General features: G+C 72.4%; 110 protein-coding genes and 2 tRNA genes (1 of these 112 cut by a window edge). 48 read left to right on the top strand and 64 right to left on the bottom strand.

Translation table 11 applies throughout. The features are described 5' to 3' along the window. The first annotated feature begins 293 nt into the window (after positions 1-293). The gene (gene ddaH / locus AB0B55_RS29585; RefSeq protein ID WP_357134883.1) at positions 294-1,109 is read left to right on the top strand and encodes a dimethylargininase; all 816 of its coding nucleotides are present in this window, start codon (positions 294-296) and stop codon (positions 1,107-1,109) included. Beyond that, positions 1,109-2,323, top strand: a complete 1,215-nt coding sequence (gene rocD, locus AB0B55_RS29590) for an ornithine--oxo-acid transaminase (RefSeq protein ID WP_357175436.1) — start codon at positions 1,109-1,111, stop codon at positions 2,321-2,323. The genes ddaH and rocD overlap by 1 nt, the downstream gene beginning before the upstream one ends. 49 nt (positions 2,324-2,372) lie before the next feature. Here the strand turns inward: rocD and AB0B55_RS29595 are convergent, their stop codons facing one another. The 7 genes from AB0B55_RS29595 to AB0B55_RS29625 all read right to left on the bottom strand — a co-directional run bounded on the left by AB0B55_RS29595 (position 2,373) and on the right by AB0B55_RS29625 (position 10,733). Continuing rightward, complete coding sequence (locus AB0B55_RS29595) at positions 2,373-3,527, bottom strand: FHA domain-containing protein (RefSeq protein ID WP_357125731.1); 1,155 nt, start codon at positions 3,525-3,527, stop codon at positions 2,373-2,375. After that, positions 3,524-3,817: a 4a-hydroxytetrahydrobiopterin dehydratase gene (locus tag AB0B55_RS29600; RefSeq protein ID WP_357125734.1), complete on the bottom strand. Its 294-nt coding sequence runs from the start codon at positions 3,815-3,817 to the stop codon at positions 3,524-3,526. Before AB0B55_RS29600 ends, AB0B55_RS29595 begins: the two co-directional genes overlap by 4 nt. 69 nt (positions 3,818-3,886) lie before the next feature. Continuing rightward, positions 3,887-4,939, bottom strand: coding sequence for an acyl-CoA desaturase (locus tag AB0B55_RS29605; protein WP_357175269.1), 1,053 nt, complete (start codon positions 4,937-4,939; stop codon positions 3,887-3,889). A gap of 134 nt (positions 4,940-5,073) precedes the next feature. Next, positions 5,074-8,505: a hypothetical protein gene (locus AB0B55_RS29610; protein WP_357175272.1), complete on the bottom strand. Its 3,432-nt coding sequence runs from the start codon at positions 8,503-8,505 to the stop codon at positions 5,074-5,076. Between the two features lie 48 nt (positions 8,506-8,553). Further along, positions 8,554-8,874 (bottom strand): divalent-cation tolerance protein CutA, encoded by a 321-nt coding sequence (gene cutA, locus AB0B55_RS29615; protein ID WP_357125743.1) that lies wholly within the window; start codon positions 8,872-8,874, stop codon positions 8,554-8,556. 9 nt (positions 8,875-8,883) lie between these two features. Then, positions 8,884-9,900, bottom strand: coding sequence for a 1-acyl-sn-glycerol-3-phosphate acyltransferase (locus tag AB0B55_RS29620; protein ID WP_357125746.1), 1,017 nt, complete (start codon positions 9,898-9,900; stop codon positions 8,884-8,886). Next, on the bottom strand, positions 9,900-10,733 hold the full coding sequence (locus AB0B55_RS29625; RefSeq protein ID WP_355052803.1) for a patatin-like phospholipase family protein: 834 nt from the start codon (positions 10,731-10,733) through the stop codon (positions 9,900-9,902). The genes AB0B55_RS29620 and AB0B55_RS29625 overlap by 1 nt, the downstream gene beginning before the upstream one ends. 164 nt (positions 10,734-10,897) lie before the next feature. Here AB0B55_RS29625 and AB0B55_RS29630 point away from each other — a divergent pair, with 164 nt between their 5' ends. Further along, complete coding sequence (locus AB0B55_RS29630; protein ID WP_357175274.1) at positions 10,898-12,397, top strand: protein kinase; 1,500 nt, start codon at positions 10,898-10,900, stop codon at positions 12,395-12,397. 15 nt (positions 12,398-12,412) lie between these two features. Here AB0B55_RS29630 and AB0B55_RS29635 read toward each other — a convergent pair whose 3' ends face one another. The 9 genes from AB0B55_RS29635 to AB0B55_RS29675 form a co-directional block, all read right to left on the bottom strand. Then, complete coding sequence (locus tag AB0B55_RS29635; protein WP_357126535.1) at positions 12,413-13,468, bottom strand: glycosyltransferase family 4 protein; 1,056 nt, start codon at positions 13,466-13,468, stop codon at positions 12,413-12,415. A 141-nt stretch (positions 13,469-13,609) separates the two neighbouring features. Next, positions 13,610-14,278 carry a BON domain-containing protein gene (locus AB0B55_RS29640; RefSeq protein ID WP_357175277.1) on the bottom strand — a complete coding sequence of 223 codons (669 nt, stop codon included), beginning with the start codon at positions 14,276-14,278 and terminating at the stop codon, positions 13,610-13,612. A 170-nt stretch (positions 14,279-14,448) separates the two neighbouring features. After that, on the bottom strand, positions 14,449-16,119 hold the full coding sequence (locus AB0B55_RS29645; protein ID WP_357175280.1) for a trypsin-like peptidase domain-containing protein: 1,671 nt from the start codon (positions 16,117-16,119) through the stop codon (positions 14,449-14,451). Between the two features lie 62 nt (positions 16,120-16,181). After that, the gene (locus tag AB0B55_RS29650) at positions 16,182-17,738 is read right to left on the bottom strand and encodes a HAMP domain-containing sensor histidine kinase (protein ID WP_357125760.1); all 1,557 of its coding nucleotides are present in this window, start codon (positions 17,736-17,738) and stop codon (positions 16,182-16,184) included. Beyond that, complete coding sequence (locus tag AB0B55_RS29655) at positions 17,735-18,436, bottom strand: response regulator transcription factor (protein WP_357125763.1); 702 nt, start codon at positions 18,434-18,436, stop codon at positions 17,735-17,737. The genes AB0B55_RS29650 and AB0B55_RS29655 overlap by 4 nt, the downstream gene beginning before the upstream one ends. 74 nt (positions 18,437-18,510) lie before the next feature. Continuing rightward, on the bottom strand, positions 18,511-19,122 hold the full coding sequence (locus AB0B55_RS29660) for a PadR family transcriptional regulator (protein WP_357125766.1): 612 nt from the start codon (positions 19,120-19,122) through the stop codon (positions 18,511-18,513). Beyond that, on the bottom strand, positions 19,119-19,943 hold the full coding sequence (locus AB0B55_RS29665) for a DUF4097 family beta strand repeat-containing protein (RefSeq protein WP_357175283.1): 825 nt from the start codon (positions 19,941-19,943) through the stop codon (positions 19,119-19,121). The genes AB0B55_RS29660 and AB0B55_RS29665 overlap by 4 nt, the downstream gene beginning before the upstream one ends. 287 nt (positions 19,944-20,230) lie before the next feature. Continuing rightward, a complete protein-coding gene (locus tag AB0B55_RS29670; protein WP_357175286.1) occupies positions 20,231-21,163 on the bottom strand; it encodes a lysophospholipid acyltransferase family protein in 933 nt (310 codons plus the stop codon). Then, on the bottom strand, positions 21,160-21,936 hold the full coding sequence (locus AB0B55_RS29675) for a GNAT family N-acyltransferase (RefSeq protein WP_357125775.1): 777 nt from the start codon (positions 21,934-21,936) through the stop codon (positions 21,160-21,162). Before AB0B55_RS29675 ends, AB0B55_RS29670 begins: the two co-directional genes overlap by 4 nt. A gap of 151 nt (positions 21,937-22,087) precedes the next feature. Between AB0B55_RS29675 and AB0B55_RS29680 the strand changes: the two genes are divergently transcribed. From AB0B55_RS29680 to AB0B55_RS29690, 3 genes are all read left to right on the top strand, one after another. Continuing rightward, a complete protein-coding gene (locus tag AB0B55_RS29680; RefSeq protein ID WP_357175289.1) occupies positions 22,088-22,732 on the top strand; it encodes a hypothetical protein in 645 nt (214 codons plus the stop codon). A 129-nt stretch (positions 22,733-22,861) separates the two neighbouring features. Beyond that, positions 22,862-23,797 (top strand): ABC transporter ATP-binding protein, encoded by a 936-nt coding sequence (locus AB0B55_RS29685; protein ID WP_357125781.1) that lies wholly within the window; start codon positions 22,862-22,864, stop codon positions 23,795-23,797. Continuing rightward, positions 23,794-24,615: an ABC transporter permease gene (locus AB0B55_RS29690; protein WP_357125785.1), complete on the top strand. Its 822-nt coding sequence runs from the start codon at positions 23,794-23,796 to the stop codon at positions 24,613-24,615. The genes AB0B55_RS29685 and AB0B55_RS29690 overlap by 4 nt, the downstream gene beginning before the upstream one ends. 103 nt (positions 24,616-24,718) lie before the next feature. Here the strand turns inward: AB0B55_RS29690 and AB0B55_RS29695 are convergent, their stop codons facing one another. Together AB0B55_RS29695 and AB0B55_RS29700 are read right to left on the bottom strand one after the other, a co-directional pair. Further along, entirely contained in the window at positions 24,719-25,126 is a 408-nt protein-coding gene (locus tag AB0B55_RS29695; RefSeq protein WP_357175292.1) for a hypothetical protein, read from the bottom strand. Continuing rightward, a complete protein-coding gene (locus AB0B55_RS29700) occupies positions 25,123-25,464 on the bottom strand; it encodes a hypothetical protein (RefSeq protein WP_357175294.1) in 342 nt (113 codons plus the stop codon). The genes AB0B55_RS29695 and AB0B55_RS29700 overlap by 4 nt, the downstream gene beginning before the upstream one ends. Positions 25,465-25,718: 254 nt before the next feature. Here AB0B55_RS29700 and AB0B55_RS29705 point away from each other — a divergent pair, with 254 nt between their 5' ends. The 4 genes from AB0B55_RS29705 to AB0B55_RS29720 all read left to right on the top strand — a co-directional run bounded on the left by AB0B55_RS29705 (position 25,719) and on the right by AB0B55_RS29720 (position 33,131). Beyond that, entirely contained in the window at positions 25,719-29,456 is a 3,738-nt protein-coding gene (locus AB0B55_RS29705; protein WP_357175297.1) for a multifunctional oxoglutarate decarboxylase/oxoglutarate dehydrogenase thiamine pyrophosphate-binding subunit/dihydrolipoyllysine-residue succinyltransferase subunit, read from the top strand. A 121-nt stretch (positions 29,457-29,577) separates the two neighbouring features. Further along, entirely contained in the window at positions 29,578-29,763 is a 186-nt protein-coding gene (locus AB0B55_RS29710) for a DUF6104 family protein (protein WP_139582193.1), read from the top strand. A 186-nt stretch (positions 29,764-29,949) separates the two neighbouring features. Continuing rightward, the gene (gene pta / locus AB0B55_RS29715; RefSeq protein WP_357175299.1) at positions 29,950-32,019 is read left to right on the top strand and encodes a phosphate acetyltransferase; all 2,070 of its coding nucleotides are present in this window, start codon (positions 29,950-29,952) and stop codon (positions 32,017-32,019) included. Next, positions 32,016-33,131: an acetate kinase gene (locus tag AB0B55_RS29720; protein ID WP_357175302.1), complete on the top strand. Its 1,116-nt coding sequence runs from the start codon at positions 32,016-32,018 to the stop codon at positions 33,129-33,131. Before pta ends, AB0B55_RS29720 begins: the two co-directional genes overlap by 4 nt. On the opposite strand, the gene AB0B55_RS29725 is transcribed toward AB0B55_RS29720, so the two are convergent. Continuing rightward, positions 33,128-33,295: a hypothetical protein gene (locus tag AB0B55_RS29725; RefSeq protein ID WP_357175305.1), complete on the bottom strand. Its 168-nt coding sequence runs from the start codon at positions 33,293-33,295 to the stop codon at positions 33,128-33,130. The genes AB0B55_RS29720 and AB0B55_RS29725 overlap by 4 nt on opposite strands. A 158-nt stretch (positions 33,296-33,453) precedes the next feature. Here AB0B55_RS29725 and AB0B55_RS29730 point away from each other — a divergent pair, with 158 nt between their 5' ends. Continuing rightward, entirely contained in the window at positions 33,454-34,347 is an 894-nt protein-coding gene (locus AB0B55_RS29730; protein ID WP_357175308.1) for an alpha/beta hydrolase, read from the top strand. Between the two features lie 35 nt (positions 34,348-34,382). On the opposite strand, the gene AB0B55_RS29735 is transcribed toward AB0B55_RS29730, so the two are convergent. Both AB0B55_RS29735 and AB0B55_RS29740 read right to left on the bottom strand, forming a co-directional pair. Beyond that, positions 34,383-34,757, bottom strand: a complete 375-nt coding sequence (locus tag AB0B55_RS29735; RefSeq protein WP_357125810.1) for a type II toxin-antitoxin system VapC family toxin — start codon at positions 34,755-34,757, stop codon at positions 34,383-34,385. Beyond that, a complete protein-coding gene (locus tag AB0B55_RS29740) occupies positions 34,754-35,008 on the bottom strand; it encodes a type II toxin-antitoxin system prevent-host-death family antitoxin (RefSeq protein ID WP_357125813.1) in 255 nt (84 codons plus the stop codon). The genes AB0B55_RS29735 and AB0B55_RS29740 overlap by 4 nt, the downstream gene beginning before the upstream one ends. A 120-nt stretch (positions 35,009-35,128) precedes the next feature. Here AB0B55_RS29740 and AB0B55_RS29745 point away from each other — a divergent pair, with 120 nt between their 5' ends. Continuing rightward, positions 35,129-35,674: an aminoglycoside adenylyltransferase gene (locus AB0B55_RS29745; protein ID WP_357175312.1), complete on the top strand. Its 546-nt coding sequence runs from the start codon at positions 35,129-35,131 to the stop codon at positions 35,672-35,674. Here the strand turns inward: AB0B55_RS29745 and AB0B55_RS29750 are convergent. Next, the gene (locus AB0B55_RS29750) at positions 35,556-36,017 is read right to left on the bottom strand and encodes a MerR family transcriptional regulator (protein ID WP_357175315.1); all 462 of its coding nucleotides are present in this window, start codon (positions 36,015-36,017) and stop codon (positions 35,556-35,558) included. The genes AB0B55_RS29745 and AB0B55_RS29750 overlap by 119 nt on opposite strands. 90 nt (positions 36,018-36,107) lie before the next feature. On the opposite strand from AB0B55_RS29750, the gene AB0B55_RS29755 reads away from it, so the two are divergent. Together AB0B55_RS29755 and AB0B55_RS29760 are read left to right on the top strand one after the other, a co-directional pair. After that, positions 36,108-37,157, top strand: a complete 1,050-nt coding sequence (locus AB0B55_RS29755; protein ID WP_357175318.1) for an aldo/keto reductase — start codon at positions 36,108-36,110, stop codon at positions 37,155-37,157. Between the two features lie 75 nt (positions 37,158-37,232). Next, positions 37,233-38,198: a chlorophyllase gene (locus AB0B55_RS29760; RefSeq protein WP_357175321.1), complete on the top strand. Its 966-nt coding sequence runs from the start codon at positions 37,233-37,235 to the stop codon at positions 38,196-38,198. Positions 38,199-38,322: 124 nt separating this feature from the next. Here AB0B55_RS29760 and AB0B55_RS29765 read toward each other — a convergent pair whose 3' ends face one another. From AB0B55_RS29765 to AB0B55_RS29775, 3 genes are all read right to left on the bottom strand, one after another. Next, a complete protein-coding gene (locus AB0B55_RS29765; RefSeq protein WP_357175324.1) occupies positions 38,323-39,285 on the bottom strand; it encodes a zinc-binding dehydrogenase in 963 nt (320 codons plus the stop codon). Between the two features lie 150 nt (positions 39,286-39,435). Further along, positions 39,436-40,614, bottom strand: coding sequence for an NADP-dependent malic enzyme (locus tag AB0B55_RS29770; protein ID WP_357175327.1), 1,179 nt, complete (start codon positions 40,612-40,614; stop codon positions 39,436-39,438). A 144-nt stretch (positions 40,615-40,758) separates the two neighbouring features. Continuing rightward, on the bottom strand, positions 40,759-41,109 hold the full coding sequence (locus AB0B55_RS29775; protein ID WP_357125834.1) for a S24/S26 family peptidase: 351 nt from the start codon (positions 41,107-41,109) through the stop codon (positions 40,759-40,761). Positions 41,110-41,193: 84 nt separating this feature from the next. On the opposite strand from AB0B55_RS29775, the gene sodN reads away from it, so the two are divergent. The 3 genes from sodN to AB0B55_RS29790 are packed head-to-tail and all read left to right on the top strand — an operon-like array spanning position 41,194 to position 42,555. Further along, positions 41,194-41,598 carry a superoxide dismutase, Ni gene (sodN, locus tag AB0B55_RS29780; protein ID WP_355050524.1) on the top strand — a complete coding sequence of 135 codons (405 nt, stop codon included), beginning with the start codon at positions 41,194-41,196 and terminating at the stop codon, positions 41,596-41,598. Beyond that, positions 41,595-42,116, top strand: a complete 522-nt coding sequence (locus tag AB0B55_RS29785; protein WP_357125838.1) for a GNAT family N-acetyltransferase — start codon at positions 41,595-41,597, stop codon at positions 42,114-42,116. The genes sodN and AB0B55_RS29785 overlap by 4 nt, the downstream gene beginning before the upstream one ends. A gap of 31 nt (positions 42,117-42,147) precedes the next feature. Further along, positions 42,148-42,555, top strand: a complete 408-nt coding sequence (locus AB0B55_RS29790; protein WP_357126538.1) for an ATP-binding protein — start codon at positions 42,148-42,150, stop codon at positions 42,553-42,555. Between the two features lie 114 nt (positions 42,556-42,669). Here AB0B55_RS29790 and AB0B55_RS29795 read toward each other — a convergent pair whose 3' ends face one another. After that, on the bottom strand, positions 42,670-43,059 hold the full coding sequence (locus tag AB0B55_RS29795) for a hypothetical protein (RefSeq protein WP_357125841.1): 390 nt from the start codon (positions 43,057-43,059) through the stop codon (positions 42,670-42,672). Positions 43,060-43,102: 43 nt separating this feature from the next. Between AB0B55_RS29795 and AB0B55_RS29800 the strand changes: the two genes are divergently transcribed. Both AB0B55_RS29800 and AB0B55_RS29805 read left to right on the top strand, forming a co-directional pair. Continuing rightward, entirely contained in the window at positions 43,103-44,053 is a 951-nt protein-coding gene (locus tag AB0B55_RS29800; protein WP_357125844.1) for a diacylglycerol kinase family protein, read from the top strand. 447 nt (positions 44,054-44,500) lie between these two features. Continuing rightward, positions 44,501-44,758 (top strand): WhiB family transcriptional regulator, encoded by a 258-nt coding sequence (locus AB0B55_RS29805; RefSeq protein ID WP_007072794.1) that lies wholly within the window; start codon positions 44,501-44,503, stop codon positions 44,756-44,758. Between the two features lie 85 nt (positions 44,759-44,843). Here the strand turns inward: AB0B55_RS29805 and AB0B55_RS29810 are convergent, their stop codons facing one another. The 4 genes from AB0B55_RS29810 to AB0B55_RS29825 are packed head-to-tail and all read right to left on the bottom strand — an operon-like array spanning position 44,844 to position 48,239. Beyond that, positions 44,844-45,614 carry a CbiX/SirB N-terminal domain-containing protein gene (locus AB0B55_RS29810; protein ID WP_357175439.1) on the bottom strand — a complete coding sequence of 257 codons (771 nt, stop codon included), beginning with the start codon at positions 45,612-45,614 and terminating at the stop codon, positions 44,844-44,846. Further along, on the bottom strand, positions 45,611-46,372 hold the full coding sequence (locus tag AB0B55_RS29815) for a phosphoadenylyl-sulfate reductase (protein WP_357125848.1): 762 nt from the start codon (positions 46,370-46,372) through the stop codon (positions 45,611-45,613). The genes AB0B55_RS29810 and AB0B55_RS29815 overlap by 4 nt, the downstream gene beginning before the upstream one ends. Next, on the bottom strand, positions 46,369-46,530 hold the full coding sequence (locus tag AB0B55_RS29820; protein WP_355050529.1) for a hypothetical protein: 162 nt from the start codon (positions 46,528-46,530) through the stop codon (positions 46,369-46,371). The genes AB0B55_RS29815 and AB0B55_RS29820 overlap by 4 nt, the downstream gene beginning before the upstream one ends. Beyond that, positions 46,527-48,239, bottom strand: coding sequence for a nitrite/sulfite reductase (locus tag AB0B55_RS29825; RefSeq protein ID WP_357175330.1), 1,713 nt, complete (start codon positions 48,237-48,239; stop codon positions 46,527-46,529). The genes AB0B55_RS29820 and AB0B55_RS29825 overlap by 4 nt, the downstream gene beginning before the upstream one ends. Positions 48,240-48,616: 377 nt before the next feature. On the opposite strand from AB0B55_RS29825, the gene AB0B55_RS29830 reads away from it, so the two are divergent. After that, a complete protein-coding gene (locus AB0B55_RS29830; RefSeq protein ID WP_357175442.1) occupies positions 48,617-50,068 on the top strand; it encodes a glycosyltransferase family 39 protein in 1,452 nt (483 codons plus the stop codon). A gap of 249 nt (positions 50,069-50,317) precedes the next feature. On the opposite strand, the gene AB0B55_RS29835 is transcribed toward AB0B55_RS29830, so the two are convergent. Continuing rightward, positions 50,318-51,913: a histidine kinase N-terminal domain-containing protein gene (locus tag AB0B55_RS29835; RefSeq protein WP_357125854.1), complete on the bottom strand. Its 1,596-nt coding sequence runs from the start codon at positions 51,911-51,913 to the stop codon at positions 50,318-50,320. A gap of 30 nt (positions 51,914-51,943) precedes the next feature. Then, entirely contained in the window at positions 51,944-52,975 is a 1,032-nt protein-coding gene (locus AB0B55_RS29840; protein ID WP_357126547.1) for an SIS domain-containing protein, read from the bottom strand. Positions 52,976-53,156: 181 nt separating this feature from the next. Here AB0B55_RS29840 and AB0B55_RS29845 point away from each other — a divergent pair, with 181 nt between their 5' ends. After that, positions 53,157-54,986, top strand: a complete 1,830-nt coding sequence (locus tag AB0B55_RS29845) for a tetratricopeptide repeat protein (protein ID WP_357125857.1) — start codon at positions 53,157-53,159, stop codon at positions 54,984-54,986. Positions 54,987-55,050: 64 nt separating this feature from the next. On the opposite strand, the gene AB0B55_RS29850 is transcribed toward AB0B55_RS29845, so the two are convergent. Continuing rightward, positions 55,051-56,634, bottom strand: coding sequence for an MDR family MFS transporter (locus tag AB0B55_RS29850; protein ID WP_357125861.1), 1,584 nt, complete (start codon positions 56,632-56,634; stop codon positions 55,051-55,053). 112 nt (positions 56,635-56,746) lie between these two features. Here AB0B55_RS29850 and AB0B55_RS29855 point away from each other — a divergent pair, with 112 nt between their 5' ends. After that, a complete protein-coding gene (locus tag AB0B55_RS29855) occupies positions 56,747-57,358 on the top strand; it encodes a helix-turn-helix domain-containing protein (RefSeq protein WP_357125864.1) in 612 nt (203 codons plus the stop codon). 11 nt (positions 57,359-57,369) lie between these two features. Here the strand turns inward: AB0B55_RS29855 and AB0B55_RS29860 are convergent, their stop codons facing one another. The 7 genes from AB0B55_RS29860 to AB0B55_RS29890 all read right to left on the bottom strand — a co-directional run bounded on the left by AB0B55_RS29860 (position 57,370) and on the right by AB0B55_RS29890 (position 61,877). Next, positions 57,370-57,879, bottom strand: coding sequence for a GNAT family N-acetyltransferase (locus AB0B55_RS29860; RefSeq protein WP_357175333.1), 510 nt, complete (start codon positions 57,877-57,879; stop codon positions 57,370-57,372). Next, positions 57,876-58,097: a biotin/lipoyl-binding carrier protein gene (locus AB0B55_RS29865; RefSeq protein WP_007464729.1), complete on the bottom strand. Its 222-nt coding sequence runs from the start codon at positions 58,095-58,097 to the stop codon at positions 57,876-57,878. Before AB0B55_RS29865 ends, AB0B55_RS29860 begins: the two co-directional genes overlap by 4 nt. Before the next feature lie 410 nt (positions 58,098-58,507). Next, complete coding sequence (gene rsrA, locus AB0B55_RS29870; RefSeq protein ID WP_355050536.1) at positions 58,508-58,795, bottom strand: mycothiol system anti-sigma-R factor; 288 nt, start codon at positions 58,793-58,795, stop codon at positions 58,508-58,510. A 1-nt stretch (position 58,796) separates the two neighbouring features. After that, on the bottom strand, positions 58,797-59,624 hold the full coding sequence (locus AB0B55_RS29875; protein ID WP_355050537.1) for a sigma-70 family RNA polymerase sigma factor: 828 nt from the start codon (positions 59,622-59,624) through the stop codon (positions 58,797-58,799). 216 nt (positions 59,625-59,840) lie between these two features. Then, positions 59,841-60,503 (bottom strand): alpha/beta family hydrolase, encoded by a 663-nt coding sequence (locus AB0B55_RS29880; RefSeq protein ID WP_357125873.1) that lies wholly within the window; start codon positions 60,501-60,503, stop codon positions 59,841-59,843. Between the two features lie 75 nt (positions 60,504-60,578). Continuing rightward, positions 60,579-60,971: a WhiB family transcriptional regulator gene (locus tag AB0B55_RS29885; RefSeq protein ID WP_355050539.1), complete on the bottom strand. Its 393-nt coding sequence runs from the start codon at positions 60,969-60,971 to the stop codon at positions 60,579-60,581. Positions 60,972-61,166: 195 nt separating this feature from the next. After that, positions 61,167-61,877 (bottom strand): SOS response-associated peptidase, encoded by a 711-nt coding sequence (locus AB0B55_RS29890; RefSeq protein WP_357125878.1) that lies wholly within the window; start codon positions 61,875-61,877, stop codon positions 61,167-61,169. 102 nt (positions 61,878-61,979) lie between these two features. On the opposite strand from AB0B55_RS29890, the gene aroA reads away from it, so the two are divergent. The 4 genes from aroA (at position 61,980) to AB0B55_RS29910 (ending at position 66,199) form a co-directional block, all read left to right on the top strand. Further along, the gene (gene aroA / locus AB0B55_RS29895; RefSeq protein ID WP_357125881.1) at positions 61,980-63,278 is read left to right on the top strand and encodes a 3-phosphoshikimate 1-carboxyvinyltransferase; all 1,299 of its coding nucleotides are present in this window, start codon (positions 61,980-61,982) and stop codon (positions 63,276-63,278) included. Between the two features lie 251 nt (positions 63,279-63,529). Further along, on the top strand, positions 63,530-64,438 hold the full coding sequence (gene rsgA / locus AB0B55_RS29900; protein WP_357126550.1) for a ribosome small subunit-dependent GTPase A: 909 nt from the start codon (positions 63,530-63,532) through the stop codon (positions 64,436-64,438). A 28-nt stretch (positions 64,439-64,466) separates the two neighbouring features. Then, positions 64,467-65,285, top strand: coding sequence for a histidinol-phosphatase (gene hisN, locus AB0B55_RS29905; protein WP_357125886.1), 819 nt, complete (start codon positions 64,467-64,469; stop codon positions 65,283-65,285). Between the two features lie 59 nt (positions 65,286-65,344). Continuing rightward, positions 65,345-66,199 carry a hypothetical protein gene (locus AB0B55_RS29910; protein WP_357126553.1) on the top strand — a complete coding sequence of 285 codons (855 nt, stop codon included), beginning with the start codon at positions 65,345-65,347 and terminating at the stop codon, positions 66,197-66,199. A 76-nt stretch (positions 66,200-66,275) separates the two neighbouring features. On the opposite strand, the gene AB0B55_RS29915 is transcribed toward AB0B55_RS29910, so the two are convergent. Next, positions 66,276-67,475, bottom strand: a complete 1,200-nt coding sequence (locus AB0B55_RS29915; protein ID WP_357125889.1) for a glycosyltransferase — start codon at positions 67,473-67,475, stop codon at positions 66,276-66,278. Positions 67,476-67,678: 203 nt separating this feature from the next. Between AB0B55_RS29915 and AB0B55_RS29920 the strand changes: the two genes are divergently transcribed. Continuing rightward, positions 67,679-68,677 carry an SDR family oxidoreductase gene (locus AB0B55_RS29920; RefSeq protein ID WP_357125892.1) on the top strand — a complete coding sequence of 333 codons (999 nt, stop codon included), beginning with the start codon at positions 67,679-67,681 and terminating at the stop codon, positions 68,675-68,677. Positions 68,678-68,728: 51 nt separating this feature from the next. Continuing rightward, positions 68,729-69,301, top strand: coding sequence for a DUF5709 domain-containing protein (locus AB0B55_RS29925; RefSeq protein WP_357125896.1), 573 nt, complete (start codon positions 68,729-68,731; stop codon positions 69,299-69,301). 7 nt (positions 69,302-69,308) lie between these two features. Here the strand turns inward: AB0B55_RS29925 and AB0B55_RS29930 are convergent, their stop codons facing one another. Further along, a complete protein-coding gene (locus AB0B55_RS29930) occupies positions 69,309-69,956 on the bottom strand; it encodes a response regulator transcription factor (protein ID WP_357126556.1) in 648 nt (215 codons plus the stop codon). A gap of 14 nt (positions 69,957-69,970) precedes the next feature. Continuing rightward, the gene (locus tag AB0B55_RS29935) at positions 69,971-71,095 is read right to left on the bottom strand and encodes a DUF5931 domain-containing protein (protein WP_357125899.1); all 1,125 of its coding nucleotides are present in this window, start codon (positions 71,093-71,095) and stop codon (positions 69,971-69,973) included. A gap of 120 nt (positions 71,096-71,215) precedes the next feature. Between AB0B55_RS29935 and AB0B55_RS29940 the strand changes: the two genes are divergently transcribed. After that, on the top strand, positions 71,216-71,656 hold the full coding sequence (locus AB0B55_RS29940) for an ATP-binding protein (RefSeq protein WP_357125902.1): 441 nt from the start codon (positions 71,216-71,218) through the stop codon (positions 71,654-71,656). Between the two features lie 218 nt (positions 71,657-71,874). Here the strand turns inward: AB0B55_RS29940 and AB0B55_RS29945 are convergent, their stop codons facing one another. Continuing rightward, positions 71,875-72,813: a ribose-phosphate pyrophosphokinase gene (locus AB0B55_RS29945; RefSeq protein ID WP_357125905.1), complete on the bottom strand. Its 939-nt coding sequence runs from the start codon at positions 72,811-72,813 to the stop codon at positions 71,875-71,877. 76 nt (positions 72,814-72,889) lie between these two features. Here AB0B55_RS29945 and glpK point away from each other — a divergent pair, with 76 nt between their 5' ends. From glpK to AB0B55_RS29960, 3 genes are all read left to right on the top strand, one after another. Beyond that, a complete protein-coding gene (glpK, locus tag AB0B55_RS29950) occupies positions 72,890-74,374 on the top strand; it encodes a glycerol kinase GlpK (protein ID WP_357125908.1) in 1,485 nt (494 codons plus the stop codon). 3 nt (positions 74,375-74,377) lie between these two features. Next, positions 74,378-74,800, top strand: a complete 423-nt coding sequence (locus tag AB0B55_RS29955) for a DUF3592 domain-containing protein (RefSeq protein ID WP_357175336.1) — start codon at positions 74,378-74,380, stop codon at positions 74,798-74,800. Between the two features lie 88 nt (positions 74,801-74,888). After that, a complete protein-coding gene (locus AB0B55_RS29960; protein ID WP_357125914.1) occupies positions 74,889-75,338 on the top strand; it encodes a YbaB/EbfC family nucleoid-associated protein in 450 nt (149 codons plus the stop codon). A 21-nt stretch (positions 75,339-75,359) separates the two neighbouring features. On the opposite strand, the gene AB0B55_RS29965 is transcribed toward AB0B55_RS29960, so the two are convergent. Then, positions 75,360-75,809 (bottom strand): hypothetical protein, encoded by a 450-nt coding sequence (locus AB0B55_RS29965; RefSeq protein ID WP_355050553.1) that lies wholly within the window; start codon positions 75,807-75,809, stop codon positions 75,360-75,362. A 104-nt stretch (positions 75,810-75,913) separates the two neighbouring features. Between AB0B55_RS29965 and AB0B55_RS29970 the strand changes: the two genes are divergently transcribed. Beyond that, complete coding sequence (locus tag AB0B55_RS29970) at positions 75,914-76,207, top strand: hypothetical protein (RefSeq protein WP_357125918.1); 294 nt, start codon at positions 75,914-75,916, stop codon at positions 76,205-76,207. Between the two features lie 17 nt (positions 76,208-76,224). After that, positions 76,225-77,121 (top strand): hypothetical protein, encoded by an 897-nt coding sequence (locus AB0B55_RS29975; RefSeq protein ID WP_357125922.1) that lies wholly within the window; start codon positions 76,225-76,227, stop codon positions 77,119-77,121. A gap of 19 nt (positions 77,122-77,140) precedes the next feature. Here AB0B55_RS29975 and AB0B55_RS29980 read toward each other — a convergent pair whose 3' ends face one another. Continuing rightward, positions 77,141-77,974 (bottom strand): phosphoribosylaminoimidazolesuccinocarboxamide synthase, encoded by an 834-nt coding sequence (locus tag AB0B55_RS29980; protein ID WP_357175338.1) that lies wholly within the window; start codon positions 77,972-77,974, stop codon positions 77,141-77,143. A 148-nt stretch (positions 77,975-78,122) separates the two neighbouring features. Here AB0B55_RS29980 and AB0B55_RS29985 point away from each other — a divergent pair, with 148 nt between their 5' ends. After that, positions 78,123-79,454 (top strand): extracellular solute-binding protein, encoded by a 1,332-nt coding sequence (locus AB0B55_RS29985; protein ID WP_357125928.1) that lies wholly within the window; start codon positions 78,123-78,125, stop codon positions 79,452-79,454. 50 nt (positions 79,455-79,504) lie between these two features. Here the strand turns inward: AB0B55_RS29985 and AB0B55_RS29990 are convergent, their stop codons facing one another. After that, the gene (locus tag AB0B55_RS29990; RefSeq protein WP_357125931.1) at positions 79,505-79,756 is read right to left on the bottom strand and encodes a hypothetical protein; all 252 of its coding nucleotides are present in this window, start codon (positions 79,754-79,756) and stop codon (positions 79,505-79,507) included. A 172-nt stretch (positions 79,757-79,928) separates the two neighbouring features. Between AB0B55_RS29990 and AB0B55_RS29995 the strand changes: the two genes are divergently transcribed. Beyond that, the gene (locus AB0B55_RS29995; RefSeq protein WP_357175341.1) at positions 79,929-83,708 is read left to right on the top strand and encodes a S8 family serine peptidase; all 3,780 of its coding nucleotides are present in this window, start codon (positions 79,929-79,931) and stop codon (positions 83,706-83,708) included. 110 nt (positions 83,709-83,818) lie between these two features. Here the strand turns inward: AB0B55_RS29995 and AB0B55_RS30000 are convergent. The 6 genes from AB0B55_RS30000 to AB0B55_RS30025 form a co-directional block, all read right to left on the bottom strand. Then, a tRNA-Met gene (locus AB0B55_RS30000) sits at positions 83,819-83,895 on the bottom strand. 131 nt (positions 83,896-84,026) lie between these two features. Next, positions 84,027-84,100 (bottom strand) — tRNA-Met (locus tag AB0B55_RS30005). A gap of 60 nt (positions 84,101-84,160) precedes the next feature. Continuing rightward, positions 84,161-85,099, bottom strand: coding sequence for a hypothetical protein (locus tag AB0B55_RS30010; RefSeq protein ID WP_357175344.1), 939 nt, complete (start codon positions 85,097-85,099; stop codon positions 84,161-84,163). Continuing rightward, positions 85,089-85,598: a SigE family RNA polymerase sigma factor gene (locus AB0B55_RS30015; protein ID WP_357125941.1), complete on the bottom strand. Its 510-nt coding sequence runs from the start codon at positions 85,596-85,598 to the stop codon at positions 85,089-85,091. Before AB0B55_RS30015 ends, AB0B55_RS30010 begins: the two co-directional genes overlap by 11 nt. A gap of 186 nt (positions 85,599-85,784) precedes the next feature. Next, positions 85,785-88,781, bottom strand: coding sequence for a UPF0182 family protein (locus AB0B55_RS30020; RefSeq protein ID WP_357175347.1), 2,997 nt, complete (start codon positions 88,779-88,781; stop codon positions 85,785-85,787). A 96-nt stretch (positions 88,782-88,877) separates the two neighbouring features. After that, entirely contained in the window at positions 88,878-89,891 is a 1,014-nt protein-coding gene (locus tag AB0B55_RS30025; protein ID WP_357125946.1) for a PDZ domain-containing protein, read from the bottom strand. Positions 89,892-90,006: 115 nt separating this feature from the next. On the opposite strand from AB0B55_RS30025, the gene AB0B55_RS30030 reads away from it, so the two are divergent. Further along, positions 90,007-91,320, top strand: coding sequence for a zinc-dependent metalloprotease (locus AB0B55_RS30030; RefSeq protein WP_357175350.1), 1,314 nt, complete (start codon positions 90,007-90,009; stop codon positions 91,318-91,320). 335 nt (positions 91,321-91,655) lie between these two features. On the opposite strand, the gene AB0B55_RS30035 is transcribed toward AB0B55_RS30030, so the two are convergent. Next, positions 91,656-92,264 (bottom strand): hypothetical protein, encoded by a 609-nt coding sequence (locus tag AB0B55_RS30035; protein ID WP_357175353.1) that lies wholly within the window; start codon positions 92,262-92,264, stop codon positions 91,656-91,658. 383 nt (positions 92,265-92,647) lie between these two features. Next, entirely contained in the window at positions 92,648-93,178 is a 531-nt protein-coding gene (locus AB0B55_RS30040) for a M48 family metallopeptidase (RefSeq protein WP_357125955.1), read from the bottom strand. A gap of 526 nt (positions 93,179-93,704) precedes the next feature. On the opposite strand from AB0B55_RS30040, the gene AB0B55_RS30045 reads away from it, so the two are divergent. From AB0B55_RS30045 to AB0B55_RS30055, 3 genes are all read left to right on the top strand, one after another. After that, on the top strand, positions 93,705-93,872 hold the full coding sequence (locus AB0B55_RS30045; protein WP_007464795.1) for a DUF5679 domain-containing protein: 168 nt from the start codon (positions 93,705-93,707) through the stop codon (positions 93,870-93,872). A gap of 208 nt (positions 93,873-94,080) precedes the next feature. Further along, complete coding sequence (locus AB0B55_RS30050; protein ID WP_357125958.1) at positions 94,081-95,193, top strand: hypothetical protein; 1,113 nt, start codon at positions 94,081-94,083, stop codon at positions 95,191-95,193. Next, positions 95,190-96,536, top strand: a complete 1,347-nt coding sequence (locus AB0B55_RS30055; RefSeq protein WP_357125961.1) for an AarF/ABC1/UbiB kinase family protein — start codon at positions 95,190-95,192, stop codon at positions 96,534-96,536. Before AB0B55_RS30050 ends, AB0B55_RS30055 begins: the two co-directional genes overlap by 4 nt. Before the next feature lie 294 nt (positions 96,537-96,830). On the opposite strand, the gene AB0B55_RS30060 is transcribed toward AB0B55_RS30055, so the two are convergent. The 3 genes from AB0B55_RS30060 to AB0B55_RS30070 all read right to left on the bottom strand — a co-directional run bounded on the left by AB0B55_RS30060 (position 96,831) and on the right by AB0B55_RS30070 (position 99,867). Continuing rightward, on the bottom strand, positions 96,831-97,196 hold the full coding sequence (locus AB0B55_RS30060) for a WhiB family transcriptional regulator (RefSeq protein ID WP_355050569.1): 366 nt from the start codon (positions 97,194-97,196) through the stop codon (positions 96,831-96,833). Positions 97,197-97,327: 131 nt separating this feature from the next. Continuing rightward, positions 97,328-97,579: a hypothetical protein gene (locus tag AB0B55_RS30065; protein WP_357125966.1), complete on the bottom strand. Its 252-nt coding sequence runs from the start codon at positions 97,577-97,579 to the stop codon at positions 97,328-97,330. A 122-nt stretch (positions 97,580-97,701) separates the two neighbouring features. Further along, positions 97,702-99,867, bottom strand: coding sequence for an ATP-dependent DNA helicase UvrD2 (locus AB0B55_RS30070; RefSeq protein ID WP_357175355.1), 2,166 nt, complete (start codon positions 99,865-99,867; stop codon positions 97,702-97,704). A 93-nt stretch (positions 99,868-99,960) separates the two neighbouring features. Here AB0B55_RS30070 and AB0B55_RS30075 point away from each other — a divergent pair, with 93 nt between their 5' ends. Then, positions 99,961-100,203 carry a mycoredoxin gene (locus AB0B55_RS30075; protein WP_355050572.1) on the top strand — a complete coding sequence of 81 codons (243 nt, stop codon included), beginning with the start codon at positions 99,961-99,963 and terminating at the stop codon, positions 100,201-100,203. A 68-nt stretch (positions 100,204-100,271) separates the two neighbouring features. Here AB0B55_RS30075 and AB0B55_RS30080 read toward each other — a convergent pair whose 3' ends face one another. Beyond that, complete coding sequence (locus AB0B55_RS30080) at positions 100,272-101,630, bottom strand: MFS transporter (RefSeq protein ID WP_357175359.1); 1,359 nt, start codon at positions 101,628-101,630, stop codon at positions 100,272-100,274. 146 nt (positions 101,631-101,776) lie between these two features. On the opposite strand from AB0B55_RS30080, the gene AB0B55_RS30085 reads away from it, so the two are divergent. The 3 genes from AB0B55_RS30085 (at position 101,777) to AB0B55_RS30095 (ending at position 103,564) form a co-directional block, all read left to right on the top strand. Then, positions 101,777-102,757, top strand: a complete 981-nt coding sequence (locus AB0B55_RS30085) for a helix-turn-helix transcriptional regulator (protein ID WP_357125978.1) — start codon at positions 101,777-101,779, stop codon at positions 102,755-102,757. Between the two features lie 74 nt (positions 102,758-102,831). Next, a complete protein-coding gene (locus tag AB0B55_RS30090) occupies positions 102,832-103,071 on the top strand; it encodes a DUF397 domain-containing protein (protein ID WP_357125981.1) in 240 nt (79 codons plus the stop codon). A gap of 217 nt (positions 103,072-103,288) precedes the next feature. Beyond that, positions 103,289-103,564: a hypothetical protein gene (locus AB0B55_RS30095; RefSeq protein WP_355050778.1), complete on the top strand. Its 276-nt coding sequence runs from the start codon at positions 103,289-103,291 to the stop codon at positions 103,562-103,564. Positions 103,565-103,691: 127 nt separating this feature from the next. On the opposite strand, the gene nudC is transcribed toward AB0B55_RS30095, so the two are convergent. Genes nudC through AB0B55_RS30110 form a run of 3 tightly spaced genes read right to left on the bottom strand, consistent with a single transcriptional unit; the run spans position 103,692 to position 107,304 of the window. Then, complete coding sequence (nudC, locus tag AB0B55_RS30100) at positions 103,692-104,651, bottom strand: NAD(+) diphosphatase (protein WP_357125985.1); 960 nt, start codon at positions 104,649-104,651, stop codon at positions 103,692-103,694. After that, positions 104,648-105,997: a pitrilysin family protein gene (locus tag AB0B55_RS30105; protein ID WP_357125989.1), complete on the bottom strand. Its 1,350-nt coding sequence runs from the start codon at positions 105,995-105,997 to the stop codon at positions 104,648-104,650. The genes nudC and AB0B55_RS30105 overlap by 4 nt, the downstream gene beginning before the upstream one ends. Beyond that, entirely contained in the window at positions 105,994-107,304 is a 1,311-nt protein-coding gene (locus AB0B55_RS30110; protein ID WP_357125991.1) for a pitrilysin family protein, read from the bottom strand. Before AB0B55_RS30110 ends, AB0B55_RS30105 begins: the two co-directional genes overlap by 4 nt. 218 nt (positions 107,305-107,522) lie before the next feature. On the opposite strand from AB0B55_RS30110, the gene AB0B55_RS30115 reads away from it, so the two are divergent. From AB0B55_RS30115 to AB0B55_RS30130, 4 genes are read left to right on the top strand one after another with little or no spacing between them, the layout of a single operon-like run. Continuing rightward, positions 107,523-108,587 carry an ABC transporter substrate-binding protein gene (locus AB0B55_RS30115; RefSeq protein WP_357125994.1) on the top strand — a complete coding sequence of 355 codons (1,065 nt, stop codon included), beginning with the start codon at positions 107,523-107,525 and terminating at the stop codon, positions 108,585-108,587. Next, positions 108,584-109,363 carry an ABC transporter ATP-binding protein gene (locus AB0B55_RS30120; protein ID WP_357125997.1) on the top strand — a complete coding sequence of 260 codons (780 nt, stop codon included), beginning with the start codon at positions 108,584-108,586 and terminating at the stop codon, positions 109,361-109,363. Before AB0B55_RS30115 ends, AB0B55_RS30120 begins: the two co-directional genes overlap by 4 nt. Beyond that, a complete protein-coding gene (locus tag AB0B55_RS30125) occupies positions 109,353-110,237 on the top strand; it encodes an ABC transporter permease (RefSeq protein ID WP_357126000.1) in 885 nt (294 codons plus the stop codon). Before AB0B55_RS30120 ends, AB0B55_RS30125 begins: the two co-directional genes overlap by 11 nt. A 3-nt stretch (positions 110,238-110,240) precedes the next feature. Further along, positions 110,241-110,681 carry an Rrf2 family transcriptional regulator gene (locus AB0B55_RS30130; RefSeq protein ID WP_357175362.1) on the top strand — a complete coding sequence of 147 codons (441 nt, stop codon included), beginning with the start codon at positions 110,241-110,243 and terminating at the stop codon, positions 110,679-110,681. Between the two features lie 234 nt (positions 110,682-110,915). Here AB0B55_RS30130 and AB0B55_RS30135 read toward each other — a convergent pair whose 3' ends face one another. Together AB0B55_RS30135 and AB0B55_RS30140 are read right to left on the bottom strand one after the other, a co-directional pair. Further along, positions 110,916-111,116, bottom strand: a complete 201-nt coding sequence (locus AB0B55_RS30135; RefSeq protein WP_357175365.1) for a hypothetical protein — start codon at positions 111,114-111,116, stop codon at positions 110,916-110,918. Positions 111,117-111,317: 201 nt separating this feature from the next. Then, positions 111,318-112,387 carry the 3' portion of a DEAD/DEAH box helicase gene (locus tag AB0B55_RS30140; RefSeq protein ID WP_355050584.1) on the bottom strand. 247 nt of this gene lie beyond the right edge of the window, so the window shows 1,070 of its 1,317 coding nt (coding positions 248-1,317); the start codon falls outside the window, past its right edge; its stop codon occupies positions 111,318-111,320.

Below are 112,387 nucleotides of genomic sequence, written 5' to 3' on the forward strand. Positions count from 1 at the left end.
GTGTTGTTTTTGGTGTTCAGATGTGTCCTCTTCCTATTTTAAGTTTAACACGCGGTTTGCGTCACCAGACCGGCTTCTGGTGACGCAAACCTCTTGATCACTGTTGGAGGGGTGAGCTGGCCTTCCTGCGCAACGGATCGTTGGTTGCTGTGCGTTACACGCAACGGATCTACGGTCTGCGCAAGTCTCGGTGGTGGATCCTTCCGCTGACGCCGCATAACGTTGAGCAACGGCGCCAGCCCGTGGGCCACGGTGGCCGGGCGCGCCCGACCCCTGGGAGCAGGACAATGACGATGGACGCCACCAGCCAGCGCCTCTTGATGTGCCGGCCGACGTACTTCGCCGTCGACTACGCCATCAACCCCTGGATGGACCCGAGCGCGCCGGTCGACCCCGCGCTGGCCGTCCGGCAGTGGGAGCAGCTTCGCCAGACGTACCTTGACCTGGGCCACACCGTCGAGGAGATCACTCCGGTGCCCGGCCTGCCCGACATGGTCTTCGCCGCCAACGGCGGCACCGTGATCGACGACAAGGCGATGGCCGTGCAGTTCCGCGACCCGCAGCGCGCCGACGAGGCGCCGGCCTACCGGGCCTGGTTCGAGGCCGCCGGGTTCGAGATGTACGACCCGAAGCACGTCAACGAGGGTGAGGGCGACGTCCTGCTGGCCGGCGACCACCTGCTGGCCGGCACCGGCTTCCGGACCGCCCACGCCGCGCACGCCCAGTTGCAGGAGGTCTTCGGCTACCCGGTGATCACCATGCAGCTCGTCGACCCGCGCTTCTACCACCTGGACACCGCGCTGACCGTCCTCGACGAGCGGACCGTGGCGTACCTGCCGGAGGCCTTCTCCCCCGGCAGCCAGGCCGTGCTGCGCCGGCTCTTCCCCGACGCCGTGCACGCCACCATGGCCGACGCCGAGGTGCTGGGCCTGAACGCGGTCAGCGACGGACGGCACGTCGTGCTGCCCGCGCAGGCCACCGACCTGGCCGCCAAGCTGCGCGACCGGGGTTACGAGACCATCGGTGTCGACCTGTCCGAGCTGCGTAAGGCCGGCGGCGGACCGAAGTGCTGCACGCTGCGACTCCGTCAGGGAAAGGCAACCAAGTGATCGTGGACGACAAGCTGCGTACGCCGGGAGCGGTCCGGGACGCCGAGCGCTGGACGGCGCACAACTACCACCCGCTGCCGGTGGTCATCTCGTCGGCCGAGGGCGCGTGGCTCACCGACGTGGACGGCAAGCGCTACCTGGACTGCCTGGCCGGCTACTCGGCGCTGAACTTCGGCCACCGGCACCCGCAGCTCATCGCCGCCGCGCACGCCCAACTCGACCGGCTGACGCTGACCAGCCGAGCGTTCATCCACGACCAGTTCGCCGACTTCTGCCGGGAGCTGGCCGAGCTGTGCGACAAGGACCTGGTGCTGCCGATGAACACCGGCGCCGAGGCCGTGGAGACCGGGATCAAGGTGGCCCGCAAGTGGGGCTACCAGGTCAAGGGCGTACCGGCCGGTCAGGCGAACATCGTGGTGGCCGAGGGCAACTTCCACGGCCGGACGACCACCATCGTCAGCTTCTCCACCGACGAGGACGCCCGCGCCGACTTCGGGCCGTACACCCCGGGGTTCACGGTCGTGCCGTACGGCGACCTGGACGCCCTCACCGCCGCGATCGACGAGAACACCGTCGCCGTGCTGCTCGAGCCGATCCAGGGCGAGCAGGGCGTGGTGGTGCCGCCGGAGGGTTACCTGCCGGGCGTACGCCGGGTCTGCACCGAGCGGAACGTGCTGTTCATCGCCGACGAGATCCAGTCGGGTCTGGGGCGTACCGGCCGGACCTTCGCCTGTGACCACGAGGGCGTGGTGCCGGACATGTACCTGCTGGGCAAGGCGCTCGGCGGCGGCATCGTGCCGGTCTCCGCGGTGGCCGCGAACACCGACGTGCTGGGCGTGCTCAAGCCCGGTCAGCACGGCTCCACCTTCGGCGGCAACCCGCTGGCCTGCGCGGTGGCCACCGAGGTCGTACGGCTGCTGGCGACGGGCGAGTTCCAGCGCCGCTCGGCCGAGCTGGGCGAGCGGCTGCGGGCCGGCCTGGAAGGGCTGGTCGGCAAGGGCCTCGTCGGCGTACGCGTCAGAGGCCTGTGGGCCGGTCTGGACATCGACCCGGCGCTGATGAGCGGACGCGAGGCGTGCGAGCGCCTGATGGAGCACGGCATCCTCGCCAAGGACACCCACGGCTCCACGATCCGACTAGCCCCGCCCCTGGTGATCACCGAAGAGGAGATCGACCAGGCCATCACGACGCTGGCCGAGGTGCTGGCTGCCTGACCCGGAACGTGTGAGTGGCGGGCGCCGACGTCGGCGCCCGCCACTCGCGTCACGGACGGGGTAGGCGCATCGCCATGGTGGGAGCCTCGGCCATTACCGAGGTGGGGGTGAACGGGGCGCCGGTCGGCAACTCCTCGGCGCGGCCGATCTGCACGCCGGGGTACAGCTCGATCATGTCGTTCTCGCCGAGGACCCGGGACTGCTGCGGGGCCAGCGGAATCCGGTCCGACTCGGCCATCGAGCCGGCCGGTCGGATGCCCGAGCCGTTGGTGCTGATGTCGGTCACGATGACCTCGCCGACCCGCAGCTCGAAGTGGACGTGACCACGGCTGATCCACCGCCGGGCCTCGTCGTTGAGCCACTGCCCGAGCATGATCCCGCCCTCCTGCTCGGGTGCCCGGCCGGCCACCACCGGCTGCTCCTCACTGAGCACGAACCGCCGCCGGACCAGGCCGCCGACGCGCACCGCGAGCACCTCCGTACGCGGACGCGGGCCCACGTCACCGAGCCGCGCGCCGTGTCGGGGGCAGGTCGGTACGCCGTTGCGCAGCGAGGGCGGCGGCTGCGCGGCCGGACTACGGTCGGCGCCGCCGGCGAGGTCGGCGAACGCGCCACCCCCACCACCGCCGCCGAACAGCGCGCACCCCGACTCCGGGCACCGCCACTGGCGGGCCAGCAGCTTCGCACCGGTGGGCGAGCGCTTGCCGGCGACCGGGGCGTGCCCGCCGCCGACGTGCGCGATGAACACCGGACCACCCGCGCCCGGCACCGGGGCGACCACCCGACCGGGCTGCTCGACCAGCCACGGGAACCGCCCACGCAGCCCGTCGAAACGGACCCGGGTGAGCACCGGCACGCCCAGCAGGTCGGCCACCTCCAGCATCCGGTCACCGGGATTGTCGAGCACCTCGACCAGCCCGTCGTCCGCCCAGCGGCGGACCACCATCCGCTCGTTGGAGGTCAGGTCGGCGTCGGAGAGCAGCGCGCGGTGCACCACCGCGTACACCTGGACGCTGTCCTCCTCCAACTCGCGGGAGAGCGCGTCGATGACCATGCCGAGGCGTAGCAGGCTCGCCGGCCGACCGCCGTCGATGTCCTGGTAGCGAATGATCTCGGCCAGGTCGAGCACCGCCCGGACCAGCGACGGGTCGGTGCAGACCCGCCCCTCGATGGCGTCCAGCACCTTGCTGATCTCAAATCTCATGCCGCGCTCCGGACGATGTCGTCAATCCGCCTGGCCAGCTCGATGTCCCGGTGGGTGACCCCGCCGGCCGAGTGCGTGACACAGCGGAAGGTCAGGGTCCGCCATCGGATGTCGATGTCGGGATGGTGGTCGATCTCCTCGGCCACCGCCGCCACCCGGTCCACCACCGCGATGGCGTCCGGGAAACTGCCGAGCTGGGCGGTACGGCCGATACCGGTCGGGTCGCCCGACCAGTCGGACAACCCGCCCAGCTCTCTCCGCACCGCGTCCGCGGTGAGCAGGTCTGCCATGACCAGACCCTACCGGTGGCGCACCCGCCGCGTCCGACGCGCCACCGGTGGACGGCACAGCGGGACGTGTCAGCCGCGCAACGGCCGGCCCACCTCGTGCAGGTGAGCGAGCGCCTGCCGGTACGACTCGACCAGACCCGTTTCCGCGTACGAGATGCCCTGCTCGGCGCAGTAGGCGCGCACGATCGGCTGCGCCCGACGCAGGTTGGCCCGGGGCATGTTCGGGAACAGGTGGTGCTCGATCTGGTAGTTGAGCCCGCCCAGCGCGGTGTCGACCAGCCGGCTGCCCCGCACGTTGCGCGAGGTCAGCACCTGCTTGCGCAGGAAGTCCAACTCGTCCTCGGCGGTCGGCATCGGCATGCCCTTGTGGTTCGGCGCGAACGCGCAGCCCATGTAGAGGCCCCACAGCGCCTGGTGCACGGCGGCGAAGAGCAGCGCCTTGCCCGGCGACATGACCGCCAGCAGCAGCGCCACGTAGCCGACGGTGTGTGCCACGAGCAGCGCCGCCTCGGCCGCGCGGTGCCGCATCGGGGTGGCGTACCGGCCGTCCGGCCCCCGGCCGACGATCGCCCGGATGCTCGCCGCGTGCAGGTTCAGACCCTCCAACAGCAGCATCGGAAAGAACAGGTACGCCTGCCGTCGCGCCAGCCACCGACCGAACCCTCGCGTACCCAGTGCCTGCTCGTACGTCCACACCAGGGCGCCCGCCCCGACGTCCGGGTCCTCGTCCTCGTGGTTCGGGTTGGCGTGGTGCCGGTTGTGCTTGTCGACCCACCAGCCGTAGCTGAGCCCGACCGCCGCGTTGCCGGCGACCAACCCGACCAGCTCGCTGGGAAGGCGACGACGGAACATCTGGCGGTGTCCCGCGTCGTGGCCCAGGAACGCGACCTGGGTGGTGGCGACCGCCAGCACGACGGCCAGCGCCACCTGCCACCAGGAGTCGCCGACGAGGACCACAGCGACCCAGCCGGCCACGAACGCGCCGAGGGTGAGCACGATCCGGGCGACGTACGAGGCGGGCCGCCGCTCCAGCAGACCGGCCTGACTGACCCGTCGGGACAACTGTGCGTAGTCACTACCCCGCCGTCGTGCGGGCCGTTCCGCCACCGCTCCGAGCGCCATCGCTGCTCCCCGCTTCATGTGGATCGGACCGGACGGTCCGGGCTCACCGTCAACCCTGCCCAAAAAAGTTGCGCTGAGTAACCCTGGGAACCCCCGTACGGGGGGTAGGGCGAGCCCTACCCCCCGACCTCGACTCAGCCCAGCCGGGCCACCACGGCGCGCAGTCGGGCCAGGTCACGCCGCCGCCGCTCGTAGCTCGCGGCCAACCCGATCAACGCCAACCCGCCGACGCCCAGGTAGATCCACCGGGGTAGCAGGTCCCAGCCACGGGCCAGCTCGTGCAGCGCCAGGGCCGCCAACACCGCGCCCCCGACCAGCACCGGCGCCTGCCAGCGACGGCGGGCCCCGGCCAACACGATGCCCAGTGCCGCCGCTCCGAGCAGCAGCCGCCGCCACGGCTGCGGGTCCGGCCCGGCCAGCACCGACACCAGGCTCGGCACCAGCGCCGCGACCAGCCCCGGACCGAGCGCCGGCCAACTGGTCAGCCCCGGCCGGCTCCGCATCGCCAGCAGCCCCGCCCCGACGGCGAGCGCCGCCGCCGGCAGGGTGTACGCCTCCAGCACGGTCACCCCGCCCGCCGCCAGCAGCACCCACGCCCCGAGCAGCTCACTGCCGGCGGCGACGGCCGCGAACCGCCACCGTCGACCGGCCGGCTCGCCCCGCCGCAGCAGCCGCAGCGCCACGGCCACCCCCCACAGCACGCAGACGGTCGCGAGATGCCGGGCCGACTCGACGGCGAGCACCGCCGCCACCAGCGCCACCGCCTGCGCGGCGGCATCCAGCACCCGGCCGACGACCAGCCGCCGGCCGCTCGCGGCGGCAACGGCGAGGACCAGCACGGCCACCCCCAGCAGCGGGTACGCCGCCGCCCGCACCGGCAGCCCGCCGGCGAGCGTCGCCGACACCGCCAACGCGCACGCCGCCCCCACCGCCGCGACGCTGCCGGCGACGCGTACCCCGGCCAGCCGCGCCCCGACGCCGATGACCACGGCGGCCACGACGAGCGTGCCCTCGGCCACGAGCGTGCCGGACCGGGTGGCCAGGAACCCCGTCACTCCAGACACGGCCAGCACCGCCCCCGTCGGTGCGACGAGCGACGCGAGCGCCCACCGGGGCGTCAGCAGCGCGGCGAGCAGCAGCGCGGACACCCCGGCGAGCAGGGTGGCCGCCGGCAGCACCGGCCAGGGCGCGCCCACCGCGACGAGCAGCACCGGCAGCGCGGCACCGGCGAACGGCACGGCCGCCAGCACGGGTGGGCGTACCCGCCAACCGGCCAGCACCGCCGCCACCGCCAGCGTGCCGAGCGCCAGCCCCGCGGGGAGCAGCCCACGGTCGGCGACGACGGTCGGCGCGCCGGACCAGACCGGCCCGGGGATGCCGTACGGCGTGAACAGCGCCCCCCACACCGCCGGCAACGCGGCCAGCGCCGCGACCCCCGCCAGCACCGCACCCGCCGCCACCAGCACACCCGACGCGCCGACCATCGACGGCCCCCCGACCGCCGGCTGTTCCCCCGGCCCGGCCGGCTCGTCACCGGTCGCCGACAGGCCGCCCCAACGGGCGACGAGCACGACGCCGAGCGCCGCCAGCGCGGCGTACAACGTCACCGGCTCGTCCCCCGCCGCCAGCAGCGGCGCGACCCCGGCCGCCAGCGCGGCGACCACCGAGCCCGGCACCGCGTACCCGATGAGGTCGGTCCGGCGGCGACGCACCGCGAGCACCGCGACCAGCGAGAGCCCGGCGGCGGCCAGGGCCGCGCGGGCCTGCCACCACGGCGGCGAGCCGGCCGCGAACACCGCCGTCGCGGCGACGCCGGGCAGCGCGAGCTGCGCGACCAGCACACCCACACCCGCCACCCGGCGGTACGCCCCGACCCCCCGCCGCGACGCCACCGCCACCCCGAGCACCCCGGCGGTGCCCAACGCCACCGCCACGCCGACCGGATCGGCAAGCGCCACCAGCAGCGCGTGCCCGAGCAGGACCGCGCCGCCGGACGCCCAGCCGAGCAGAATCGCCGGTCGGGTCGCCGGACGGGCGAGCACGGCGAGCAGCAGCATGGACGCACCCACCAGGTCCACGGCCACCACCGTCGCCCACGACGCCGTCCAGCCGGCCGGAACGGCGAGCAGCACCGCCACCGCGCCGGCCGAGGCGAGCACCGCCCACAGGCGTCGGGGCAGCAGCGACACGGTCGCGGCCAGCGCCAGTGCCACGGCGGGCGCCAGCTGCCACCCCCAACTCAGGTCCGGCCCCCAACCGGCCCCGTGCCACGGTGGCAGCGACCGGGCGGCGGCGGCCACCGCCAACGCGCCGGTGATCAGCACCGTGATCTGCGCCGTGCCGGCGGCGACCAGCAGCGCGCCGGCACGCGGCCCGGCACGCCAACCGATGGGCAGCAACCGCACCACCCCCGCCAGGACGAGCGCCACCGCCGACGCCGCGAGCAGCAGCAGCGACGGACGCAGCTCGCCCACCGGGCGCAGCAGCGCGGCGGCGAGCACCGGAACCAGCAGCCCCGCGGCCACCGCCCGCAGCGCCGCGCCGCCGACCAGCCACGCCGCGCCGACCCCCGTCACCGCGACCAGCAGCAACGGCGCCCCGGCCAGCAGCGGCGTGCCCGCCGCCCGCCCCAGCAGCAACGGCACCAGCGCACCCGCGGCGGCGGCGACCAGCGCGCCGACGTGACCCACCCCGGCGAGCACCCGACCGGCGAGCCGGCCGCCCGCCACCCCGTCGCGCAGCGCGACCAGCACCCCCAGGTCGAGCAGGGCCACCCCGAGCAACACCAGCGCCCAGCCGTCCGCGCCGACCTCGGCCTCCACCGCGAGCAGCGGCAGCACCGGCTGGGCCGCCACCAGCGCGGTGAACCAGGGCCCGGCCAACCCGCTGAGCCGCCCGTACGCGACGGCGACCACCGCGCTGACCCCCCCGACCAGCGCGGCGTACCGGGTGCCCGGCCAAGCGGACACTCCGGCCAGGTCCACCGACCAGGCGGCGTACCCGTCGAGCAACACCAGCAGCAGGCCCACCGCGGCGAACGTCTCCGCCGTCCCCCGTAGACCCCGCCGGACCACCAGCAGCGGGACGGCCAGGACCAGGGCCGTGACCGCCGCCAGGATCAACGCCCGGCCACCGACCCCCACAGCCGCCCAGGCCACCGCCGTGAAGACCACCGCCGCCGTGCCGAGCAGCAGTCCACCCAGGACGAACAGCAGCCCCTGGACGGTCCGCGTCGAGGTCTCCGCCACACCGGGTGCCGGCGTACCCACCGCTGGCGTCGACGCGGCGAGCGGCGTCGCCGGCACGACCGGAGTCCCCGCCGCCCGCTGTGCCCGCACGACGGCAGCCAGCTCGGCACGCCGCCGCGAGGTCGCCGCCAGCAGGCCCGCCAACTCGGTGTACGTCCGGCGGGCCCGCTCAACCTCGGGTTCGAGCCGAGCCACCTCCCGGCCGAGTCGGACCACCTCGGCCGCCGTCGGGTCCGGTGGGCGGTGGCAACCGGCGCAACCGGCGCTCAGGTCGGCCGGGCCGCCGCAGGCGGGGCAGGGATAGCGGGTGTCGTCCACCCGGTCATCATCGACAAGCCGGTGGGGTACGGCCCAGAGTAGGCGTACCTAGGGGCGGGTGTGGTCGTGCACCCAGGCCGCGTAGGCGGGGTCCCCGCTCTCCACCCTGGACACGAGGATCTCCGGAACCTCGTACGGATGGCTGGCCCGGATCTGGTCCACCAGCGCGGCCAACCGGTCCGGCGCGGTCTTGAACAGCACGGACCACTCGGTGCTGGTCTCCACTCCGGAGCGCCACCAGTAGGTGCTGTCCACCTGACCGCCGACCTGGGCACAGGCGGCGAGCCGCCCGGCGACGGCCGCGGCCGCCAACACGTCCGCGACCGAACGCGCATCCACCACCGTCGTCACCACGCAGATCTGCTCCACGAGCGCACCCTACGCGGAGACCTCACGGTTGGCGGCGATCCACGTGTCGATCTGCGCCCACCAGTCGAAGAGCCAGTCGATGCGCTGCTGCCGCCCGGTCGGCACCTCCTCCGGCGGCACCGACCAGAACCGCATCACGATCCGCTTGTCCATGGGCAGTTCCCGCCACACGTCGCCGATGCTGACCAGCTGGTCCAGGCCGGTGTGGGCGACGAAGATGACCCCGGCGTCCGGTGCGGCGTCCAACGCGGCGAGCACCCCACCGGGCTGCGGGGCGAGCACGTGGCGCATGCGTTCGGCACGCCTCGCCATGCGTTCCATACCGAGCGAGCGGAGCCGGGCGATGGCGCGCAGTCGCCGCCTCGGGGTGAAGTTGCCGCCCTCGGGGAAGATCACGAAGGCGTCGTTGTCGTCCAGCCCGGTGGCCAGGTGCCCGACCTGGCGTACGGTCTCCTCGCCACGCTCCGCCGTGGGCGCGATGAACCGGTTGGGCAACCTGTTGAGCAGCACGTCGATCGCCGGGTCCCACTGGAGGCTGTCCTTGAGGACGATCCGCGGCTCCCGCTTGAACCAGTTGACCAGCCCGTGGATCAGGATGAACGAGTCGCCCGGCCCGGCGTGCCGGCACAGCACCAGCTCGGGCCGCCCGGGCAGGGCAGTGTCCGGGTCGGTGCCGACCACGTCGATGCTCAGCCGCAGCGACCAGCGGGCCTGCCAGAACAGCACCCGCAGGAACCAGCCGGCCAGCACGTAGTGCGCGCGCTGGAAGGCCGGCGACCGGCTGCGCCAACCGAAGCCCGAGGCGAGCCAGAGGACGAACAGGGCGAGCAGCGCGGCGGCGTCCCAGACCAGGTAGACACAGCCGATCCAGAGCAGTCGCAACGGACGCAGCCGGCCCGGGACCAGCGGTGAGGCAGCCGCGGCCAGCAGCGCCCAGACCGGCAGCGTGGTCACCACGACCACCGCGAGCAGCACCACGCCGGGAGCGATCAGCAGCCGCCGCAACCACCTGGGAGGAAGCGGCATCAGCGTTCCACGTGAGTGGCGAGGTAGCGGCGGGAAGCGGTGTACGCCCGGCTGATCCGGCGGCCCACCGCCGCCATGTCCCGGTACGCCCACGGCGTGTCGTCGCGCGGATTCAGCCCACCGGTCGGGAGGACGTGCACCTCCACCCCCTCGGGCAGCGCGGCCATCTCCCGGAAGAAACGGTGCCGGCGGGAGATCTCGAACGCCACCTGCGCGATCTCCCACGGCCGCCGGGGCGGCGTCAGCTCCCGTTCGATCCGGCCCACCTGAAGGACGAAGACCTGACTCGCGCCCGCGGCCACCGCCTCGCCGATCGGGATCGAGTTGACGATGCCGCCGTCGATGTAGTGCGCGCCGTCGATCTCCGTGGGCGGGAGCAGGCCCGGCACCGACGCCGACGCCAACACCGCCGGAACGACCGGGCCGCTGGTGAACCAGTGCTCGGCGGCCCGCTCGATGTGGGCGGCGCAGCAGCGGAACGGCACCCGCAGGTCGGCGAAGGTGGTGTCCACGCCCAGCTCGGATTCGAGCAGCCGGCGCAGCGGCCGGGGCGAGTGCAGATGGGTACGGGCGGCGAAGCGGCGCAGTTGTCGGGCGACCGAGTCGCCGTACACCTCGCTGGCCTCGGGTGACGCCCAGAGCCGGACCAGCCGGTCGGTCACCGCCTCGGACGGGTCGGCGGCGACCAGCGCGCCGTTGACCGCGCCGATCGACGTGCCGAGCACCATGTCGGGCTGGATGCCGGCGCGGAACAGCGCGCGCAGCATGCCCACCTCGACGGCGCCGAGCACCCCGCCGCCGCCGAGTACGAACGCCACCGGTCCCGGAGCCATGTCCTCATCCTGGCACGGGCCCGCCGCCCACCCACGGCCCGCCGCCAGCGGACGGTCGGCGCACCCCAGCCACCGTCCGCCGACGATCCGTACCGTCGGCGTTGACAGGGTGGACACATTCGCGCAACCTGATACCGCTCCCACCCCGAGGGCAGGTGCGATCCGTGAAGGCAGCATTGCATCCGGGCCGCTTGCTGGCCCGCAGGTACCGACTCATCGACCAGATCGGTGCCGGCGGCATGTCGGTCATCTGGCGCGCGCGGGACGAGGTGCTCGACCGCTTCGTGGCGCTCAAGGTGCTCGCCGCCTCGCTGGCCGCCGACGCGCGGTTCCGCGACATGGTGCGGGAGGAGGCGCGCGCCGCCGCCCAGTTGGTGCACCCGCATGTGACGTCGGTGCACGACTACGGCGAGACGGTCGACCCGGACGGCTCCATCACCTCGTTCGTCGTGATGGAGCTGCTCAGCGGCGAGGAGCTGGAGCTACGGCTCACCGAGGGGCCGCTGCCGTGGCCCGAGGCCGTCGAGGTGGGGGCCCAGGTCGCGGATGCGCTGGCCGCCGCGCACCGGCTGGGCATCGTGCACCGGGACATCACCCCGGCCAACGTCATGATGACGGCGATGGGGGTGAAGGTCCTCGACTTCGGAATCGCCACCCGGATCGGCGCACCGGACGAGGACGAGGACGGCGGCACCTTCGGCACCCCGGCGTACGTCGCCCCGGAACGCCTCGACGGCGCGCCCGCCCAGCCGGCCACCGACGTCTACTCGCTCGGCGTCCTGCTGTACGAGGCGTTGACCGGGCGGGTGCCGTACCCGGCGGACACCTGGGAACAGCTCAGCGCCGCGCTCGCCGGCGGCCCCGCGCCGACGCTGGCCGGCGTGCCGGAGCTGCCCACCGAGGTCGCCCGGATCTGCCTGCGCAGCCTCGCCCGCGACCCGGCCGACCGGCCGACGGCCCGGCAGGTCGCCACCGTGCTGCGCGGGCACCTGCTGACGCCCGAACCGCCGACCGCCACGATCGCGGTGCCGGTCCCGACCCTGTCGGGTTCGTTGCCGCAGCCGGCCGTTGCTCCGGCCGCGCGGGCGGGCGTCGTGACGGTGGTACGCGCCGACGACGTGGCCCGGCCGCTGACCTCGCCCGGTGACGGTACCGGCCGGTCGTTCCGACGTCCGGCGCTGCTGCTGATCCCGGTGGTCCTGGCCGTCGCCGTGGCGCTGGCCGGGGTGGCCCTGCTCCCCGACGACCAGCCGCGTCGTCAGGTCCAGCCCACGGCCGGCCCGACGACGCCCGCGACCAGCGAGCCGCCGACCGATCCGCCCGCCACCCAACCGCTCCAACCGGCGCCGGCGAAATCGTCGGCGCCGCCCAGCGTCGCGTCCACCGCCGGGCCGGGCACCCTCGCCGAAGCTGGCCTCCGCGTCAACGGGCTTGTCGACGCCGGGGTGCGCGACGGGGAGATCCGTAGTGATGTCGGCCTCGACCTGCGCCAGTCGCTGGGCAACCTGCTCGTCGCCGTCAGCTCCGGCCGGGACGAGCTGGCACCATCGGTGGCGCGGCTGCGGGCGAAGGTCGCCGTCCGGCTCGGCGAGGGAGCGATCAGCCCGGCGTACGCGCAGCGGCTCGACGCCGCGATCGCCGAACTGGGCGCGGCACGTGTCTGATCCGGGGCGAGGCGGTCAGCGCACCGCGACGGTGGCGGTGCGCCGCACGTCGGGCCGGCCGAGGGCGAAGCGCTGGTAGACCTCCTCGTAGCCGTACGCCATCCGCTCGACCGAGAAGTTCTCGGCGACGTGCGCCACGCAGTCGCGCGGGTCCAACCCTCGCGCGGCCAGCAGCGCGGCGGGCAACTCCTCAGGCCCTCGGCAGATCAGCCCGGTTCGTCCCGGTCGCACCAGTTCCGGCACCGCGCCCCGATCCAGCGCGACCACCGGCGTACCGGTCGCCATCGCCTCCAGCATCACCATCCCGAACGGCTCGTCCCACTGGATCGGCATGATCAGACAGCGGGCGTCGACGAGCATCCGCAGGGTCTCGGCACGGTCGGCGTTCAGGACGACTGTCACGTCCTCGTCGAGAAGCGGCTCGACGACCTGCTCGTAGTAGCGCCGCTCGGCCGGCTCGTTGCACTTGCCGGCCAGCAGCAGCGGTAGGCCCGCCTCCCGGCAGGCGCGGATGGCGACGTCCGGACCCTTGTCCGGGCTGAACCGGGCCAGCCACAGCACCGGCCCGGGGCCCGGCTCGGTCTTGCGCGGAAAGCCCCGCAGGTCCAGCGCGTTGTGCACGGTGCCGGCCCAGGGCAGGCCCGTGTTGAGTCGACGCTGAGCGTGCGAGATGGCCACCAGGGCGACGTTCTCGTCGGCGTCGCCGAGCACGTCGCCGTACTCCCCCACCGGGTTGCCGTGTACGGTCGCCACCGTCGGCACCGACCGACGGCCGGCCACCAGCGGGCCGATCGTGCTGTGGTCGTGGATCACGTCGAAATCGGCCGGCGTGATCAGGCGGTTCACCCGGGCCAGGTGCGCCAGCTCCGGCAGGGACTCGCCGAGTCGTTCGTACTGCACCTCCGCCACGGTGGAGACGAAACCGCTGGCGGCGGTGCCATGGTGATCGCCGGCGCCGAACAGCGTCAGCGCGTGACCGTGCGCGGTCAACGCGTCCACCAGGCCGGCCACCACCTGTTCCAGGCCGCCGTAGCCGGGCGGCGGCACGGACAGCCAGGGCGGGACCACCATCGCGATGCGCAACGACCGCTCCGGCGGGCGGTCGGCGGGCGGGTGGTTCACGGCCACGAGTCCTCCCCGTTGGTCCCCCGGTCGGCATGGTTCGCGGCGGGTTCCCCCCGCGACCACCGATAAACCGGACACGACGGACGCTCACCCGCCGACCAGGAGTTGGTCGTGCACGACCCGCACACCGGGCGTGGACCACGCCACCCGCTCCACCTGGTCCCGTTCCCACCACGAGCGGACCACCCCGGCGAGGACCAGCGTGTCACCGTCCACCTCCACCGTCACCCGTTCGCCGCCGAGCGTCCGCGCCAGCGCGCGCTGGACGTCCTGCCGGGTCCGCTCGTCCGGCGGCGGCGTCGACGGTCGCACCTCGACGAGGTTCGTGACACCCCGTACGCCGTCCAGGCGGCGCAGCTCCCCCTCGGCGGCGCGGCGCTGCCAGCCGAACTCGACCTCGCCGCGCAGCATCAGCCAGCCGTTGGCCACGCTGACGTCCAGCCGCTCGGCGGGTACGAAACTGTCCCATTCGAGGGCGCGGGACGCCGCGAGGGCGATGTCACCGTCGGTACGCCCCGGCGTCCCCGGTAGCCGTACCTCGATCTCGTTGGCCACCGCGCGTACGCCCCGGACCCGCTGGGCGCACCGGGTGGCCGCCCAGCCACGGGCAGCGCCGTCGACGTACCCGGTGAGGGTGACCACCCCCCGGTCGACGGTCACCCCGATCTCGTTCGGCAGCACCTGCGGATCCCAGGCCAGCTCGGCCAGGACGTCCCGCTGGATCCGCTGGTCGTCCTCGACATCCACCGTGCTCATCGGCCTACCCCCGTACGCTCGCCGGCTCGCCCGCCGAGCCTTCCGGGCACACGGGTGACGGCGGTTCACCCGAACCGGGTGAACCGCCGTGGAAAAAGCGGCGGGTGGCGGAGCCAACCCCCTTGGCTCCGCCACCCGCCGCCGGAGGGAGGCAGGTTCTGTGGTGTCGGTCAGGACGTCTCGGTGAGCGTCACCGTCGCGGTCTTCTCGGCCCCGTTGCGCTTGAAGTGCAGCTCGACCCGGTCGCCGACCTTGCCGGCCTGCACCGCGCCGACCAGGTCGTCGGAGTCGTTGATCGGCTTGTCGCCGAAGCGGGTGACCACGTCGCCCTGCTGGAGGCCGGCCTTCTCGGCGGGGCTGCCCGGGGTAACCGAGGCGACCAGCGCGCCGCCGCCCTCGGCCTGGTTGACGCCGACCCCGAGCGACGGGTGGCTGACCTTCTCGCCGCGCTGGAGCTTGCCCGCGACGTCCTTGGCCTTGTTGCTCGGGATGGCGAAGCCGACGCCGATGTTGCCGGTGCTCTGCCCGGAGGTGGCGATGGCGGTGTTGACGCCGATGACCTCACCCCGGGTGTTGACCAGCGCGCCACCGGAGTTGCCGGGGTTGATCGGCGCGTCGGTCTGCAGCAGCCCGGAGATCGAGCTGACGGCCTGGCCCTGCTGCCTCGGGTCCTGCTGCTGGCCCTCGCCGGCCCTGATGGTGCGGTCCCGGGCGCTGAGGATGCCGGCGGTCACCGAGCCCTGGAGGCCGAGCGGGCTACCCAGCGCGAGAACCTGGTCGCCGACCTGCATGGCGTCGCTGTCGCCGAACTTTGCCGGCTTGAGGTCGCTCACCCCGTTGGCCTTGACCACGGCCAGGTCGGTCTTCGGGTCGGTGCCGACGATCTTCGCCTGGACGTTCCTGCCGTCGGCGAAGACGACCTGCACGGTGTCCCCGCTCGCGGAGGCGACCACGTGGTTGTTGGTGAGCACGTAGCCGTCGGCGGTGAGCACCACGCCGGAGCCCTCACCGCTGTCGGTGGCGATGGAGACGACGCTGTCCTGTACGGCGGCGGCGATCTTCGGCAGGTCCGCGCTGTTGAGCACCGGCGCTGCCGTGTAGGTGCGGGTGACGCCGCCACGGTCGCCGTCGAGGGCGAGCGCGAGCGCCCCACCGGCCACGCCGGAGCCGAGCATCAGGGCGAACACCGCGACGCCGGCGCCGGCGAACTTGGCGATCCGGCCCGGTCGGGGCCCGGAACCGGGCGGCGTGGCCTGCGGACCCCAGGGCGGCACGGGCTGTCCGGGGTGCTGCGCGTGCTGTCCCGGGTGCTGCGGGTGCTGTCCGGGGTGCTGCGGGTAGGTCCCGCCCGGCTGGCCCCCGCCGGCCCAGCCGGACTGCTGGCCCGCGTACCAGGGGGCACCCGGGTAGCGACCGTCGGACGGCTGCGGGTAGCCGTGCTGGCCGGGCGTCGGGTGGCCGGAGACCGGGTACGGCGGCGCGGACGCGCCGGCGGTCGGCGGCTCGTACCCGGTGGGCTGGCCGGCAGCCGGCTGGTACCCGGCGGTCGGCGGCTCGTACCCGGCGGGCTGCGCGGCGGTCGGTGGCTCGTACCCGGCGGGCTGCGTGCCGGTCGGTGGCTCGTACCCGGCGGGCTGGCCGACGGGCGCGACGGGCGCGGTCGGCGCGTCGTCGGCGGCCGGCATGGCGGCGGTCGGCGTCGCGTCCCCGTGGGTCGCAAGGGAGGTGGTCGGAGAGTCGGACTGCGCGCGCTCGTCGCGCGGCAGCTCGGCGGTGGGGTGCGACGGCTCGGCGTCGGTGGGGGCCGGCCGGCGCTGCGGGTCGGACTCGAACTCGGTCATGCCCCTACCTTCTCCCCCGGCACTGCGATCAAGCTGGAACCGTCCTGGAAGTTGGCTGAAAGTCACTCGCCGCTCTCCTCGGTCGACGGCAGCAGCGGCAGCCGGACCCGGAAGGTCGCGCCACCACCCGGCGTCTCCACCACCTCGACCGAACCGTGGTGGGCGGTCACCAGGGCCGCCACGATGGCCAGGCCGAGGCCCGTACCGGTGTTGCCGTCGGCGCGTCGGGTCCGCGCCGCGTCGGCGCGGTAGAACCGCTCGAACACCCGCTCCGCCTGCTCCCGGGAGAGCCCCGGGCCGGTGTCCGCCACCTCGATGACGGCGAGGTTGCCCGTCTCGGCGCGCAGTCGCAGGCGGATCTCGGCGTCCGGTGGGGTGTGGGTGAGGGCGTTGGTGACGAGGTTGCCGATGACCTGGCGCAGGCGCGCGTCGTCGGCGAAGACGACGAGCGGACCCGATCCGGGCTCGATGTCCAGGTCGATCCGCCGGTCCGGGGCCATCGCGCGGGCCGCCTGCACCGCGTCGGAGGCGAGCACCGGCAGCTCCACCGGGGCCAGCGAGAGCGGGCGTTCCCGGTCCAACCGGGCCAGCAGCAGCAGGTCCTCAACCAGCAGACCCATCCGGGCCGCCTCGTCCTCGATCCGGCGCAGCAGGCCGGCGGTCTGCTCCGGCGCGCGGGCCGCGCCCTGCCGGTACAGCTCGGCGAAGCCGCGGATGGTGGTCAGCGGGGTCCGCAGCTCGTGCGAGGCGTCCGCCACGAACTGCCGCATCCGCTCCTCGGAGCGCCGGGCCCGCGCCTCGGACGTCTGGGCGGCGGCGGCGGCGTCCCGGGCGCTGCTCTCCGCCGAACGGGCGGCCGTCTCGGACGCCGCGCGAGCGGTGAACGCCGCCTCGATCTGGGTGAGCATCGCGTTCAAAGCGCGGGACAACCGCCCCAGCTCGGAGGTGGGATGCTCCTGGCCCTGTTCGGGGTCGGGCACCCGGCGGCTGAGGTCGCCACCGGCGATGGCGGCGGCGGTCTGTTCGATCTCGACGAGAGGCTTGAGGCTGGTCCGGACGATCGCCGCGCCGACCGACGCCAGCATGATCAGCACCGCGCCACCGACCAGCAGGTCGATCCAGACGAGTTGCTTCACCGCCCGGTCCACGTCGGTCAGCGGCTGACCCACGGCCAGCACCGAGCCGTCTGGCTGGGGGGCGTAGTACACCCGCCAGCGGGTGTAGCCGTTGTGGGCCAGGACGGTCTGCGGCTCGCCCTCCGCCGCCTCGAAACCCGCGCGGCTGGTGGGGAACGCGGGCAGTTGGTCGGGGCCGTAGCTGAGACGGTCGTATTTGGGCTGGTACACCTGCTGCTCGTCGGCCACGATGACGACGTAGTCGCTGGGCAGCATCGCGCCGACCTCACCGCTGCGCAGCTTCGGGAGCAACTGGCCGAGGCCCTGGGCGGTCGACCTCACCTGCCCGTCGACCTGGCCCTGGAGGTAGTTGCGCAGGAAGTAGGCGGTCAGCGAGCTGATCACCAGCAGCGCGACGGCGACCAGCGTGAGCACCGAGGTGACCAGCTTGAGCCGCAGCGGCACGCCGCGGACCCGCACCTTCGCCTGGTGGACCGGGTTCACGCCGCCGGCTTGCGCAGCACGTACCCGACGCCACGGAGGGTGTGGATCAGCCGGGGCTGCCCGGTGTCCACCTTGCGCCGCAGGTAGGAGATGTAGGACTCGACGATGTTGTCGTCGCCCCGGAAGTCGTAGTTCCAGACGTGGTCGAGGATCTGCGCCTTGGACAGCACCCGGTTGGCGTTGAGCATCAGGTAGCGCAGCAACTTGAACTCGGTCGGCGAGAGCTGCACCCGCTGCCCGGCGCGGTGCACCTCGTGGGTCTCCTCGTCCAGCTCCAGATCGGCGAAGGTGAGCCGGGACGGGGTCTGCTCGCCGGTGGAGGTGCGGCGCAGCACGGCGCGGATCCGGGCGGTCAACTCCTCCAGGCTGAACGGCTTGGTGACGTAGTCGTCGCCGCCCAGGGTGAGCCCGCGGATCTTGTCGTCGGTGGCGTCCCGCGCGGTCAGGAAGACCACCGGGGTACGCGTACCGCCCTCGCGCAGCATCCGGATGACCTCGAAGCCGTCGAGGTCGGGCAGCATCACGTCGAGCACGACGAGGTCGGGCCGGTGGTCCTTGGCGGCGTTGAGGGCCGCGCTGCCGCTGGTCGCGGTTGCCACGTCGAAGCCCGCGAAGCGCAGGCTCGCGGAGAGCAGTTCGAGGATGTTGGGGTCGTCCTCGACGACGAGAAGTCGCGCCTCGGTCTGGGTAGCGGCCATGGGCCCAATCATCGGTGAACTCACTGCGCCGGCGCTGGACGCTTGCTGGAAAAATCCTGTGAGTCGCCGAACGGTCAGCGCAGCAGCCGCCGCAGCCCGTCCAGGGCCCCGTCGAGCAGCCGGATCGCCGTGCGCAGTTGAGTGTCGCTGAACTGCCGCCCGCGCGCCAGGCGGCTCACCTCACCGGTGAACGAGGCCAGCCGCTCGTCGAACTCGTCGAGCAGGGCGGCGCGTGGCGCGTCGGACGGCGGCGGTCGGTGCGACGACGCGGAGGGTGCCCACCGCGCCCGCCGGGTCTGCCGGGTGGCCTCGCTCAGCTCCCGCTTGAGGTCACGCGTCGAGCCACGCACCTCGCTGCGGATCTCGCCGGCCAGGGTGGAGAGGTCCGCCACCGAGGCCGCGATGTCCGCCTCCAACGCGGCCAGCTCACCGGCACGTTGGCGCAGCTCGTCGAGGCCGGCGTCGGTGATGGCGTACGTCTTGCGCCCGCCGGCGGCGGTGTGGCTGACCAGCCCTTCGGCCTCCAACCGTTGCAGCCGGGGATAGATGGTGCCGGCGCTGGGCGCGTAGAGCCCGAGGAACCGGTCCTCCAGGAGGCGGATCAGCTCGTAGCCGTGCTTGGGACCGTCGTCCAGGAGCTTGAGCAGGTAGAGCCGGAGCCGTCCGTGGCTGAACACGGCGGTCACGGCAGCTCCTCGGAATCGTCGTCGACCGCTCGGGCGAGCAGGGCGATGCTGCCCGAGGTCGCGGAGGCCCAGAGCTTACCGTCACCGCTGCCGAGCACCCCCTCGCTGCTCGGCAGCGGATATGTCGAGCTGCGTACCTGCGGGAAACCGCTGGTGATCCGGCCGGCGGCGGTGTTCAGCCGGACGGAGAGGTCGCTGTCCTCGCGGACCCGGACGGTGATGCTGCCGGAGATCGTGGCGAGCCGGATGTCGCTGCGTCGGGGGTTGTCCAGGTCGCAGGTGATCGCGCCGGAGACGGTCTGCGCCCGCACCCGCTCGGCGGCGCTGTCGGCGAGGATCACCTCCCCGGAGACGGTCTCCAGGGTGAGATCACCGCGCACCCCGAGCGCCTCCACCGGCCCCGAGGTGAGCTTCGCGAAGGTGGTGCCGCGCAGCCCCATGAGAGTGATCTGGCCGGCGGCGAGGTCGACGGTGGTCTGCTTGCGCAGCCCGGAGACGACCACCGAGCCGGCGCCCAATCCCAGGTCGGCGAGGACGTCGGCCGGTACGGCAACCGAGACGTCCACCCGGGGGAAGCGGTGGATCGCCCGGAGGCCGCGCAGGAAGTTCGGCCAGCCCCAGTCGCGCTCCTGGCGGATGCTGAGGCGACCGTCGGAGTGGTCGATCAGGACGGGTCGACGGCCGACCTCGGTGATGTCGATCCGGGCCGGCCCGTCGGCGGCGACCACGTTGAGCCGTCCGCTGACGAGGCGGACGTCCAGCCGGGTGACCGGACCGTCCAGGGTGAGCCGCTGCGGCGTCTCGACCGTCCATCCGGCCATGGGTGTGCTCCTCTCGACGGCACGCCGTGGCGCGCCTCCCGAGAAGACAGTAACGCGATACATCGCGATACGACAAGACTGTCGCGAGACGTTGTCCGGCGGCGTCCGCCAAGACCCGCGCAGTTTCCCGGATGTTGCTGCCTCCGGCACACGGGAGGCAGCAACAACCCGGTTGTTGCGCGGATCTTGACCGGCGTTCCCCCGCGAGGGCACGCGGCGCGCGGGGGCCGGCCGGGACAGCGGGCGGGGGCGGGGCCGGGGGGTCGGGACAGCGGGCGGGGGCCGGATCAGGCGGCCAGGTCCAGCTCCCGACCGGGGTTGGGCGTTGGCGCCGGGACCGCCGGGGTCGCCGTGGGCACCGGCCGCAGCCGGGTCCGCGCCGGGGCGGCCGCCACCAGGTGTACGGCCGACTCGGCGGCCCGGGCCAGCAACCGCCGGTCGGCGTCCTGCCCCGGGTGCAGCGCGGCGGCGATCGTCACCGACACCACCAGATGCCGGGCAGCGACCACCCGGGCCACCGAGCGCAGCAGGGTGTCCGCGCCGAGGAACGCGGCGACCGTGGTGCACGCCCCGGTGTCCGCGATCCGGTACCCGAGCCGCAGCGGCACCACCGGAGCGCCCGCGTCGATCGCCGCCTGGAACATGGCCGGACGGAAGCCGCCCCCGGGGCGACACTCGGCCGCGCCGTTCCCGGCACACCAGGTCGTACCCTCGGGAAAGACCGCGACCGACCGACCGGCGCGCAGCGTGTCGGCGAGCCGGCGCACGGTGGCCGGCAGCGCGCGCGGGCGCGACCGGTCCACGAAGACGGTGCCCGCGGCGGCGGCCAGCAGCCCGACCACCGGCCATGACCGGATCTCCCGCTTCGCCACCATCCGGGTGGGCGCGACCGCCAGCACGGCGAGGATGTCCAGCCACGACACGTGGTTGGCGACCAGCAGCGCGCGCCGCCGGGGCAGCCGCCCCTTGATCACCAGCCGGACGCCGAAGGCGCGCACCGTGCCACGGGCCCAGCCACGCAGCAGGGCCTGCCGCTCCGGCGCTGGCAGCACGGGCAGCAGCACCGCCACGCCCACCCCGGCCAACAGCATGACTCCCGCCCCGACCAGCCGGAGCACCCGGCGGGCCACCGACACCGTGGGCACCTCGCCGGTCGCCGGTAGGCACTCGTCGTCGCAGCCCGACGAGGGCCGCCACAGGTCCTGCGCCGCGACGCTCACCGCTCGTCTCCGCCGAGGAAGTGCCGCAGGTAGCGCGGGTTCATCCGGTCGAGGGAGAAGAGCACGTAGAAGTCGGCGCACCCGAAGTCGGGGTCGTACGACGGCTCACCGCAGATCCACGCGCCGAGTCGCAGGTAACCGCGCAGCAGCGGCGGGACCGCCACCCGAGCGCCCGGATCGGGGGCCGGGGCGGCCAGGGCGGCGGCCGGCTCGGCGAACCACGGACGCAGCGGCCGGACCCGCAGCGGCGGCGGCGACAGGTGCCGGGCCTGGGCCTGGGCCCACACCCCGGCGACGGTACGACCGCCGTCGTCGACCGGCACCGAGGCGCAGCCGCCGAGCCAGCGCGAGCCGCGCAGGTGCAGGTAGCGGGTGAGCCCCGCCCACATCAGGTTGATCACCGCGCCGGAGCGGTGGTCCGGGTGCACGCAGGACCGGCCCGTCTCGACGAGGTCGTCGCGCAGTGGGTCCAGCGCGGCGAGGTCGAACTCGCTCTCGGCGTACCGCCGGTCGGTACGCCCCGGCGGCAGCAGCCGGTACGTGCCGACCACCTGCCCGGTGCTGTCCTCCCGGACGATGAGGTGGTCGCAGTGGGCGTCGAAGGGGTCCACGTCCAACCCGGCCCGACCGGGTGCGAGGGTGGCGCCCAACTCGGTGGCGAACACCTCGTGGCGCAGGCGTTGCGCGGCCGCGACCTGGGTGGGGTCGTCGGCGATCAGCAGGGTGTATCCGCTGGTCGTCAGTGGCGTGCCAGCGACATGCAGAACGGCCATGGGATCTGTGTAAGGGCCCCGGGTGCCATCGGCGGGCACCGCTGGTGTCGGACGGGTGAACGCCGGCCGGCGGATGCCTGCGGGGTGCCTTCGTGCGAGGCTGCGGGACGGATCGGCGACGATGCCGGTCCACGCTTCACGGAGGTCACCCATGCGCGTCGAGTCCCGCTACAACGGGCCCACCGGCTCCGGCAACGGCGGGTGGAGCGCCGGCCTCTTCGCCACCGCGGCGGGGCCCGGACCGGTCGAGGTGACGCTGCGTCGCCCACCGCCGCTGGAGACGGAGCTGACCCTCGTCGACGGCGAGGTCCGGGACCCGGCCGGCGACCTGGTGGCCGAGGTCCGCCCGGCCGGTGTCGTGGACGCCGTCGTACCACCTGTCGACGCTCAGACGGCGGCGGAGGCGGCCACCCGCTACCCCGGGTTCGTCGCGCACCCGTACCCCGGGTGTTTCGTCTGTGGTCCGGGCCGGACCGACGGCTTGCGGATCTTCCCCGGACGGCTGCCGGACGGCCGGACCGCCGCGCCGTTCCGCGCGCCCGAGCAGGTCGACGACGCCACCGTCTGGGCCGCGCTGGACTGCCCCGGCGGCTGGACGGTGCTCGCGCCGGACCGCCCGTACCTGCTCGGCCGGATCGCCGCCGTGGTCGCGGCCCGGCCGGCGCCCGGCGACGAGTGCGTGGTGACCGGCGCGCTGATCGGTGTCGACGGCCGCAAGGCGCTGGTGCACACCAGCCTGTACGGCCCGGACGGCACGCTGCTCGGCGCTGCCCGCGCCACCTGGATCGCCCGCTGAGGCCCGTCGCCGTTCCGGGCGTCCTTCCCAAGGAGGACCACGCCGTAGGTACTCGGGCTGATTGACCTTGTTGCTCGGTACCGTCACGCTGTGCCACGGCGTACCTCGACGCCACACGGGAGGAGAACGATGACTGACGGGCAGCGAAGCCCCACCAGCGACGGTCAGATCGTGGTGTCCGGTCTGACAAAGCAGTACAAGAACGTGCGGGCGGTGAACAACCTGTCCTTCACCGTGGCACCGGGGCGGGTGACCGGCTTCCTCGGCCCGAACGGCGCCGGCAAGACCACCACGCTGCGCATGCTGCTGAACCTGGTCACGCCCACGGGCGGCACGGCCACCATCAGCGGCCACCGCTACGCCGACCTGACCGACCCGCTGCGGCACGTCGGCGCGATCCTGGAGGCGTCCAGCGCGCACAAGGGCCGCACCGGCATCAACCACCTGCGGGTGATCTGCGCGGCGGCCGGTCTGCCCCGCAGTCGGGCCGACGAGGTGCTGGAACTGGTCGGGCTGACCCCGGCCGCCAAGCGCAAGTTCAAGGGCTACTCGCTGGGCATGAAGCAGCGGCTCGGTATCGCCGCCGCGATGCTCGGCAACCCACGGGTGCTGATCCTCGACGAGCCGGCCAACGGCCTCGACCCGGAGGGCATCCGGTGGATGCGCGGGTTCCTCAAGAACCTCGCCCACGAGGGCCGTACGGTGCTGGTCTCCAGCCACCTGCTGTCCGAGATGCAGCTCCTCGCCGACGACGTGGTGATCATCGCGGCCGGGCAGCTCGTCCGGCAGGGACCGGTCGAGCAGGTGCTCGGGTCGATGGCGCAGGGCGCCCAGGTCCGGGTCCGCACCCCGCAGGCCGAGGCGCTGACCACCGCGCTGAAGGCGCAGTCGGCCACCGTCACCACCGACGAGCACGGCGTGCTGCTGGTCTCCGGGGTGGACGCCCCGACGATCGGCCGGGCCGCCCTGGCCGCCGGCGTGGAACTGCACGAACTGTCCACCGAACGACCCGACCTGGAACGGGTCTTCCTGGAGCTGACGGCCGGAAAGGCGGGCATCCGATGAACCTGGTCCGATCCGAGCTGCTCAAGATCCGTACCACCAACACCTGGTGGATCTTCGCGCTGATCAGCCTGCCGCTGTGGGCGCTCACGCTGCTCATCAACTGGTTGCAGGCCGACGCCCTCACCAGCACCGACCCCGCCCAGGTGGGCGATCAGGCGGACCAGTTCGCCGCGGCGGCCACCCCGGACGCGCTCTCGTCGAACCTGTTCACCACCGGGCAGTTCTTCGGCCTGCTCATCGTCATGCTGCTCGGCATCATCGTGGTGACCAGCGAGTTCTTCCACCAGACGGTCACCACCACGTTCCTCACGAGCCCGCACCGCACCGCGGTGATGCTCGCCAAGTTGGTCGCGGCGGGGGTGCTGGCTCTGCTGTTCTGGCTGGTCACCACCGTGTTCAACCTGATCGCCGGGTCGGCCGTGCTGAGCGCGGTCGGGGTGGACGGGCAACTGGGTAACGACGCGGCCTGGCGGGCCATCGGGTTGAACCTGCTCGCGTACCTGCTCTGGGCGGTGTTCGGCGTCGGCATCGGCGTGCTGATCCGCAGCCAGATCGGCGCCACCGTGACCGGCATCCTGCTCTACCTGGGCGGCTCGATCGGCGCCATCTTCGTCATCGCCATCCTGGCGGATCGTTGGGGCGACTGGATCAACAACCTGCAACTGCTGGTGCCGTCGCTGGCGTCGTCGCTGATGGTCACCGGGGCGGACATCCCTGGCAACCCGCCGCGCTGGGCCGGCGCGGCCGTGCTGATCGGATACGCGGTGGTGACCGGTGTGGCCGGCTCCCTGCTGATCCGCCGGCGCGACATCTCCTAACCAAGGGTTCTCCCGAAGGAAGGGCCCCTTACTAACGCCTGGTGTCTAGTAAGGGGCCCTTCCTTTCACAATCGGGGGTGGCGGCGGCACGGCCGCACGGGCGTCAGCCGCCGGGGCAGCCCCGGCCGCCGCTGATGGGTATGCACTGGGTGATCTGCGGGGCCGGCTCCTGGTCGTCGGGGACGTGCCCGATCAGGGCGCTGGTCGCCATGCCGCCCACCAGCGCGACCGCCACGTAGATCAGCGCCACCCCGGCGAATGCCCCGGCGAAGTGGCGACGCCACCGTTCGTCCCCGGCCAGCCTGGCCAGGAGCAGACCGATCACCGGAAGCACCGCGTTGAGCAGGAGCCCGGTCGTCAACAGGGCGTCGGTGGTGGCGCCGAAGGCCTTGGCTTCGGCGTACGTCGGCGTGTAGGGCGCAGAGACGCGGCGGATCAGCCCCACCATCAGCAGGAACGGCACCCCGTAGAGCCAGGCGAAGAAGAGCCCTCCGAGGCCGAGGCGCTTCATACCAGCCCCGCGAGGACGGCGCCGCAGAGCGTGAGGCTGACCACCGCGGCCAGGGTCCCGGCGATCACGGCCGACGGAACGAGCCGGGCGGCCAGCGCGGCCACCAGCGCCGTCACGAACATCACCCCGACGAATATCGGTGCTCCCCACACCAGCGCGACGAACGCCAGCGACTCCCCCGGCGACAGACAACTGAACCAGGCCGCGCAGTCGCCGCCCGGCGGCGTGCTCGGCACGCTCGTGGTGCCCACCGCCACGGCCGCGATGGCGGTGACGTACCAACCGGCCGCCACCCCCATGCTCCTGCCGTAGCGCCCCCGTACCCCATGTCCATCCATGCGCCCGATCGTGGCGGAGGAGGGCCGGCTGAGACATCCGTCGGGATACTCAATCTCGCCGTACCAGCCGGCGACGATCGCCGCAGGGGTTGCCGAACTTCTGGCATCTTCTGTGAATCGGGCCACCCGACCGAGGCGGAAATGCCGGGGCGATCCGTACGGCGTAGCCTGGGAGTCGTCTGTCCGTTCTCCTTGATCGGCGTGACGGACACCGCGTGACACACAAACCCGCGTGAAAGAGGCGATTACCGGCCGTGTCGACCCAGCAGACTTCGCAGGAGAACCCACTGGCGGGTTTCGGCCCGAACGAGTGGATCGTCGAGGAGATGTACCAGCGTTACCTCGCCGACCCCACGAGCGTCGATTCAGCCTGGCACGACTTCTTCGCCGACTATCGACCAGCTCCCGGCGCCGCCACACCCCGCCCGACGGAGAGCGCCGGCAAGCCGGCCGCCGCCCCCGAGCCGGACGGCCAGCCGGAGGCCGCGGCCAAGGTGACCCAGCCCGCCACGAAGCCGGCCGCCGCCGCTCCGGCAAAGCCGGCCGCCGCCGCGCCCGCCCCGGCCAAGAGCGCCCCGGCGCCGGCCAAGGAGGCCCTGGCCAAGCCGGCCGCGAAGGCGCCCGCGCCGACCGCCGACGGCCCGCAGACCACGCCGCTACGGGGTGTCGCCGCGAAGATCGTCCAGAACATGGACGCCTCGCTGAGCGTGCCGACCGCGACCAGCGTGCGCGCGGTCCCGGCGAAGCTGCTCGTCGACAACCGGATCGTGATCAACAACCACCTCGCCCGGGGGCGGGGCGGCAAGGTCAGCTTCACCCACCTCGTCGGCTACGCGATGGTCCGCGCGTTGGTCGAGCACCCCGAGATGAACAACTCGTTCGCCGAGGCCAACGGCAAGCCGGCCGTGGTCCGCCCGGCGCACGTCAACCTCGGCATCGCCATCGACCTGGCCAAGCCGGACGGCAGCCGCAACCTGGTGGTCCCCTCCATCAAGGGCTGCGAGACGATGGACTTCCGGCAGTTCTGGCAGGCGTACGAGGACGTCGTCCGGCGGGCGCGGCGCAACGAGCTGACCATGGAGGACTACGCCGGCACCACGATCTCGCTGACCAACCCGGGCGGCATCGGCACCGTGCACTCGATGCCGCGGCTCATGCAGGGGCAGAGCGCGATTATCGGCGTCGGCGCGATGGAGTACCCGGCCCCCTACCAGGGCATGTCCGAGGCCACCCTCGCCGAGCTGGCGGTCAGCAAGGTCATCACGCTGACCAGCACGTACGACCACCGGATCATCCAGGGCGCGCAGTCCGGCGAGTTCCTCAAGGTGATGCACGAGCTGATCCTGGGCGAGCGCGGCTTCTACGACCAGATCTTCACCTCGCTGCGGATCCCGTACGAGCCGGTCCGCTGGATGCGGGACGTCGCCGTCAACTCCGAGGGTCAGATCAACAAGACCGCCCGGGTGCACGAGCTGATCCACGCGTACCGCGTGCGCGGTCACCTGATGGCCGACACCGACCCGCTCGAGTTCAAGATCCGCAAGCACCCCGACCTGGACGTTCTCCAGCACGGGCTGACCCTGTGGGACCTGGACCGCGAGTTCCCGGTCAACGGCTTCGCCGGCCGGCAGCGGATGAAGCTGCGCGAGATCCTCGGCGTGCTGCGTGACTCGTACTGCCGCCGGGTCGGCATCGAGTACATGCACATCCAGGACCCGGAGGAGCGGCGCTGGATCCAGGAGCGGATCGAGCGCAAGTACGAGAAGCCGTCCGCCGACGAGCAGAAGCACGTGCTCAACCGGCTCAACGCGGCCGAGGCGTTCGAGACCTTCCTGCAGACCAAGTACGTGGGCCAGAAGCGCTTCTCGCTGGAGGGCGGCGAGTCGTTGATCCCGCTGCTCGGCGAGGTGCTGGAGTCCTCCGCCGAGAACGGCCTGGACGAGGTCGTCATCGGCATGGCCCACCGGGGCCGCCTCAACGTGCTGGCCAACATCGTCGGCAAGCCGTACGAGAAGATCTTCTCGGAGTTCGAGGGCCACCTGGACCCGCGCTCCACGCAGGGCTCCGGCGACGTGAAGTACCACCTGGGCCAGAACGGCAAGTTCACCACCCCGGACGGCGAGCACGCGGTCAAGGTGTCGGTGGTGGCGAACCCGTCGCACCTGGAGGCCGTCGACCCGGTGCTGGAGGGCATCGTCCGGGCCAAGCAGGACCGGATCGACCTCAAGCTGGAGGGCTACACCGTGCTGCCGCTGGCGGTGCACGGTGACGCCGCGTTCGCCGGGCAGGGCGTGGTCGCCGAGACGCTCAACCTGTCGCAGCTGCGCGGTTACCGCACGGGCGGCACGGTGCACGTGGTGGTCAACAACCAGGTCGGCTTCACCACCGCCCCGGAGTACAGCCGGTCCAGCCTCTACAGCACCGATGTGGCCCGGATGATCCAGGCGCCGATCTTCCACGTCAACGGCGACGACCCGGAGGCCGTGGTCCGGGTGGCCCGGCTGGCCTTCGAGTACCGGCAGACGTTCAACAAGGACGTCGTGATCGACATGGTCTGCTACCGCCGGCGCGGCCACAACGAGGGCGACGACCCGTCGATGTCCAACCCTCAGATGTACAAGATCATCGACTCGAAGCGTTCGGTGCGCAAGCTCTACACCGAGGAGCTGATCGGTCGCGGCGACATCACCGTGGAGGACGCGGAGGAGCTGCTGCGCGACTACCAGGCCCAACTGGAGAAGGTCTTCAAGGCCACCCGGGACGCCGCCGCCGCGCCGCGCCAGCTCAACCGGCCGCGCCGCGAGGAGGAGCCGGAGCCGGCCGTCGACACCGCCACCGACGCCGCCGTCGTCAAGGCGATCGGCGAGGCGCACGTCAACCTGCCGGAGGGCTTCACCCCGCACAAGCGCATCCAGCAGCTGCTCGACCGGCGGGCCAAGATGTCCGTCGAGGGCAACATCGACTGGGGGTACGGCGAGATCATCGCGTTCGGGGCGCTGCTGCACGACGGGGTGACCGTCCGGCTCGCCGGTCAGGACTCGCGTCGCGGCACCTTCGTCCAGCGGCACGCGTCGGTGGTCGACTCCCGTACCGGGGACGACTACCTGCCGCTCAAGTCGCTCACCGGCGACGGCGAGCGCTCCCGGTTCTTCGTGCACGACTCGCTGCTCAGCGAGTACGCGGCGATGGGCTTCGAGTACGGCTACTCGGTGGAGAACATCAACGCGCTGGTCGCCTGGGAGGCCCAGTTCGGCGACTTCGTCAACGGCGCCCAGTCGGTGATCGACGAGTTCATCTCGTCCGGTGAGGTGAAGTGGGGTCAGCGCTCGGCTGTCACCCTGCTGCTGCCGCACGGCCACGAGGGCCAGGGCCCGGACCACACCTCCGGTCGCCCGGAGCGGTTCCTGCAGATGTGCGCCGAGGACAACATGCGGGTCGCCATCCCGACGACCCCGGCGAACTACTTCCACCTGCTGCGCCGCCAGGCCCTGTCGCCCAAGCGCAAGCCGCTGGTGGTGTTCACGCCCAAGTCGCTGCTGCGGCACAAGCTCTGCGTCTCCTCCGTGGAGGACTTCACCACCGGCACCTTCCAGCCGGTGCTGCGCGACACGGCCGCCCCGGCGCCGGAGGCGGTGAAGCGGGTGCTGCTCTGCTCCGGCAAGGTCTACTACGACCTGTTCCAGGCCCGGCAAGAGCGCGGCGTCACCGACACCGCGATCCTCCGGATCGAGCAGCTCTATCCGCTGCCGGTCGAGGAGATCCGCGCCGCCCTGGCGCAGTACCCGAACGCGGAGGACTTCGCCTGGGTGCAGGAGGAGCCGGCCAACCAGGGCGCCTGGTCGTTCGTGGCGCTCAACCTGCTGGAGCACCTCACCGACGTCCGGCTGCGGCGGATCTCCCGCCCGGCCGCGGCGGCCCCGGCGGTCGGCTCGGCCAAGACCCACGAGGTCGAGCAGACCGCGCTCATCGAGGCGGCACTTCCCCGCCCATGACCTGACCGCGCCACGCGAGCCGGGGCAGGGCCGTCGACCACGGTCCTGCCCCGGCTCGCGTCGGTCCATCCGATCACCGACCCGCCCGGTCCGCGCCGGGCCGAGCACGAGGACGTACGCCGTGTACTTCACCGACCGTGGCATCGAGGAGCTGGTCGAACGCCGGGGCGACGAGCAGGTGACCCTGGAGTGGCTGGGCGAGCGCCTGCGCGACTTCGTCGACCTCAACCCGGAGTTCGAAACCCCCATCGAACGCCTGGCAACCTACCTGGCCCGCCTGGACGACCCCGACGACGAAGACGCCTAACCCCTTTGACCCGGTGATCAAGAGGTTCGCGTCACTTCTGGCCCCGATCGTGACGCAAACCTCTTGATCACGAGGGCGGGGTGCTCGGGAGGGGGCGGGGTGCTCGGGAGGGGGCGGGGTGCTCGGGAGGGGGCGGGGTGCTCGGGAGGGGGCGGGGTGGGGCCGGCGATCTTCTAGGGTGGGGGCGTGGCTCGCAGCGTGTACCTGACCAGCGTGGGTTCGGGCGGGGGTAAGTCGACCATCGCTCTCGGACTGGCCGAACTGCTGTCGCGGCAGGTGGGGCGGATCGGCGTGTTCCGGCCGCTGGTCGCCGACACCGGCCCCGATTCGATCCTCGCCCTGCTCAGCGAGCGGTACCGGGTCGAGGTGCCGGTCGCCGAGCTGGCCGGGGCCACCTACGCCGAGGCGGCCGCGCTGGTCGCCGACGGCCGGCGCGAAGAGCTGATCTCCGCGATCGTGGAGCGCTACCGGGCGGTCGAGCGGCAGTGCCCTGCGGTGGTCGTGGTGGGCAGCGACTTCGACGAGCCGGGTGACCCCGCGCACCCCCGCGAGCTGGCCTTCAACGCCCGGCTGGCCACCGAGTTCGGCAGCGTGGTGGTACCGGTGGTGGACGGCTACGAGCAGGAGCCGGCGACCGTCGCGGCGGCCATGCGCGGGGCGTACCACGATCTGGCCGACCTGGGCGCGACAGTGCTCGCGGTGATCGCCAACCGGGTGCCCGGACCGATGACGCTGCCGGAGCTGCCGGTGCCCGCGTACGCCATCCCGGAGGTGCCGAGCGTGTCGGCGCCGACGGTGGCCGAGGTGGCGGCGGCGCTCGGCGCCACCCTGCTGGCCGGGGACGACGCCGCGCTCGGGCGGGACGTGCTGGACTTCGTGGTCGGCGCGGCGCACGTGCCGACCCTGTTGGGCCACCTCACCGAGGGGGCGCTGGTGATCACCCCGGGCGACCGGGCCGACCTGCTCGTCGCCGCCAGCGCGGCCCACGTGGCCGGGCAGGTGTCGGTGGCCGGGTTGGTGCTCACCCTGGGCGAGCAGCCCGATCCCCGGGTCATGCGGCTGGTGGAGGGGTTGAACACCGGGCTGGCGGTGCTGTCCGTGGGCAGCGACAGCTACGACACGGTCGAGGCGTCCAGCCGAATCGAGGGGCGGCCCAGCGTGGCCAACCCGCGCAAGGTGGAGGCCGCGCTGGGCGCGTTCGAACGCTGCGTGGACACCGACGACCTGGCCCGCCGGCTCCGGGTGAGCCGCTCGACGCGGGTCACCCCGCTGATGTTCGAGAACGAGCTGATCGACCGGGCCCGCTCGCAGCGCCGCCACCTGGTGCTTCCCGAGGGCACCGACGACCGGATCCTGCGGGCGGCGGAAATCCTGCTACGCCGGGGCGTGGCCGACCTGACGCTGCTGGGCCGTCCCGACGACATCGCCCGGCGCACCCGCGAGCTGGGCATCGACCTTGGCGACGCGCGGCTCGTCGACCCGACGAGCAGTGGGTGGCACGACGAGTTCGCCGCCGAGTACGCGCGCCTGCGCGCCCACCGGGGCGTCACCGCCGAGCTGGCGTACGACATCGTGGCCCAGCCCAACTACTTCGGCACGCTCATGGTGGCCACCGGGCACGCCGACGGCATGGTCTCCGGCGCCACGCACACGACCGCCGCCACCATCCGACCCGCCTTCGAGATCATCCGTACCGTCCCGGACGTCTCGGTGGCCTCCAGCGTCTTCTTCATGCTGTTGCGCGACCGGGTGCTGGTCTACGGCGACTGCGCGGTGAACCGCGACCCGGACGCCGCCCAGCTCGCCGACATCGCGATCTCGTCGGCCGACACCGCCGCACGGTTCGGCATCGAGCCCCGGGTGGCCATGCTGTCGTACTCCACCGGCAGCTCCGGCGCGGGCGCCGACGTGGAGAAGGTCGCCGCGGCCACCGCGCTCGTCCGGGAACGCCGGCCCGACCTGCTGGTCGAGGGGCCGATCCAGTACGACGCGGCGATCGATCCGGCGGTGGCGGCGACCAAACTGCCGGAGAGCAAGGTCGCCGGGCACGCCACGGTCTTCATCTTCCCGGACCTCAACACGGGCAACAACACGTACAAGGCGGTGCAGCGCTCGGCCGGGGCGGTCGCCGTCGGGCCGGTGATGCAGGGCCTGCGCCGGCCGGTGAACGACCTGTCCCGGGGCGCGCTGGTGCCGGACATCGTGAACACGGTGGCGATCACCGCCATCCAGGCGGCCGCCGGGGAGGCGTCATGAGTCGGGTCCTGGTGCTCAACTGCGGGTCGTCGTCGGTGAAGTGGCGGCTCTACGACGGGGACCGCACGCTCGGGCAGGGCACCGTCGAGCGGGTCGGCGAGGCCGGTGGCGGCCCGGCGGACCACGCCAGCGCGGTCCGGCAGATCCTGGACGGGCTGGACCTGACCGGGTTGACAGCCGTCGGGCACCGCGTGGTGCACGGCGGCCGGACGTTCACCGCCCCGACGCTCGTCGACGACGCGGTGCTGGCCGCGATCCGCGACCTGGTCCCGCTCGCCCCGCTGCACAACCCGGCCAACCTGGCCGGCATCGAGATGGCACGGGCGGCCCTGCCGGACGTACCGCAGGTCGCCGTCTTCGACACGGCGTTCCACCACACCCTGCCCGAGGCCGCCGCGACCTACGCGATCGACCGGGACACCGCCGAGCGGTACGACATCCGCCGGTACGGCTTCCACGGCACCTCGCACGCGTACGTCTCCCGGCGCACCGCCGAGCTGTTGGACCGCCCGTACGGGCAGCTCAACACGATCACCCTGCACCTGGGCAACGGGGCGAGCGCCTGCGCGGTGGCCGGTGGTCGCAGCGTCGCCACCTCGATGGGGATGTCACCCCTGCAAGGGCTGGTGATGGGCACCCGCAGCGGCGACCTGGACCCGACCGTGATCTTCCACCTGCGACGCGAGGGCGGCCTGTCGGTGGACGAGATCGACGACCTGCTCAACCACCGCAGCGGCCTGCTCGGCCTGAGCGGCGTCAACGACATGCGCGAGGTACTGCAACGCCGGGCCGCCGGCGACCGGGCCGCCGCGCTGGCCTTCGACGTCTACTGCCGGCGGATCACCGAGTACGTCGGGGCGTACTACGCGCTGCTCGGCCGCGTCGACGCGATCGCGTTCACCGCCGGGGTGGGCGAGCACGCCGCCGGGGTGCGGGCTGCCGCGCTGGCCGGCCTGGACCGGCTCGGCATCAGCGTGGACGACACCCGCAACGACGGCCAGGGTGACCGGGTGATCTCACCCGACGGCGCCGAGGTGAGCGTGTGCGTCATCCGCACCGACGAGGAACGGGAGATCGCCCGGCAGACCCGGGACGTGGTGGGGAAGCTCTAGGCGAGCCAGACGACCAGGGCCACCAGCAGCACCACGACCACCGCCGCGCCGACGATGAGGGGCAGCCGGGACGGCGCGTCGGCCGGGGCGGTGGCCTCCGGCGTCTGGGTGAAGGCACGGAACGCCTCGGTGTTGCCACTGGGGTCGGTGTAGTTCTCAGCCATGCCGGTGACCCTAGCGAAGCCGTGGCCGACGCACCGCCCCCACCTCCCGTGGTCGCGTCGGGTCGGACCGGGCGGCGGAGGTGACCCGACCGGGTGGGGGGCAGAGGCAGGCCGGACGGCGGGGCCGTCGCGCAGGTCCCGACGCCTACGGTGAGACAGTGGGGGCGGGACGCCTGGTCGCCGTACTGGTGACAGCGCTGCTGGCGGGGTGCGCGCCGGCCTCCGCCGTGGCCGGCGGGTCCACTGGGCCACCGGCCGCGCGCCGAGCGCCCGAGGGGTCGTACACCGTCGGCGTGCGTACGCTCACCCTCGATCCGCGCTCGGCGCGCCCCCTGCCGGTGACCCTCTGGTATCCGGTGGGCACCGACGGTGTGGCCGCCGGGCGGTTCCCGGTGGTCGTCTACAGCCACGGGCTGCACAGCCGGCCCGAACTGCACGCCGGGTTGACCACCCGGTGGGCGGCGGCCGGATTCGTGGTGGCCGCGCCGGCGTACCCGCACACCCGCTCGGACGCCGCGCACTTCACCCGGGCCGACGTCCGCAACCAGCCCGCCGACGGTTGGCGGCTGATCCGGCACCTGGGACGCCTCGACCGCGACCCGGGTGATCCGCTCGCCGGCCACCTGGATCTCGCGTCGGTCGCCGCCGCCGGTCACTCGGCGGGCGGCTTCACCACCTCCGGCATGTTCACCGAGGGGCACCCGACCCGGTTGCGCGCCGGCATCGTGATCGCCGGCGGCGGACTGCCCGGCAGCTTCGCGGGGCCGAGCGCCCCGGTGCTGTTCGTGCACGGCACGGCCGACCCGGTGGTGCCGGTGACGGTCGGGCGGGCGGCGTACGCGCGCACCCGGGGTCCGGCGGCCTTCCTCAGCGTCGTGGGGCAGGGGCACGGCGAGTACCTCACGCCGGACCGTCCCGGGTTCACACCGGTGCTGGCCACGACGACCGACTTCCTGCGCTGGACCCTCTACGGCGACAGCACGGCCGGCGCGCGCCTCCCCCTCGACGCCCGCACGGCGCTGACCCGCTACGAGTCACGCCCGGCCCGCTAGCAACTCCCCACCCGGCACCCGGCCGAGCCGTCCGGTCACACCTTGAGGACGTCCACGTCGTACAGGGCTATCGACGCGTCGCGCGAAGCGAGGGTCAACCCTTCGGTGATCGCCTGCGCCACCAGCATGCGGTCGAAGGGGTCGCGGTGATGTGGTGGCAGGCGGCCAGCGGCGATGGCGTGGGCATGGGTCACCGGGAGGTCCCGGAAGCCCATGTCTCGAACCCGCTCCGCAAGGTCAGGCGGTCCGGCGAGTTTCCCGGTGCTCTGCTTGATGGTGATCTCCCACAGGGTGACCGGGGAGAGGAAGATGTCTGGCTCGTGGCGTAGTTGGTCGAGCAACTCGGGGCCGAGGTCCGGGTCGCCGGCGATGGCCCAGAGGGCGACGTGAGTGTCCAGCAGCAGGTTCATGCGCCGAGGCCGAAGTCCTCGGCGATCTCGGCGTTGGTCCGTGGTGAGTCCCAGTCACCCGAGAGGTCCAGTTCGCCGGCGAGCGAGCCGATCGCGGTGCGGTTGGCCCGCCGGACCAGGGGTACGACCTTCGCCACCGGGGTGCCCGCCCGGTCGATGATGATCTCCTCGCCGCGTTCCACCCGTTCGATGATGCGCGACAGATGGGTCTTGGCATCATGCATGTTGTAGTGCACGGCCTCAGCCGACATGGCGCAGCCCTCTCGCTTAGCTAAGGGATTAGTCTAGCCTGTTTGAACGCTGACGTCAGCGGCCTTGTCGGCTCGGGGCGGGGGTCGGACGCGCACGCCTCCCGACGGTACCGTGGCCCGATGGACGACCTCGCGCGTCGCCAGTTGGCGAGCATCGCCGAACTGGTCGAGGTGACCGGACCGGCAGGTGTCCCGGTGTGGTTGCGCGGCGGGTGGGCGATGGACTTCCACCTCGGCGCGGTGACCCGCCCGCACGTCGACGTCGACTGGTACTGCTGGCACGAGGACGCGCCGCGACTCGCCGCACTGCTGCTGGCCCGGGGCTGGCGTCCCGACCCGAGGATGCCGGCGGAGCGACAGCTCGACCTGTTCGCGGGAGACGTCGAGGTCAGCGTGGCGTACCTGGGCCGGGACGGCAGCGGTCGGCCGACCGTGGGCGCCGGCCCCTGGGCGGGCACCCTCCTGCCGGCCGGGATGCTGGACGCGCCGCCCGGCCGGATCGGCGCGTTGGTCGTACCGGCGATCTCGGTGGCGGCCCAGATCGAGTTCAAGCAGATGTACCCGGTGTGGATGCCGGAGCGTCCCCGCCGTCCGAAGGACGCGGACGACCTGGCTCGACTGCTCGCTGGGCCTCGTCGAGCAGGTCCTCGTACACCCCGATCTTGAAACCGATCAGGTCCAGGCACTGCGTGAGTTTGCCGATCTGGCCGGTGACGCGCTCGCGGTGCTCGCGCATCAGGGCAAGACGTTCCTCCTCGTTGCCGGCACCCGCCCGGACGAGGTCGGCGTACCGGCGCAGCGCGGGCAACGGCATGCCCGAGGTACGGAGAATGATGCAGACGGTCAACCAGTCCACGTCGTCCTGGCTGTAGACGCGACGCCCGCCGGCCCCTCGGCGTACGGGATCGACGAAGACGCCCTCCTGCTCGTAGAAGCGCAGGGCGTGCACGCTCAGGCCGGTGCGTTCGGCGACCTGCCCGATGCTCAGACTCGCGATGTCGTCGGCCATGCCGAGCAGGGTAGCGAGGCTTGACCTAGAGCCGACTCCAGCTCCTAGGGTCCCCCGTGATCGTCACGACATCGCCAGAGGAGCATCGGCATGCGCTATCGCACCCTCGGCGGGACCGGCATCGAGGTGAGCACCCACTGCCTCGGAAGCATGATGTTCGGTGCCGTCGGAAACCCGGACCACGACGAGTGCGTCCGCATCATCCACACCGCGATCGACAGCGGCATCAACGCCATCGACACCGCCGACATGTACGGCCGGGGTGAGTCCGAGCAGATCGTGGGGAAGGCGCTGCGGGGGCGTCGCGACGACGTCGTCCTCGCCACCAAGGTCCACTTTCCGATGGGCGAGGGGCCCAACCAGGGTGGCAACTCGCGGCGGTGGATCCTCAAGGCGGTCGAGGGGAGCCTCCAACGTCTGGGTACCGACTGGATCGACCTCTACCAGGTCCACCGCCCGGACCCCTCGACTGACATCGAGGAGACGCTTTCGGTGCTCACCGACCTGGTGAGCCAGGGACAGATCCGCGCCTTCGGATGTTCGACGTTCCCCGCTGAGGAGATCGTCGAGGCACACCAGGTGTCCGAGCGTCGCGGCCTCGGCCGGCTGCGCACCGAGCAGCCGCCGTACTCGATCCTCGCCCGCGGGGTGGAGACCTCGGTCCTCCCGGTCTGCCAGCGCTACGGCATGGGGGTGCTGGTCTGGAGCCCGCTCGCCTTCGGCTTCCTCAGCGGCAGGTACCGCAAGGATCGGGCCGTCGACCTGTCGACCGGGCGGGCGGTTCTCCGGCCGGCGCAGTTCGATCCCGCGATCGCGGAGAACGCGGCCAAGCTCGACATCGTCGAGCGGCTCGTCGACCTCGCGGCGGACATCGGGTGCACGCTGCCACAACTCGCCATCGCCTTCACCGTGGCCCATCCGGCGGTCACCTCGGCGATCATCGGACCACGGACCATGCAGCACCTGGAGGACCTGCTCAAGGGCGCGAGCCTCGCCCTGGACGACGCGACCCTCGACCGGATCGACGAGATCGTGCCACCCGGCACGAACCGGTACGAGCCCGACGCCGCCTTCCGCCCCCGCTCCCTGACCGACCCGGCGCGGCGGCGGCGTCCGCTCTCCGAACGCGCCGCGGCCTGAGACGACCGGTGACAGCGTGGCCGCAGCGCGCCGGACCGCCCCGAGCCACCGGCGCGGCACGGCACAATTGAGGCCATGTCGCGTCGTGTCACCCCCACGCTGCTGGCCAGCGCCCTGCTCCTGACCGGTCTGGTCGGCTGCTCCACGGACGCCCCGAGGAAGGAGACCGCGCCGGTCGCCGTCGAGCCGCCGCCGGCCGCCACGCCGACACCGCGGGTACCCGCCGGGTCCGCGCCCGAGAGCGCCTTCGGCGTCGGCGTACGACAGCTCAAGCTGAACCGGGACGGCCGTGCGCTGCCGGTGACCCTCTGGTATCCGGCGGCCGGGAAGGCCGGCGGCGCGGCCAGGCGGTCCGCGGCGGCGGCGGACGGCCGGTTTCCGGTGGTGATGTTCAGCCACGGCCTCGGCGGACGGCCGGAGGACTACGCCGCGCTGCTGACCCGCTGGGCGGCGGCGGGCTTCGTGGTGGCCGCGCCGGCCTTTCCGCACACCTCCAAGGGCGGCGACGGCAACGTCCTCGATGTGCTCAACCAACCGGCCGACGTGTCGTACGCGCTGACCCAGGTGCTGGCGCTCGACGGCAAGGCCGGCGACGGGCTGCGCGGCCGGTTGGCGACCGACCGGGTGGCCGCGGCGGGGCACTCGGCCGGCGGGGTGACCACCATCGGCCTGTTCACCGCGGGCCGGGACGAACGGCTGGACGCCGGGGTGGTGTTCGCCGGTACGGCCGTCGGCGTCGGTACGGCGTTCGCGGGCGCGACCGCGCCGCAGTTGTTCGTGCACGGCGAGTTGGACGAGGTGGTCGACTACGCGGCGGGCAAGGCGGCGTACGACAAGGTGCCGTGGCCGAAGGCGCTGCTGAGCCTGCCCAAGGGTGACCACGGCCGAGCGCTGCTCGGCGACGCCGCGTCACTGCGGGTCGTCTCGGACACGTCCGTCGAGTTCCTGCGCTGGTCGCTGTACGGCGACCCGGCGGCCAAGAAGCGCATCGCCAAGGACGCGACCCGCAACGACATCGCAACCTTCGACGATCACCTCTGACCGTCGCCCCTCCCCCGCGCGATCTTGCACTTTCTGTCGCGTCATAGCGGGACATTTTTCGCGAGACGGCAACAGAAAGTGCAAGATCGCGGGGGTGTGGAGGTGTGGGGGCCGGGCGCGGGGGTCAGGCGGTGTGGTCGAGGACGACCTTGCCGAAGGCGTCGCCGGAGTGCAGGCGGGCGAAGGCGTCCTCGACCCGGCTGAACGGGACCACGCTGTCCACCACCGGGCGGACCTCGTTCTCGGCGCAGAACGCCAGCAGCTCGTACAGCTCCCCGGGGGTGCCCATCGACGTGCCCAGGATCTCCAACTGCATGGCGAAGACCCGGCGCAGGTTGACCGTCGGCTGGTGGCCGGCGGTGGCGCCGGAGACCACGATTCGGGCCATCGGGGCGGCCGACTTCATCGAGTGCTCGAAGGTCGCCGCGCCGACCGTCTCGATCACCACGTCGACCCGCTCCGGCAGCCGGGCGCCGGGCTCCACAGCGGTGGCCCCGAGAGCGGGGATCCGCTCGCGCTTGGCGGCGTCGCGACTGGTCGCGTACACCCGTTTGCCCATCGCGACGGCGAGCGCGACGGCCGCCGTCGCGACGCCGCCGCCCGCGCCCTGCACCAGCACGCTGTCGGCGTCCGCGACGCGACCCTTGGTGGTCAGCATCCGCCACGCGGTCAGCCAGGCCGTGGGCAGGCACGCGGCGTCGGTCGCGGCCATGCCGCCGGGCAGCGGGACCAGGTTCGACCGGGGTACGGCGACCTGCTCGGCGAGGGTCCCGGCGAAGTGCTCGGAGAGGATGGAGACGCCGCGTGGGTCACCGGGAGTGACGACGACCGGGTAGACGACCACGTTGTTGCCCTCGGGGTCCACACCCACCGCGTCGCAGCCGAGGATCATCGGCAACTGCGCCTCGGTGAGCCCCACCCCGCGCAGCGACCATAGGTCGTGGTGGTTGAGCGAGGTGGCGCGCACCCGCACGGTCACCCAGTCGTCCTCCGGGTGGGTCGGCTCGGGTCGCTCACCGACGGTGAGGGCGGTGAGCGGATCGGCGTCGTCGAAGCGGGAGACGAAGGCAGCACGCATGATCGGCACCGTAACAAGCTGAGCGCTCGTTAAGAAGGGCCGGCCGCCGGGCCACGCCGCACGCCGGTCACGCCGTCGCGGTCACCACGCCGGTCACGGCGTTCCGGTCACCACGCCGGTCACGGCGTTCCGGTCACCACGCCGGTCACGGCGTTCCGGTCACCGCCGGGCCACGCCGTCACGGCGGGCGGCCTCGGCCACCGCCTCGGCGACGGCCGGAGCGACACGCGGGTCCAGCGGCGACGGGACGATCGCCTCGGGAGTCAGCGACTCGGCCACCACCCCGGCGATGGCGTCCGCCGCGGCGACCTTCATCGCGTCGGTGATCCGGGTGGCGCCGGCGTCCAGCGCGCCCCGGAACACCCCGGGGAACGCCAGCACGTTGTTGATCTGGTTGGGGTAGTCGCTGCGGCCCGTGGCGACCACCGCGACGTGCCGGGCGGCCACCTCCGGGTGCACCTCCGGGGTGGGATTGGCCAGCGCGAACACGATCCCACCGGGTGCCATACCGGCGATGGCGGCCTCCGGGATCTCGCCTCCGGAGACGCCGATCAGCACGTCCGCGTCGCGCAGCGCCTCGGTGATGTCGCCGTGGCGGCCGTCCGCGTTGGTGCTCGCCGCCAACTCGGCCTTGCCACCGGTCAGCTCGGTGCGGTGCCGGCCGATGATCCCCTTCGAGTCGCAGACGACGACCTGGTCGGGGTTGACGCCACCGGCGATGAGCATCTTCGTCACGGCCACCCCGGCCGCGCCCGCGCCGCTCACCGCGACCCGCAGGTCGCCGAGCTTGCGGTTGAGCAGGGTGGCGGCGTTACGCAGCGCCGCGAGCACCACGATGGCGGTGCCGTGCTGGTCGTCGTGGAAGACCGGGATGTCCAGCGCCTCGTCGAGGCGACGCTCGATCTCGAAGCAGCGCGGCGCGCTGATGTCCTCCAGGTTGATCCCGCCGAACGAGGGGGCCAGCGCCCGCACCACCGCGACGATCTCGTCCACATCCTGGGTGTCCAGGCAGATCGGCACCGCGTCCACCCCGGCGAACTGCTTGAACAGCACCGCCTTGCCCTCCATCACCGGCAGGGCGGCGCGCGGGCCGATGTTGCCGAGCCCCAACACGGCCGAGCCGTCGGTCACCACCGCGACAGCGTGCGACGCCCAGGTGTACTCGTCGGCCAGGGCGGGGTCGGCGGCGATCGCCTCGCACACCCGGGCCACCCCCGGGGTGTACGCCAGGGAGAGGTCCTCGCGGCTGGTGAGCGGCACCGTCGAGGCGACGGCCATCTTGCCGCCGACGTGCAGTTGGAAGACGGGATCAGCGGGGTCCACGGTGGATGAAGACATGGCGGTGACTCCAGGATCTGTCGAGCAGATGTGAGGCGGCGGGCCCGGCCGCGAGGTGGGCGGCGAGCGATGGCACGCGGCGCGGGGGGTCACCCGGCACTTTCCGAGCATAGTGTCGACCCTGCCCCTCGGATGTGAGCAGGGTCATATATCCCGACGAGGCACCCGTCCGGGGCGCGGCCAGTAGCGAGCCACCACCCGGCCGCGTACGTCGGCCACGCCGTACGCCCGGGAGTCGTCGGTGATCAACTCGTTGTCACCGCGCAGCCACCAGCCGCCATCCTGGGGCCGGACCGCCCGCTTGACGACCAGCAGTTCCGGCCGTGTTCGGAAGACCGCGACCACCACGTCGCCGGGCCGGATGGGACGCCCGCCCGAGCGGACCAGCACCGCGTCGCCGTGCCGCAGCGTCGGCGCCATGGACGGGCCGGCCACCGCGACCGCCGTCAGCGGGCCGCGCAAACGAGGCGGCTCACCCGGGTGATCGGCGCGCACCGGTTTCACCTCCACCCGGTTCGGGGAGCATTCCCAGGAGTAATGTCGCCTTTGATCATCGCAAACTTCCCATGGAGGATCCCGATGCGACTTCCGCGCATCCTTGCGCCCCGCGTCACCGCGAGCGCTCACTGCGACCTGCCGTGCGGCGTCTACGACCCGGCCCAGGCCCGGATCGAGGCCGAATCGGTCAAAATGATCTGCGAGAAGTACCAGGCGAACACCGACCCGGAGTTCCGCACCCGGGCGGTCATCATCAAGGAGCAGCGCGCCGAGCTGGTCAAGCACCACCTGTGGGTGCTCTGGACCGACTACTTCAAGGCGCCGCACTTCGAGAAGTACCCGAACCTGCACACCCTGTTCAACGAGGCCACCAAGCTCGCCGGCGCCAGCGGCGTCAAGGGCAGCCTCGACCCGGCCACGGCCGACCAGCTCCTCGCGAAGATCGACGAGATCGCGAAGATCTTCTGGGAGACCAAGAAGGCGTGACCAACCCGGTCACCCCGACGATCCGGCCGGTACGTCCCGCGGACGTACCGGCCGTCGTCGCCATGGTGCACGAACTGGCGGCGTACGAACGCGCTCCCGAGCAGTGTCACCTCACCGAGGAACAGCTCACCTCGGCGCTGTTCACCACCGCTCCGGCCCTCTTCGGTCACGTCGCGGTCGACGAGCACGACGCGCCGGTCGGCTTCGCCCTGTGGTTCCTCAACTTCTCCACCTGGGCCGGCGTGCACGGCATCTACCTGGAGGACCTGTACGTCTCCCCGGCGGCCCGGGGCACCGGCGCGGGCCGCCTACTGCTCGCCACGCTGGCCGACATCTGCGTACGTCGGGGTTACCGCCGGCTGGAGTGGTGGATGATCGAGTGGAATCCGGCCGCCGGCTTCTACGCCTCGATCGGCGCCCAGCAGATGAACGAGTGGGTCCCGTACCGGCTCAGCGGTGACGCCCTACGCGATCTGGCCGCTCAGGCGGAGGCCGCCGACACGCGCCCGGGCGACTGACCGGGTAGAGTCCCCGACCGGGGGGATGAGCGTGACTCAACTGACCGGCCAGCCAACGACCGACGACGACGTGGTGCACCTCACGGTGCCCGCCGACGGCGGTTACCTCGGCGTGCTCCGTACCGCCACCGCAGGCCTCGCGGCCCGGCTGCAGTTCGCGCTCGACGAGATCGAGGATCTGCGGATCGCGGTCGACGAGGCGTGCGCCATGCTGCTCGCCATCGCCACCCGTGACGCCGAGTTGGAGTGTCGGTTCGCTGTCACCAACGACGCGCTGACCGTCGAGGTGACCGTGCCGACCGTCCGCGGCGCCACGCTGCCCGCCGAGTCGTCCTTCGCCTGGAAGGTGCTCACCGCGCTGACCACGTCGGCGTCCGCCACGGCCACCGACGGCCGGGCGACCATCTCGTTGCTGACCCGCCGCTCCGGCGGCTACTGACCGGCAACGCTCCGCCGTGCCGGGCCGCGAGGCTCAGGCGGCGCGGCGTCGCGGGCGGGGCCACCGTGCACGTCAGCGTGCCGCGACGGGCTCAGCCGCGCCCGCCGGTCGACGTCACTCGAAGCCGAGGGCCTTCGTCGTGGGCGGGCTGACGAGCAGCCAGCCGACGCCCAGGCCGAGCGCCATCAGCGGAATGCCCAGCCAGCCCAGCCCGCCCTGGATCATGAACCAGCCGATCGGCAGCAGCATCAGCTGAAGGACGATCGCGGGGGCCCGTGCGCCGGCCCGGCGGCGCAGCAGCGCGCGGCCCAGCGCCCACAGCGCGACGGCCGCCCCGACGGCGAAGGCGGTCACCAGCAACGCCGACGCGAGATCGGTGGTGGCGGCGGTCAGGTCGGCCCAGAGCAACCAGACCGCGATCAGCCCGACGGCGACCGCCTCCGCCCACAGCAGCCGCACCGCCCAGCGAAGCGTGCCGGGAATCCGGGCCGAGTCGATGGTCACGCGCGCCACGATACCCGTGCTACCGAGAGGTACAGTGCCGCCCATGCGGGCCGTCCTGGTGGTCAATCCGAAGGCCACCACCACCAGCGAACGCAGCCGAGACGTGCTTGTCCGTGCGCTGCGCAGCGAAGTCGACCTCAGTGTGCGCTACACCCGCCGCCGGGGGCACGCCATGGCGTTGGCCCGGGAGGCCGCCGCGGAGGGCGTCGATCTCGTCGTCACCCTGGGTGGTGACGGCACCGTGAACGAGGTGGTGAACGGCCTGATGACGGCCGAGCCGCCGGCCGGTGTCGGTGACGCGTCGATGGCCCAGCGACTGCCGGCGCTGGCCACCGTCCCGGGCGGTTCCACGAACGTCTTCGCCCGCGCGTTGGGTCTGCCCCGGGAGTGGCCGGACGCCACCAGCATGATCCTGGAAGGGCTGCGCCTGGGCCGGCAGCGCACGGTCGGGCTGGGCCGCGCCGACGACCGCTACTTCACCTTCTGCGCCGGGTTCGGGCTGGACGCCGCCGTCATCCACCGGGTGGAGCAGGCCCGGCGCAAGGGGCGGGTCTCGACGCCCGGGCTCTACTTCCGCTCGATCATGAGCCAGTACTTCTTCGCCTCGGACCGGCGGCATCCGGCGATCAGTCTGGAGCGACCGGGTGAGGAGTCGGAGGGCGAGCTGGCCACCGTCATCATCCAGAACACCGCCCCGTGGACGTACCTGGGTGATCGGGAGGTCAACCCGAATCCGGAGGCGTCGTTCGACCTCGGCCTCGACGTGCTGGCACTGCGACAGCTCCGGGTGGCTAGCACAACACGGACAGTCACCCAATTCATGGGTCGGCAGCCAGATCCGAACGGACGTCAGGTGTTACGCCTCCATGACACTGCGGAGTTCACGCTGGTCTCCAGCCGCCCGCAGGCGTTCCAGCTCGACGGTGACTATCTTGGCGAGCGGGAGAAGGTCAGATTCACCTCCATTCCGGCCGCACTGAGAGTAATCTGCTAGGTCTCGGGTACTGCCCTTGGTCGACGCGGCGCCGCAACCGCTTCGGCAGGCGCCGCCACACCGAGGGGCAGGTGCCGGAAATGTCAGCAATGTCACGCGGACTGTACTATATTGATCCTCGACTGTGGCACGGCGGGTAACCAGGAAGGCACTGGAACCCGGACAAATGGGTTGTGGGCTTGCTCACCGCGCGGAGTTTTTCCGAGCGTCACCCTTGACATCGCGAGCGTTCGTGAAAGTATTCACAAGCGAACTTGAGTTACCGGGACATTGCCTGGATATGCTCGTCAGGTTGAGCTGTTCCAGCAGGTCCCCGGGGCTGACTGCCTGCTCACGCACTGCCGAATGGTCAGACGCGAACGGTCACCATAGGCACTGCGGATGCATATAGGAAAAGCACGACCCGCAATAAATTGCCACCCATCCAGAATGAGGAGTGTTGCCGCCATGGACTGGCGTCACCATGCTGTCTGCCGCGACGAGGACCCGGAGCTGTTCTTCCCGATTGGGACGTCCGGACCGGCTCTCCTTCAGGTCGAGCAGGCCAAGGCCGTCTGCCGGCGCTGCTCCGTCACCGACCAGTGCCTTCAGTGGGCGCTCGAGTCGGGTCAGGACGCCGGCGTCTGGGGCGGGATGAGCGAGGAGGAGCGGCGCGCTGTCAAGCGGCGCGGCGGCCTCCGGGTGCTGCGCGCTCACTCCGCCTGATCTCCCAACGACACAGCAGTACGCCCCGGCAGGTCCGCCTGCCGGGGCGTACTGCTGTCCAAAACCGACCGGGTCGGACGAGCGGTCAGGCCGGCTCGTCGACCCGGCTCAGCACCAGCTCTGCCAACTCGGGCGCATCCGTCAACGGGGCCGCCACCGCCACCGCGCCGGCCGCCCGCGCCGAGGCGGTCACCGCGTCGTGGAACAGGCCCGGCGCGAGAAAGTACGCGGACACCGCGACCCGACGCGCGCCCCCCGCCCGCAGCCGCGTCACCGCCACACCCGTCGCCGGCGGGGCCGCCGAGGCGTACGACACCCGGCAGGGCACCCCGAACTCAACGCCGAGCGCATCGGCCACCCGGCCCACGGAACCGCGCGCACGCGCGTCCCGGGTGCCCGCGGCGGCCAGCACCAGGGCGTCGAAGCGCCCCGGCGCGACCTCCCCGAGCCGACGACGCAGCCCCGCCAGCAGGGCCGGCGTCACCGTCCCGTCCGCCGGGCCGAGCACGTCGGTCACCCGTACCGTCAGCGCTGCTCCGGCCGTCGTCGCGGCGGTCACCGCCGCCGGGATGTCCACCCGACGGTGGTACGCGGCGGTCAGCAGTAGCGGCACCACCACCGCACGCCGGTGCCCCGCCTGGACCAGCGTGCGCAGCACCTCGGTCGGCCCCGGCTCGGTGTGGTCCAGCCAGCTCGCCCACACCGACAGGCCGGGCCGGGCCGCCGACACCGCCCGGGCCAGCGCCCGGGTGGCCTCGGCGGCTCGTGGATCCCGGCTGCCGTGCGCCACCAGCACCACCGGGACCGCCCCGCCGGCCGCACCGGGGCCGGTCGGGGTCGTCGACGACGAGGTCAGACGTGCAGCCCGCACTCGGTCTTCTCGAACATGGCCCAGCGGCCAGCGCGCGGATCCTCGCCGGCCTTCGTCCGGCGGGTGCACGGCCAGCAGCCGATCGAGCCGTACCCCTGCTTGAACAGCTCGTTGACCGGCACGTTCCAGCGGGCGATGTAGGCGTCCACGTCCCCCTGCGACCAGGCCGCGATCGGGTTGACCTTGACCTTGCCGCGCCGCGCGTCGAACGTCACCACCGGCGTGTTGGCCCGGGTCGGCGACTCGTCCCGACGCAGACCGGCGGCCCAGGCGTCGTACCCGGACAGGGCCCGCTCCAACGGCTCCACCTTGCGCAACTGGCAGCAGTCGTCCGGCGACTTGTTGAACAGTCGCGGACCGTACTGGCCGTCCTGCTGCCCCACGGTGAGCCGGGGTCGGATCGACCGGACGTTCACCGGCAGCGTACGGGCGACCTCGTCGCGTACGCGGAGCGTCTCGGGGAAGTGCAGACCGGTGTCGAGGAAGACCACGTCCACGCCCGGGGCGACCCGGGACACCAGGTGGGCCAGGACGGCGTCGGCCATCGAACTGGTGACGCAGAACCGGTCGCCGAAGGTCTGCGCCGCCCAGCGGGCGATCTCCAGCGCGGGAGCGCCCTCCAGCTCCCGACCGGCGTCCTCGGCCAGCACGCGCAGCTCGTCCGGACTGCGCAGGGACGGGTCGGCAGGCTTCGGACCACCCGGGCCGACCAGGCGCAGGCTTGCTGCGGAGACGAGGCTCATCGGGTCACCGTCCGGGAGAGCAGCCCGGTGAACTTCACCGAGAAGACCCGGGCGCAGGCGTGGCACTCCCAGGCGCCGTGCCCCGCCTCGTGCGGCCGCAGGTCCTCCTCGCCGCAGTACGGGCAGTACAGGGGTGCCGCTCGGTTCTCGCTGCTCACCGCAGTTCCTCCTCGTCGACTCTGATCACCCAGTTGGCGAACGTCTCGCCCTCGTTCCGCCCGGCCAGGTAGCGGCGGGCCAGCCGTTCCACGTACTCGGGAAGCTCCTCGGCGGTGGTCTTCAGGCCTCGCAGCTTGCGGCCGAAACCGGCGGTCTGCCCCTGGGCCATGCCGAGGCCGCCGCCCAGGTGCACCTGGAAGCCCTCCACCTGCCGGCCGTCCGGGCCGACCACCAGCTGACCCTTGAGGCCGATGTCGGCGACCTGGGTGCGGGCGCAGGCGTTCGGGCAGCCGTTGATGTGGATCGAGATGTCCGCGTCGAAGTCGCGCAGCCGCTGCTCCAGCCGGGCCACCAGCTCCTCACCGCGAGCCTTGGTCTCGACGATGGCGAGCTTGCAGTACTCGATGCCGGTGCACGCCATCGTGCCGCGACGCCACGCCGACGGCCGGGCCTCCAGGCCGATGCCGCGGAGCGCGTCGACGAGCGACTCCGTCCGCGCCGTCGGCACGTCGAGCACCAGCAGCTTCTGGTACGGAGTGAGCCGCACCCGGTCGCTGCCGTGCGCCTCGACCACGTCGGCCAGTTGGCTGAGCTGCGCGCCGGAGACCCGCCCGACCACCGGGGCAGCACCCACGTAGTTCCGCCCATCGGCCTGCTCGTGCACACCCACGTGGTCGATCGGCTTCGACGGCAGGGTCGGCGCGGGGCCGTCGAGCAGCGTACGACCGAGGTAGTCCTTCTCCAGGACCTCGCGGAAGCGCTCGACGCCCCAGTCCGCGACCAGGAACTTCAGCCGGGCCCGGTTACGCAGCCGGCGGTAGCCGTAGTCACGGAAGATGCCGACCACGCCGGCCCAGACGTCCGGTACCTCGGCCAGCGGCACCCAGACGCCGAGCCGCTGGGCGAGCATCGGGTTGGTGGAGAGGCCGCCACCGACCCAGACGTCGAAGCCGGGGCCGTGCTCGGGGTGGTCGACACCGAGGAACGCGATGTCGTTCGACTCGTACGGGGTGTCGACCAGCCAGGAGATCGACGTCTTGAACTTGCGGGGCAGGTTGGAGTACTGCTTGTCACCCACGTACCGGGCAACGATCTCGTCGACCGCCGGGGTCGGGTCGAGCAGCTCGTCGCGGGCCACCCCGGCGACCGGGCTGCCGAGCACGATGCGCGGGCAGTCGCCGCACGCCTCGGTGGTCTGCAGGCCGACCGATTCGAGCCGACGCCAGATCTCCGGCATGTCCTCGACGCGGATCCAGTGGTACTGGATGTTCTGCCGGTCGGTGATGTCGGCGGTGTCCCGGGCGAACTCCCGGGAGATGTCCGCGATGACCCGCAACTGGGCCAGGCTGAGCTGGCCGCCGTCGATGCGGACGCGGAGCATGAAGAACTCGTCCTCCAGCTCGTGCGGCTCCAGCACGGCGGTGCGCCCGCCGTCGATGCCCGCCTTGCGCTGGGTGTAGAGGCCCCACCAGCGGAACCGGCCGCGCAGGTCCTGCGGGTCGATGGAGGCGAAGCCACGGTGCGCGTAGATGTTCTCGATCCGGGCCCGAACGTTGAGCGGGTCGTCGTCCTTCTTGATCCGCTCGTTGGGGTTGAGCGGCTCACGGTGCCCGAGCGCCCACTGGCCCTCGCCCCGGGGCCGGCGCGGCGGCCGGGCGGGCCGGGCCGTCGGGTCCTCGGGCCGGGCCGGGATGCTGCTGACCGCCATCGCGGCGTCCTCCGTTGTCTGCTGTGCCTCGGGGCACGCGCGGGGCGCGACGGCCGGCCCGACGAAGCGGGCGGGACAACGGTGTCTTCAGACAGCCGGCGCGGAGCGCGCCCGAGACAGATTGGTCGGGCGTCGTCAGTGAGCCGGACAGATGGCGCTGCGCACGCGGCCGTAGTCGACGTGGCGACGAGCCACGAAGCGGCGGACGACAGCGGCGGTCATGCGCCCATGCTGCCACACCGGGTAGGGCCCGGCCAATGTCCACGTGCGGCATCCCACATCACGGGCCAGCCAACTCGCGGCACTTCGCGGGGTGGGCCCGAGGGCCTTGGCGGCGTGGCAGGCTCGGGGCTGTGGACGGATGGTCCGGGAAGTCGATCGGGGTCGCGCGGGGCGTGCCGGTCTGGCTTCTTCCGGCGCTGCTGACCCTGGCGGTCACGCTGACCGGGATCGGTTCGGCGCAGCTCTGGCGCGACGAGCTGGCGACCTGGAGCGCCGCCACCCGGTCGCCGGAGGAACTCGCCCGACTGGCCGGGACCATCGACGCCGCCACCGGACCGTACTACCTGTTCATGCACGTCTGGGTCCTGGTCGTCGGCGACTCCACGGTCGCCCTGCGGGTGCCTGCCGCGCTGGCCATGACCGTCGCCGCGGGGCTGCTGGCCGTGCTCGGGGCGCACCTCGTCGACCGGCGCGGCGGTCTGCTCGCCGGGCTGCTGTTCGCGGTGCTGCCCAGCACCTCCCGGTACGGGCAGGAGGCCCGCCCGTACGCCCTGGCCACCGCCCTCGCGGTACTCGCCACCCTGTTGCTGGTGGCCGCGCTGCGCCGGCCGGGGTGGGCCCGCTGGACCGGGTACGGCGTCGCCGTGGCCGCGCTCGGGCTCACCCACCTGGTCGCGCTCACCCTGCTGGCCGCGCACGCGCTGGTCGTGCTGGTCACCTGGTGGGGTGGTCCCGGGGTGGCCGGCATCGCCGCGACCGGCGGTCGGGATCGGCGGGTGTGGCGGTGGGCGGTCGCGCTGGTGCCGGTCGCGCTGGTGGTGACACCGCTGCTGCTGCATGCCCGCGCGCAACGCTCCGAGCAGTTGAACTGGGTCGGCCTGGCACGGCCGGACGACCTGAGCGCGCTGCCGGGCGGCGTGGCCCAGAGCAGCGTGGTGGGCGGCCTGCTGGTCGGGGTGGCGGCGCTCGGCGCGGCCCGACTCCGACGGCGCGCCCTGCTACCGCTGAGCGCGGTGCTGCTGCCGGTCCTGCTGCTCTTCGTGGCCGGGGCGGTCGTACCGCTGTGGGTGCCCCGCTACCTGGTGTTCGTGGTGCCGTTCGCCTGCCTGCTGGCCGGCGCGGCGCTGGCGTCGGTGCCCGCGCCGGCCGCACTCGCCGTGGTGGTCCTGGCCGGGCTTCTCGGCCTCCCCGACCAGGCCGCGTTGCGGCGGACCCACGAGTGGCCGCGCAGCGCGCCGGTGGACTACGCGGGCGTCGCCCGGGTGATCGCCGACGGCCAGCGCCCCGGGGACGCCGTGGTCTACTCCCCCCGGCACAGTTGGCTCTTCCTCGATCTGGGCATCGAATACCACCTCGACGACCCGCCACGGGACGTGCTCGTCACCGAGGACGAGGTCGCCCGGGGCGATCTCTGGGCCGCCGAGTGCCCGCGACCGGCGCAGTGCCTGGCCGGCACGGCACGGGTCTGGCTCGTGGTTGCCGGGCGGCACGCCGAGCCGCTGGCCGCCGTGCCGGACGCCAAAGGCGACGCGCTGCGCGCGCAGTTCACCGTCGCCCAGGTCTGGCAGCGCCCCGGCCTGACCGTCGCCCTGCTGACCAGCCGCTGACCGACCGGCCCACCGCGCGGACCCGCGCGTCGACCGTCGGCCTGCTCGCTCGCCGGCGAGGTCGACCGTGGGCCCGACCGAGCAGGAGGCGGGCGGACCCCCGCGGCGTCGGCTGACGGCCTCATCGCCCACGAGGCGTGGCCGGCCCACTGCGATGAGCGTGATGCCGGTGAGTCATCTTGATGACTCACCGGCATCACGCTCATTCACATATCCGCTCCCCGCAAGGGCCCGCGGGCAGCGGACAGCTCAGCCCTGGGAGCGGCCGTCCGAGGCGCTGCGGCCCAGGGGGACGACCAGCAACGCCTCGGTGCCTCCGTTGACGCCCGCGCGCAGCTCGATGGTGCCGCGCAACTCCCCCGTGACCAGTGCCCGGACGATCTGGAGGCCGAGTCGGCTGCCACGTTCGGCGTCGAACTCGGGCGGCAGCCCGCGTCCGTTGTCGGTCACCGAGACGTGCAGCATCTTGCGGAACCGGTGCGCCGAGACGACCACCTCGGGTCGCAGCGACGGATCGACCTCGGGTGCGGCCACCGGCACCAGGCCCGAGGCAGCTGCGCTCACGGCTGGCTCCTCCGCCTCGTCCGCCGGTGGGAAGCCGTGCTCGACGGCATTGAGCAGCAGTTCGTTGAGCACCATCACCAGCGACGTGGCGATCTCGGCCGGCAGTACCCCGAAGCTGCCCTGGCGGCGCATCCCGACGCTCACCTCGGTCGCCGCGACCTCGGTCGCCGCGCTGGCGACCCGGTCGACGATGCCGTCGAACTCGACCGCCTCGTCGCTCGACATCGACAGCGTCTCGTGCACGAGGGCGATCGAGGCGACCCGGCGGACGGACTCCTCCAGGGCCACCCGGGCCTCCGGCATGGACACCCGGCGGGCCTGCAACCGCAGCAACGCGGCCACCGTCTGAAGGTTGTTCTTGACCCGGTGGTGGATCTCCCGGATGGTGGCGTCCTTGGTGATCAGCGCCCGATCCCGGCGGCGGACCTCGGTGATGTCCCGCACCAGCACCAGCGCGCCGATCGGTACGCCGGCGGGCATCAACGGCAGCGCCCGGGTGAGCATCGTGGCCCCGCGCGCGTCGATCTCCCGGCGGGGCGGGGCCTCGCCCCGCAGCGCGGCCAGGATCCCGGTCGCCGCCTCGGTGCCGTCGAGCGGGTCGCCGGCCAGTCGGCGGTGCAACGCCGCCAGGTCCTCACCCACCAGGTGCGAGGCGTAACCCAACCGCCGGTACGCCGACTGGGCGTTCGGGCTCGCGTAGGTGACCTTGCCCCCGGCGTCGAGGCGTACCAGGCCGTCACCGACGCGGGGCGCGGACGTTGTCTCGCCCGGGTGCCGGGGCGGCGGGAAGGTGCCGTCCGCGATCATCTGGGCGAGGTCGTCGGCCGTGGTCAGGTAGTTGAGTTCGAGCTGGCTGGGCGTTCGCGCGGTGGAGAGGTTGGTGTCCCGGCCGACCACGGCGATCACCTCGCCGGCCTCGCCGTCGGCGGTGCGCAGCCGGACCGGGATCGCCTCGTGCCGGGCGGGCACGTCGCCGTACCAGACCGGGTCTCCTTCGCGCCAGATCCGCCCCTGGGAGTAGGCGACCGCCAGGTGGGCCACCTCCGAGCCGCCGATGATGCGGCCCACCTGGTCGTCCTGGTACGCGGTCGGCGCGGTGGTGGGGCGCACCTGGGCGACGCAGAGGAACGTGCCCTCGGCGTCGACCGGCACCCAGAGCAGCAGGTCGGCGAAGGACAGGTCGGAGAGCAACTGCCAGTCACCGGCGATCCGGTGCAGGTGGTCGATGTCGGCCGGACGGAGGTGGGTGTGCTCCTCGGCGAGGTCGCGCAGCGTGGACACGGTGACCAGGGTGCCACGCCGCGCCGCGCCTCACATCGTCGCGGTGACCTTCTTCAGGCCGCGCGGCGCGTCCGGGTCCTCGCCGCGGGTGAGCGCCAACGCCAGCGCCAGGCGCTGCAACGGCAGGATGTCCAGCAGCGGGGCGTACCGCTCGTCGACCTCGGGGACGGCGAGCCGCGCGGTGCCCGGCACGTCGGCGGAGCCGACCACCACCACGTCGGCGCGGCGCTCGCCGAGCCGGGGCAGCACCTCGCCCATCGACCGGCCGCCGGGGCCGGAGCCGACCACGGCGAGGACCGGGACCTCCGGATCGGTCATCGCGAGCGGGCCGTGCAGCAGGTCGGCGCCGGAGAAGGCGAGCGCCGGCAGGTACGAGGTCTCCATCAGCTTCAGCGCCGCCTCGCGGGCGGTCGGGTAGGCGTACCCCCGGCCGGTGGTGACGAGTTGGCGGGCGAAGCGGTATCGCGGCGCGAGTTGGGCCGGGGTGTCGTCGGCGAGGGTGCGGGCGGCCAGGTCGGGCAGCGCGGCGAGCGCCTCGCTCTCGGCCGTGGGGAGTACGCCGTCGCCGGCCCGGATGCCCTCCACCAGCATCAGCAGGGCGAGCAGCTCGGCGGTGTACGTCTTCGTCGCCGCCACCGCGCGCTCGTGGCCGGCGGCGATGTCGATGCTCAGCTCGGCCGTCTCGACAAGCGGGGAGTCGGGGGCGTTGGTCACCGCGAGGGTGAGCGCGCCGGAGGCCCGCGCGGCGCGCAGCACCTCGGCCAGGTCGGGCGAGCCACCGCTCTGGCTGACCCCGACGACGAGGGCGTCGGACAGGTCGGGGCGTGCGCCGAAGAGGGTGACCACGCTCGGCGAGGCGAGCCCGGCGGGCAGGCCGAGCCGGATCTCGGTCAGGTATGCCCCGTAGAGGGCGGCGTGGTCGGAGGTACCCCGGGCGGTGAAGACGACGTGCCGTGGTCGACGCTCGGCGACGACGGCGGCCACCCGGGCGATCGCCGCCGCGTTGGCGGTGTCGAGCAGGCGCGCGTAACCGGCCGGCTGCTCGTCGATGTCGGCGGCCATTCCCGACCCTGCACGTGACACGGACACTCCCCTCCTGCGCGATTGCCGCGCGTTTCCTGCTCAGTCTTGCACCCTTCTGCTGGCCAGAGCAATTATTCGAGCAGTAGTGCGCAGTTGATCACTTGATCATCTCAATATCAACTACGCTGGCCCCGCCGAGAAACTGCGACGAGAGGACACCGTGCCCGAGGGAAGGGACAACCCCGCGCTCTCCGCGACGGAGGAGCTGGCCCTGGCCCGGCTGGCACTGGGCGAGGGTGACCTGCACCACGCCGCCCGCCACCTCGCTGGCGCGTTGGCACGAGCGCCCACCCTGCCCGAGGTGCACGAGACGCTTGCCCACCTCGCCGCGGCCGACGGAGGAGGCCTCGACCTCTTTCCGATCAACCACCACACCTTCGTGGGCGCGGTCGTCGCCCGTGCCCACCTACTGGCCGCCGCCGGCCGCCCCGCCGAAGGGCTGGAACTGCTCGCCGCCGCGACCGGCCACGCGCCGGGCGCCGAGTGGGCGGGCGTGCCCTGGGTGACCGCTCCCGAACTGGCCGAACGGCTGGACCCGGGCCGCCTGGCCCGCGTCCTCATGCAGGTCTGCGCGGCGCTCGGCGACCCGGTGCCGCGCGCCGGCCGGGCCGCCCTCACGCCGTACCTCACGCTGGCCCGCAACGCTGTCACCGTCCATCCGGAGAACGGGACGCTGCTGGGCGCGGCGTCCGCGCTGGCCCGGCGTCTCGGCGAGGTCACGCTGGCGATCCGCTGGGCCAGCCGAGGGGTACGGAGCCAGCCGTCGAAGATGGGCGAGGTCTGGCTCGGGTACGCGTACCGCAGCGCGGGACGGACCCGCGACGCCCTCGCGGCCCTGTACCGGGCAGTCGATCTGGACCCCGACGACCTGGCCGTCTATGCCGACATCGCCGGCACCCTGGCCGACATCGGCCGGCTCGACGACGCGCTGGAGTGGACCGAGCGGGCGCTGGCCCGGGACCCGACGTTCGACTGCGCGGTGCACACGACGCACCGCCTGCGGCACCTGCGCGACGGCGACGTGTCCCACCTGGTCGCGCTCGCCGACTTCATCCGTGACCACCCGGACGACAGTCACGAGCACGGCGACCTGGCCCAGTGCTGTCGGGCGCGGCCCTGGCTCGGGCAACTGACGCCGGCCGGCGGGCCCCTGCTGGACGCGCTGCGCCAGGCGGTCGCCGACGACGACAACGGCATCGGCGGTGTCGTACACCTCACGGCGGCAGCCCCACCGAGCGCACTGCGGACGGTGACGTCCGTGGCGCCTGGGCTGCACATCGAGGTGGCGGGCGCGGTCGAGCCGGACCCGCGCGAGCCCCGGCGCGCCTCCGCACGGCGGCTCTGGACCTTCACGGGGCACCTGCCGACGCCGGCGCTTCCCGGGCCCTCGGCGGTGGCGGTCGAGCGGATCGGTCAGGTGGCCCAACCGGCGTGGCCGCACCCACCCGCCGCCTACGACGCGGCGGTCGGTCTGGCCGGTCTCGACGTGGACGACCTGCTCGGGTTGCTGGTGCGTCCGCCCGCCGCGCCGGCCAACGCGCTGGGCCGGTTGCTGGCCGCGCAGGATCCGTCGATCTGGGTACGCGCCGTTCAGGTGTGGGCCTGCCTGGGGCTGCTGCACCAGCGCACCGACGAGCCCTGGGACGGCTCGACGAGACGACAGGTGCTGCTCGACCTGGTCTGGGGCGTGGAGGACTGGGTCACCGAGGCGGCGCTGTTCGCCCTGGTCACCGCCGCCTGGGTGGACCCGGAGGCGCGGTCGGACGTGGCCCGGGTGGTGGCGGAGCGGTTGGCCGACGTGGCGACGGTGGCCCAGACGCGGCCGGTGCCGATCGCGACCTCGCTGGCCCACCTCGCGCTGGCCGCCCCGGCCGTCGATCCGGTCACCACGGCCCTGGCCACCCGGATGCTCGGTGAGCGGGCCCCCCGCCTTCCCCGCCCCCGCAACCCGCTACGCCGTCTCTGGCAGCGCCTGACCCACCGACGCTGAGTGTTCCGCGCACACGCGAGAAGCGCCCCGCCGAGGATCGGCGGGGCGCTTCTTCGGGGGAGGATCAGGCGACCGGGGCCTTGCCGAGGGCGACCTCGGCGTCTTCCTCCGGTGTCGCCTGCGCCGGCGCCTCGTTGGCGGTGCGCAGCGGGATCTCCTTGATGAACCAGGCGAGCACCGGGATCGCCACGGTGAACAGCACGGCCCAGAGGAACACGTGCGAGATCGCGTCGGCCAGGCCGCTGAGGACCAGCTCCTGCGCCTGGGCGGGGAGCTGCTTGAGCTTCTCCAGGTCCATCCCACCGCCGCTGGACTCGCCGCCGAAGGCCGCGCCGGCGGCGGAGTCGGCCAGCCGGTTGGCGAAGATCGCGCCGAACAGCGAGATGCCGAACGAGCCGCCGATCGACCGGAAGAACGTGGCCGCGCCACTCGCCGCGCCCAGGTCCTTCTGCTCCACGCTGTTCTGCGCGATCAGCATCGAGGTCTGCATGAGGAAGCCCATGCCGACGCCGAGCACGACCATGTAGAGCGAGGACGTCAGCTTGCTGGTGTTGGTGTCGAGCATGGACAGCAGGGCCATGCCGCCGGCCATCACCACACCACCGACGATCGGGTACGCGCGGTACTTGCCGTTCTTGGTGATCGCCCGGCCGACGGCGAGCGAGACGACGAGCATGCCGAACATCAGTGGCAGCAGCAGCAGACCGCTGTTGGTGGCCGAGGCCCCCTGGACGGTCTGCTGGTACAGCGGCAGGAAGTTCATGGCGCCGAACATCGCGAAGCCGAGCAGGAAGCCGACCACCGAGATCAGCGCGAAGTTGCGGTTGGCGAAGAGCGTCAACGGCAGGATCGGCTCCGGGACCCGACGCTCCACCAGGCCGAACGCCACAAGCGTCACCAGCGCCAACGCGGCGAGGCCGAAGATCTGCGGCGAGGTCCAGTCGTACTCGTTGCCGCCCCACGTGGTGATCAGGACGATCGCGGTGATGCCCACCGAGAGCAGCCCGGCGCCGAGCCAGTCGATCCGGTGCTCGGTCCGGTACTTCGGCAGGTGCATGGTGGTGATGAGCACGAGCAGCGCGATGCCACCCAGCGGCAGGTTGACGTAGAACGCCCACCGCCAGGAGAGGTTGTCGGTGATGAAGCCACCGACCAGCGGGCCGGCCACCATGGCGATGGCCATGATGCCGGCGATCATGCCCTGGTAGCGCCCGCGCTCGCGGGGCGGGACCAGGTCGCCGATGATCGCCATGACGCCGACCATCAGGCCGCCCGCGCCCAGGCCCTGCACGGCCCGGAAGGCGATGAGCTGCACCATGCCGTCCTCGGGCCCGCCGAAGATCCCGGAGCCGGCCATGCCGCAGAGGGCCGAGCCGACGAGGAAGATGACGACCGAGGTCAGGAAGACCGACTTGCGGCCGTAGAGGTCACCGAGCTTGCCCCAGATCGGGGTGGAGACGGTGGTACCCAGGACGTACGCGGTGACCACCCAGGTGAAGTGGTTGAGGCCGCCGAACTCGCCGACGATCCGCGGCAGCGCGGTGCTGACGATCATGTTGTCGAGCATCGCGAGCATCATCGCGATCATCAGCCCGAACAGCACGACCCGTACATTGGGTCGCACGTCGGCCTGGGTTGCCTGAGTCATGGGTAAGCTCCCCCCGAGGTTTGTCGTACTTACTTGCCGCCCGGCTAGTCACCTTACTAGCCGCACGGTAAGTTGGATACCGGCACGCGGTCAAACGAATTGGAGGGCGTGGGTGAGGGAGAGCACAGGCGGCACCCGGGAGCGGATCAAGGCCGTCGCGTTGGAGCTCTTCACCGAGCAGGGGTACGAGAAGACCTCGCTACGGGAGATCGCCGAACGCCTCAACGTCACAAAGGCCGCGCTCTACTACCACTTCAAGAGCAAGGACGACATCGTCGCCAGCTTCGTGGAGGATCGGCTCGACCAGATGGACGCGCTGACCACCTGGGGCGAGTCACAGCCGGCGACCCTGGAGACTCGGCGCACGCTGATCTCCCGCTACGCCGACACGATGTTCGGCGGCGACATGCCCTCGGTGATGCGCTTCTTCGAGCAGAACCAGACCGTGCTCAAGAGCCTCTCCTCCGGCCAGCAGATGCGCGGCCGGATGATGCAGCTCGCCAACGCGCTCTGCCGCGGCGACGACTCCCCCGCCGCCCAACTCCGCGCCGCGCTGTCCCTCTTCGCCGTGCACACGAGCTGGTTCGCCGTACGGGCGCCGGGCATCACCGACTCCGAGCGCCGCCGGCTAGCGCTGGAGGTCGCCGACGAGTTGCTGGCCGCGATCGGCACTCCGCGAGACGGGGACGCCACCCCGACCAGCCCGGCCAACGCTCGCGGCTGACGGGCCGACGGTCAGCCGCGGGACAGCTCCAGCCGCAGGCCGAGCAGAGCCACTCCGGCCGCCGGCGACCAGTCCTTCTCCGGCGTCCGCACGAACCCGAGACGCTCGTAGAGCCGGTGGGCCGACACGGCCATCCCCGCGCGGACGCAGATCACGACCGCCGTGCAACCCAGCTCGGCGGCCCGGTCGACGCAGGCGCGCGCCAGCGCCACGCCGACACCCCGCCCCTGGGCGGCCGGGTCGACGGCCAGCATGCGGAACTCCGCCTCGCCCGGCCCGGACAGCTCGGCGAACAGGGTGCCCGGCAGCACGAAGGTCACCGAGCCGAGCACCGATCCGGTCGCCTCGTCCACCGCGACCAGCACCTCGCCGGCGGCGGCCCGGGTCGACACGTCGGCCAGTACCGCCGCGTAACCGTGCTCACCCTTGAGCTGACCATCCGCCTCGTACGCGGCCACGGTCAGGCGGGCGACCGCCGGGAAGTCGGCCGGATCGGCGAGCCGGACCAGCAGGCCGGTCAACCGATCACCGCGATCAGGTCACCGTCCTGCACCACGTCGCCCTCGTGGACGGCGAGCTGCTGGACCACGCCGTCGGCCTCCGCGACGACCGGGATCTCCATCTTCATCGACTCGAGGATCACCAGGGTGTCGCCCTCGGACACGGTGTCGCCCGCCGACGCGACGACCTTCCAGACGTTCGCCACCATCTCGGCGCGGATCTCCTCGGCCATGTCCACGGCCCTCCCTTTTCGCGATGTGCCTGCCGACGTATCCAATCACGCGAGGCTGGGGCATGGGTGCGGGGCGGCGCGGGTCGGCCCCGGCGGCAGGGACGGGGTGTCGGTCGCACTACCATCAGCGGGTCGGACCCGACGCCGGGCGGCGGCGTGGATGCAACCGGCGCGAGGCCGCGCGCGAGACGGATCCGACCCATCACGAGGAGGTCAGCATGGCGAAGAAGGCCCGGAAGAAGAAGGCCCGGAAGAAGAGCAGCGCGAACCACGGTAAGCGCCCCAACTCCTGAACGTGCCGACGGGCCGACAGCCCGTCGACGGTCAGCTCACCCCGGCCGAGGCCGGGTACACCGGTGGCCCGGGTCGGTATCGACCCGGGCCACCGGCGTGTGTGTGCTCTGGTACGCCGACGCTCAGTCGGCCAGCTCGCGGGAATCGCTCGTCTCGAAGACCACCAGCTCGGTGAGCTTCACCCGCAGCCGCTCACGCAGCTGGTCCGGCGCGGTCTCGTTGCCGCAGCAACGCGCGACCAGCGCCCGCACCTCCTGCTCGAGCCCGTACTCGCGCAGGCACGGCCCGCACTCGTCGAGGTGGTGCCGGATCAGCGCGCGCCGCTCGTCGGCGCACTCGAGATCCAGGTAGAGGTAGACCTCCGCGAGCACCTCGCGGCAGTCCGTCTCGTGCGGCTCTCCACAGCTCACGTCACACCTCCCGGCTGGCAGCGGCAGCGGTCGAGCCCTTCGCGGACCGGGCCGGGCTGAAGCCCCGCTCCGCGGCGTACTGCTCGAGCAGCTTGCGCAGATTACGACGGCCGCGGTGCAGACGCGACATCACGGTGCCGATCGGCGTGCCCATGATGTCGGCGACCTCCTTGTAGGAGAAGCCCTCGACGTCGGTCAGGTAGACAGCCAGGCGGAACTCCTCCGGCAACTGCTGGAGGGCTTCCTTCACGTCGCTGTCCGGCAGCCGGTCCAGAGCCTCGGTCTCGGCCGAACGCAGACCGCTGGAGGTGTGCGACTCGGCCTCGGCGAGCTGCCAGTCGGTGATCTCCTCGGTCGGCGCCTGGATCGGCTGGCGCTGCCGCTTGCGGTAGGAGTTGATGTAGGTGTTGGTCAGGATCCGGTAGAGCCAGGCCTTCAGGTTCGTGCCCTGCTCGAACTGGTGGAAGGCGGCGTACGCCTTCAGGTACGTCTCCTGGACCAGGTCCTCGGCATCCGCCGGGTTACGCGTCATGCGCAGCCCAGCAGCGTAGAGCTGATCGACGAATGGCATCGCGTCCCGTTCGAACCGGGCCCTGCGCTCGTCCGTCTTCTCGGTGGTCAACCGCACATCCCCTCGCGTCGGATGCTTTCCCGCCGAGGATACGCGCACGGACCTGCCCACAGATTCACTTCCGGCCGGTGTGCTCGTGCTCACCGCACCCACCCCGCCCGGTCCCGCTGTCACGGGCCAGTCCGGACCATCCAGCAGCCGCCGTAGCTGCCGGGCGTCCCGCTCGTCCCGTTCCAGGCTTCGTGTCTCGGTCGGCACCGGTCACCCCCCTCGCAGAAAAGTCGTCCGGGGTTAGTAACGCGAGATGACCACTGGGGCATTCCGTCCGGCTCTCCCGTTCCTGGTCCCGGCCCCGGAGACGCCGGCGCTGGGACCAGGAAGGGCCTGGGAGGACTGGTGACACCTGTCCGGTTCGGACGGGCGGCACCATCGGATGCAACGACCCGCGCCCAGCACCGGAAACGGTCCCTGAGGTCAGTCGGCTGTCCAGCCGTGGGAGCGCAGCCAGTCCCGGACGACCGCGCCCGTGCCGGCGGGGTCACGTCGCAGGTCGTGCGTCTCCCCCGGCCGGGTCACGACCCGCACGCCCGGCCCGGACCCGGGCACGCCGAACGGATCCCGGTCGCCGTTGACGACGAGCGTCGGCAGACCGGTGGCGAGTTCGGCGGCCCGGGACCGCTCCGGCTTGCCGGGCGGGTGCAGTGGAAAGGCCAGCGCGAGGACGCCGGCCGCGCCGACCGCGCCGGCCGTTCGGCAGGCGACCCGCGCGCCACTGGAACGACCACCGACCAGGAGCGTGGGTACGTCGGTGTGCCGCTCGCGCAGCACGGCCAGCACCGCCGTCCACGCCTCGTCGAGGTGCCCGGCGGGGGCCGGCGCGCGACGGCCGGCGACACGGTAGGGCTGCGTCACCCGGACCACCGTCAGGCCGGCCGTGACCGCCGCGTCCCGAACCGCGAGCAGGTCGGGGGCGTCCACGCTGCCGCCCGCCCCGTGCCCGAGCACCAACAGGGCGACCGGCGCGCGAGCCGTCGCGACGCCGGCCGCCCGGCCCGACGCAATGGTCGGACCGACCGGTGGGTCGGTGTCGATCCGCGCCGGACCGCGCGGGGTGTCGATCTCTTCGCTGGGCAGCACCGGCCCATTCTGCGCCGACCGGGCCCGTCACCGGGATCGGTTCGCCGCGCTGGTCGGCTCAGCGGCGCGCGATGGTCAGCTCAGCGGCACCAGCGTGAGCAGGCGGTCGCGGACCGGAGGGCCGGCGTCGTCGACCGCGTCCGGGTCGGGTTCGACCTCGCCGCGCCACGCGACGAGCATCGCCCGCCGCTCGCGGGGGGTGGTCGCCCCCCAGACGCCGTGACAGTCGCCGACCTCCAACGCCCATGCCAGGCAGGAGCCCTGCACGTCGCAACTGCGGCAGAGTGCGACAGCGGCGTCCGCCGGTTCGTTAGGTGCCGGAAAGAACGTCTCCGGATCGACGCTCTGGCACGTCCCTCTGGTGCGCCACGCTTCGTCCTGTCGACGTTCTCGCAGAGCCCGCAGCAGCCGCGGATCTCTGCGTGCCGCAGCCACCTCGTGCGGGCGGGGCATACGCGCCCGTGTCATTTCACCCACCTCCCCCGTGGGACCGGCAGGATCGGTGAAGTCGTCCGCCCCGTGCGAACCGACAGCCACTACCGGCGCTGTGTTGTATCGCACTTTCGGACACCGGGACAAGGGGCTTTCAAGAACATGGCTGAACGGCCAGGCGACGAATCGATCAGAACCTGGCAAATCGGCGCTCGACGATGCCTCTCATTCTCAGAACAGGGTCAACTCCGGTGGGGACGACATTGACGGAACGGACACGCGAGCGGTCAACTCCGGGCCGTCGTTGCGCACGTCGCCCACCGCCGGCCCGACCGGGCGGATCTCCAACCCGGCGAGAAGGTCGGACGACGCGGGGGCGAGCAGACGCTCCGGCTCGTCGCACGGCGTCAGCCACGACGACCACCGCTCGGGGGCCAGCAGTACCGGCATCCGGTCGTGCACCTCGGCCAGATCGCCGAGCGCCGCGGTGGTCAGCACGCTGAAGGTGAGCCGGCTGTCCGCCCCGGACTCCCAGAACGACCAGATCCCGGCCAGGGCGAGCACCGAGCCGTCGGCCGGGGTCATGAAGTACGCCTGCCGGCCGCCATCGGGCCGGCGGACCCACTCGTACCAGCCGTCCGCCGGGACAAGGCACCGGCGGCGGGCGAACGCCCCGGCGTACGCCCGGCTGGTCGCCACCGTCTCGGCCCGTGCGTTGATCATGCGGGCGGCGCCGGCGGCGGACCGCGACCAGTGCGGCAGCAGACCCCAGCGGGCGACGCAGAGGCTGCGGTGCCCCTCGGGGCTGAGCCGGACCAGCGGGACGCGATCGGTGGGCGCGACGTTGTGATCCGGCCGGAGCACCCCGTCGGTGTCGTCGGACGACTCGAACAGGGCGCTCAGCTCACCGGCGCCCCGGGTCGTCGCGTACCTGCCGCACATGCGCTCACGCTAACCCGCCGAGGGCCCCGCCTGCTGTCCCGCCAACCGGGAGTACGCAAGCCGGCCGACGTCACCCACCCGCAGACAGGGCAGAATGTGACCGTGGGGAATCTAACCGCGACCCGGCCGCCACAGCCGTGGGCCGCACCGACCGCGTCCGACCCGGTGGCGGCGACGCTGCGCCTACCCGGCTCCAAGTCGATGACCGCACGTGCCCTGGTGCTCAGCGCCCTGGCCGCCGGGCCGTCGACCCTGGCCGAGCCGCTGCGCGCCCGCGACACCGAGCTGATGTCCGCCGGTCTGCGCGCGATGGGCGCGCACGTCTCGATCAGTGACGACGAGCGCTGGCTGGTCCGGCCGCACCCGCTGGTCGGCCCCGCCCACGTGGACGTGGGGCTGGCCGGCACCGTGATGCGGTTCCTGCCGCCGGTGGCCGGCCTGACCGACGGGCAGGTCACCTTCGACGGTGACCCGTACGTCCGCACCCGGCCGCTCGGCCGGCTGGTCGACGCGCTGCGCTCGCTGGGCGTCCGGATCGACGTCGCCGGCACCGGCAGCCTGCCGCTGACCGTGCTCGGCACCGGCGGGGTCACCGGCGGCGAGGTGACGATCGACGCCTCCGTGTCCAGCCAGTTCGTCTCCGCGTTGTTGCTGGCCGCCCCGCGCTTCGACCGGGGCGTGGTGGTACGCCATGTCGGCCCGCCGGTGCCCTCCGCGCCGCACCTGCGGATGACCGTGCAGATGCTGCGGGCCGCTGGCGCCGCCGTCGACGACAGCACCCCCGACGTGTGGACCGTCGAGCCCGGCCCCCTCACCGGGCGCGGCTGGGACATCGAGCCGGACCTCTCCGGCGCGATGCCGTTCTTCGCCGCCGCCCTGGTCACCGGCGGTGAGGTGACGCTTCAGGGCTGGCCGCACCGCAGCGCGCAGCCGGTCGAGCAACTCCGCTCCCTGCTGCAGCGGATGGGCGGCGAGGTCACCCTCTCCACCGACGGGCTGACCGTCCGGGGCACCGGGGTGGTGCACGGCCTGACCGCCGACCTCTCCGAGGTCAGCGAGCTGACCCCGGTGCTGACCGCGCTGGCCATGCTCGCCGACTCACCCTCGGTCTTCACCGGCGTCGAGCACATCCGCGGCCACGAGACCGACCGGCTCGCCGCCCTCGCGCAGGAGTTCACCGCGCTCGGGGCCGACGTCACCGAGACGCCGGACGGCCTCGCGATCCGGCCCCGGCCGCTGCGCGGCGGGATCTTCCGCACCTACCACGACCACCGCATGGCGCACGCCGCGGCGGTGGCCGGGCTCGCCGTGCCGGGCATCGAGGTGGACGACGTCGGCTGTACCTCCAAGACCATGCCCGAGTTCCCGGCGCTATGGTCAGCGATGGTGACCGGCAAGTGAGCGTCCCGGACGCGCACTGAGAGCTGACGCGGAAAAGAGGACGGGTCCTGGCGACCAAGCGGCGGGAGTACGACGAGGACGACGTACGGGTGCGGCCCGGGAAGTCGTCGCGTCCGCGTACGCGCACCCGACCTCAGCACTCCGACGCGGTGGACGGCTTCGTCATCGCCGTCGACCGGGGGCGCTACCAGTGTGTGCTGTCCGGCGCCGAACGGGGAGCGGTCGGCGCCGAGCTGCCGACGGTGACCGCGATGCGGGCCCGGGAGCTGGGCCGCAAGTCGGTGGTCGTGGGTGACCGGGTCAGCCTCGTCGGCGACACCTCCGGCGCGCAGGGCGCTCTCGCCCGCATCGTCCGGATCGCCGAGCGCCGCTCGGTGCTGCGCCGCACGGCCGACGACGACGAGACCACCGCCGAGGGCCGGTTGGAACGTGTCGTCGTGGCAAACGCCGACCAGTTGGTGATCGTCAGCGCGTTGGCCGACCCGCCGCCGCGCACCGGGTTCATCGACCGCTGCCTGGTGGCCGCGTACGACGCGGACGTCGAGCCGCTGCTCTGCCTCACCAAGGCCGACCTGGCCGGCCCGGAGGAGGTGCTGGGCTACTACACGGAGCTGGAGCTGCCGTACGTGCTCAACCGTCCCGACGCCGACCTGGGCGCGCTGCGCGCGCTGCTCAGCGGCCGGGTGTCGGTGCTGGTCGGGCACTCCGGGGTGGGCAAGTCGACGTTGGTGAACCGCCTCGTCCCGGACGCCGCGCGCGCGGTCGGGGTGGTCAGCGCCATCGGTCGCGGCCGGCACACCTCCACCAGCGCGGTGGCGCTGCGGCTGCCACCGGTCCCCGGTGTCGACACCGACCCCGGCTGGATCATCGACACCCCGGGCATCCGTAGTTTCGGGCTGGCGCACGTCTCCGCCGACAGCCTGCTGCACGGGTTCCCCGACCTGGTGGAGGGCACCGTCGACTGCCCGCCGAACTGCCCGCACACGGCCGACGAGGCCGACTGCGGGCTGGACGCCTGGGTGGCCGCCGGGAAGGCGGACCCGCGCCGGCTGGCGTCGTACCGCCGGTTGCTGGCCTCCCGGGCCGGCGACGGCGACGCGCGCGGTGAGGGCGACCAGCGCGGGCCCGGCGAGGGCGACCGGCGCGGGCCCGACGAGTGACCCGGTGGACGTCGGCTAGGTTGCCGGCATGACCGGGTACGCCGACGACCTCGCCCTCGCCCATCTGCTCGCGGACCGCGCCGACGCCATCGCCACGGCCCGGTTCCGGGCGCTCGACCTGCGGGTGGACACGAAGCCGGACCTGACACCGGTCTCCGACGCGGACACCGCCGTGGAGCGGGAGATCCGGGCGCTGCTGACCGAGCACCGGCCCGCCGACGGGCTGCTCGGTGAGGAGTACGGCGCGCGGCCGGCCACCGAGCCGGGTGGCCGCCGGTGGATCGTCGACCCGATCGACGGCACCAAGAACTTCGTCCGGGGGGTGCCGGTGTGGGCCAGCCTCATCGCGCTGTACGACGGTGACCGGCCGGCGGTCGGCGTGGTCTCCGCCCCCGCGCTGGGACGGCGCTGGTGGGCGAGCGCGGGCGCGGGCGCGTACGCCGGTCCCGGTCCCGACGCGGGCGAGCGGATCGGCGTCTCCGCGGTACGCGACGTCGGCGACGCGAGCGTCTGCTACTCGTCGCTGACCGGCTGGGAGGACGCCGGGCGGCTCGACGCGCTGCTCGACCTGCTGCGGGCCGGCTGGCGCAGCCGGGCGTACGGCGACTTCTACGGCTACATGCTGTTAGCCGAGGGCGCGTTGGAGGTGATGGTCGAACCGGAACTGTCCCTGTGGGACGTGGCGGCGCTGGTGCCGATCGTCACCGAGGCGGGCGGCACGATCACCGATCTGACCGGTCGACCCGCGCCGACGGGTGAGCCCGGCACCGAGAGCAGCGTGGTGGCCACCAACGGTGTGCTGCACGCCGACATCCTCGCCCGTCTGGATCGACCAGCCGAGCGCTGACTGCCGACAACCTCTATTCTCGCCAGGTGGTCTCCTCCGGCTGGTGCTTCCTCGCGGCGATGATCGTCGCGTACGGCTTCGCCAACCTGCTCCAGTCGGTGGCCGCGGCGCGCACCACCGTGCACCACACCTTCGATCCGGGTCTGCTGCTGAGACTGGCCGGGCACCGGACGTACCTGATCGGGCTGACCTGCCAGATCGGCGGTTTCGTGCTCGCCTTCCTGGCCCGGCGCGATCTGCCCCTGTTCCTGGTGCAGGCGAGCGTGGCGGCCGGGCTCGGGGTGACCGCGATCATCGGTGTGCTGGTGTTGAAGTGGCGGATGCCGATGGCGGAGGTGGCCCTGCTGGCCCTGCTCTTCGCCGGGATCACCGCGCTGGTGCTGGCCGCGCGGCCGGCGCCGTCGAAGCAGCTCGGCACCGCCGGCTCGATAGCCCTGCTGGTGGCGCTCGGGGTCATCGCGGTGCTCGGCTTCTTCGCCGTCCGGCTGCACGGCGCCCCCGGTTCGGTGGCGCTGGGCTCGCTGGCCGGTCTGGCGTTCTCCTCGGCCGCCGTCGCGGCCCGGCCGCTGGCCTCCGCGCCGTCGGCCGAGGCGTTCCTCGCCGACCCGCTGTTCTATCTGCTGATCGGCCACTCGATCGTCGGCCAACTGCTGCTCGGCCTGGCCATGCAGCGCGGTTCGACGACCGCCGCGGTCGCCGCCATGGACGCCGCCGGAGCGGTGCCCGCGGCGATCGTCGGCCTGCTGCTGCTCAACGACAAGATCTGGCCGGGGCGCGAGTGGCTGGCCGCCGCCGGTTTCCTGGTCACCCTGGCCGCCGTGATCGGCCTGACCCGGTACGCCCAGCCGCAGCAGCACCGCGCGGCGGCCCGCCGCAGTAACCGGGACATGGTCGGCGCCGGCCGAGCCGCCTGACGCGAAAGCCCACGCCGCCGCCTGAGACGAGAGCCCACGCCGCGTCACGCGGACGCGGCGTGGGCTCTGCCGTCCTTCAGGCCTCGACGGGCTTGCGGCGACTCGCCACCCGCTCGTAGAGACGTTCCAGCGCGGCCGCGGTCCGTTCCCAGGTGTAGCTGCTACGGACCCGGTCCACGGCGGCGTGACCGTAGGCGAACCGGCCGGCGTTGTCGGCGAGCAGCCGGCGCAGGGACAGCCCCAGCGTCCGGACGTCACCGGGTGGCACGAGGCGGCCGGTGACCTCGTCGACGACGGCGTCCGCCAGGCCGCCCATCGCGTAGCCGACAACCGGTACCCCGCACGCCATCGCCTCCAGGGAGACGCGGCCGGCCGAGGAGTAGTGCGGAGTGCAGGCCACCACGTCGGCCGAGCGGTACCAGGTCGCCATCTGGTCGTGCGGTACGGCTCCGACGAGGCGTACCTGCTCGGCGACCCCGGCGCGTTCGGCCAGTTCGCGCAGGCGGCGTGCCTCGGTGTGGTGGGACAGTTGGTCGGCCGGTGGGCCACCGGCGATCACCAACTCGGCGTCGCCGACCAGCCGCATCGCCCGGATCAGGTCGTCCTGGCCGTGCCCCGGGGACAGCCCGCCGACGGAGAGGATCCGGGACCGCTGTTCGCGCGGAGCCGCCTCGCCGTCCGGGTGGAACTGCGCGGTGTCCACCCCGGCCGGCACCATCGCCACGGATGTCCGTTGCAGGCCCATCCGGGTCAACTCGTCGACCTCGTCGTTGGACTGGGCCACGGCGATGTCCACCGCCCGGGTCAGCGCCCGTTCCAGCGGGATGCGCTCCCCCGGGCCGTCGTACCCGCCGCCGAGGTGGCGCAGCTGCTCCACACCGAGCGAGTGGAAGGTCTGTACGACCGGGATGTCGGTCTCCCGGACGGCGTGCGCGGCAGCCAGCCCACCGATCCAGTAGTGCCCGTGCACCACCTCGGGACGCCAGGCGCCGCCCCACTCGTCGGTCAGCCAGCGCCCGAACTCGGTGACGTGCGGGACGAGTCCGGCGGTGGGCAGGGCGGTCGGCGGACCGACTGGCACCCGGTGCACCCGGTAGCCGTCGACGTCCAGCGTCGCCGGCAGTTCCGGGTCGTCCCGGCGCTCGTAGATCCGGACATCATGGCCTCTGCCCGCCAACTCGGCGGCGACCCGCGCGATGTGTTGTCGAGTGCCGACCGGCGGGCCGTCGGCGTGCCGGTACGAACTGCTGTGCGCGCAGACGAGGCCGACGCGCATGGGTCACCTCCCTGCGATCTTTTCCTCGGCGGTCCCGGTCAGAGCGTCCCATTAACCTGCGCGCGCCGAGTCGAAACCTGGCAGATCGGGAACAGTCACCGCGAGTGCCACCGACACTTGCGCCACGGCAATCACAGCGGCCCCGAATCGGAACCTCACCGGCCGGTGGTATGACCGGCCCCGACCCGGGGTACCGCTGGGAGATGCCGCTGACCCGGAGCCTCGACGATTCGACCGTGGTGATCACCGGCGCGTCCAGCGGGATCGGCACGGCCACCGCGTACGCGTTGGCGCGGCGTGGTGCCGCCGTGGTCCTCGCCGCCCGCAGCGAGCAGGCGCTACAGCAGGTCGCGCAGCGCTGCCGGCAACTGGGGGGCCGCGCGCTGGCCGTACCCACCGACGTGACCGACCTCGACTCCGTGCAGCGCCTGGCCGAGCGGGCGGTGGTCGAATTCGGCCGCGTCGACGCGTGGGTGAACAACGCCGCGGTGAGCGCGGTGGGTCTGTTCGACGAGATCCCGGTCGCCGAGTTCCGGCGGGTGCTGGAGGTCAACCTGCTGGGCACGGTGCACGGCATCAAGGCCGCGCTGCCGCACCTGGAAGCGGCCGGCGGGGGCGTGCTGGTCAACAACGCCTCGGTGCTGGCCGAGGTGGCGATGCCGTACCAGTCGGCGTACAACGCCGCCAAACACGGCATCCGCGGCCTGGCCGACACCGTCCGGCAGGAACTGCGGGTCACCGGTCGGGGGCAGATATCCGTCTGCACCGTGTTGCCGGCAACCATCGACACCCCGTTCTTCCGGCACGCGGCCAACCACAGCGGTCGGGAGCTGGTGCCACCCCCGCCGATCTACCCGCCGGAGGTGGTCGCCCAGACGATCGTGCGGTTGCTGCGCCGGCCACGCCGGGAGGCGTACGCCGGTGGGGCCGCCCGGCTGCTCGGCCTCCAGTGGCGGCTGGCGCCGGCGTTGGTCGAGCGGACCCTCGGCTGGTACGCCCACCGCACCCAGTTCGGTCCGGGCGTCCGGCTGGACAGCACTGGCAACGTGTTCCACGCCGACGGGCAGGCCAGCCGCGACGGCGGTTGGCACGGCCGACGGCGTCAGTTGGTGCGGATGACGGCGGCGTTCGGTCTCGCCGCGGCGGGCACCGCCGTCGGCACGATGGCGGCGATCAACCGCCGCTCCCGGTCGATCCGCTGATGACGGGCCCTGCCCCGGTTACGGCGGGAGGGCAGCGGGTAGTGATCAGACATGCGCGACAACGAGTTCCCGACCCCCGTGTCCGACACCGAGGCGGAGGGTCTGCCCGACACCGCCGACGACGACTCGACCGCCTACGACGACGTCCTGACCGGGCGTGAGGCGGACGGTCCGGAGCCGGCCCAGATCCCCGGCGACCGTACGCCGGTGGCGGTGGACCGCTTCGGGACGACCGCCGAGGAGCAGCTGGACGGGGAGTCGTTGGACTACAAGCTCGACCGGGAGGTCTACGAGCGCCCGGTGGACGACCCGCTCGCCGGCCCGGTCGACCCGAAGATCGCCTTCGAGGCGGAGAACGAGGCCGCTGCGGCGGAGGCCCAGCTCGACGCCGACGTGATGGACCCGGGGCCCACCTCGGACCCCAACTCGCCGGTCTCCCTCTACGACCACGGTCAGCTCGGCACGGTCGCCGACGCCACCGTGGGCCGGCTGGTGGAACCGGACGAGGGGGCGCACACCGACCAGGAGACCGATTCGGTCGCGTACGACGCGGGCGCGGCCGGTGGCGGGGCGACCGCCGAGGAGCTGGCCATCCACGAGACCGAACCGCCGCGCTCGGTCTGAGGTCCGGTCAGTCGTCCAGCCCACGCTCGATGGCGTAGCGGGTCAACTCGACGCGGTTGTGCAGGTGCAGCTTGCCCAGCGTGTTCTGCACGTGGTTCTGCACCGTACGGTGGGAAAGGCCGAGCCGCTCGGCGATCTGCTTGTACGACATCCCCTTCGCCACCAGACGCAGCACCTCCGTCTCCCGGGCGGTGAGCCGGGGCGTCCCCGGCTCACCGTCGTCGGCCGTGCCGGCCTCCGGCCCGGCGGCCAACCGGCGGTACTCCCCCAGCACCAGCCCGGCCAGGCCGGGCGTGAAGACCGGGTCGCCGTTGGCGGTGCGACGTACCGCGTCGAGGAACTCGCCGGGCGCCGTCGACTTCACCAGGTAGCCGGTGGCGCCCGCCTTGACCGCGTCGAGCACGCTCTGCTCCTCGCCACTGGCACTGAGCATGAGCACCCGCACGGCGGGCAGGGCGGCGCGCAGCCCGACGACGACCTCGACCCCGGAGATGTCCGGTAGTTGCAGGTCGAGCACGACCACGTCGGGTCGGGCGGCGGCGCCGATCCGGATGGCCTGCCGCCCCTCGCCGCTGGTCGCCACCACCAGGAAGCCGGCCTCCGCCAGGTCCCGGGCCACGCCCTCACGCCACATCGGATGGTCGTCGACCACCATCACCCGCACGGCGTTCACGGCCGCGTCCTCGGCACGGTCAGCTCGATCTCGGTGCCGGCGTCGGGGCTCGACATGATCCGGACCGTCCCGCCCAGGTCGGTCACCCGGCCGCGGATCGACTGGGTGACACCGAGCCGCCCCTGCGCGGCGGCCTCGGCCAGTCGGCCCTCTTCGATGCCCGGCCCCTCGTCACGGATCGACACGGTCACGGTCTCCCCCTCGTCCTCGACCAGCACCCAGGCCCGTCCCCCGGCGTGGCGGCCGACATTGTCCAGGGCCGCGCCGGTGGCGGCCGCCAACTCGCCGGCCACCTGCCGGGGCAGGGTCACCGGGGTGGCGGGCGCCGAGAGCGACACCGCCGTCGAGGCGTACCGGCCGAGCAGGTCCCGCAGGTCCACCGCGTCCGTCCCGGTGATTCCGGCGGGCGTGGTGCCGGCGATCAGAGCGCGCAGCGCGGCCTCCTGCTCACCGGCGAGCCGGGCCAACTCCCCGGCCTCACCGGGCAGGTGCGCGCCGCGCCGCTGCACCAACGCCAGCACCTGCAGGACCGAGTCGTGGATGCCGCGGGCCAACCGCTCCCGCTCCCGGGTGGCCGCCTCCAGCTCCACCGCGTGCTGCAGGCGTTCCTCGGCGCGCACGGCGAGCCGGGCGACGTGCCCGACCACCACCCCGGCGAGCAGCAGCAGGATCACCCCGGTGAAGGAGGACTGGCCGATCCGCTCCCGGGTGGCCAGGTCCGCGCCGGCCACCAGCAGCGCGGCCACCGTGCCGCGCCGCCGGCCGCCGGAGACGGCCCAGGCCAGCACCGGGCCGGCCATCCAGGCCACCCCGAGAGTGGGTACGCCGTGCCCGAGCGCCTGCCGCCCCACCACCCACGGGCTGGACAGCACGATGGCGATCACCACGCCGAGGTCGACCAGCAGCAGTGGCCAGCGACGCCAGGCCGGTCGGGCGTACGCGACGGCGGCCAGCCCGGTCCAGATGACCATCACCAGCACCAGGGCGCCGACGATGATCGGGTGGGCGTACCGGTCGGCGTCGCGTACGGCGAGCACGCCGACGTACCCGAGGGAGGCCAGCCGGAAGACGGTGAGCGCCCGCCAGAGCGGCACCTCGAAACCACCCGGCGGCGACGGCATGGCGGTCAGGATGCCACAGCCGGGTCGGTGACGCGGGGGCCACGTGGTGCGGTCCAGGAAACCCTGACGTACGGTTGAAAAGCCGCGAAATATTCCGAGATCCGCCGCCGGGACAGGGCCATGACGAATGCAGATCCGCACGCACCGCGTACGGTTGTGCCCATCGAACCCGCCCTCCTGATCGCCGAGGCCTTCGACCAGGCCCAGGTGACCGAGATTCGACACTCGGTCACCTCCTGCGCGCACGCCTGCGGCCTCGACGGCCAACGGCTGGACGACTTCGTGCTCGCCGTCAACGAACTGATCACCAACGCGGTGCGGCACGGCGGCGGGCGCGGGTGGCTCCGGCTCTGGCAGGAGCCCGGCGAGCTGCTCTGCGAGGTGGCGGACCACGGGCACGGCATCACCCCGCAGCGCCTCGGCGACCGGAGTCGTCCCGCCGCGGAGACCGCCGGCGGATGGGGCCTCTGGCTGGCCCGCGAGCTGACCGACGCGATGGAGATCGCCACCAGCTCCGCCGGCACCACCGTCCGAATCACCACCACCCTCCCCACCCCCTAACCCCACCCCACCCCACCCCGCCCCCGCCGCGCCCCGCCGCGCCCCGCCCCGCCGCGCCGATCTTGCACTTTCGGTGGCGACGAAGCGGTCCCAAGGCGACATTTGGGCAGCACAAAGTGCAAGATCGGCGAGCCGAAGCGGGGCGAGGCGAGGGGGCGGGCGGGGCGAGGGGGCGGGCGGGGCGAGGGCGGGGGGCGGGGAGGGCCGGGGCGGGGCGGTCAGCCGAAGAGGGCGGAGACTGACTCGCCGTTGTGGATTCGGCGCATCGCCTCGGCCAGAGCCGGGGCGACCGAGAGGACCTGAAGCTTCGCCACCCGCTTCTCGGCCGGGATGGGGACCGTGTTGGTGCAGACGATCTCCAACACGCCGTCCTGGTCGCTGAGCCGGCGCAGCGCGTCGCCGGAGAACAGGCCGTGCGTACAGGCCAGCCGGATCGAGCGGACCTTCAGGTCGCGCAGGTGCTCCATCAACTCGATCACGGTGCTGCCCTTGGCGATCTCGTCGTCCAACACGATGACGTCCCGGTCGGCCACCTCACCGATCACCGCGCTGATCTTGACGAGGTCGTCGCTGAACCGCTGCTTCGCGCCGGCCGCGACGGGCGTGCCGAGCAGCCGGGCGAAGGCGGCTGCCTCCTTGGCGTTGCCCAGGTCGGGCGAGACCACCACGGTGTTGCTCAGGTCGTACCGCCGGAAGTGCGTGGCCAACTCCCGCAGCGCGTGCAGGTGGTCGACGGGGACGCTGAAGAAGCCGTGCACCTGCGGCGAGTGCAGGGTCAGCGCCAGCACCCGGTCCGCTCCCGCCGAGGTCAGCAGGTCGGCGACGAGCCGGGCGCCGATCGAGATCCGTGGCGCGTCCTTCTTGTCCGAGCGGGCGTACGCGTAGTGCGGAAGCACCACGGTGATCCGGCCGGCGGACGCGCCCCGCGCCGCGTCGATCATCAGCAGCAGCTCGACCAGATTTTCCTGCACGGGCGGCACCAGCGGCTGGATCAGGAAGACGTCCCGCTCCCGGCAGTTGGCCTGCAACTGCACCTCGAGACAGTCGTTGGCGAACCGGGAGACCCGTACCGGATGCAGCGGCACCCCCAGGTGGGCGCAGATCTCGGCGGCGAGGTCGGGATGGGCAGTTCCACTGAAAACGGCGATGTCGCGCACGTTCGCACATCGTAGGCGACGCGGGGCCGACGTGACGCGTGTCGCACCACGCCGCCACTGCGGGTACGGTGCTGCCGTGACCCCCCAGTACGTCGCCGCCATCGACCAGGGCACCACCTCCTCGCGGTGCATCGTGTTCGACGCCGCCGGGGAGATCGTCGCCGCGGCCCAGCGCGAGCACCGGCAGATCTTTCCCCGCCCCGGGTGGGTGGAGCACGACGCCGAGGAGATCTGGGACAACGTCCAGCGGGTGGTCGCCGAGGCGCTGCGGTCCGCCGGCGTCGATCCGTCGGGGCTCGCCGCCGTGGGCATCACCAACCAGCGGGAGACCACCGTCGTCTGGGACCGGGCCACCGGCCGGCCGATAGCCAACGCCGTGGTCTGGCAGGACACCCGCACCGGCCCGCTGCTGCGCGAGCTCGCCTCGGCGTACGGCGAGGACTGGTTCCGGGCCCGCACGGGTCTTCCACTGGCCACCTACTTCGCCGGCCCGAAACTGCGATGGCTGCTCGACGAGGTCGACGGCCTACGCGAGCGCGCGGAGCGCGGCGAGGTGCTGTTCGGCACGATGGACAGTTGGCTGATCTGGAAGCTCACCGGTGAGCACGTCACCGACGTGACCAACGCCAGCCGGACCCTGCTGATGGACCTCACCACCCTCGACTGGGCTCCGGAGCTGCTCGACGCGCTGGGCGTGCCCGCCGCGATGCTGCCCGAGATCCGCTGCTCGGCCGAGGTGTACGGGACGGCCACCGGCGTGCTTGCCGGGGTGCCGGTGGCCAGCGCGCTCGGCGACCAGCAGGCCGCCCTGTTCGGGCAGACCTGCTTCCAGCCCGGCGAGGCCAAGTGCACCTACGGCACCGGCAGCTTCCTCCTGCTCAACACGGGCGCCACCCCGGTGCCGTCCACGCACGGCCTGCTCACCACGGTCGCCTACCGGATCAAGGACCAACCACCGGCGTACGCCCTGGAGGGCGCCATCGCGGTCACCGGATCGCTGGTGCAGTGGCTGCGGGACAACCTCGGGTTGATCTCCTCCGCGGCCGAGGTGGAGGACCTGGCCCGCACCGTGGACGACAACGGCGGCTGCTACGTCGTGCCGGCGTTCTCGGGCCTGTTCGCCCCGCATTGGCGCAGCGACGCGCGGGGGGTGATCGCCGGCCTGACCGGCTACATCACGAAGGGGCACCTGGCCCGGGCGGCGCTGGAGGCGTCGGCGTGGCAGACCCGCGAGGTGGTCGACGCGATGGACGCCGACTCCGACGTGGCGCTGCGCCGACTCCGGGTGGACGGCGGGATGACCGCCAACACGCTGCTCATGCAGTTCCTCGCCGACGTGCTCGACGTCCCGGTGGTCCGCTCCCGGATCACCGAGACCACCTGCCTGGGCGCCGCGTACGCCGCTGGCCTGGCGGTGGGCTTCTGGCCCGACCTCGCCACCCTGCGCGCGCAGTGGCGCTCCGACGCGCGGTGGGAATCGACGATGGCCGCCGAGCTGCGTGAGCGGGAGTTGCGTCAGTGGCGCAAGGCCGTCCAGCGCACGCTCGACTGGGAGGAGTGAGTCATGCCGCAGGTGGTCCTGGCGATCCTGGCGGGCCTCGGCCTGGCCGGAAGCGCGTACGCCCTCGTCCGGTTCCGGCGCGACCTCGGTCTGCTGCGCCGGGGCGTACGAACGCCGGGTGAGGTGGTGGAACTGCGTCCGGTGACCCGGGGGAACGGTCCCCGCACCTACTACCCGGTGGTGCGGTACCGACTGGTCGACGGGACCGAGGTGACCGCGACGCCGGGGCGCTTCCGGCAGACCCCGCTCTCGGCCGCGCCCGGGCCGGTCACCGTGGTGTACGAACCCGAGCGTCCGAACCGGATCCTCGTCGAGTCGCCGAGCATCGTCGGAAGGTCCTCGGTGCTGGTCCCGTTCGTCTCGCTGCTCACCGTCAGCGTGACCGTGCTGCTGGTCGGCGTCGGGATCTTTGTGAGCCTGGGCTGATTCGCGCTCCACAGTGGTCCGATCCCCCATGGGTGGACCGTGGTGGGTACCGTCGGCCGGTCACATCGACGACAGCGGGAGGGACACGATGAGCGGGCCGATCGGCGGCACACCGAATCCGGACGTGATGGCGCAACTGTCGGCGCGGATGCGCGAGCAGTTGAGCCGCGGCGAGGAGCTGCGCGAACGGTTGACCGGGTTGACCGGTCACGCCGAGAGCGAGAACGGGTTGGTGCGCGTCACCTGCACCGCCGACGACCCGGCGCGGGAACTACACCTCGACCCACGGGCCCTGAGACTGCCCGCCGCCGAATTGTCGGAGCTGGTCGCCGGCCTCCTGCGCGAGGCGCGGGCCGACCTGGCGCGGGCGACCAACGAGGTGATGCGTGAGTTGGGTGGCCCGGCCGGCCCTGCGGCGGTGCTCCACGACCCGGCGGCAGCGCAGGCGAAGCTGGCGCAGCTCAACGACATGGTCAGCGGGCCGCTCCGGGAGAGCACGGAGATGCTGGAACGGCTGCGGCGTCAACTGGGGGTCTGAGGGCGCCAGCCCAGGAGCGGGTCAGCGGCCGCGCCGCACCCGCTGCACGCCCGCCCGCAGGAAGACGACGGCGAGCGCCACCGTCACCGCCAACAGGACCGCGCCCACCATCAGCGGGGCGATGAGCCAGGCCATCAGGCTGGCGGTGGCCCGGTCGCCGTTGGCCCAGCCGTCGACCCGGTCGCCGGTGTGAAACGAGCCGCCGCCCACCGGGCCGCTGACCACCCTTCCGTCGGACATGTTCCAGGTGCCCCGGCACCGCTGGGTCCCCTTGGGACCACCGTTGTCACAGGACTCGACCTGGATGCTCACCCGCTCGGCGCCGATCAGGTTGCGGCCGAGGCCGATGGGCAGCACCAGCAGGACCAGGAGCATGAGGATCGGCACCATAACCCGCTGCCAGCGCGGTCGGCGGGCCATCCGGGTCAGGTAGTCCTCGGGGGGCGTCGACGCGGAACGTCCGGCTGCCATGGTTCGCAGGCTACCAGCGACGGGCACTCACGCCCATCCATGATCCTGTTAGGCTGTCCGCGCTCCGGCACCATGAACATCGATCACGTACACGGGGAGAGTCGATGATCGAGGTTGACCCGCCGGCGATCCGCGCGCTCGGCGACACGATCGAGCGTCAGGTCGGGCCGCCCCTCGACGCCTGCGCCGAACTGCTGGAGTCCGCCCGCGCCATCGAACACAGCAACTTCACCTCGGTGGTGCCGCAGCTCGCGGTCGCCTACGTCGGCGCGATCGAGTTCGTCGAGGAGCAGTTGCGCACCAAGCGCGAGCACCTCGCTGAGGTCCGGTCCCGGCTGGGCCGTACGGCGGACAACTGGGAGGCCGCCGAGACCGCCAGCACCATCGCTCCCCGCTGAGGACGCCGGAGACCGACATGGCAGACCCCACCTACCCCGCAGCCGCCGCGAAACTCGCGATGACGGAGATCAGCCTGGCCGCCGCGGTCATCCCCGCCGCCTGGCCGATCGCCCAGATCGTCTACTTCAACCAGTGCGACCCCGAGACGATCATGCGCAAGGGCGGCGACTGGTTGGCCATGTACGACCAACTCGGCACCGCCCACGGCAACCTCGACGACGCCCTCGCGACCCTGACCGCGGCCCAGTGGAGCGGCAAGGACCGCGAAGCGTTCGGGGTGCACATCAACGCGTACGGAACGCAGATCGTCGGCACCCAGGTCCTCACGGTCACCGTGGGCGTCACCATGCTCTGCGTCGGAGCCGCCCTACTCTGCCTCGTCGTGGCGTACGCGGTGGTGTCCACCATCCTGGCGGTCTTCGCCGCCTTCATCGCGGCGGCCGGGGCAACCGTCGTCGGCGCACCGGCTGCGGCGTCCGCCCTGGCGACGGCGAACTCGTTCGCCGCCTCGGCGCTCAGCTTCCTCAAGGGGATCGAGACGATGGCCGAGGCGATCGCCACCGGCGGGGCGGCGGCCATCGCGGGTGCCGCCTCGTTCGACGTCGGCACCCACCTGGGCAGCGGCGACGTCGGGGTGCTCAAGGATCTGGTCCAGGCCACCGTCGACGGGCTCGACAATGTCGCCGCCGGGTTCCTGTCCAAGTGGGAGCGCGACTTCGTGGGGTACGGCATCCACAGCGGCGCCCGACACGCGGTCGGTTCCCCGACCGGCCCCGGCTACCTGGTGTACGGAGGCGGCACCCAGGTCGCGCCGGCCGGCACGGACGGCGACGGAGACACCGTCTACGGCACCTCGGGCGTGGTCGACAACCTGTGGTCGAGGTTGTTCGGGAACGACGCCTGGAACCACTGAGGGTCCCAGGCCGGCGCGGTCACTCCCAGCGGTTGCCGGTGAGCTTCTCGTACACCTCGACGTAGCGGGCCCGGGTCGCCTCGACGACCTCGGCGGGTACGTCCGGCGCGGGCGGCAGCTTGTTCCAGCCGCTACCGGTGGCCCAGTCCCGCACGTACTGCTTGTCGTAGGAGAACTGCACACGGCCCGGCTGGTACGACTCGGCGGGCCAGAACCGCGACGAGTCAGAGGTCAGCAGTTCGTCGGCGAGCACCAGGGTGCCGTCCGACGCCCAACCCAGTTCAATCTTGGTGTCGGCGATCAGGATGCCCCGGTCGGCGGCCAGTTCGGCCCCGCGCCGGTAGATGTCGAGGGTGATCTGCCGCAGCCGCTCGGCGGTCTCCTGGCCCACCTTGGCCACCACGTCGTCGTACGTGATCGGCTCGTCGTGCTCGCCGGCCGGCGCCTTGCTCGACGGGGTGAAGATCGGCTCGGGCAGGATCGACGCCTCGCCGAGCCCTCGGGGCAGCGGTACGCCGGAGACCGTTCCGGTGCGCTCGTACTCGCGCAGGCCGCCGCCGGTCAGGTAGCCGCGGGCGACACACTCGACGGGGACCATGTCGAGCCGCTGGCAGCGGATCGCCCGGCCGGCGAACTCGGCCGGCACGTCGGTGGCCGAGATGACGTGGTTCGGCACCAGGTCGGCGAGCTGTTCGAACCACCACAACGAGAGCGCGGTGAGCAGTCGACCCTTGTCCGGGATCGGTGTCGGCAACGGCACGTCGTAGATCGAGATGCGATCCGACGCGACCAGGATCAGGTCGTCGCCGTCGGCGTACACGTCCCGGACCTTGCCCGAGTGCAGAAGTTCCACGTGCCCTAGTACACCACGTGACGCCGCCGGGTCCGTCCGGCCACCCCTGGGCCCACGGGCCGACCGGGGTGACCGGACGGACGTTGACACCCTCCTGCGCCGCCTGCGTGAATGGTCCGACCCCCGTCCGTCGGTGCCAGGAGACCCCGTGTCCGCTGTTCGTCCCCCGATCAACCGGTTTGCCGCCGACCCGGGCCGACGCCGGGTGCTCACCGCGCTGTTCGGCGCTCCCCTGCTGGCCACCGGCGGCCTGGCCGGGTGCAGCGACGGCGCCGACACCTCGACCGGGAACGGCCCGGTCGAGCTGTCGGTCTTCTGGTGGGGCGGGGCGAAGCGGGCCGAGCTGACGGAGAAGGTCCTCCGGCTGTACTCCGAGCGCAACCCGGGGGTCACCTTCCGGGTGACCTGGCAGGGCGTCGACGGCTACTACGAGCGGCTCGCCACCCAGGCGGCCGGCGGGAACGTCCCGGACCTGATCCAGCTCGACGACTCGATGCTGGCCGAGTACACCCAACGCCAGATCACGCTCGACCTGAGCCAGCCGATCGCCGATCACCGACTGGACCTGCGTGGCCTGCCGGAGGGTCTGGTCCGGTACGGCACGGTGGACGGGCGGACGACGGGGGTCGCGGCCGGGCAGACACTCGCCGCCGTGGTCTTCAACCGGGACCTGCTGCGCGAGCTACAGGTGCCCGAACCGCGTGGCGGAATGTCCTGGGCGGACTACATCGCCTGGGCGCAGCTGGTCACCGAGGCCAGCGACGACCAGGTGGCCGGCACGATGGACGCGTCCGGCGACTACCGCGCCCTCTGGCTCTGGCTCCGGTCCCAGGGCGGCGAATTCTACCGGGGTCGGGAGCTGGGCTTCGGCGCCGACGAGCTGATCGCCTGGTTCGAGCTGTGGCAGCGGGCCCGCGCCGGCCGGGCGACGCCGGGCGCGGCCCTCGTCGAGCAGGCCGACAGCGGGGAGCCGTCCCGGCAGCCGGTGGTCACCGGGTTGACGGCCGCGTCCTTCGCCTGGTCCCACCAACTGCCGGAGCTGCAACGACTCACCGACTCCGAGCTGGGCGTGGTGGGCTTCCCGGGGCCGCCGGGCGCCCAGTGGGCACGCGCGTCGATGTACTGGGCCGGCTTCCGGGGCACCCGCCACCCGGACACCGTGGCCGACGTGATCAACTTTTTGACCACCAACGGCGAGGCCGGCACGGTCCTCGGCCACGAGCGGGGCCTCAACCCCAGTCTCGCCGTTCGCCGGTACACCCAGGGCAGCATCACCGACCCGGCCCAGCAGCGCGCCGCCGCTCTCGGGGACAGCCTGGCCGATCAGCTCGGGCCGGCGCCGTCACCGCCACCGAAGGGCCACGCCAAGGTACGCACCCTGCTGGTCACCGCCGCCGAGCGGGTCCGGGTCCGACGGGACGGTACCCGAGAGGCCACCGCCCGCTTCCTGTCCCAGGCCATCGGCGCCCTGGCGGGCTGAGCCCGGGTCGTCAGCGCGACGGGTCGGGCTCAGCCCACGAGCGCGACGGATCAGCGCGGCGGGCCGCCGCGACGGTTACGCGTGAGGCGCAGCACCAGGAACACGATGATCGCGACCACCACGAGGCAGCAGAGCAGACCGAGGAAGCCGAAGCCGCCACCACGGGAGCGCCGCCGCGCGGCCTCCACCACCACCTCGCCGGCCCCCGTGGACGCCCAGGCCGCGACCGGCACGAAGACCGCCAGGACCACCGCACCGAGGACCGCGCTGAGCCGGCCCCACCACTTGCCGAAGGAAGACATGCGCCCATCCTCGCCGAAGGGCGCAACCTCGGCACGGCGGTAGACGCCAAATTCACGGGACCGGGCACGGCGGGCCGCGCAATGCGCCCGCAACCACACGGTAAAAGAGATGATCTTTACATCGATCCATCCAGATGATCGGATTCGGCAACTGGTCATCTCAGGAGGCACTGTGCGGCTCTCTCTCACCCGAAGATCTGCGGCAGCAGCGGTGGGCGTCACCCTCGTCACCGCTCTCGTCACCCCAACGACGGCCCACGGCGCTCCGGCGTCCCCACCCCCGACGGCGCCGCCGGGCCGGGCGGCTGACGCCGCGGCCGCACCCGTGACGGTCACGCTCGTCACCGGCGACCGGGTCACGGTGACCCCCGGGCGCAACGGCACGACGCCCACCGTGGACGTCGTCCGCGCCCCGGGCGCCACCGGCGCCGTACGCATCGCCACCGAGGGCCGCGACACCTACGTGTATCCGGACGAGGCGTTGCCGTACCTGGCCACCGGTCGCCTCGACAAGCAACTCTTCGACGTCACCCAGCTCGTCGCCCAGGGCTTCGACGACGCGCGGGCCGACGCGCTCCCCCTGGTCGTCACCCGCACCGCGGGCTCGGCGGCGCTGCGGAGCCGCACCGACCTGCCGGGCGCGGAGACCACGCTGGACCTGCCGTCGGTCCGTGGCCAGGCGATCCGCGCCCACCGCCCACGGGCCGCCGAATTCTGGTCGGCCCTCACCGGCGGCCGCCAGCCCGGCGGGACGGCGTCGACGGCCCGCGCCGCCGACACCGCGACGCCCTCCTTCACGGCCGGCATCGACAAGGTGTGGCTCGATGGCAGGGCGAAGGCCGCCCTCGCCGACACCACCGCTCAGATCGGCGCGCCGGCGGCCTGGGCCGCCGGCGGGACGGGCAGCGGCGTACGGGTGGCCGTGCTGGACACCGGAGTGGACACGACCCACCCGGACCTGGTGAACCGGATCGTGGCGTCCCGAAGCTTCATCCCCGGCCAGGACGTCATCGACCGCAACGGGCACGGCACCCACACGGCCTCCACGGTCGCCGGGACGGGCGCCGCGTCGGACGGTCGGGAGCGGGGTGTCGCCCCCGACGCCGACCTGGTGATCGGCAAGGTCCTCGACGACTTCGGAAGCGGCTCGATCTCCGGAATCATCGCCGGCATGGAGTGGGCGGCACGGACCGAACACGCCAAGGTGATCAACATGAGCCTGGGCGTCAGCGCCTGGCACAGCCAGGACGATCCACTGAGCCAGTCCGTCAACCAACTGACCGCCGAGACCGGCGCGCTCTTCGTCGTCTCGGCCGGCAACAGCGGTCCCGACCCGTACACCCTGGGCGCGCCCGGGACCGCGGACGCCGCGCTCACCATCGGCGCGGTGGACGCCACCGACCACCTGGCCGACTTCTCCAGCGCCGGGCCCCGGATGATCGACGACGGCCTCAAGCCCGACCTGACCGCCCCCGGCGTCGACGTGCTGGCGGCGCGCTCGCAGCACATCGAGTGGGGCGAGGGGTTCTACCGTCTGGACAGCGGCACCTCGATGGCGGCGCCGCACGTCGCCGGAGCCGCCGCCCTGCTGGCGCAGAAGCACCCCACCTGGAGCGCCAGCCAGATCAAGGACGCCCTCATGGGCACCAGCGTGCCCACGCCCGACTACAGCGCCTACCGGGCCGGTAGTGGTCGGGTGAACGTGGCCGCCGCCTACCACCAGGACCAGATCATCGCCACCGGATCGGTCGACGCCGGACTCGTCCCGTGGTCGCCCGGCGCGCAGCCGAAGCCGATCACTCGGAAGATCACCTACACCAACACCACGGGCAGCGCCATCACCTTGGCGCTCGCTGTCGAGGGCGCCGACGCCCCCGCCACGACGTTCGCGGTCGGTGCCAGCCAGGTGACGGTACCGGCGGGGGGCACCTCGACAGTCGACGTCGTGGTGGACCCGAAGGCGCTGACCCCCGGCCGGTACTCCGCCCGGATCATCGCCCGCCACGCGGCCGGTGCCGTGCACACGGCCGTCGGGATCGCGGTGGAGTCCAGGAAGTACGACCTCACGATCCACCTGAGGGACCGCGGCGGCCGGCCGATGAGCGGTGAGGTCGAGATCGTCAGCGCCGACGGCGTCTCCACCTTCATGTGGGTACGGGATGGAAGACTCGTCAGCCGATGGGCCCCCGGCTCCTACACCGTGGTCGGCGCGGTCGACGTCGAGGGCCTGCACGGCGACGGCTCCCTCGGCCTCGCGATGCTGACCGTGCCCGAGGTCGAGCTGACGACCAACCGGGTCGTCGTACTCGACGCCTCGGCGGCCCGTCAGGTGAAGGTGGCGACAGCGCAGCCGACCGCCGTCACCAACAGCCGCATCGACGTCTACCGCTCGTTCACCTCGCGCGAGCCGACGCCCAGCGACGCGAGCGCCCTGCGCGAGACGTTCTGGCCCGGCGCCACCTACGACAGTCTGTGGGCGCTCCCCACCAGGGGCACGGTGCGGGAGGGCAGCTTCGTCTTCACCACCCGGATCCGGGCGGAGCAGACGCCACTGGAGATCAGTCACGACGGCCGTCGTACCGGTGACCCACTCGCACAGCCGGGCGCCCGCCCGCTGACCGACGGCACCACGCGCCTGGACGCCGTCTTCGCCGGCACCGGCGCGACGGCGGACTACGCCGGGGTCTCGGCCCGCGGCAAGGCGGTCGTCGTCCGACGCGACGACGCCGTGTCCCCGTCGGACCGGGTCAAGGCGGCGACCGCCGCCGGCGCGGCGCTGCTCCTGGTCGTCAACGACGGCGAGGGCCGCGCCAGCGAGTGGTATGGAGAATCCGACGGTACGACGAACGGGCCGCTCCCGGTCGCGTCACTGATCGCGGGCGACGGCGAGAGCCTGATCGGCAAGATCACCGCCGCCGGCCGCAAGGGGGTACGCCTCACCGTCACCGCCCACCCCTCGTCGCGGTACCTGTACGACCTGGTCGACTACCACCGTGGCGGCGTACCCGTCGACCCGTCGCCCAGGACCGACCCGAAGCACCTCGCCCGGATCGACCTGGTGTTCGCCCCACCACCCGGCCAGCAGGCCGCCGAGACCCGGACGGACTTCCCGCCGTACGAGTGGGCGGCCGCTCGCGGGTTCCGCTTCCAGCCGGTGGCCCCGGGACCACGTACCGACTGGGTCTCCGCCGGCGACGGCGTCCGGTGGAAGCAGTTCGCCGACGTCCTCAACTGGGGGCGGTCGTACACGGATGAGATCGCCTACCGGCCGGGCAGCGTCCAGAAGGACCGTTGGTTCGGGCCCATCACGCGGCCACGCCTGCTGACGTACGACATCCCGTTCCGGGGCGAGTTCGGGATCAGCGCCTACATCCAGGGGTTCGGCGACGGGGGATCCGCGCACAGCGGCGGGGCCGCGATGCTGCAACGAATCTCGTTCTACCAGGGCGACCGGCAACTGGTGCAGTTCGAGAACTGGCCGGAGCTGTTCGCCGGTGAACTGCCGGCGCAGCGGTCACCGTACCGGCTGGTCGTCGAGACGGAGACCAAGCCGGAGTTCAGCCCGTACTCGTCGAGCACGCGTACCGACTGGACCTTCTTCTCCGCCGCTGTCGCTGGCACGGACGTGCAGGCGATGCCGCTGGTCCAGTTGGACTACGGCACGGACGTGGACCTGGCGGGCCGCGCGCCGCGCCGGAACGACCTCACCATCACCCCGGTGGTGGTGGGCAGCACGGCCGCGAAGGACGGCGTCTCCTCGCTCGGCCTCGAGGTGTCGTACGACGACGGACGCACCTGGCAACGGCAGAGCCTCAAGGAGCGCGGGGGCACCTGGACGGCGGCCCTGAACGCGCCGGGCCGGGCCGGGTACGTGTCGATCCGGGTCACCGCCAAGCAGCGTAACGGCGGTGGCGTCACCCAGACCGTCATGCGGGCCTTCGGCCTGCGGTGACATGTGCGCGGGGGCCGGTTCGCGCCGGCCCCCGCCCGCGACGGCGGCGACGTCGACCGGAACGACAGAACCCGGTCCCTGTGCGGGAACCGGGTTCTTGTCGTACCTCGTGGTAGCGGGGACAGGATTTGAACCTGCGACCTCTGGGTTATGAGCCCAGCGAGCTACCGAGCTGCTCCACCCCGCGTCGGCTGTTAAAGCTTAACCCACTCGTCCCGGCGATGATCAGCGGGGGGTCGCCCCACCGGGCAACCGCGCGAGCGGACGCGCCAATGACGAAAGCCCGCCTCCGGAAGATCGGAGACGGGCTTTCTCTCGTAGCGGGGACAGGATTTGAACCTGCGACCTCTGGGTTATGAGCCCAGCGAGCTACCGAGCTGCTCCACCCCGCGTCGGCTCGCTAACCGTAGCGCACCGACCCGGGGCACCGCAAAGCGACTCCGATACCGCCGTCAGCCCAGCCAGTTCTCGATCGCCGCCACCGCACGCCGACTGTCGGCGTCCACCTGCGCGCGCTCGGCGGCGGTGTACTCCCAGCCCTGCTCCCAGAGCACCGTCACCACGTCGTCGACCCGGACCGCCCGGACCAGCCGCACCTCGTACGCGCCCGGGTCGCCCATGCCCGCCGGGTACGGGGCCCGCAGCTCGAACAGCACCGACTCGTCGCCGTACGCCCCCGGGTCCAGGATTCGCTGCCGCCAGACCCTGGTGTCGTCGGGCATCTTCTGCTCGGGGCAGGCGCGCACGGCCTGCCGCAGCTCCCGCAGCGCGTCGTCGGCGCGGCCCGGACGGTAGATGGTGATGCTGTGCCGGTAACTGCCGTCCGGCACATTCCCGGCCGGGGTCTCCGGCCGCTTGTAGGCGATCGACCGGGCACGGCGCTGCACCACCGCCGACTCGCTGGCGTACCGGGCGCCGCACAGCGTCGGCAGGACCGGCCCCGCGGCGGTCGACTCCAGACCGGTCCGGTTGGCGGCCGCCAGGACGAAGAAGGCCCGGTCCGGGATCGAGGTGGGCGCGTGGGCGGTGGCCTGGCCGGTGGGCGCGCCCGACCGCGTACCCCCTGCGGTGGTGTGCGACGGCGTCGGGGACGACGATTGCGGCGTGGGCGGCGCGGACGCCGACGGGGTGGGCGTGGAACTGCCCGCGACCGACGGCGGGGCCGGCGTGTCAGCCGGTGGCGGCAGCGGCACGGACCCGTCCACGGGGAACGCCAGGCGTCCGCCGACGGCGACCCCACCGAGCAGCACCGCCACCGCCAGCGCGCTACCCGCCGCTCGGACCAGGGCCCGCCGGTCGGCGTGCCGCCGGACCACCTCGGGAGGTGCCACCGTCACGTCGTCCACGGCGACGGTGAGCGATCGGTACAGGTCGGAGAGTTCAGCGGACATCGTTCGCCTCCAGTTCGTCGATGTGGACGTCGGGCAGCAGTACGGCCAGCCGGCACCGGCCGCGGGACAACCAGGACTTGACGGTGCCGACCGGCACGTCGGCCTCCCGGGCGATCTCCTCGACCGACATGTCGAAGAGGTAGTGCAGAGCCAGCGCCTGTCGCTGCGCGGCCGGCAGTTGACGGAGCGCGCTCACGAGCAGCACCCCGTCCTCACCCGGTGGGGGCGCGGTCGGCGGCGGACCGCTGCGGCTCAGCAGGACCCGCCGACGGTGCAGGTGCCGCCAACGGTCGTTCGCCAACCGGGAGACCACCAGTCGCAGCCATGCCTCGGGCGCCGGGTGCTCGGCGAGCCGCCCCCACTGCCGCCAGGCCCGCGCGAACGCCTCCTGCACGACGTCCTGCGCCTCGGTGTGGTCACCGGTCACCGCGTAGCCGTACCGGATCATCCGCCGGACGGTGCCCCGGTAGAAATCGTCGAAGCTCTGTGCGTCCCTCACGACTGCCCCCTTGTCCGCCCCCGATGCATCAAGGACGGCAGGGGGCCGGCCGGGGTTGCGGCTCGGCTGGACAAAGCGTGTCGGAGAGGCGACAGGCCGGCATACCGTACGGATGCGACGGAGCCCCCGACGTCCGGACCCGGGGGTCCGACGTCGAGGGCTCCGGTGTGCCTGACGAGCGGCTGGTCAGCCGCCCGGCGTGGCGCTCGGGGTGCCGGACGGCGGGGGCGCGCCGCCGCTCGCCTGCTGCGCCTGCTGGAACGCGGTCAACGCCTCGTCCAGCGCCTTCAGCGCGCGGCCGTACCGTTCGAAGTCCCCGGAGGTCTGCGCGGCGCGAACCTCCGTGATGGCGGACTGCACCCGGTCCGCGGCGACGGCCAGATCGCCGGCCGGCGGGGCGGTGCCGCCCGGCGTCGGGGTCGCGCTCGGGGTCGCGCTCGGCGTCGCGCCCGGCGACGGGCTGGTCGGGTTGCCACCCGTGGTGGGCGGCGGCGAGGTGCCCTGCCCGGCCTTCTTACCCTGATCGACCAACTGCTTGATGCCGTCGTTGATGTTGTCGGCGAGCGCCACGAACGAGCCGCCGTCACCGTAGGAGAGCAGCACCTTCTGCAACAGCGGGTACGCGTCCTGCTGGTTGCTCTTCACGTAGACCGGCTCGACGTAGAGCATCCCGTCGGCGAAGGGCAGTGACAGCAGGTTGCCGTACTGCACCTGCGCCTGGTTGCTGGAGAGCAGGTTGAGCTGCTGACGGATGTTCGCGTTGTTGGTCATCTGCTGGTGCACCTGCACCGGCCCGGAGATCCGGGTCTGGTCCGGCAGCTCCAGCACCTCCAGCCGGGGCTTGCCGTCGACGTACGACCCGGAGATCAGCGCGGCCAGGTTCTGCCGGCCGTTCGGGGTGACCGCCGAGGTGAGCTGGAACCGAGGGCTCTCCTGCCCGGGGAACTGGGTGAACAGGTAGTACGGCGGCTGCTTCTGCCCGCTGTCCGGCGCGTCCGGCACGTTCGGCACCTGCCAGAAGTCCTGCGCGGAGTAGAAGTCACCCGGGTTGGTCACGTGGAACTTGGTGAGCAGGTTCCGCTGCACCTTGAACATGTCCGCCGGGTAGCGGAAGTGCTCGTTCAACTCGACCGGGATGTCCGCCTTCGGCTTGATCAGGTCACCGCCGAACGCCTTGTTCCACGCCTTGAGCACCGGGTCGGTGTCGTCGTACTCGTAGAGCGTCACGGTGCCGTCGTACGCGTCGACGGTGGCCTTCACCGAGTTGCGCATGTAGTTGACGTTCTCCCGGGCCAGTTGGAAGGTGCCCCGGTTGGTCAGCTCGTCGGTCGTCTCGACCTGGAGGTTGACGCGCTCGGCGTACGGGAAGGTGGCGGCCGTCGTGTAGCCGTCGACGATCCACTGCACCCGACCGTCGACCACCGCCGGGTACGGGTCACCGTCCAGCGTGAGGAAGGGCGCGACCTTCTCGACCCGGTCCCGCGGGTTGCGCACGTACAGCAGCTTGGAGTCCTTGTTGACCGCCTCGGAGAGCAGGAAGTTCGACTCCTGCTCCTTGATGGCGTAGAGGAGCCGTCGCGAGAAGGAATCGAGCTTGACGCCGCCCTCGCCGGTGTAGGTGTAGGACTCGCCGCCGCCCTCACCGACGGGCCTGTCGAACTCGGCCTTCTTGTTCGGGTCGGACTGCCCGACGATCGCGTAGTCGTCGGCGGCCATCCGCTCGCCGTAGTAGATGCGCGGCTGCTTGGCGGGGATCTGCTCGGTCTGCGAGGAGCACGCCTCCTGGGTCCGCTCGCCGAGGAAGCCGGAGACGAAGAACGGCTGCCCGCCGCACACCACCTGGTTCGCCGGGGCGGCCACCAGGCCGTACCCGTGGGTGTAGACGGTGTGCCGGTTGATCCAGGTGTTCTGCTGGTCGGTCAACTCGCCGTAGTTGATCTCGCGAACACCGACGACGTAGTCGGACGTCTTGCCGTTCACCCCGTACCGGTCGATGTCCAGCTTGGGGCCGAAGTCGTAGAAGCCCCGGACCTGCTGGAGCTGGGTGTACGTCTCGCTGACCAACTGCGGGTCGAGCAGGCGCACGTTGGACACGACGGACGTGTCGGTGGCCAGGTTCGCCGGTGGGGTGAGGTTGCTCGCCGCGTACGGGGTGGTCTCGGTGTTGCCCAACCCGAACGCCGCCCGCGTCGCGTCGATGCTGCGCTGGATGTACGGCGCCTCCTTGTCCTTGGCACTCGGCTTCACCTCGAAGGTCTGCACCGCCCAGGGGTAGATGCCGCCGATCGCCACCGCGGAGACGCCCAGCAGGGCGAGCGAGATGCCCGGCCACACCAGGTTCCGCATCCAGGCGTTGGAGAACACGACGATCGCGATGGCCACGACGACCGAGATGTACGCCAGGATCTCCTTCGCCGTCAGCAGCGCGTTGACGTCCGCGTAGCCGGCGCCGTACAGCTTGGCGCCCTCGTTGTACTCGAGCAGCATCGCCCGCCGGTCCAGCACGTACGCGAGGGCCTTGAGCAGGACGAAAACCGCGACGAGACTGCTCAGGTGCGCGCGCGCTGCGTTGCTCATCCGGTCCCCGACGCCCTGGAGGCGGACCCCGCCGAAGAGGTAGTGCACCGCCAGCGCGCCGATCAGCGCCAGCACCACGGCGGTGAAGCCGACCCCGAGCAGGTAGCGCCAGAACGGGAGCTGGAAGACGTAGAAGCCGATGTCCACCCCGAACTCCGGATCGACGGCACCGAAGTCACCGCCGTTGCGGAACAGCAGCCACTGGTCCCACCGACTCTGGGCGGACAGCCCGGCGAAGAGGCCGATCACGGCGGCGATCAACGCGATCCAGGTGCCGAGACGCGGGCTGAGCGCCATCCGGTAGCGCTCCAGCGTGGCCTGCTCCGCCGAGTGCGGTCGCAGTCGCGGCCGCAGCCGGTACGCCAGCCACAGGTTGCCGCCGATGACCACCGCCATGCCGAGGCCGATGACTGCGAAGAGCAGCAGTCGGGTGACGAGCACACCGGTGAAGACCTCGGTGTAGCGCACCTCGTCGAACCAGAGCCAGTCGGTCCAGGCCTGGACACCCCAACCGAGCAGGGTGAAGAGCACGAACACCCCGACCAGGACGGCGATGGTGACCCGGCCGCGCCGGCTCATCCTCGGCAGAGGGCTGCTGCTACGCATTACCACTGTTGGCTCCGCACGCTCGATGTGATCGGCTCCGATCAGGCACCCAGAGTACGGGTTGTTCCTGAGCGTGTCGGGGCACGGTCACACGGGTCAGCAGCGGGTCGGCTGACCACCGGCGCGCAGCGTCTCCAACGCGGTCAGCGCCTCGTCCAGCGAACCCACCTTCAGCAACGGCAGGTCGGGCTGCGGGTTACGGACCGCCTCGGCACAGTTGTCGGCCGGCACCAGGAAGACCTTGGCCCCGGCCCGCTTCGCGCCGACCAGCTTCTGGGCGATTCCGCCGATCGGACCGACGGTGCCCTCGTCGTCGATGGTGCCGGTGCCCGCGATGACCTTTCCGCCGGTGAGGTCGGCCGGGGTCAGCTTGTCCACGATGCCCAGGGCGAACATCAGACCGGCGCTCGGCCCGCCGATGTCCTCCAGGTCGATGCCGAGCGTGAACGGGTGCGGCTGCTGCTGGTCGATCTCGACGCCGATGCGCGGTCGACCGTCCTGCTCCCGGCTGGTCACCGTCGCGGTGGCCGGCGTGCCGTCGCGCGTGTAACCGATGGTCAACGCCGTACCCGCCGGCTTGGCCCGGATCAACTCGGTGACCTTGGCAGCCACCGGCACCGGCTGACCGTCGACCGAGGTGACCACGTCGCCGACCTTGAGCGTCCCGGCGGACGGGCCGTCCGCCGCGACCGTCTTGATCACCACCTGCACCGGGAAGCCCAGTTCCCGCAGCGCGGCGGTCTCGGCGCTGGTCTGCGACACCTTGAAGTCCTCGGCGTTGCGCTGCTCGACCTGCTCGGTCGACTCCCCCGGCGGGTAGACCAGTTCGCGCGGCACCACCGCCTCGTCGTCGGAGAACCAGCCGGCGATCGCCGAGCGGAGCCGAACCGTCGGCTGCACCCCCACCGTCGTCAGCCGCAGCTGGCCCGCCGACGTGGAGGTCTCCCGGCCGGTGACCTGGATGACCTCCTTACCGTCGGTCGTCCCGAGCGTGTTGACCGTCGGGCCCGGGCCGAGCACCACGTACGGAATCGGCACCCGGAGCACCCCGATACTCAGCAGGGCGGTGAACAGGGCACCGAGCAGGACCGTCAGGCCACGACGTCTCATGCGCCAGAGCGTACCGATCGCCACCGGCCGGTCCGACGGATGCGTCACACGACTTCGCCCTCAGCGCAACGCCAGCGGCGACTACCTGGGGCGCGGCGCGCGTACCGTAGAGGTCGTGCCTGATATTCCGTTCGGTTTCGCGCTCCCGGGTGGGCAACCACCAGACCCCAACGATCCCGCGCAGATGCAGCAGTTCATGTCGCAGTTGCAGCACCTGCTCTCGGCGCCGGGCAGCGGGCCGGTCAACTGGGACCTGGCCCGGCAGGTAGCGGCCAGCCAGCTCGCCGCCGCCGGTGATCCGGCCGTGTCACCGTACGAGCGCAACGCCGTCGAGGAGGCGTTGCGCCTGGCCGACCTGTGGTTGGAGCCGGCCACGTCGTGGCCGTCCGGCATCCAGTCCCCGGTCGCCTGGAACCGCAACGAGTGGATCTTCAAGACGCTCGACGTGTGGCGCAAGCTCTGCGACCCGGTGGCCAGCCGGATGGTCGGCGCGATGGGTGACCTGGTGCCGCCGGAGGCGCGCGCCCAGCTCGGCCCGATGCAGTCGATGGTGGCCACCCTCGGCGGCGCGCTCTTCGGCGGCCAGCTCGGGCAGGCCCTCGGCTCGCTCGCCGCGGAGGTGCTCTCCGCCGGTGACATCGGGCTGCCGCTCGGCCCGGCCGGCACGGCCGCGCTGATTCCGGCCAACATCCGCGCGTACGGCGAGGGCCTGGAACTTCCCGAGGACGAGGTACGCCTCTACGTGGCGCTGCGCGAGGCCGCCCACCAGCGGCTGTTCCAGCACGTTCCGTGGCTGCGCGGACACGTGTTCAGCGCCGTGGAGATGTACGCCGCTGGCATTCGGGTCAACCGTGAGGCGATCGAGGAGGCGATGGGCCGGGTCGACCCGACCGACCCGGAGTCGATGCAGGCGATCGCCCTGGAAGGCATCTTCACCCCCGAGGACACTCCGGCGCAAAAGGCCTCGCTGGCCCGCCTGGAGACCGCGTTGGCCCTGGTGGAGGGCTGGGTGTGCCACGTGGTGGACAGCGCCGCCAGCGACCGGCTGCCCAACGTCGTACGGCTGGGCGAGGCGTTCCGCCGCCGCCGGGCCGCCGGTGGCCCCGCCGAGCAGACCTTCGCGGCGCTCGTCGGCCTGGAGCTGCGCCCGCGCCGGCTGCGCGAGGCGGCGGCCCTGTGGGCGGCGCTCACCCAGCACCGCGGCATCGAGGGCCGGGACGCCGTCTGGGGCCACCCGGATCTGCTCCCCTCGGACGACGACTTCGCCGACCCGGTGGCGTTCGCGATGAACGACATGGACCTGAGCGAGCTGGACAGCTTCGACTTCACCGCCCCGGGCGGCGCGCACGAGAAGGCGCCGGGCGAGTCCGACGACGAGGGCGACAACGACGACAGCGACAGCGGCACGGACGGCGGCACCAAGAGCTGACGCGGCCAGGCCGGGCGCCCGCGAGTCGGGCGTCCGGCACACGCCCGGCGCAGCTCGGGCGCCCGACACGCGCCCGGCGCGGCTCGGGCGCCCGACACGCGCCCGGCGCGGCTTGGGCGTCCGACACGCGCCCGGCGCGGCTTGATGATCCACTCGGCTTCCTGGAAAGCGGGTTGTCCGCGCGGCCTGGACGCCGCGCTTTCCGGGAACCCGCTTGGATCACGCCCGCGACAACCCCGCGCGGGGCGGCCGACGCCTCGACGGCGCGGCGGCCAGGCGGGGCAACCGGGCACGGCGACGGCGGGCCGATCAGGCGGGCCGATCAGGCGGGCCGATCAGGCGGGGCGGCTTGAGCCCGACAGCAGCGAGCGGGTGGCCTCCCAGCCTTCGAAGGCCGGGTCCAGCGCGGCGAGGTCGGCCGGGCCACGCTGGCGTCGCCAGCCGGCCGTGACGGCGACGTCCCCTGGCTGGGGGGCGCCGACCCGGGCGTCGGCCGGCATTGCGGTGTCAAAGTCGAGCGGGGGCAACCACTGCGGCACGGGCAGCCGTACGGCCACTCCGAGCAGACCCGGGCCGCCGCCCTCGGCCGGGGCGACGGCGACCGACCGGGTAGTGAGCGGGCGCAACAGCTTGCCGACGGTCAGCGCGGGCAGGTCGGGCACGTCACCCGCGAGCACTGCCGCCTGGTCGTAGCCATCCAGCGTGGCAAACACCGCGTTCGGCGTCGGCTCGGGTACCTCGTGGACCGCAGTGCCGGGCCAGACCAGCGCGTCCGCCAGCGGACGGTCTGCCGGGGTCACGGCGACGGCCACGTCCACCTCGTTAAGGGTCGCGACCAGGTCGATGACATCCTCGGCGAGCGCCGCCCGCCACTCCGCCAGGTCGATCCCCGGCGGCGACCACCGCACCGGCCCGAACATGACCACCACCACCCGCCGCGCCATGACCCGACCCTAACGCCCCGACCCACCGCCTCACTCACCCCACCGACGCCCACCCCGCCGAGCCCAACGCGCGCCGAGCCCGCCTCGCCGAGCCCAACGACTCGGCCCGCCGCACCGCGCCGGCCCAGACGGGCCTAGACGGCCGATGGGCCCGGTGATCGACTCCACACCGGTGAAGTCGGGGCATCCCGACGCCAGGACACCCCAACATCGGCGAACCGGAGTCGATCAAGCCGGGCAGGCACGCAAGCCGGGCAGGCACGCAAACCGGACAGGCACGCAAGCCGGGCAGGCACGCAAGCCGGGCAGGCACGCAGGCCGGGCAGGGCCCTAGGCGCGTCAGGCCGGGCAAGGTCACCGGCTGGGCTGAGCCCAGGGGCGGGTCAGGTGGGGACGGGGGCGCAGGATGCGGCGGCGACGCCCTCCAGGTAGCCGCGCGCACGCTCCGACTTGGGGTACCGGCCGACGAGCCCCCAGAAACGGGCGTTGTGGCTGGGCACGATGAGGTGGGTCAACTCGTGCAGCAGCACGTAGTCGATCACCCAGTCGGGCATGTCCTGGACGCGATGCGAGATGCGAATGCTGCGGTCGGCGGGGGTGCAGGAGCCCCAGCGGCCGTTCTGGTTGGTGACCCATCGGACGCTGGCCGGCACGGCCTTCTCGCCGTAACCGCCCAGGTAGAGGTCGATCAGCCGGTTGGCCCGGGCGACGAGTTCGTCGTCGGAGCGGGCCAGTCGACCCTCGCGGGCGGCGAGCCGTGCCAACATGCGGTCGACCCACTCGCTCTCCTCGGCCCGGGAGAACTGGTCCGGGATGAGGACGACCACCCGCTCACCGTCACGGTACGCAGACACCGTGCGTCGCCGACGCTGGCTGCGCCGTACCTCGACGACCGGCTTACGCGTCCCCGCCATCACTGGGCCGCGCAGCCTCGGCTACGTGTCACGAGGGAAAGCTAATGCGTACTGACCAGGGGTCCGCAAGAGTCAACCGCGCGACACGCGCCCAAAAAATGGTGATTGGTCGCCCGGCGTCCCGAAAATTTCTTGACCGGACCACCGCCGAGGTGCCATCACGCCGTCTCGTCACCCACCGTGTACGCCGGCGGCGGCATCGCGCGGTCCGCCCCTCCACCGTAAGTGATCACCGCGCTCGACGCTGCCGCGGGGGCACCCGCAGGGGTGGCTGTGAGGGTTTGGTCGGCGTGTCCCCGCCAAACTGACTTATCCGACCTAATTCGCCATGCACACTCTCGACGTCGACTTGCTCACAGTGACGATGCACAGCTGACATGGAACTGCCCAGACCTGGGTAGGGTCCGCGAACCAGCGGTCACGAAGGTGGCCGTGGAGTAAGCCCCAGCGCCGGCGCCCCGTGAGGTCCGCCGCCGGGCATTCCGCCGGAACCGTATTGACCGGCGGACGAGACGAGGAGGGCACCGTGGCCGACCAGGCCCAGACCTACAACGGTTACTGCGTGAAGTGCAAGGAGAAGCGGGACTTCGAGGGGCACGTGGAGGTCTCGAAGACCGGCATGAACATGGCCAAGGGCAAGTGTCCGGTATGCGGCACAACAGTGAACCGGATTCTCGGCAAGGCGAAGGTCTGACCCGTACGGATCTGCGGGGGCGGGACGGCGGAGTGGCCGTCCCGCCCCCGTTGCCGTTCCGCCCGTAGGTGACTCTGTCGGGTGGCCGACAGCACGCGCAGTGGCCTGTGGATAACCCCGCAGATCCTGTGGACAAGGCTGGATACGGCCTTGGACGCCTGTGGACAACGATCGACCGAGCGCACGGATGCGGTCACGATTCGTCACCATGAGTCGTACGCCGCTGCCTCGCCCCACCCTGCTGCCCGGCCTGAGCCGGCTCTGGCGGGATCGGCACACCCTGCAGATCGGCCTTGGCCCCGGGCTCGCCGTACTGGTGGAGCTGACCAATCCGCGCACCGCTCACCTGCTCGATCTGCTGGACGGCACCCGCAGCGAGCGGGACGTACTGACCGAGGCCGGCGCCGCCCAGGTCGCCGCCGACGACGCTCGTACGCTGCTGGACGCCCTGCGCGCGGCGGGCCTGCTGGTGCCGGCGCACACCCTGCTCCCCCGCGACCTGGCCGGGCCGGTCCGGGCCCGGCTCGCCGCCGAGGCCGGAGCGTTGGCGCTGGCGGCAGCCCGGTTACCCGGCACCCCGGCGCAGGTCCTGCGCCGTCGGCGGGCGGCCCGGGTGCTGCTCACCGGCGGCGGGGCCCTCGGCGGACCGCTGGCGCTGGCGCTGGCCCAGGCCGGCGTCGGCCAGGTGATCCCGCACCTCAGCGGCCCGGTACGACCGATCGACCTGATCGGGACGGGCATTCCCGCTGCCGAGTTGGGCCGGCCACTGGCCCCGGCGATCCGGGCGGCGGTCGACCGTGTCGCGCCGGGCACCGGCACCCACCCGGTCCGGGCCGCCCGGACGGATCTGGTGATCCAGTTCGGCGCGGACCGTCCGCCCGCGCTGCTCGCCGCCGGTCTCGCCCAGCGCCGCCAGCCGCACCTCATGGTGACCGTCCGCGAGGGCGTACCGGTGATCGGGCCGCTGGTCCGTCCGCCCGCCGGGCCGTGTCTGCGCTGCGTCGAGCTGCACCGGGCCGACCGCGACCCGGCCTGGCCAGGGCTCGCCGCTCAACTGGCCGCGGCGCGGCCGGTGACCGCCGGCGCGACCGGCACACTGTTCGCGGCGATCGGATACGCGGTGGCGGAGGCCCTGGCCCACCTCGACGGCGGGCAGCCCGAGACGCTGGGGGGCGCCGTGGAGATTTCCGGCGCGGGCCGGTTCCGGCGGCGGGGCTGGCCGCCGCACCCGGCGTGCGAGTGTTCGCGGCGCCGGGCGTACGCACCAGCCCGGCCGCACGGCAGCATCGGACCCCTCCGGTCGGTAACAATGGCGAAGTGACCGACATCCCGCGCCGGGCCGTGTCCCGGACCGCCAAGCTCGCCGCTCTGCCGCTCGGCTTCGCCGGTCGGACCGTCCTCGGCATGGGTAAGCGCGTCACCGGGCTCGCCTCCGACGTCATCTCGGCGGAGATCCAGCAGCGCACCGCCGAGCAGTTGTTCAGCGTGTTGGGGCAGCTCAAGGGCGGGGCGATGAAGTTCGGCCAGGCGTTGTCGGTCTTCGAGGCGGCCCTGCCGGAGGAGATCGCCGCCCCCTACCGACAGGCGCTGACCAAGCTTCAGGAGGCCGCGCCGCCGTTGCCCGCCGCGAGCGTGCACAAGGTGCTGGCCGAGCAGCTCGGTCCGGACTGGCGCGACCGGTTCGTCGAGTTCAACGACACCCCGGCCGCCGCGGCGAGCATCGGGCAGGTGCACCGGGCACGGTGGCGGGAGCCGGGGTACGGCCCGTCCGGCGAGCCGAACAGCCGCGACGTGGCGGTCAAGATCCAGTATCCGGGTGCCGGCGACGCGCTGCTCGGCGACCTCAAGCAGCTCTCCCGCCTCGGCGGAATGTTCCGGGCGATTCAGCCCGGCCTCGACGTCAAGCCGCTCCTCGTCGAGCTGCGCGAGCGGATCACCGAGGAGTTGGACTACGAACTGGAGGCCGAGTCGCAGCGGGCCTTCGCCGCCGCGTACGCCGACGACGAGGAGATCTACATCCCGGGCGTCGTCTCCGCGTCGCCCCGGGTGCTGGTCACCGAGTGGGTGACGGGCACACCGCTCGCCGACATCATCCGGGACGGCAGCGAGGAGCAGCGGGACGAGGCCGGCCGACTGATGGCCACGCTGCACCTGTCCGCACCCCAGCGGGCTGGTCTGCTGCACGCCGACCCGCACCCCGGCAACTTCCGGCTCCTGCCCGACGGACGGCTCGGGGTGATCGACTTCGGCGCGGTGGCCCGAATGCCGGAGGGCACACCGGAGCCGATCGGCTTCATCGCCGGTCGGGCGTTGCGCGGGGACGCGGACGGCGTGGTGGCGGGGCTGCGGGACGAGGGGTTCATCGGGGCCACCGACGAGATCGACGCCGAGGGGGTCCTCGACTTCCTCCGCCCGATGCTGGAGCCCATCGCCGCCGACGGGTTCCGGTTCACCCGGGCCTGGCTACGCGCCGAGGCGGCCCGGCTGGCCAGCCCCCGATCCCCCACGTACCAGTTGAGCCGGAAGCTCAACCTGCCACCGTCGTACCTGCTCATTCACCGGGTGACGCTCGGGTCGATCGGGGTGCTCTGCCAGTTGGAGGCCAAGGCCCCGTACCGGAGCATCCTGGAACGCTGGCTGCCCGGCTTCGCGCCGGTCGCCTGAGGACGTAAGGGAAGGGCGGGTGCCGGTCGGCACCCGCCCTTCTGCGTGGGGTGGTACTAGAGAACGCCCAGGTCGCGCGCCGACTGGCGACGGCTGTTCATGGCGACGGTACGGGCGGATCGGGTTGCCTCAGTGCTCGTGGTGGTACGACCGGCCTGAGGCCGGCGCATTCGAGCCCTGGTCAGCGCTTCGTGGAGTAGTTGCATCTCGTAGGCGCCACTCGGAACGTTCAACATCGTCTTCTCACTCACTGCCGGTGTGACACCGGCGTCGTTGGAACGGGTCGGGAACATGTCAGGCTGCCAGCCGGACCGCGCCTCGCACCTCGGACAGCCCACTGGCCGCCAGGCGAGCCTCGGCCTCGACCCGGAGCGCGGCGTCACGAGCGACGTCCTCCTTGCGCGGACGGCCACGGGGCCGCTTGCGCGGGACGACCGCGCCACGCTCGAAGATCTCGCCGCCCCAGACGCCCCACGGCTCCGCTCGCTCCACCGCCCCGGCCAGGCACTCGACGCGCAGCGGGCAGTCCCCGCAGAGCGACTTGGCCAGCTCGAGCTCGGCAGGCGAGTCGGAGAACCACAGGTCGGGGTCGAACTTCCGGCAGGGCAGGTTCGCCTCCAACTCGACGCTCACGTCGATGGGGGCCAACGCCAGACTCATCTCCCGGTCACCTCTCTCTCACTTCGATCTCGTGGATCGCATTCCGACGTACTTACGGCGGGGCAAAAAACTGAGGCCGCGGATCCCGGTAATCGGGTTCCGCGGCCTCGAGGTGAGCCGGTGTCTGAGATTCAGACCGGTCTACCTCGAGGTGGAACGCCGCGGACATCCGTACGCTTCTTGGCGCCATCGATGCCCATGCCCGTGAAGCCACTGGTCCCCTGGACTCCGGCATTCGGCGCAACGGTCAGATTCAGCTCGGTCTGAACCTGGTGCACCTGCGAAGCCCACGGTCGGGTAGCCACAAGAGCCACCCGGACAGTCGACAGCGGAGCGCAGACAGACGGCATCGCCGTCAGACGCTCATAGGTGAAGATCTTCACGGGTGCCACCTCCCTCACGTTCCTCGGATCGACTGGACCAACCCCCGTGAGCAGCCGGAATGGCGCCGCTCGCGTGGTGTGTCCTGAGGTTATTCCTCGCCTGGGCGCGAGGGCAAACGAATTTACGACGAGATTTCGAAAGTTTTCTCCGGGCAGACGTCGTCCACCCCCGCGCCCCCCACGAGCGCCAGCACCGACTCACCGTAGAGGCCGAGTTTGCGGGGGCCGATGCCGGCGATCGCGATCAACTCCTCCGGCCGGCCGGGTCGCCGCTCCGCCAACGCGGTCAACGTGGCGTCGGTGAACACCACGTACGCCGGGACCTTCTGCGCGCCGGCCACCCGCTGCCGCCACTCGCGCAGGCGTTCGTGCAGCTCGTCGTCGATGTCGGACGGGCAGGTGGGGCAGCGGCCGAGTTTGCGGTCCGGGCCGGCGAGCAGGGTGGCGCCGCAGATCCGGCAGGAGACGATCTGCGTCCGACGCCGCTCGGGTCGCCGGGCCCCGCCCGTCGAGGCGCCGGCCCGCTCGGTGCCGCCGGAGCGGTCCAACTGGGGCAGGAACCGCGAGGGCCGCCGGGCCCGTCCGCCCGGCGACCGAGCGGCGGCGTACGACAGCCAGAGCCACTGCCGGGCCCGGGTGATCCCGACGTACAGCAGCCGGCGTTCCTCCTCCACCTGCTCGACGGTCTTGGCGTACGTGGTGGGCAGCGTGCCCTCGGCGAGGCCGACCAGGAACACCGCGTCCCACTCCAGCCCCTTGGCCGAGTGCAGGGACGCCAGCGTGACCCCGTCCACCGTCGGCACGTGCTGCTGGGCGGCCCGACGGGCCAACTCCTCGGTGAAGTCGGTGAGGGTGACCGGACGCTCCACCGACGCGGCCTCGCCGATCGGCACCAGCTCGGGCGTGGCCGCGTACTCCTCGGCGAGCTGGACCAGCGCGGCCAGCGCCTCCCAACGTTCTCGTGCCGCGCCGCCGGCCGGGGGCGCGTCCGGCGCCCAGCCCACGGCGGTGAGCGCCTCGACGACGGCGGTCGGCAGCGGGGTCTCCCCCGGGATGGACCGGGTGGCCGAGCGCAGGGCGACCATCGCCTGACGGACCTCGACGCGCTCGAAGAAGCGCTCGGCACCCTGCACCACGTACGGCACGGCGGCCTCGGTCAGCGCCTTCTCGTACGCCTCGGACTGCGCGTTGGTCCGGAACAGGATGGCGATCTCCTTCGCCGGGGTGCCGGCGTCGATCAGCGCCCGACAGCGCGCGGCCACCGCGTTCGCCTCGGCCGGCTCGTCGGTGAAGATCCGCAGGTCGGGTTCCGGGCCCGGAGGGCGCTGTCCGGTCAACTCCAGTCGCAGCCGCGCCTCGGTCCCGCGAGCCTGGGAGATCACGGCGTTGGCGAGCCCGACGACCTGCGGGGTGGAGCGGTAGTCCCGGACCAGCCGGACCACCGTGGCGTTGCGGTGCCGGCGGGGAAAATCGACCAGGTACGCCGAGGTCGCCCCGGTGAACGAGTAGATCGTCTGGCTGGCGTCGCCGACCACGGTCAGGTCGTTGCGGCCGGCCAACCAGGCGTCCAACAACCGCTGCTGGAGTGGGTTGACGTCCTGGTACTCGTCGACCACGAAGTGCCGGTACTGGCTGCGGATCTGCTCGCCGACGTCCGGATGCTCCTCGATGCCCCACACCGCGGCCCGCAGCATGTCCTCGAAGTCGATCACGCCGTTGGAGCGCTTGAGCTGCTCGTACGCGGTGAACACATCGGCGACCTTCGCCGGCTCGTGCGGCGTGTCCCGCAGCGCGCGGGCCGCCGCGACGACGTACTCCCCCGGCTCGACCAGCGACGTCTTGGCCCACTCGATCTCGCCGGCCAGGTCCCGCGCAGCGGCTCGGTCGGCACGCAGACCGACCCGCGCGGCGGCGAGGGTGACCAGCCGCACCTTGCTGTCCAGCAGCTCGGGCATGGCGCGGCCGGCCAGCAGGCGGGGCGCGAAATAGCGCACCTGACGCAGCGCGGCCGCGTGGAATGTCCGTGCCTGGACGCCCTGGGCCCCGAGCAGCGTGAGACGGTGACGCATCTCGGCGGCCGCACGGGCGGTGAACGTGACGGCGAGCACGTGCCGGGGGGAGATCTCGCCGGAGAGCGCCCGGTGGGCGATCCGGGAGGTGATCGCACGGGTCTTGCCGGTGCCGGCCCCGGCCAGGATGCACACCGGGCCCGCCGGCGCGGTCACCGCGGAGCGCTGCTCCGGGTCCAGCCCGGCGAGTACGCCTTCCGACGCTGAGTGAACCCCCACAACCAGGAATCATCTCAGCTCCCCCGGGTGTTGTAGCGGACAGCCTCGGCTTGATCGGCAAGCCGGCGGCCAGAGCGGTTGGAGGATCCGATCATGCTGACGATGTATTCCACTCCCTGGTGCGGCTACTGCCACCGGCTGAAGTCGCAGCTCGACCGGGAAGGCATCGGGTATGAGGTGGTCGACATCGAGCAGGACCCGAAGGCCGCGGACTTCGTGATGAGCGTCAACGGCGGCAACCAGACGGTGCCGACGCTGCGTTTCGATGACGGCAGCGCCCTGACCAACCCGTCGATCACGCAGGTCAAGCAGCACCTGGCGACGTTGGGCGCCTGACTGCAGGCGTAACGACCTCGACGAACGGCCACCCCCGCGGGTGGCCGTTCGTCGTGTCCGGCCTCCCGTCAACGCCGGAACGGCCGCCGGGTGGACACGGTCACCGAGCTGTCGATGCCGGCGTCGAGTGGGCGGCGTGGCCCCGGAAGGGTCGGCGGCGTGGTCTTCGCGCCGCCGGACGGCGCGCTGAGGTGTCGGCCCCGCCACAGGTAGACGCCGGCAGCCAGCGTCGCCACCCCGACCAGCACGAACAGGGCACGGTAGTCCAGGACGCCGACCAGCAGGGCGCCCGCGCCGATGGAGAGCGCCTGCGGCCCGCTGACCAGCGCCTGGGTGGCCGCTGCCACCCGTCCGACCAGGGCGGGCGGCGTGCGCCGCTGGATCAGCGTTTGCAGACCCACCATCGTCAGCGGCAGCGAGACGCCGGCCAGCAGCACCGCCCCGAACCCGAGCGGCAGGTCGGGGTACGCGAGCGCGAGCGCCGCCGGAGCGAAGAACGCCACCCCGGCGGCCAGGGTGGCGACCTCGCCGAGTCGCCGGACCAGGACCGGTGAGCAGATCCCGCCGCACAGTCCGCCGACGCCCTGCACCATCACCAGCACGCCCACGAACGCGGCGTCCCGGCCCAACCCCTGGTCGACGTACGCGAAGATCAGCGACTCGCTGAAGCCCATCACCAGCGACCCGAGCCCGTAGCCGACGAGGGCCCGGCGCAGCGCCGGCTCACCGGTCAGGTGTCGCAGGCCGGCGCCCAGCTCGGCGGGCCACCGCAGCCGTACGGTGGGCGGCGGCTGTGCCGGGCTCGGCACCGCGGTCACCACCACGGCGGCGGTCACGAAGCCGACCATCCCGATGCCGGCCAGCGCCCACCCGCCGAGCGCCGCGTAGAGCGCCGCGCCGGCCAGGGGGCCGACCAACCGCAACCCCTGGCGTACGGTCTGCAGCACGCCGTTCGCCTCGGCCAGCAGTTCCACGGGCACCAGTTGCCGGATCAGCCCGCTGAGCGCCGCGCCGAGCGTGATGGAGGACAGGCCGTACAGGGCGGCGACCAGGTAGACGCGCCACACGTCGCCCGCGTCGCGGACGGTGAACAGCGGTACGAGCAGCACCGCGGTGATCGCGTTCGCGGCCACGAAGAAGGGTCGGCGTGGGTACCTGTCGACGAACCACCCGACCAGCGGTGCCATCGTCATCGGGGCGACAACGGCGAAGATGATGCCGCCGGCCAGCCCGTCGGAGCCCGTCAGGTCCTTGACCCAGATGGCGAGCGCGAGTAGCAGGATCGACTCGGCGGTCATGCTGGCCAGTAGGCCGCCGAACAGGAGACGGAAGTCGGGTCGGCGCAGGACGGTGCGCATGGGTCCCTCCGGCAAGGTGGCGTGCCCGGCTGGGCGCGGTCGACGAGGCTGGGACCGCGGGTCCGTCATCGTCCGGCGTACCCGTGGTCCATTTTTGGCAAGACACGCCCCCGCCGGAACCTCCGACACCGGTCGCGCCGTCCATACTGACCGTGGGGGGCGAATTTCATACAGTTACCGTCGCGTCTGCGGCGGACGACGGGAAAGAGGACACTGTGCCTCCTGCCGCACCCAGCCCAATCATGCGCCGCCGGCGGTTGGGCATCGAACTGCGCAGTCTGCGTGAGATCGCAGGCCTCACCGGCGACCAGGTCATCGAGCGGATCGGCTGGGCGTCCGCGTCCAAACTGTCCCGCCTGGAGAACGGCCGCAGTAGACCGGACCCGCAGGACGTCAGCGTCCTGCTGGACCTGTACGGCGCCGACGCCGCCGCGCGCGAGGAGTTGCTCGGGATCGCCGGCGAGGCCGGCGACATGCGCGGCTGGTTGAAGAACTTCCCGGTGATGACGCAGCAACAGCGGAGCTGGGCCGAGTTGGAGGCCGGCTGCGCGGAGATCTCCGAGTACAACCCGGTGCTGGTGCCGGGCCTGCTGCAGACCGCCGGATACGCGCGGGTCCGACTCCAGTCGGCCCGTCGGGTGAGCGAGCGGGCCGGCGAGCCGGAGCCGGCCGACGAGTTGGAGACCGAGGTCAAGGCGCGGCTGGCCCGTCAGACGCTGCTGACGCGCGAGCCGCACGCGCCGACCTACACGGCCGTGCTGGAGGAGGCCGCCCTCGGCCGTCGGTCCGGGCCGCCCGAGGTGCTGCAGGAGCAGTTGCACCAACTCTGCGAACTTGCTCTGCTACCGAACGTGACGCTGCACGTGCTTCCGCGGGACACTCAGGTGGGCGATTGGTACCTTCCGCCGACCGCCTTCTCCCTCTATCGGTTCGCCGATCCGCTCGATCCGGAGACATTGGCCATCGAAGGGGGGTTCGTCGACGTCATGTCGACCGAGTCAATCACGCTAAATCGCTATAAAGTAGTGTTCGAGTGGCTATGCACGGCGGCACTAGACGCTTCGGACACCCTCTCCTGGCTGATCGAGGCGACGGGACGGCCGACCGGGGCGGCACCCGTATCCACAGTGGCGTTCGGGCCGGCAACGGCGCCGACCCAACGTCGCCGTGATTCGGGACGACTGACGGACCGGTGATCCACGGGGGACCCTCCGTCGGGGCGTGCGGCACCACTCGTCCCATCGGAGCGGTTCACATCAGGAGCAGAACCATGAACGACATCCACCACACGCCGTCCGTCTCCGCCAGCTCCCTGGCGGACGCCCCGTGGCGTACCAGCACACGTAGCCAGACCTCCAACTGCGTGGAGGTCGCGCCGCTGGGCACCGGCCCGTCGGCGGTCGCGCTGCGCGACAGCAAGGACCGGGGCGGCCCGGTGCTGCTGTTCAACCGGGCCGGTTGGCTCGGCTTCATCGCTGGAGCGAAGACGGGCCAGTTCGATCTGAACTGATCCTCCAATGTGGGGCGGGGCCGTCGGCACAGTGCCGGCGGCCCCGTCGTCGTATCCGCCGACGCCCCCGCTGACCAGGCATCCGCCGATCGGACGAGGCTCAAAACCAATAGGCGCGTTTCACTTGCTGGGATGAACACGGGGCGTAACATGACCCACGAGAAACGTGGAACTTCCACACACCGGCTCATCCGTCGCGGTTCATCCGGAGACCCACATGCGGTTCCTGATCGTTCGCACCGACATCCGCACCGTCGCCGACGGTGACATCGCCGCCGCCTGGGCGGACGGCCACCGCCTCCGTGACGAGACCACCACGCCCGAGCCGCGCCGGCAGACCGTGCACGCCGAGGACCGGGACGCCGCGCTGGTGCTGGCCCGGGCCCTGTCCACCGTCGGCGCGGTACGGGCCGGCAAGCAACGGGTCAAGGTCCTGCCGCTCAACGAGCCGCAGCCCGCCTTCCGGCGCAGACCCGGCCGCACCGGCACCTGACCCACCAGACGTCCGCCGTGGTCGGCTCGGCTCCCCCGCCGCGTCATACCGCTCCCACCGACCACGGCGGCCCGTGTTCCCGGCCCGTGACCGTCGCGGCAACGGCGGCCACGGGCCGGGACCGTGCTCACCGGGCGGCGTCCACCCACCCGTCCAACCAGCGGTGGATGAGGAACAACGCGATCGACGACGGCGGCGGCAGGATCAGCTGGGCCCCGTCCCCCACGTCCACGGCCCGCCCCGCGCACGCCGCCCCGATCTCATCCCGGGTGAACCACCGGGCGTACGCGATCTCGGACGGGTCGACCCGCACCGGGTCGGACGGGTCGGCGGTGGCCAGGAAGCCCAACATCAGCGAGCCCGGGAACGGCCAGGCCTGGCTGCCGACGTACCCGATCCGCTCGACTGCGACGCCCACCTCCTCGCGGACCTCGCGCAGTACCGCGGCCTCCGCCGACTCCCCCGGCTCGACGTAACCGGCCAGGCAGGAGTAGCGCCGGCCGCCCGGGGTGCCCGGCCAGCCGGCGTTGTTGCCGAGCAGGCAGCGGCCTTCGGGGCCGTCGACGCCGTCGTGCACCAGCACGATCATCGCCGGATCGGTACGCGGCCAGATCCGCCCGCCGTTGCGATCCACCCGCGACCAACCGGCCTCGTCCATGACGGTGGGCGCGCCGGTCGCCGACGAGTAGCCGTGCCGGGTGTGCCAGTTCAGCAGCGCGAGCGCGGTCGTGAAGAGGCCGGCCTCCCGGTCACCCAGCAGGTGGCCCACCTCCCGCAGATTGACCGCGCGGGTGCCCGGCAGCGCCGGCAACGGGGCGTCGACCGCGAACACCGGCACCCCGTCCGGTTCGACACCGAGGAACATCGCCGTCGACTCCGCGCCGGCCGGCGCGTCGGCCGCGCCGAACAGCACCAGCGTCGGAGGCGACACGTCGGTACGCGCGAGCGTCCGCCCATCGTTGGTCGAATCGAGCAGCAGCACCCGGCCGCGCAGCCACGCCTCGGTCAACCACTGCGCGTCACCCCGGCGGTGCGCGGCCCGATCCAGCGTCGAGCGCGCCAGCGGTGGCGCGCCCTCGCCGCTCACGGCTGCACCGGCTCGGTGTGCACGGGCGTCAGCGCGGTCAGCCCCGGGGTGATCCGCTCGGCGTCGCCGAGCACGACGACCACCGCCCGGGCGGGCGCGAGGTAGTGGGCGGCGACCCGGGCGACGTCGTCGACGGTCGCCTTCGCGAGGCGGGACGCGTACTCGGCCAGGAAGTCCAGGCGCAGGCCATTGCCGGCGTACGCGCTGGTCAGCGCCGCCAGACCGGCCTGGGTGGACATTCCGAGCTGGAGCGTGCCCAGGGCGTACTGGCGGGCCTGCTCCAATTCCTCGGGCTTCGGCGGCAGCGAGGCCAGCCGACCCAGCTCGTACGTGGTCTCCAGCAGCGCCGGGCCGGTGACCTCGGTGGCCACCTCAGCGCCCGCGACCAGCACCGATCCGGCCACCGAGTGCTCGATCACCGAGTGCGGGCCGTACGTGTAGCCCTTGTCCTCGCGGATGTTCTCCACCCAGCGGGACGAGAAGTAGCCACCGAAGATCAGGTTGGCCAGTTGCAGCGGGGCGTGGTCAGGGTCGGTACGCGGCACGGCCGGCAACGCGACACGCAGCGAGGACTGCACCGAGCCGGGCCGGTCGACCAGCAGCAGCGGCCCCGGCGTCAGCGGCGGGGTGGCCGGCAGGGTGGCCGTACGCCCGGCCCCGGCCCAACTGGACAGCGCCCGCTCGGCCGCGTCCAGGGCCTTCTCCGGCTGCACGTCGCCGACCACCACCAGCTGCGCCCCGGCGGGGTGCACCCGCTCGGTGTGCAGGCTGCGCAGCGCCGCCGGTCGTACGGCACGGAGCTGGCCCGGCTCCGGGGTCTGCGTGGCGTACGGATGCCGCCCGTAGATCCTCTTCAGGAGCGCCTCGCGGGCCAGGTGCGACGGCTGGCTCTGCGCGACCTGGATCCGGTCGATGAGCCGGTCCCGCTCGGCGGCCACCTCGTCGTTCGGGTAGCTGGCGCCGGTCAGCACCTCGGCCAGCAACTCCAGCATCCGGTCCAGGCCGGTGACCAGCCCCGCGCCGGAGATCATCAGCCGGTCGGGGTCGACTCCCGCGGATAGGCCGCCGCCCACCTTCTGCAGCTCGGCGGCGAGCTGCACGCTGGTCATCGACTCGGTGCCGGAGAGCATGGTCTGGGAGAGCATCGCCCCGCGCGCGAGGTGGGCGCGGCCGAACGGCACCCAGAGCCGGAGTTCGACCAGGGGCACGGCGGGCCGGCGTACCGCGATGACGGTGAGCCCGTTGCCCAGCGTCCGCTCGGCCGCCTTGGGCACCTTCAGCTTGCGGGTGGGCCCGAGCGGGGGGAGCGTACGCGGCCCGACGGTGGCGGTGGTCGTGGTCGTCATCGGGTGCCTCCGGGGATGACCTCGACCGTCGCGCGGCGTTCCGGGCGCAGGGTGGCCGCGGCGGCCCGGACCTGTTCCTCGGTGACGTCGCCGACCAGTCGGGGCAGGTCGTTGAGCAGGCCCGGCTCGCCGCGTTGCTGCTCCAGGACGGCCATCCGCAGCGCCCGGCCGAGCACCGCGTCGGTGTCGCGCAGCAGGTGGGTGGCCATCCGCGCCTGGGTGCGGGCCAGCTCGCCGTCGGTCAGCCCGTCGGTGGCCAGCCGGTCCAGCTCCTCGTCGATGGTGCGCAGCACCTTGTCCACGTCGCCGCCGGGCGGCAGGTGCGCCTGCAACAGCAGCGCCGTCGGGTCGCGCACGTCGAACGGGTCGCCCATGAAGCCGAGGTAGCCACCCAGGCTGGTCACCGTGCGGTCGCGCTGCACCAGGCGTTCGACCAGGCGGGACGCTTCGCCGTCGGTGAGCACCTCGGCCAGCACCACGTACGGCAGGTAGGCGGCGAAGTCGCCGACCGGGTCGGGCACCCGCCACGCGCCGGCCACCGCCGGCAACGGCGCCAAAGCGTCGGTGTACGAGCTGCGCCGCTCGGCGGTCAGGTCGGGCTCGGTGAAGTCGGGTCGTCGTGGCGCGGGACGGGCCGGCACGTCCCCGAAGTGCCGGGTCACCAGCTCGGTCGCCTCGGCCACGTCGATGTCACCGCTGACGGCCAGGACCGCGTTGCCGCTGGCGTAGTAGCGACGGAAAAAGTCGGCGGCGTCGGCGACGGTGGCCGACTCCAGGTCGTCGAAGGAGCCGTAGCCGTCGTGCGCGTTCGCAAAGGTGTCGAACATGACCGGCGGCAGGGTCAGCCAGGGAAAACCACCGTACGGCCGGCTGAGCACGTTGACCCGGATCTCCTCCTTTACGACGTCGACCTGGTTGCGCAGGTTCTCCTCGGTCAGTCGGGGCGCCCGCATCCGGTCCGCTTCGAGGAACAGGGCGCGTTCCAGGGCGTTGCTGGGCAGCGTCTCGAAGTAGTCGGTGTAGTCCAGGTGGGTGGAGCCGTTGAACGTGCCGCCGGCGCCCTGCACGTGCCGGAAGTGAGCCAGCTTCTCCAGGTTCTCCGAGCCCTGGAACATCAGATGCTCGAAGAGGTGGGCGAAGCCGGTACGCCCCTGGGGCTCGGAGCGGATGCCGACGTCGTAGACCACCGCCACCCCGATCACCGGGGCGCTGCGATCGGGGGTCAGGACCACCCGCAGGCCGTTGTCGAGGGTGAACCGCTCGACCGGATACTTCGTCGCTGGAATTCTGGATCTCCGCGCCGCCACGGGATCGACCCTAGCGCGTCGGCACCCCCGCCACCGGCGACCTTCGCGCAGCCGCTGCCACCGGCTTGAGAGGTCGACCACCTACCACAGCAAGACAGTAGGAAATGCCGACATAACTGAGACGCCCCTTCCCGGCATGTGGATGCCTCTTGACGCTGCTCGCAGCCTGGCCCAGTCTTCCTACCAACTAAGTAGGAATACTGCGGATTGGATGGACGATGAGACGCCTCCCCCTGCGCCGGTTGGTCACCCTGGCCACCCTCACCGCTCTCGGCGCGGCGACCCTGGGCAGCACCGCCGCGTGCGGCGACGACAGCGAGGGCGCGGGGGGCGGCTCCGGCCCGGTGACCCTGCGGCTCGGCTACTTCCCCAACATCACCCACGCGCCGGCCGTCGTCGGCGTGGAGAAGGGCATCTTCGCCGAGAAGCTCGGCGCCGACGTCAAGCTGGAGCCGAAGACCTTCAACGCCGGCCCGGCCGCCATCGAGGCCGTCTTCTCCGGTGCGCTGGACGCGACCTACATCGGCCCGAACCCCACCGTCAACGCGTTCTCCAAGTCCAAGGGTGAGGCGGTTCGGGTCGTCTCGGGCGCGGCCTCCGGAGGCGTGGCGCTGGTGGTCAAGCCCGGCATCAACGGCCCGCAGGACCTCAAGGGCAAGAAGGTCGCCACCCCGCAGCTCGGCAACACCCAGGACGTGGCCGTCCGCTACTGGCTCAAGCAGCAGGGGCTGACCACCACCAAGGAGGGCGGCGGCGACGTGAAGATCGTGCCGCAGGAGAACGCCCAGACGGTGGAGACGTTCACCAGCGGCGCGATCGACGCCGCCTGGGTGCCCGAGCCGTTCGTGTCCCGGCTGGTCAACGCCGGCGGCAAGGTGCTCGTCGACGAGCGGGACCTGTGGCCGGACAAGAAGTTCGTCATCACCAACCTGCTGGTCAGCACGAAGTTCCTCAAGGCGCACCCGGACGTCGTGCAGAAGCTGGTCGACGGCCAGGTCGCCGCTAACGAGTTCGTCAACAGCAAGCCGGACGAGGCCCAGCAGGCCATCTCCGACGCGATCGGCAAGATCACCGGCAAGCCGCTGGACCTCAAGCTGATCAAGCAGGCATGGCCGACGTTGGAGTTCACCAACGACCCGATCGCCACCTCGCTCAAGGCCGGGCTCGACCACGCCGTCGAGGTCAAGCTCACCGAGCCGGTCGACCTCAAGGGCCTGTACGACCTGACGTACCTCAACAAGTCGCTCAAGGCCGCCGGCAAGCCCGAGGTCACCCAGCCATGACGTCGACCACGACGACGCCGCAGAGCGCGACCACCGCGGTCGCGCTCTCCGGGGTAACCAAGGTGTACGGGCGCGGGGCGAACGCCGTACTGGCCCTGGACGGGGTCTCCCTCGACGTCGCGCCGGGCGAGTTCGTCTGCCTGGTCGGCGCGTCCGGCTGCGGCAAGAGCACCCTGCTCAACCTGGTCGCCGGCCTGGACCGGCCGAGCGGCGGCACGATCGGCATCGCCGGAGACGCCAGCCCGGGGCTGATGTTCCAGGAGCCGGCGCTGTTCCCGTGGCTGACCGTCGAGGCCAACGTGGAGGTGCCGCTGAAGCTGCGGGGCCTCTCCCGTGCCGAACGCCGCGACCGGGTCGCCGAGCTGCTGCGCACGGTGCACCTGGCCGAGTTCGGCCGCAAACGCCCGCACGAACTGTCCGGCGGGATGCGCCAGCGGGTCGCGCTGGCCCGCACCCTGGCCCTGGACACGCCGGTGCTGCTGATGGACGAGCCGTTCGGCGCGCTGGACGCCATGACCCGCGACATCCTGCACGACGAGTTGGAACGCATCTGGTCCGAGCGCCGACTCTCGGTCCTGTTCGTCACGCACAACGTGCGCGAGGCCGCCCGGCTGGCCGACCGCATCATCCTGCTCTCCAGCCGCCCCGGCCGGATCATCTACTCCACCGAGGTGGACATCCCACGGCCACGACGGATCGACTCCCCCGAGGTCGCCGCCATCGCCGCCGAGGTCACCGAACGACTCCGTACGGAGGTGGGCCGCCATGGCCAGTGACACCCTCACCAGCTCGGCGCGTAGCGACGCGGAGATCACCGGACTGGACGCGCTGGAGATCGCCGGCCGGGAGAAGGAGGTCTCCCGGGGCACCCGGCTCTGGGCGGCCACCTGGCCCAAGCTCGCCGCGCTGGCGATCGCCATCCTGGCCTGGCAGGTGGTGGTCTGGTCGGGCTGGAAGCCGCCGTACTCCCTGCCCGGCCCGTTGGTCGTGGGCCGTGAGCTGATCACCCAGGCCCAGGGCCCGCAGCTCTGGGAGGGCCTGCTCACGACGCTGCGCCGAGCGGCCGTCGGGTACGTCTTCTCGGTCGCGGTCGGCCTGCTCCTGGGCCTCGCGGTGGCCCGGTCCACGGTGCTGCGCGCCGCCATCGGCTCGATGATCACCGCGTTGCAGACCATGCCGTCGATCGCCTGGTTCCCGCTGGCCATCCTGCTGTTCGAGCTGAGCGAGAAGGCCATCTTCTTCGTGGTGGTACTCGGCGCGGCGCCGTCCATCGCCAACGGCGTGATCTCCGGAGTGGACTACGTCCCACCGCTGCTCCTGCGCGCCGGACGCAACCTGGGGGCCCGTGGGCTCAACCTCTACCGGTACGTGATCGCGCCGGCCGCGCTGCCGGCGATCGTCGCGGGCCTCAAACAGGGCTGGGCGTTCTCCTGGCGGAGTCTGATGGCCGGTGAGCTGATCGTGGTCGGCATCTCGCAGACTTCGCTCGGCGCGCAGCTCACCTACTCCCGGGAGCTGTCCGACGCGCCGTGGCTGCTCTCCACGATGATCGTCATCCTGGTGCTCGGCCTGGTCGTGGACGCCGCGTTCGGCGCGGCGGACAAGGCGATCCGACGTCGCTGGGGCGTGCTCGACCAGGCGGGCAACTGAGCGGTGTACGTCTCCGCGCGCAGCGACTACGCGCTCCGGGCGATGCTCGCCGTCGCCGCCGCCGCGCCGGGCGGCGACGGTGTCGGCGAGCTGGTGAAGGCGGGCAGCCTGGCCGAGGTGCAGGAGATCCCGCTCAGCTTCCTCCAGGGCATCCTGCTCGACCTGCGCCGCGCCGGCCTGCTGCACAGCCATCGCGGCACCGATGGTGGGTACGCGCTGACCAGGCCGGCCACCGCGATCACGGTCGGGGACGTGCTGCGCGCGGTGGGTGGGTCGCTGACCACAGTGCGCGGCCTACCGGCCGAGCGGGCCGGCTACCACGGGGTGGCCGCCGGGCTCACCGACGTCTGGCTGGCGGTGCACGGGGCGATCGCCACCGTCGTCGACAGCACCACCCTGGCCGACCTGCTGCTGGCCCACAACCAAACCCCAACCGCCCCCTGACCCCTGCCCCGCCCGCCCTGCCCCGCCCGCCCTGCCCCGCGATCTTGCACTTTCTGCGGCAACAAAGGGGGGCGTATCACGGCAGATCGACGACCGAAACTGCAAGATCGACGCGCTGGCGGACCCGTGCACGTAGGCGGTGTGGTCGGGCCGGTGCCCCGCCGGCCCGACCACACCTCGTACCGATCCTGACCGGGCCTGCCCCTCCGCCGGCGCCGGTCGGCCGGTCGCTGCTCAGCCCCGGTGCTCGACCGTCGGGCCGGGGCCCGGGTCGCCGGGACTGCGCAGCTCCACCAGACCGGCGGGAGCGTTGCCCGCCGTGGTGGCATGCCAGGGGCCGAAGGCCGCGACCATGGCGAGGAGCAACCCGGCGAGCCCGACCGCGACCACCAGGATCAGTTCACGCAGCGCTCCCGAGCCGGCTGCACCCACCATTGCCGCTCCTCCCCCGTGCCGGGCCCCCGCCCAGTTCCCCCGCTGGTCAGCTTCGACCACCCGGGAGCAGGGCACAGTCGGCCAGCCGACCCAACGGAGGCTGATTACCGATTCAACCGAACGGTCAGATGGCGGGCAGCGGCACGGAACGAACCGACCCGCCCAGCCGAAGCGGGACGGGTCGGTGTCGTGCGGAAAGGATCAGACCGTACGCGGGCGGCGCGGGCGGCGGGACCGGCCCGACGCGCGGTGCGCGGAGCGGGGCGCGCCGTCCGTGGCTGCCGAGCCACCTGCGGCCCGTCCCCGGTTGGCCGCCACCGGCGGCGCGGCGATGGTGACCGGCACACCGGAGGGCTCACGCGCCCCGGTGACCCGGGCCAGCGCCTCGTCACCCGAGCGCACCTGGACCGACTGCGGCCGGATGCCGGCAGTGGCCATCAGCCGGGACACGTCGCGGCGCTGCTCCGGCAGGACCAGCGTCACCACCGAGCCGGACTCGCCGGCGCGCGCCGTCCGCCCGCCCCGGTGCAGGTAGTCCTTCGCCTCGGTCGGCGGGTCCACGTTGACGACCATGTCGAGGCCGTCCACGTGGATGCCGCGCGCCGCCACATCCGTGGCGACCAGGGCGGTCACCTGGCCGTTGCGGAACTGCTCCAGGATGCGGGTGCGCTGCGGCTGGGACTTGCCGCCGTGCAGCGCGGCGGCGCGTACACCCTTGGAGAGCAACTGGCGCGCGAGCCGGTCGGCGCGGTGCTTGGTGCCCATGAACAGGATGGTGCGGCCCTCGCGAGCGGCGATCCGGGTCAACGCGTCGGGCTTGTCGAGCGCGTCGACGTGCAGCACGTGGTGGGTCATCGCGGTGACCGTGGCGGTACCCGGGTCGACCGAGTGGGTGACCGGACTGCTGAGGAAGCGGCGGACCAGCCGGTCCACGCCGCCGTCCAGGGTGGCGGAGAAGAGCATCCGCTGACCCTGCGGGGCGACCTGCTCCAGGAGCTTGGTCACCTGCGGCAGGAAGCCCATGTCGGCCATCTGGTCGGCCTCGTCCAGCACGGTGATCTCGACCTGGTCGAGCCGGGCGTCGCCGCGGTTGATCAGGTCGTGCAGCCGACCGGGGGTCGCCACGACCACCTCGGCGCCGGCGCGCAGCGCGTCGGCCTGGCGCTGCAACGACAGTCCGCCGACGACGGTGGCGCAGCGCAGACCGACGGCGCGGGCGTACGGGGCCAGCGCGGTGGTCACCTGCTGGGCCAGCTCACGGGTCGGCACCA

Source organism: Micromonospora sp. NPDC049107 (assembly GCF_040648595.1).
Taxonomy (GTDB): domain Bacteria; phylum Actinomycetota; class Actinomycetes; order Mycobacteriales; family Micromonosporaceae; genus Micromonospora.

What these genes read in the sequence shown, in the direction of transcription:
- ddaH (WP_357134883.1), top strand. Translation starts at nt 294, where the DNA reads ATGGACGCCACCAGCCAGCGCCTCTTGATGTGCCGGCCGACGTACTTC.
- AB0B55_RS29595 (WP_357125731.1), bottom strand. Translation starts at nt 3,527, where the DNA reads ATGAGATTTGAGATCAGCAAGGTGCTGGACGCCATCGAGGGGCGGGTC.
- AB0B55_RS29600 (WP_357125734.1), bottom strand. Translation starts at nt 3,817, where the DNA reads ATGGCAGACCTGCTCACCGCGGACGCGGTGCGGAGAGAGCTGGGCGGG.
- AB0B55_RS29605 (WP_357175269.1), bottom strand. Translation starts at nt 4,939, where the DNA reads ATGGCGCTCGGAGCGGTGGCGGAACGGCCCGCACGACGGCGGGGTAGT.
- AB0B55_RS29620 (WP_357125746.1), bottom strand. Translation starts at nt 9,900, where the DNA reads ATGCCGCTTCCTCCCAGGTGGTTGCGGCGGCTGCTGATCGCTCCCGGC.
- AB0B55_RS29625 (WP_355052803.1), bottom strand. Translation starts at nt 10,733, where the DNA reads ATGGCTCCGGGACCGGTGGCGTTCGTACTCGGCGGCGGCGGGGTGCTC.
- AB0B55_RS29635 (WP_357126535.1), bottom strand. Translation starts at nt 13,468, where the DNA reads ATGGTGGTCCCGCCCTGGCTGTCCGTGCCGCCGCCCGGCTACGGCGGC.
- AB0B55_RS29640 (WP_357175277.1), bottom strand. Translation starts at nt 14,278, where the DNA reads ATGAGCACGGTGGATGTCGAGGACGACCAGCGGATCCAGCGGGACGTC.
- AB0B55_RS29645 (WP_357175280.1), bottom strand. Translation starts at nt 16,119, where the DNA reads ATGACCGAGTTCGAGTCCGACCCGCAGCGCCGGCCGGCCCCCACCGAC.
- AB0B55_RS29655 (WP_357125763.1), bottom strand. Translation starts at nt 18,436, where the DNA reads ATGGCCGCTACCCAGACCGAGGCGCGACTTCTCGTCGTCGAGGACGAC.
- AB0B55_RS29665 (WP_357175283.1), bottom strand. Translation starts at nt 19,943, where the DNA reads ATGGCCGGATGGACGGTCGAGACGCCGCAGCGGCTCACCCTGGACGGT.
- AB0B55_RS29675 (WP_357125775.1), bottom strand. Translation starts at nt 21,936, where the DNA reads ATGGCCGTTCTGCATGTCGCTGGCACGCCACTGACGACCAGCGGATAC.
- AB0B55_RS29680 (WP_357175289.1), top strand. Translation starts at nt 22,088, where the DNA reads ATGCGCGTCGAGTCCCGCTACAACGGGCCCACCGGCTCCGGCAACGGC.
- AB0B55_RS29685 (WP_357125781.1), top strand. Translation starts at nt 22,862, where the DNA reads ATGACTGACGGGCAGCGAAGCCCCACCAGCGACGGTCAGATCGTGGTG.
- AB0B55_RS29690 (WP_357125785.1), top strand. Translation starts at nt 23,794, where the DNA reads ATGAACCTGGTCCGATCCGAGCTGCTCAAGATCCGTACCACCAACACC.
- AB0B55_RS29695 (WP_357175292.1), bottom strand. Translation starts at nt 25,126, where the DNA reads ATGAAGCGCCTCGGCCTCGGAGGGCTCTTCTTCGCCTGGCTCTACGGG.
- AB0B55_RS29700 (WP_357175294.1), bottom strand. Translation starts at nt 25,464, where the DNA reads ATGGATGGACATGGGGTACGGGGGCGCTACGGCAGGAGCATGGGGGTG.
- AB0B55_RS29720 (WP_357175302.1), top strand. Translation starts at nt 32,016, where the DNA reads ATGAGTCGGGTCCTGGTGCTCAACTGCGGGTCGTCGTCGGTGAAGTGG.
- AB0B55_RS29725 (WP_357175305.1), bottom strand. Translation starts at nt 33,295, where the DNA reads ATGGCTGAGAACTACACCGACCCCAGTGGCAACACCGAGGCGTTCCGT.
- AB0B55_RS29735 (WP_357125810.1), bottom strand. Translation starts at nt 34,757, where the DNA reads ATGAACCTGCTGCTGGACACTCACGTCGCCCTCTGGGCCATCGCCGGC.
- AB0B55_RS29740 (WP_357125813.1), bottom strand. Translation starts at nt 35,008, where the DNA reads ATGTCGGCTGAGGCCGTGCACTACAACATGCATGATGCCAAGACCCAT.
- AB0B55_RS29745 (WP_357175312.1), top strand. Translation starts at nt 35,129, where the DNA reads ATGGACGACCTCGCGCGTCGCCAGTTGGCGAGCATCGCCGAACTGGTC.
- AB0B55_RS29750 (WP_357175315.1), bottom strand. Translation starts at nt 36,017, where the DNA reads ATGGCCGACGACATCGCGAGTCTGAGCATCGGGCAGGTCGCCGAACGC.
- AB0B55_RS29755 (WP_357175318.1), top strand. Translation starts at nt 36,108, where the DNA reads ATGCGCTATCGCACCCTCGGCGGGACCGGCATCGAGGTGAGCACCCAC.
- AB0B55_RS29760 (WP_357175321.1), top strand. Translation starts at nt 37,233, where the DNA reads ATGTCGCGTCGTGTCACCCCCACGCTGCTGGCCAGCGCCCTGCTCCTG.
- AB0B55_RS29770 (WP_357175327.1), bottom strand. Translation starts at nt 40,614, where the DNA reads ATGTCTTCATCCACCGTGGACCCCGCTGATCCCGTCTTCCAACTGCAC.
- sodN (WP_355050524.1), top strand. Translation starts at nt 41,194, where the DNA reads ATGCGACTTCCGCGCATCCTTGCGCCCCGCGTCACCGCGAGCGCTCAC.
- AB0B55_RS29800 (WP_357125844.1), top strand. Translation starts at nt 43,103, where the DNA reads ATGCGGGCCGTCCTGGTGGTCAATCCGAAGGCCACCACCACCAGCGAA.
- AB0B55_RS29805 (WP_007072794.1), top strand. Translation starts at nt 44,501, where the DNA reads ATGGACTGGCGTCACCATGCTGTCTGCCGCGACGAGGACCCGGAGCTG.
- AB0B55_RS29815 (WP_357125848.1), bottom strand. Translation starts at nt 46,372, where the DNA reads ATGAGCCTCGTCTCCGCAGCAAGCCTGCGCCTGGTCGGCCCGGGTGGT.
- AB0B55_RS29825 (WP_357175330.1), bottom strand. Translation starts at nt 48,239, where the DNA reads ATGGCGGTCAGCAGCATCCCGGCCCGGCCCGAGGACCCGACGGCCCGG.
- AB0B55_RS29840 (WP_357126547.1), bottom strand. Translation starts at nt 52,975, where the DNA reads ATGGCCGCCGACATCGACGAGCAGCCGGCCGGTTACGCGCGCCTGCTC.
- AB0B55_RS29850 (WP_357125861.1), bottom strand. Translation starts at nt 56,634, where the DNA reads ATGACTCAGGCAACCCAGGCCGACGTGCGACCCAATGTACGGGTCGTG.
- AB0B55_RS29885 (WP_355050539.1), bottom strand. Translation starts at nt 60,971, where the DNA reads ATGACACGGGCGCGTATGCCCCGCCCGCACGAGGTGGCTGCGGCACGC.
- AB0B55_RS29890 (WP_357125878.1), bottom strand. Translation starts at nt 61,877, where the DNA reads ATGTGCGGCAGGTACGCGACGACCCGGGGCGCCGGTGAGCTGAGCGCC.
- rsgA (WP_357126550.1), top strand. Translation starts at nt 63,530, where the DNA reads ATGCGGGCCCGGGAGCTGGGCCGCAAGTCGGTGGTCGTGGGTGACCGG.
- hisN (WP_357125886.1), top strand. Translation starts at nt 64,467, where the DNA reads ATGACCGGGTACGCCGACGACCTCGCCCTCGCCCATCTGCTCGCGGAC.
- AB0B55_RS29910 (WP_357126553.1), top strand. Translation starts at nt 65,345, where the DNA reads ATGATCGTCGCGTACGGCTTCGCCAACCTGCTCCAGTCGGTGGCCGCG.
- AB0B55_RS29915 (WP_357125889.1), bottom strand. Translation starts at nt 67,475, where the DNA reads ATGCGCGTCGGCCTCGTCTGCGCGCACAGCAGTTCGTACCGGCACGCC.
- AB0B55_RS29920 (WP_357125892.1), top strand. Translation starts at nt 67,679, where the DNA reads ATGCCGCTGACCCGGAGCCTCGACGATTCGACCGTGGTGATCACCGGC.
- AB0B55_RS29925 (WP_357125896.1), top strand. Translation starts at nt 68,729, where the DNA reads ATGCGCGACAACGAGTTCCCGACCCCCGTGTCCGACACCGAGGCGGAG.
- AB0B55_RS29930 (WP_357126556.1), bottom strand. Translation starts at nt 69,956, where the DNA reads ATGGTGGTCGACGACCATCCGATGTGGCGTGAGGGCGTGGCCCGGGAC.
- AB0B55_RS29935 (WP_357125899.1), bottom strand. Translation starts at nt 71,095, where the DNA reads ATGCCGTCGCCGCCGGGTGGTTTCGAGGTGCCGCTCTGGCGGGCGCTC.
- AB0B55_RS29940 (WP_357125902.1), top strand. Translation starts at nt 71,216, where the DNA reads ATGACGAATGCAGATCCGCACGCACCGCGTACGGTTGTGCCCATCGAA.
- AB0B55_RS29955 (WP_357175336.1), top strand. Translation starts at nt 74,378, where the DNA reads ATGCCGCAGGTGGTCCTGGCGATCCTGGCGGGCCTCGGCCTGGCCGGA.
- AB0B55_RS29960 (WP_357125914.1), top strand. Translation starts at nt 74,889, where the DNA reads ATGAGCGGGCCGATCGGCGGCACACCGAATCCGGACGTGATGGCGCAA.
- AB0B55_RS29965 (WP_355050553.1), bottom strand. Translation starts at nt 75,809, where the DNA reads ATGGCAGCCGGACGTTCCGCGTCGACGCCCCCCGAGGACTACCTGACC.
- AB0B55_RS29970 (WP_357125918.1), top strand. Translation starts at nt 75,914, where the DNA reads ATGATCGAGGTTGACCCGCCGGCGATCCGCGCGCTCGGCGACACGATC.
- AB0B55_RS29975 (WP_357125922.1), top strand. Translation starts at nt 76,225, where the DNA reads ATGGCAGACCCCACCTACCCCGCAGCCGCCGCGAAACTCGCGATGACG.
- AB0B55_RS29990 (WP_357125931.1), bottom strand. Translation starts at nt 79,756, where the DNA reads ATGTCTTCCTTCGGCAAGTGGTGGGGCCGGCTCAGCGCGGTCCTCGGT.
- AB0B55_RS30010 (WP_357175344.1), bottom strand. Translation starts at nt 85,099, where the DNA reads ATGTCCGCTGAACTCTCCGACCTGTACCGATCGCTCACCGTCGCCGTG.
- AB0B55_RS30020 (WP_357175347.1), bottom strand. Translation starts at nt 88,781, where the DNA reads ATGCGTAGCAGCAGCCCTCTGCCGAGGATGAGCCGGCGCGGCCGGGTC.
- AB0B55_RS30025 (WP_357125946.1), bottom strand. Translation starts at nt 89,891, where the DNA reads ATGAGACGTCGTGGCCTGACGGTCCTGCTCGGTGCCCTGTTCACCGCC.
- AB0B55_RS30035 (WP_357175353.1), bottom strand. Translation starts at nt 92,264, where the DNA reads ATGGCGCGGCGGGTGGTGGTGGTCATGTTCGGGCCGGTGCGGTGGTCG.
- AB0B55_RS30040 (WP_357125955.1), bottom strand. Translation starts at nt 93,178, where the DNA reads ATGGCGGGGACGCGTAAGCCGGTCGTCGAGGTACGGCGCAGCCAGCGT.
- AB0B55_RS30050 (WP_357125958.1), top strand. Translation starts at nt 94,081, where the DNA reads ATGAGTCGTACGCCGCTGCCTCGCCCCACCCTGCTGCCCGGCCTGAGC.
- AB0B55_RS30060 (WP_355050569.1), bottom strand. Translation starts at nt 97,196, where the DNA reads ATGAGTCTGGCGTTGGCCCCCATCGACGTGAGCGTCGAGTTGGAGGCG.
- AB0B55_RS30075 (WP_355050572.1), top strand. Translation starts at nt 99,961, where the DNA reads ATGCTGACGATGTATTCCACTCCCTGGTGCGGCTACTGCCACCGGCTG.
- AB0B55_RS30080 (WP_357175359.1), bottom strand. Translation starts at nt 101,630, where the DNA reads ATGACGGACCCGCGGTCCCAGCCTCGTCGACCGCGCCCAGCCGGGCAC.
- AB0B55_RS30090 (WP_357125981.1), top strand. Translation starts at nt 102,832, where the DNA reads ATGAACGACATCCACCACACGCCGTCCGTCTCCGCCAGCTCCCTGGCG.
- AB0B55_RS30095 (WP_355050778.1), top strand. Translation starts at nt 103,289, where the DNA reads ATGCGGTTCCTGATCGTTCGCACCGACATCCGCACCGTCGCCGACGGT.
- AB0B55_RS30105 (WP_357125989.1), bottom strand. Translation starts at nt 105,997, where the DNA reads ATGACGACCACGACCACCGCCACCGTCGGGCCGCGTACGCTCCCCCCG.
- AB0B55_RS30115 (WP_357125994.1), top strand. Translation starts at nt 107,523, where the DNA reads ATGAGACGCCTCCCCCTGCGCCGGTTGGTCACCCTGGCCACCCTCACC.
- AB0B55_RS30120 (WP_357125997.1), top strand. Translation starts at nt 108,584, where the DNA reads ATGACGTCGACCACGACGACGCCGCAGAGCGCGACCACCGCGGTCGCG.
- AB0B55_RS30125 (WP_357126000.1), top strand. Translation starts at nt 109,353, where the DNA reads ATGGCCAGTGACACCCTCACCAGCTCGGCGCGTAGCGACGCGGAGATC.
- AB0B55_RS30135 (WP_357175365.1), bottom strand. Translation starts at nt 111,116, where the DNA reads ATGGTGGGTGCAGCCGGCTCGGGAGCGCTGCGTGAACTGATCCTGGTG.